At 40.5% G+C, this 115,343-nt stretch carries 102 protein-coding genes and 1 pseudogene (2 of these 103 running past the window's edge); 42 read left to right on the top strand and 61 right to left on the bottom strand.

The genetic code is table 11. The features are described 5' to 3' along the window. The 4 genes in view from D3P12_RS09595 to D3P12_RS09580 are tightly spaced (at most 12 nt apart) and all read left to right on the top strand, a layout consistent with a single transcriptional unit that may run on beyond the window. On the top strand, nt 1-25 hold the end of the coding sequence (locus D3P12_RS09595) for a TM2 domain-containing protein (RefSeq protein WP_118194982.1). Its footprint begins 314 nt before the window's first position; only the last 25 of its 339 coding nucleotides appear in the window; its start codon lies off the left edge, out of view; the stop codon is at nt 23-25. A gap of 12 nt (nt 26-37) precedes the next feature. After that, nucleotides 38-448 (top strand): DUF2752 domain-containing protein, encoded by a 411-nt coding sequence (locus D3P12_RS09590; RefSeq protein ID WP_118194980.1) that lies wholly within the window; start codon nt 38-40, stop codon nt 446-448. Then, nucleotides 445-876: a hypothetical protein gene (locus D3P12_RS09585; protein WP_118194979.1), complete on the top strand. Its 432-nt coding sequence runs from the start codon at nt 445-447 to the stop codon at nt 874-876. The genes D3P12_RS09590 and D3P12_RS09585 overlap by 4 nt, the downstream gene beginning before the upstream one ends. A 1-nt stretch (nt 877) precedes the next feature. Beyond that, entirely contained in the window at nt 878-1,678 is an 801-nt protein-coding gene (locus D3P12_RS09580) for a M48 family metallopeptidase (protein ID WP_118194977.1), read from the top strand. 80 nt (nt 1,679-1,758) lie between these two features. Here D3P12_RS09580 and asnB read toward each other — a convergent pair whose 3' ends face one another. The 34 genes and pseudogenes from asnB to galK form a co-directional block, all read right to left on the bottom strand. After that, entirely contained in the window at nt 1,759-3,453 is a 1,695-nt protein-coding gene (asnB, locus tag D3P12_RS09575) for an asparagine synthase B (RefSeq protein ID WP_118194975.1), read from the bottom strand. Nucleotides 3,454-3,625: 172 nt separating this feature from the next. Then, the gene (locus D3P12_RS09570) at nt 3,626-4,408 is read right to left on the bottom strand and encodes a glycerophosphodiester phosphodiesterase (RefSeq protein ID WP_118194973.1); all 783 of its coding nucleotides are present in this window, start codon (nt 4,406-4,408) and stop codon (nt 3,626-3,628) included. Between the two features lie 39 nt (nt 4,409-4,447). Next, on the bottom strand, nt 4,448-6,355 hold the full coding sequence (locus tag D3P12_RS09565; protein ID WP_118194971.1) for a sodium/solute symporter: 1,908 nt from the start codon (nt 6,353-6,355) through the stop codon (nt 4,448-4,450). Beyond that, entirely contained in the window at nt 6,352-6,648 is a 297-nt protein-coding gene (locus D3P12_RS09560; RefSeq protein ID WP_118194969.1) for a DUF485 domain-containing protein, read from the bottom strand. Before D3P12_RS09560 ends, D3P12_RS09565 begins: the two co-directional genes overlap by 4 nt. A 132-nt stretch (nt 6,649-6,780) precedes the next feature. Next, entirely contained in the window at nt 6,781-8,343 is a 1,563-nt protein-coding gene (locus D3P12_RS09555) for an MFS transporter (protein ID WP_118194967.1), read from the bottom strand. A gap of 38 nt (nt 8,344-8,381) precedes the next feature. Then, a complete protein-coding gene (locus D3P12_RS09550) occupies nt 8,382-9,230 on the bottom strand; it encodes a sugar phosphate isomerase/epimerase family protein (protein ID WP_118194965.1) in 849 nt (282 codons plus the stop codon). A 28-nt stretch (nt 9,231-9,258) separates the two neighbouring features. Continuing rightward, nucleotides 9,259-10,377 carry a Gfo/Idh/MocA family protein gene (locus D3P12_RS09545; RefSeq protein ID WP_118194963.1) on the bottom strand — a complete coding sequence of 373 codons (1,119 nt, stop codon included), beginning with the start codon at nt 10,375-10,377 and terminating at the stop codon, nt 9,259-9,261. Nucleotides 10,378-10,410: 33 nt separating this feature from the next. Further along, on the bottom strand, nt 10,411-11,145 hold the full coding sequence (locus tag D3P12_RS09540) for a ThuA domain-containing protein (RefSeq protein ID WP_118194961.1): 735 nt from the start codon (nt 11,143-11,145) through the stop codon (nt 10,411-10,413). Between the two features lie 6 nt (nt 11,146-11,151). Continuing rightward, the gene (locus tag D3P12_RS09535) at nt 11,152-14,301 is read right to left on the bottom strand and encodes a PVC-type heme-binding CxxCH protein (protein WP_118194959.1); all 3,150 of its coding nucleotides are present in this window, start codon (nt 14,299-14,301) and stop codon (nt 11,152-11,154) included. Nucleotides 14,302-14,338: 37 nt separating this feature from the next. After that, nucleotides 14,339-14,413 (bottom strand): annotated as a pseudogene (locus D3P12_RS15765) (DUF3823 domain-containing protein); the annotation flags it as partial. Nucleotides 14,414-14,742: 329 nt separating this feature from the next. After that, complete coding sequence (locus D3P12_RS09530) at nt 14,743-15,504, bottom strand: glucosamine-6-phosphate deaminase (RefSeq protein WP_118194957.1); 762 nt, start codon at nt 15,502-15,504, stop codon at nt 14,743-14,745. Between the two features lie 108 nt (nt 15,505-15,612). Beyond that, the gene (locus D3P12_RS09525; protein WP_118194955.1) at nt 15,613-16,674 is read right to left on the bottom strand and encodes a LacI family DNA-binding transcriptional regulator; all 1,062 of its coding nucleotides are present in this window, start codon (nt 16,672-16,674) and stop codon (nt 15,613-15,615) included. 92 nt (nt 16,675-16,766) lie between these two features. Further along, nucleotides 16,767-17,951: an N-acetylglucosamine-6-phosphate deacetylase gene (gene nagA, locus D3P12_RS09520; protein WP_118194954.1), complete on the bottom strand. Its 1,185-nt coding sequence runs from the start codon at nt 17,949-17,951 to the stop codon at nt 16,767-16,769. Nucleotides 17,952-17,975: 24 nt separating this feature from the next. Further along, nucleotides 17,976-19,319, bottom strand: coding sequence for a Gfo/Idh/MocA family oxidoreductase (locus D3P12_RS09515; protein ID WP_118194953.1), 1,344 nt, complete (start codon nt 19,317-19,319; stop codon nt 17,976-17,978). A gap of 15 nt (nt 19,320-19,334) precedes the next feature. Continuing rightward, nucleotides 19,335-20,351: a Gfo/Idh/MocA family protein gene (locus D3P12_RS09510; protein WP_118194951.1), complete on the bottom strand. Its 1,017-nt coding sequence runs from the start codon at nt 20,349-20,351 to the stop codon at nt 19,335-19,337. Nucleotides 20,352-20,471: 120 nt separating this feature from the next. Further along, nucleotides 20,472-21,668 carry an AGE family epimerase/isomerase gene (locus D3P12_RS09505; protein ID WP_118194949.1) on the bottom strand — a complete coding sequence of 399 codons (1,197 nt, stop codon included), beginning with the start codon at nt 21,666-21,668 and terminating at the stop codon, nt 20,472-20,474. 12 nt (nt 21,669-21,680) lie between these two features. After that, a complete protein-coding gene (locus D3P12_RS09500) occupies nt 21,681-23,150 on the bottom strand; it encodes a sodium:solute symporter family protein (protein ID WP_118194947.1) in 1,470 nt (489 codons plus the stop codon). 170 nt (nt 23,151-23,320) lie between these two features. Then, nucleotides 23,321-24,808 carry a PQQ-dependent sugar dehydrogenase gene (locus D3P12_RS09495; RefSeq protein ID WP_245977423.1) on the bottom strand — a complete coding sequence of 496 codons (1,488 nt, stop codon included), beginning with the start codon at nt 24,806-24,808 and terminating at the stop codon, nt 23,321-23,323. After that, a complete protein-coding gene (locus D3P12_RS09490) occupies nt 24,795-25,964 on the bottom strand; it encodes an alpha/beta hydrolase family protein (protein WP_118194943.1) in 1,170 nt (389 codons plus the stop codon). Before D3P12_RS09490 ends, D3P12_RS09495 begins: the two co-directional genes overlap by 14 nt. A 13-nt stretch (nt 25,965-25,977) precedes the next feature. Beyond that, a complete protein-coding gene (locus D3P12_RS09485) occupies nt 25,978-27,033 on the bottom strand; it encodes a Gfo/Idh/MocA family protein (protein ID WP_118194942.1) in 1,056 nt (351 codons plus the stop codon). Nucleotides 27,034-27,084: 51 nt separating this feature from the next. After that, nucleotides 27,085-27,444 carry a high-potential iron-sulfur protein gene (locus D3P12_RS09480; RefSeq protein ID WP_205941083.1) on the bottom strand — a complete coding sequence of 120 codons (360 nt, stop codon included), beginning with the start codon at nt 27,442-27,444 and terminating at the stop codon, nt 27,085-27,087. Nucleotides 27,445-27,474: 30 nt separating this feature from the next. Further along, nucleotides 27,475-29,589 carry a PVC-type heme-binding CxxCH protein gene (locus D3P12_RS09475; RefSeq protein WP_118194940.1) on the bottom strand — a complete coding sequence of 705 codons (2,115 nt, stop codon included), beginning with the start codon at nt 29,587-29,589 and terminating at the stop codon, nt 27,475-27,477. A gap of 49 nt (nt 29,590-29,638) precedes the next feature. Next, on the bottom strand, nt 29,639-30,982 hold the full coding sequence (locus D3P12_RS09470; RefSeq protein ID WP_118194938.1) for a neutral/alkaline non-lysosomal ceramidase N-terminal domain-containing protein: 1,344 nt from the start codon (nt 30,980-30,982) through the stop codon (nt 29,639-29,641). A 28-nt stretch (nt 30,983-31,010) separates the two neighbouring features. Further along, nucleotides 31,011-32,369, bottom strand: a complete 1,359-nt coding sequence (locus D3P12_RS09465) for a DegT/DnrJ/EryC1/StrS family aminotransferase (protein WP_118194936.1) — start codon at nt 32,367-32,369, stop codon at nt 31,011-31,013. A 108-nt stretch (nt 32,370-32,477) separates the two neighbouring features. Next, nucleotides 32,478-33,239, bottom strand: a complete 762-nt coding sequence (locus D3P12_RS09460) for a ThuA domain-containing protein (protein ID WP_118194933.1) — start codon at nt 33,237-33,239, stop codon at nt 32,478-32,480. After that, nucleotides 33,236-34,024, bottom strand: coding sequence for an amidohydrolase family protein (locus D3P12_RS09455; protein WP_118194931.1), 789 nt, complete (start codon nt 34,022-34,024; stop codon nt 33,236-33,238). The genes D3P12_RS09460 and D3P12_RS09455 overlap by 4 nt, the downstream gene beginning before the upstream one ends. Next, complete coding sequence (locus tag D3P12_RS09450) at nt 34,014-34,949, bottom strand: amidohydrolase family protein (RefSeq protein ID WP_245977422.1); 936 nt, start codon at nt 34,947-34,949, stop codon at nt 34,014-34,016. Before D3P12_RS09450 ends, D3P12_RS09455 begins: the two co-directional genes overlap by 11 nt. A 24-nt stretch (nt 34,950-34,973) precedes the next feature. After that, nucleotides 34,974-36,344: a neutral/alkaline non-lysosomal ceramidase N-terminal domain-containing protein gene (locus D3P12_RS09445; RefSeq protein ID WP_118194929.1), complete on the bottom strand. Its 1,371-nt coding sequence runs from the start codon at nt 36,342-36,344 to the stop codon at nt 34,974-34,976. A 28-nt stretch (nt 36,345-36,372) separates the two neighbouring features. Then, nucleotides 36,373-37,260 carry an amidohydrolase family protein gene (locus tag D3P12_RS09440; protein WP_118194927.1) on the bottom strand — a complete coding sequence of 296 codons (888 nt, stop codon included), beginning with the start codon at nt 37,258-37,260 and terminating at the stop codon, nt 36,373-36,375. Between the two features lie 9 nt (nt 37,261-37,269). Continuing rightward, on the bottom strand, nt 37,270-38,208 hold the full coding sequence (locus D3P12_RS09435) for an amidohydrolase family protein (protein ID WP_118194925.1): 939 nt from the start codon (nt 38,206-38,208) through the stop codon (nt 37,270-37,272). Continuing rightward, nucleotides 38,209-39,573 carry a DegT/DnrJ/EryC1/StrS family aminotransferase gene (locus tag D3P12_RS09430; RefSeq protein ID WP_118194924.1) on the bottom strand — a complete coding sequence of 455 codons (1,365 nt, stop codon included), beginning with the start codon at nt 39,571-39,573 and terminating at the stop codon, nt 38,209-38,211. A gap of 162 nt (nt 39,574-39,735) precedes the next feature. Then, nucleotides 39,736-40,893 (bottom strand): aldose epimerase family protein, encoded by a 1,158-nt coding sequence (locus D3P12_RS09425; protein WP_317124657.1) that lies wholly within the window; start codon nt 40,891-40,893, stop codon nt 39,736-39,738. A gap of 28 nt (nt 40,894-40,921) precedes the next feature. Continuing rightward, on the bottom strand, nt 40,922-42,595 hold the full coding sequence (locus D3P12_RS09420; protein WP_118194922.1) for a sodium/sugar symporter: 1,674 nt from the start codon (nt 42,593-42,595) through the stop codon (nt 40,922-40,924). Between the two features lie 27 nt (nt 42,596-42,622). Continuing rightward, a complete protein-coding gene (galK, locus tag D3P12_RS09415; RefSeq protein ID WP_118194920.1) occupies nt 42,623-43,807 on the bottom strand; it encodes a galactokinase in 1,185 nt (394 codons plus the stop codon). 144 nt (nt 43,808-43,951) lie between these two features. On the opposite strand from galK, the gene D3P12_RS09410 reads away from it, so the two are divergent. Next, nucleotides 43,952-44,980: a LacI family DNA-binding transcriptional regulator gene (locus tag D3P12_RS09410; RefSeq protein ID WP_118194918.1), complete on the top strand. Its 1,029-nt coding sequence runs from the start codon at nt 43,952-43,954 to the stop codon at nt 44,978-44,980. Nucleotides 44,981-45,428: 448 nt separating this feature from the next. Here D3P12_RS09410 and D3P12_RS09405 read toward each other — a convergent pair whose 3' ends face one another. Genes D3P12_RS09405 through D3P12_RS09395 form a run of 3 tightly spaced genes read right to left on the bottom strand, consistent with a single transcriptional unit; the run spans nt 45,429 to nt 49,242 of the window. After that, complete coding sequence (locus D3P12_RS09405) at nt 45,429-47,048, bottom strand: hypothetical protein (RefSeq protein ID WP_157970309.1); 1,620 nt, start codon at nt 47,046-47,048, stop codon at nt 45,429-45,431. Between the two features lie 6 nt (nt 47,049-47,054). Next, nucleotides 47,055-47,876 carry an N-acetylmuramic acid 6-phosphate etherase gene (locus tag D3P12_RS09400; protein ID WP_118194914.1) on the bottom strand — a complete coding sequence of 274 codons (822 nt, stop codon included), beginning with the start codon at nt 47,874-47,876 and terminating at the stop codon, nt 47,055-47,057. Between the two features lie 22 nt (nt 47,877-47,898). Then, the gene (locus D3P12_RS09395; RefSeq protein WP_118194913.1) at nt 47,899-49,242 is read right to left on the bottom strand and encodes a DegT/DnrJ/EryC1/StrS family aminotransferase; all 1,344 of its coding nucleotides are present in this window, start codon (nt 49,240-49,242) and stop codon (nt 47,899-47,901) included. Between the two features lie 401 nt (nt 49,243-49,643). Between D3P12_RS09395 and D3P12_RS09390 the strand changes: the two genes are divergently transcribed. Next, nucleotides 49,644-50,393 carry a DeoR/GlpR family DNA-binding transcription regulator gene (locus D3P12_RS09390; RefSeq protein WP_118197051.1) on the top strand — a complete coding sequence of 250 codons (750 nt, stop codon included), beginning with the start codon at nt 49,644-49,646 and terminating at the stop codon, nt 50,391-50,393. 9 nt (nt 50,394-50,402) lie between these two features. On the opposite strand, the gene D3P12_RS09385 is transcribed toward D3P12_RS09390, so the two are convergent. The 9 genes from D3P12_RS09385 to D3P12_RS09345 all read right to left on the bottom strand — a co-directional run bounded on the left by D3P12_RS09385 (nt 50,403) and on the right by D3P12_RS09345 (nt 62,167). Further along, nucleotides 50,403-51,362, bottom strand: a complete 960-nt coding sequence (locus D3P12_RS09385; protein ID WP_118194911.1) for a glycosyltransferase — start codon at nt 51,360-51,362, stop codon at nt 50,403-50,405. Nucleotide 51,363: 1 nt separating this feature from the next. Then, complete coding sequence (locus tag D3P12_RS09380; protein ID WP_118197050.1) at nt 51,364-52,314, bottom strand: glycosyltransferase family 2 protein; 951 nt, start codon at nt 52,312-52,314, stop codon at nt 51,364-51,366. A gap of 4 nt (nt 52,315-52,318) precedes the next feature. Then, nucleotides 52,319-52,918, bottom strand: a complete 600-nt coding sequence (locus D3P12_RS09375) for a DUF4199 domain-containing protein (RefSeq protein ID WP_118194909.1) — start codon at nt 52,916-52,918, stop codon at nt 52,319-52,321. 16 nt (nt 52,919-52,934) lie between these two features. After that, the gene (locus D3P12_RS09370; RefSeq protein WP_118197049.1) at nt 52,935-53,606 is read right to left on the bottom strand and encodes a hypothetical protein; all 672 of its coding nucleotides are present in this window, start codon (nt 53,604-53,606) and stop codon (nt 52,935-52,937) included. A gap of 5 nt (nt 53,607-53,611) precedes the next feature. Then, nucleotides 53,612-54,880, bottom strand: coding sequence for a dihydroorotase (locus D3P12_RS09365; protein WP_118194907.1), 1,269 nt, complete (start codon nt 54,878-54,880; stop codon nt 53,612-53,614). A 191-nt stretch (nt 54,881-55,071) separates the two neighbouring features. Next, the gene (locus D3P12_RS09360; protein WP_118194905.1) at nt 55,072-56,346 is read right to left on the bottom strand and encodes a glucose-1-phosphate adenylyltransferase; all 1,275 of its coding nucleotides are present in this window, start codon (nt 56,344-56,346) and stop codon (nt 55,072-55,074) included. Nucleotides 56,347-56,356: 10 nt separating this feature from the next. Continuing rightward, on the bottom strand, nt 56,357-57,763 hold the full coding sequence (locus D3P12_RS09355; protein WP_118194903.1) for a glycogen synthase: 1,407 nt from the start codon (nt 57,761-57,763) through the stop codon (nt 56,357-56,359). A 6-nt stretch (nt 57,764-57,769) separates the two neighbouring features. Beyond that, nucleotides 57,770-59,695, bottom strand: coding sequence for a 1,4-alpha-glucan branching protein GlgB (gene glgB, locus D3P12_RS09350; RefSeq protein ID WP_118194901.1), 1,926 nt, complete (start codon nt 59,693-59,695; stop codon nt 57,770-57,772). A gap of 21 nt (nt 59,696-59,716) precedes the next feature. Further along, nucleotides 59,717-62,167: a glycoside hydrolase family 31 protein gene (locus D3P12_RS09345; RefSeq protein ID WP_118194899.1), complete on the bottom strand. Its 2,451-nt coding sequence runs from the start codon at nt 62,165-62,167 to the stop codon at nt 59,717-59,719. A 340-nt stretch (nt 62,168-62,507) separates the two neighbouring features. Between D3P12_RS09345 and hisG the strand changes: the two genes are divergently transcribed. From hisG to D3P12_RS09295, 10 genes are all read left to right on the top strand, one after another. Beyond that, nucleotides 62,508-63,359 carry an ATP phosphoribosyltransferase gene (gene hisG / locus D3P12_RS09340; RefSeq protein ID WP_118194897.1) on the top strand — a complete coding sequence of 284 codons (852 nt, stop codon included), beginning with the start codon at nt 62,508-62,510 and terminating at the stop codon, nt 63,357-63,359. 34 nt (nt 63,360-63,393) lie between these two features. Continuing rightward, on the top strand, nt 63,394-64,695 hold the full coding sequence (gene hisD / locus D3P12_RS09335) for a histidinol dehydrogenase (protein WP_118197048.1): 1,302 nt from the start codon (nt 63,394-63,396) through the stop codon (nt 64,693-64,695). A gap of 10 nt (nt 64,696-64,705) precedes the next feature. Then, a complete protein-coding gene (gene hisC / locus D3P12_RS09330; RefSeq protein WP_118194895.1) occupies nt 64,706-65,758 on the top strand; it encodes a histidinol-phosphate transaminase in 1,053 nt (350 codons plus the stop codon). A 3-nt stretch (nt 65,759-65,761) separates the two neighbouring features. Next, a complete protein-coding gene (gene hisB / locus D3P12_RS09325; RefSeq protein WP_118194893.1) occupies nt 65,762-66,916 on the top strand; it encodes a bifunctional histidinol-phosphatase/imidazoleglycerol-phosphate dehydratase HisB in 1,155 nt (384 codons plus the stop codon). Next, nucleotides 66,917-67,531, top strand: coding sequence for an imidazole glycerol phosphate synthase subunit HisH (gene hisH, locus D3P12_RS09320; RefSeq protein ID WP_245977421.1), 615 nt, complete (start codon nt 66,917-66,919; stop codon nt 67,529-67,531). 18 nt (nt 67,532-67,549) lie between these two features. Next, nucleotides 67,550-68,284: a 1-(5-phosphoribosyl)-5-[(5-phosphoribosylamino)methylideneamino]imidazole-4-carboxamide isomerase gene (locus tag D3P12_RS09315; RefSeq protein WP_118194891.1), complete on the top strand. Its 735-nt coding sequence runs from the start codon at nt 67,550-67,552 to the stop codon at nt 68,282-68,284. Then, nucleotides 68,254-69,048 carry an imidazole glycerol phosphate synthase subunit HisF gene (hisF, locus tag D3P12_RS09310; protein WP_118194889.1) on the top strand — a complete coding sequence of 265 codons (795 nt, stop codon included), beginning with the start codon at nt 68,254-68,256 and terminating at the stop codon, nt 69,046-69,048. Before D3P12_RS09315 ends, hisF begins: the two co-directional genes overlap by 31 nt. Before the next feature lie 5 nt (nt 69,049-69,053). Next, a complete protein-coding gene (gene hisIE, locus D3P12_RS09305) occupies nt 69,054-69,638 on the top strand; it encodes a bifunctional phosphoribosyl-AMP cyclohydrolase/phosphoribosyl-ATP diphosphatase HisIE (protein ID WP_118194887.1) in 585 nt (194 codons plus the stop codon). A gap of 17 nt (nt 69,639-69,655) precedes the next feature. Beyond that, a complete protein-coding gene (locus D3P12_RS09300) occupies nt 69,656-70,573 on the top strand; it encodes a WD40 repeat domain-containing protein (RefSeq protein ID WP_118194885.1) in 918 nt (305 codons plus the stop codon). 79 nt (nt 70,574-70,652) lie between these two features. Then, nucleotides 70,653-71,123 carry a universal stress protein gene (locus D3P12_RS09295; RefSeq protein WP_118194883.1) on the top strand — a complete coding sequence of 157 codons (471 nt, stop codon included), beginning with the start codon at nt 70,653-70,655 and terminating at the stop codon, nt 71,121-71,123. A gap of 72 nt (nt 71,124-71,195) precedes the next feature. Here the strand turns inward: D3P12_RS09295 and D3P12_RS09290 are convergent, their stop codons facing one another. Then, entirely contained in the window at nt 71,196-71,546 is a 351-nt protein-coding gene (locus D3P12_RS09290) for a 4Fe-4S binding protein (RefSeq protein WP_118194881.1), read from the bottom strand. Between the two features lie 138 nt (nt 71,547-71,684). On the opposite strand from D3P12_RS09290, the gene D3P12_RS09285 reads away from it, so the two are divergent. From D3P12_RS09285 to D3P12_RS09250, 8 genes are all read left to right on the top strand, one after another. Continuing rightward, on the top strand, nt 71,685-72,707 hold the full coding sequence (locus D3P12_RS09285) for an acyl-CoA reductase (protein ID WP_245977420.1): 1,023 nt from the start codon (nt 71,685-71,687) through the stop codon (nt 72,705-72,707). A gap of 20 nt (nt 72,708-72,727) precedes the next feature. Then, complete coding sequence (locus D3P12_RS09280) at nt 72,728-72,931, top strand: fructose-6-phosphate aldolase (protein ID WP_118194878.1); 204 nt, start codon at nt 72,728-72,730, stop codon at nt 72,929-72,931. 2 nt (nt 72,932-72,933) lie between these two features. Next, entirely contained in the window at nt 72,934-73,617 is a 684-nt protein-coding gene (locus D3P12_RS09275) for a cell division ATP-binding protein FtsE (protein WP_118194876.1), read from the top strand. An 86-nt stretch (nt 73,618-73,703) separates the two neighbouring features. Further along, a complete protein-coding gene (locus D3P12_RS09270) occupies nt 73,704-74,285 on the top strand; it encodes a nucleotide exchange factor GrpE (protein ID WP_118194874.1) in 582 nt (193 codons plus the stop codon). 25 nt (nt 74,286-74,310) lie between these two features. Further along, nucleotides 74,311-75,459: a molecular chaperone DnaJ gene (dnaJ, locus tag D3P12_RS09265; RefSeq protein WP_118194872.1), complete on the top strand. Its 1,149-nt coding sequence runs from the start codon at nt 74,311-74,313 to the stop codon at nt 75,457-75,459. A gap of 130 nt (nt 75,460-75,589) precedes the next feature. Further along, the gene (locus D3P12_RS09260) at nt 75,590-76,507 is read left to right on the top strand and encodes an ABC transporter ATP-binding protein (RefSeq protein WP_118194870.1); all 918 of its coding nucleotides are present in this window, start codon (nt 75,590-75,592) and stop codon (nt 76,505-76,507) included. Between the two features lies 1 nt (nt 76,508). After that, on the top strand, nt 76,509-77,831 hold the full coding sequence (locus D3P12_RS09255; RefSeq protein WP_118194868.1) for an ABC transporter permease: 1,323 nt from the start codon (nt 76,509-76,511) through the stop codon (nt 77,829-77,831). A gap of 4 nt (nt 77,832-77,835) precedes the next feature. After that, a complete protein-coding gene (locus D3P12_RS09250) occupies nt 77,836-78,273 on the top strand; it encodes a GNAT family N-acetyltransferase (protein ID WP_118194866.1) in 438 nt (145 codons plus the stop codon). A 19-nt stretch (nt 78,274-78,292) separates the two neighbouring features. Here the strand turns inward: D3P12_RS09250 and D3P12_RS09245 are convergent, their stop codons facing one another. Genes D3P12_RS09245 through D3P12_RS09235 form a run of 3 tightly spaced genes read right to left on the bottom strand, consistent with a single transcriptional unit; the run spans nt 78,293 to nt 83,703 of the window. Then, nucleotides 78,293-79,705 (bottom strand): dihydrolipoamide acetyltransferase family protein, encoded by a 1,413-nt coding sequence (locus D3P12_RS09245; protein WP_118194864.1) that lies wholly within the window; start codon nt 79,703-79,705, stop codon nt 78,293-78,295. Between the two features lie 38 nt (nt 79,706-79,743). After that, entirely contained in the window at nt 79,744-81,000 is a 1,257-nt protein-coding gene (locus D3P12_RS09240) for a competence/damage-inducible protein A (RefSeq protein ID WP_118194862.1), read from the bottom strand. Nucleotides 81,001-81,018: 18 nt separating this feature from the next. Next, nucleotides 81,019-83,703, bottom strand: a complete 2,685-nt coding sequence (locus D3P12_RS09235) for a putative LPS assembly protein LptD (RefSeq protein WP_157970308.1) — start codon at nt 83,701-83,703, stop codon at nt 81,019-81,021. A 137-nt stretch (nt 83,704-83,840) separates the two neighbouring features. On the opposite strand from D3P12_RS09235, the gene D3P12_RS09230 reads away from it, so the two are divergent. Both D3P12_RS09230 and D3P12_RS09225 read left to right on the top strand, forming a co-directional pair. After that, nucleotides 83,841-84,659, top strand: a complete 819-nt coding sequence (locus tag D3P12_RS09230) for an N-acetylmuramoyl-L-alanine amidase family protein (RefSeq protein WP_118194858.1) — start codon at nt 83,841-83,843, stop codon at nt 84,657-84,659. A gap of 77 nt (nt 84,660-84,736) precedes the next feature. Continuing rightward, entirely contained in the window at nt 84,737-85,678 is a 942-nt protein-coding gene (locus tag D3P12_RS09225) for an MlaD family protein (protein WP_118194856.1), read from the top strand. Nucleotides 85,679-85,689: 11 nt separating this feature from the next. Here the strand turns inward: D3P12_RS09225 and D3P12_RS09220 are convergent, their stop codons facing one another. Continuing rightward, the gene (locus D3P12_RS09220; RefSeq protein WP_118194854.1) at nt 85,690-86,688 is read right to left on the bottom strand and encodes a D-alanine--D-alanine ligase; all 999 of its coding nucleotides are present in this window, start codon (nt 86,686-86,688) and stop codon (nt 85,690-85,692) included. Between the two features lie 155 nt (nt 86,689-86,843). On the opposite strand from D3P12_RS09220, the gene D3P12_RS09215 reads away from it, so the two are divergent. The 5 genes from D3P12_RS09215 (at nt 86,844) to D3P12_RS09195 (ending at nt 91,068) form a co-directional block, all read left to right on the top strand. Beyond that, nucleotides 86,844-87,602: a PASTA domain-containing protein gene (locus tag D3P12_RS09215; protein WP_118194852.1), complete on the top strand. Its 759-nt coding sequence runs from the start codon at nt 86,844-86,846 to the stop codon at nt 87,600-87,602. 19 nt (nt 87,603-87,621) lie between these two features. Further along, on the top strand, nt 87,622-88,677 hold the full coding sequence (gene mltG / locus D3P12_RS09210; protein WP_118194850.1) for an endolytic transglycosylase MltG: 1,056 nt from the start codon (nt 87,622-87,624) through the stop codon (nt 88,675-88,677). Beyond that, the gene (locus D3P12_RS09205) at nt 88,678-89,085 is read left to right on the top strand and encodes an acyl-CoA thioesterase (RefSeq protein WP_118194848.1); all 408 of its coding nucleotides are present in this window, start codon (nt 88,678-88,680) and stop codon (nt 89,083-89,085) included. A 13-nt stretch (nt 89,086-89,098) separates the two neighbouring features. Next, nucleotides 89,099-90,091 carry a YihY/virulence factor BrkB family protein gene (locus tag D3P12_RS09200; RefSeq protein ID WP_118194846.1) on the top strand — a complete coding sequence of 331 codons (993 nt, stop codon included), beginning with the start codon at nt 89,099-89,101 and terminating at the stop codon, nt 90,089-90,091. A gap of 83 nt (nt 90,092-90,174) precedes the next feature. After that, nucleotides 90,175-91,068 (top strand): sugar phosphate isomerase/epimerase family protein, encoded by an 894-nt coding sequence (locus tag D3P12_RS09195; RefSeq protein ID WP_118194844.1) that lies wholly within the window; start codon nt 90,175-90,177, stop codon nt 91,066-91,068. Nucleotides 91,069-91,090: 22 nt separating this feature from the next. On the opposite strand, the gene D3P12_RS09190 is transcribed toward D3P12_RS09195, so the two are convergent. Then, complete coding sequence (locus tag D3P12_RS09190) at nt 91,091-91,807, bottom strand: FadR/GntR family transcriptional regulator (RefSeq protein WP_118194842.1); 717 nt, start codon at nt 91,805-91,807, stop codon at nt 91,091-91,093. Between the two features lie 495 nt (nt 91,808-92,302). On the opposite strand from D3P12_RS09190, the gene D3P12_RS09185 reads away from it, so the two are divergent. The 5 genes from D3P12_RS09185 to D3P12_RS09165 all read left to right on the top strand — a co-directional run bounded on the left by D3P12_RS09185 (nt 92,303) and on the right by D3P12_RS09165 (nt 99,705). Further along, the gene (locus tag D3P12_RS09185; protein ID WP_157970307.1) at nt 92,303-94,138 is read left to right on the top strand and encodes a SusC/RagA family TonB-linked outer membrane protein; all 1,836 of its coding nucleotides are present in this window, start codon (nt 92,303-92,305) and stop codon (nt 94,136-94,138) included. Beyond that, a complete protein-coding gene (locus tag D3P12_RS09180; protein ID WP_118194838.1) occupies nt 94,071-95,426 on the top strand; it encodes a TonB-dependent receptor domain-containing protein in 1,356 nt (451 codons plus the stop codon). The genes D3P12_RS09185 and D3P12_RS09180 overlap by 68 nt, the downstream gene beginning before the upstream one ends. 16 nt (nt 95,427-95,442) lie before the next feature. Further along, nucleotides 95,443-97,164, top strand: a complete 1,722-nt coding sequence (locus D3P12_RS09175) for a RagB/SusD family nutrient uptake outer membrane protein (RefSeq protein ID WP_118194836.1) — start codon at nt 95,443-95,445, stop codon at nt 97,162-97,164. Nucleotides 97,165-97,285: 121 nt separating this feature from the next. Continuing rightward, nucleotides 97,286-98,809: an ArnT family glycosyltransferase gene (locus tag D3P12_RS09170; RefSeq protein WP_118194833.1), complete on the top strand. Its 1,524-nt coding sequence runs from the start codon at nt 97,286-97,288 to the stop codon at nt 98,807-98,809. A 53-nt stretch (nt 98,810-98,862) separates the two neighbouring features. After that, nucleotides 98,863-99,705, top strand: a complete 843-nt coding sequence (locus D3P12_RS09165) for a universal stress protein (RefSeq protein WP_118194831.1) — start codon at nt 98,863-98,865, stop codon at nt 99,703-99,705. Between the two features lie 8 nt (nt 99,706-99,713). Here the strand turns inward: D3P12_RS09165 and D3P12_RS09160 are convergent, their stop codons facing one another. Both D3P12_RS09160 and D3P12_RS09155 read right to left on the bottom strand, forming a co-directional pair. Next, the gene (locus D3P12_RS09160; protein WP_118194830.1) at nt 99,714-100,865 is read right to left on the bottom strand and encodes an Sb-PDE family phosphodiesterase; all 1,152 of its coding nucleotides are present in this window, start codon (nt 100,863-100,865) and stop codon (nt 99,714-99,716) included. A 25-nt stretch (nt 100,866-100,890) separates the two neighbouring features. After that, the gene (locus tag D3P12_RS09155) at nt 100,891-102,297 is read right to left on the bottom strand and encodes a glycoside hydrolase family 76 protein (protein WP_205941082.1); all 1,407 of its coding nucleotides are present in this window, start codon (nt 102,295-102,297) and stop codon (nt 100,891-100,893) included. Between the two features lie 167 nt (nt 102,298-102,464). On the opposite strand from D3P12_RS09155, the gene D3P12_RS09150 reads away from it, so the two are divergent. Beyond that, entirely contained in the window at nt 102,465-102,785 is a 321-nt protein-coding gene (locus tag D3P12_RS09150) for a DUF493 domain-containing protein (RefSeq protein WP_118194828.1), read from the top strand. 14 nt (nt 102,786-102,799) lie between these two features. Here the strand turns inward: D3P12_RS09150 and D3P12_RS09145 are convergent, their stop codons facing one another. Next, entirely contained in the window at nt 102,800-103,336 is a 537-nt protein-coding gene (locus D3P12_RS09145) for a hypothetical protein (protein ID WP_118194827.1), read from the bottom strand. A gap of 178 nt (nt 103,337-103,514) precedes the next feature. Here D3P12_RS09145 and brnQ point away from each other — a divergent pair, with 178 nt between their 5' ends. The 3 genes from brnQ to D3P12_RS09130 all read left to right on the top strand — a co-directional run bounded on the left by brnQ (nt 103,515) and on the right by D3P12_RS09130 (nt 109,779). Beyond that, the gene (brnQ, locus tag D3P12_RS09140; RefSeq protein WP_118194825.1) at nt 103,515-104,822 is read left to right on the top strand and encodes a branched-chain amino acid transport system II carrier protein; all 1,308 of its coding nucleotides are present in this window, start codon (nt 103,515-103,517) and stop codon (nt 104,820-104,822) included. A gap of 267 nt (nt 104,823-105,089) precedes the next feature. Then, complete coding sequence (locus tag D3P12_RS09135; protein ID WP_118194823.1) at nt 105,090-108,200, top strand: SusC/RagA family TonB-linked outer membrane protein; 3,111 nt, start codon at nt 105,090-105,092, stop codon at nt 108,198-108,200. A gap of 22 nt (nt 108,201-108,222) precedes the next feature. Beyond that, entirely contained in the window at nt 108,223-109,779 is a 1,557-nt protein-coding gene (locus D3P12_RS09130; protein WP_118194820.1) for a RagB/SusD family nutrient uptake outer membrane protein, read from the top strand. Between the two features lie 203 nt (nt 109,780-109,982). Here the strand turns inward: D3P12_RS09130 and D3P12_RS15350 are convergent, their stop codons facing one another. Then, the gene (locus tag D3P12_RS15350; protein WP_157970306.1) at nt 109,983-110,141 is read right to left on the bottom strand and encodes a hypothetical protein; all 159 of its coding nucleotides are present in this window, start codon (nt 110,139-110,141) and stop codon (nt 109,983-109,985) included. Between the two features lie 210 nt (nt 110,142-110,351). Between D3P12_RS15350 and D3P12_RS15675 the strand changes: the two genes are divergently transcribed. Next, nucleotides 110,352-110,474, top strand: a complete 123-nt coding sequence (locus D3P12_RS15675) for a VF530 family DNA-binding protein (RefSeq protein WP_317124666.1) — start codon at nt 110,352-110,354, stop codon at nt 110,472-110,474. Between the two features lie 16 nt (nt 110,475-110,490). Here the strand turns inward: D3P12_RS15675 and D3P12_RS09120 are convergent, their stop codons facing one another. Together D3P12_RS09120 and D3P12_RS09115 are read right to left on the bottom strand one after the other, a co-directional pair. After that, the gene (locus D3P12_RS09120; protein WP_118194818.1) at nt 110,491-111,105 is read right to left on the bottom strand and encodes a hypothetical protein; all 615 of its coding nucleotides are present in this window, start codon (nt 111,103-111,105) and stop codon (nt 110,491-110,493) included. Nucleotides 111,106-111,122: 17 nt separating this feature from the next. Further along, nucleotides 111,123-111,344: a hypothetical protein gene (locus D3P12_RS09115; RefSeq protein ID WP_118194816.1), complete on the bottom strand. Its 222-nt coding sequence runs from the start codon at nt 111,342-111,344 to the stop codon at nt 111,123-111,125. A 153-nt stretch (nt 111,345-111,497) separates the two neighbouring features. Between D3P12_RS09115 and D3P12_RS09110 the strand changes: the two genes are divergently transcribed. Beyond that, on the top strand, nt 111,498-111,890 hold the full coding sequence (locus tag D3P12_RS09110) for a DUF805 domain-containing protein (RefSeq protein WP_118197045.1): 393 nt from the start codon (nt 111,498-111,500) through the stop codon (nt 111,888-111,890). A 703-nt stretch (nt 111,891-112,593) separates the two neighbouring features. Here the strand turns inward: D3P12_RS09110 and D3P12_RS15760 are convergent. The 3 genes in view from D3P12_RS15760 to D3P12_RS15490 are tightly spaced (at most 4 nt apart) and all read right to left on the bottom strand, a layout consistent with a single transcriptional unit that may run on beyond the window. Then, the gene (locus D3P12_RS15760; protein ID WP_118194811.1) at nt 112,594-112,833 is read right to left on the bottom strand and encodes a Fic family protein; all 240 of its coding nucleotides are present in this window, start codon (nt 112,831-112,833) and stop codon (nt 112,594-112,596) included. A 2-nt stretch (nt 112,834-112,835) separates the two neighbouring features. Continuing rightward, on the bottom strand, nt 112,836-114,251 hold the full coding sequence (locus D3P12_RS09095; protein ID WP_118194809.1) for a 5-methylcytosine restriction system specificity protein McrC: 1,416 nt from the start codon (nt 114,249-114,251) through the stop codon (nt 112,836-112,838). Between the two features lie 4 nt (nt 114,252-114,255). Beyond that, nucleotides 114,256-115,343, bottom strand: the 3' portion of a protein-coding gene (locus tag D3P12_RS15490) for an AAA family ATPase (RefSeq protein WP_205941081.1). It continues 1,165 nt past the right edge of the window; 1,088 of the gene's 2,253 nt are visible here — the last part of the coding sequence; the start codon falls outside the window, past its right edge; its stop codon occupies nt 114,256-114,258.

Here is a 115,343-nt window from a genome sequence, read left to right as displayed (position 1 = left end):
AAAGCTTCACGAGGTAATCTATTAAAATGAGATACGCATGGATGTCCGGCAGCATAAGATTTACTATATTTTATTTTTTGCCTGCGTCGGTGGTTATTGCTGGCTTCTGCTTTCTGTTAATCAAATAGCCTCTCCTGAAACAGGTGTTTGCCTCGTAAAGCATGTAACCGGTATCCCCTGCCCGTCTTGTGGATCAACGAGGTCTGTACTATCGCTCATGCAAGGAAAACCGGCCGAAGCATTCTATTGGAATCCTTTTGGTTTTATTATCCTGACAACGATGATATTAGTTCCAATATGGATCGTCAGGGACATCATTAAGAAACAAAACAGCCTCTTTCACTTCTATCAGAAGATGGAAAGCCTGGTTCAGAGAAAATCAATATACCTCCCAGCTATTCTTCTGGTTATTATAAACTGGGTCTGGAACATCATGAAGAGTTTATGATCAAAATTGAACCTTTTGGATATAAACCCAGTGAACATGAAGCTGAAAAAGCCTCAAACAGCTACTTGGTTTCAATGGTAACCGCCATAGCAGGAATGCCACTGCCTATCGTCAACTTAATCGCAACTCTATTTTTCTACCTGGCTAACCGAAAAGGAACATTGTTTGTCCGTTGGCACTGCACCCAGGGCCTGTTGTCTCAAATTACCCTCCTGGCTATGAATAGCGTTGGTTTTTGGTGGACAGTTGGGTTGATATTTGGGGAACAACAAATAGACAATAGCTATATTGCTTATATAATAACGATTTTTTTGTTCAACATGGCGGAACTCATTGCTAGTATTTACACCAGTATACAAACCAGAAAAGGGAAACACGTTACCTGGTGGTTCTATGGAAATTTAGCTGACATTTTATGCAAAGGTTGAAATGAAAAATATCATCGTTCAATTTCTGTTGATTGTCGTATTATTTTTCGGAAGCTGGATACTTTTCAGTCAGATTGACTGGATGCGAATACTCAATGTTAAACAACTAAATGAAAAAACAGAAAGAAAACTAGGTGAACTCTATTGGAATTACTTCAAAAATTCACAAGATGAATTAGATGACGATTTAGTTTATCTGCCCGTAGACAGCCTTTTAACCAGCCTTTGTGAAGCAAATGAAATAGACAGAAACAAAATCAAACTCCATATCTTAAAGAACGGAGACGTGAATGCATTTGCCCTTCCGGGAAAACAAATCGTTCTATTTTCAGGGTTGATTACTGAATGTAAAAATGAAGCCGAACTAGCTGGCGTACTGGGACATGAACTAGCTCATATACAGGAAAAGCATGTGATGAAAAAGTTAGTTAAAGAAATCGGGTTATCCGTATTGGTATCTGCGGCTTCTGGGGGAAATGTTGACATGATCCGACAGTCAGCGAAACTTCTTTCCTCAAGTGCTTACGATCGTAGTCTTGAAAAAGAGGCCGACCGAAAAGCGATCGATTATTTGAGCCAAGCTGAACTTCCACTGGAACCCATGGGTGATTTCCTGACCCGTCTGGCAGAAAAAAGTGATGAGATACCTGAAAGCCTGGTCTGGATAAGCACCCATCCCGACACGAGAGAACGAGTGAGCTTTATTGACGAATATGTCAGCTCAAAAGCAAGTGGAGAAAAGACAATATTGAGCAGCTCAACTTGGTGTAAACTCCAAGACTTTTTGCGGTCGGCAGAATAAAACAAAGGAAAGGTATTCTAAAAGACAACCCGAAAAGATTTAGCTTTTCGGGTTGTCTTTTAGAATACTATTTCAATTATTTAAGACTGCTGTATGGGCACCTTTCCCTTCGTATAACTTTCTTGATGCACAGAACCTACTGCTCTTCCTGATGGGTCATTCTGATTCTGAAAAGATTCATCCCAAGCTAAGGCTTCCGGAGTGCTACACGCTACCGACGGAACCGATGGTACTGTCAATGCTGCTGAATCTGACGGGAAATGTTCCGTAAAAATGCTTCTATACAGATACTCTTCTTTGTTTCGTGGCGGATTAATAGGGAACTTACTTGCCGATGCGGCTAATTCAGCGTCAGAAACTTTTAATTCAGCTTGCTCCTTTAACGTGTCAATCCAGCTATAGCCTACACCATCTGAGAATTGCTCTTTTTGCCTCCAGGCAATGCTTTCCGGCAAATATCCTTCAAAAGCTTTGCGAAGGATCCATTTCTCTATTCTTCCATCTTTTATCATCTTACTTTCCGGATTAAGCCTCATGGCAATATCGATAAAATCTTTATCCAGAAACGGCACACGCCCTTCGATTCCCCATGCTGCCAGCGACTTATTAGCTCGCAGACAATCATACAGGTGCAACTTACTCATTTTCCGTACTGTTTCCTCATGAAATCTCTGAGCATCTGGTGCCTTGTGGAAGTATAAGTAACCTCCGAAAAGCTCATCAGACCCTTCTCCAGAAAGAACCATTTTGATACCCATTGACTTAATCACTCTTGCCAACAAATACATCGGCGTAGAGGCACGGATTGTGGTAACATCGTAAGTTTCCAGATGATAGATAACATCACGAACGGCATCAAGCCCTTCCTGGATACTAAAGTTGATTTCGTGATGAATTGTACCAATGTGGTCGGCTGCCTTTTTTGCAGCGATTAAATCAGGTGACCCTTTTAAACCAACAGCAAACGAGTGTAATTGAGGATACCATGCATTTTCCAAGTCATTCGACTCGATACGCTTTGAAGCAAAAAGTTTGGTTACGGCAGCGATAATTGAAGAGTCCAATCCGCCAGATAACAATACACCGTAAGGTACGTCTGACATGAGCTGACGGTGTACGGCGTCTTCCAATCCCTTGCGAAGCTGTTCTATATCGGCATCATTATCTTTGATATTTTCGTAATCTTCCCAATCACGTTTATACCATTGTTGAAAATGTTGCCCGTCTCCGCTATAAATATAATGACCCGGTTTAAAAGTTTCGATCCGTACACATTTTCCTTCTAAAGCTTTTAATTCAGATGCTACATAAAAAGAACCTTCAGCATCCCATCCGATGTATAAAGGAATAATGCCAATATGATCACGAGCTATAAAATATTCATCACGTTCGATATCGTAAATAGCAAAACCGAAAATCCCGTTTAACTCGTCTAAAAAAGTTGGTCCTTTTTCTTGATAAAGAGCTAACAGTATTTCACTATCTGTTTCTGTCTTAAACTGATAATTTGGAAACTGGGTACGAAGAGATTGGTGATTATAAATCTCACCGTTTGCGGCTAATACCAATTTGCCATTAGAACTATATAAAGGTTGATTACCTGATTTTGGATCAACAATTGCCAACCTTTCGTGAGAAATAACTGCTTTCTCATTACTAAAAATGCCCGACCAATCCGGACCTCGATGACGAATTTTCTTTGACATTTTTAGGACGTCTGTTCTTATTTCCTCTGAACGTCCTTTCAGATCAAATGCTCCAATTATACCGCACATATTATTAAATTTAGTTAACCTTAATCGTTACTTTTCTAATTTCGAAACAAATATAGCTCATTATTATTTAAATCATCAAACAATTGACGAGATAAATATTAATTTTTCAATATTTTTACAAAAAAATTGAAAATATGATCAAGAAAAATAACTTACATTTCGATTTTCAATATTATTTTCCGATCAGGTCAAATAAACGGCCGGGTTGGTCTGTGGTAATATATTCGACATTTTGATTAAGAAAAAGCTGCATATCCTCAGCGGAATTTACTGTCCAGACATTGACTGCCAGACCTAACTCATGTGCTTGTTGAATCCATGTTGGATTTTTCTTATAAACATTGTGATTATAATCGAGTCCAAAGAAACCTTCTTTCTTGGCTTGTTCGGGAGTTAGATCACCATTCAAATAAGATACTTTTGCTTTGGGATCGAGTTGCATTAGTTTCTTCCCTGCATCGTAGCTAAAAACGATATATTCAATCATTTTCTCAGCCTTCAATTCTTTAACAAGCTTTACTGATAATTCCGCAGCTAACAGCGTACGCTCTTTACTGACTTTTGAAGTTTTTAATTCGTAAATCAATTTTGTTTTGTTTTTGCCTTTTTGCTTTAAGCCCTCTAAGATGTACTCTTTAGCGGTCGGGATTTTTTCACCGTTCGGATGTTGCTTTTTCAGTAACTCTTCATAAGTAGATTCTTCGATCTCTATTCCATAAAAATCATGATCATGGCACACAACCAATACATCGTCCTTAGTCAGATGGACGTCAAATTCAGATCCAAAGCAGTTAAGCTCAATGGCTTTGTTTAAAGAAGCCAGTGAATTCTGAGGAATCGTATCATCCCATGCGCCTCTATGCGCTATCACTTGATTTTTATTAAATTGAGCAAATACGTGGCTTGAAACAAGTAGTAAACCACAAACGAACGTAGCTAGAGTAGATTTTTTCATTGATATTTTTTTCACTAAATTATAGATTATTGTCGACACTTATATGTTAACTTTTCGTTTCGTGGTTGAGATAGACACTAAATACAGTGTAATAACTGCTAATGGGAAAGAAATAATTGCAGGGTTCTCCAGCTGGTGAATTGCATCTGCTGGACTCAGCCCGTACCTTCCCCACATGGTCGGTGAAGTCAGTATGATTGCCAGTGAAGAAAAGATACCCATGATGATTGACCAAGAAATACCTTTCGCAGTAGTTTTTTTCCAGAATAGGATAAATAAAATTGCCGGTAGATTAGCGGATGCGGCAATCGCAAAGGCCCAACCTACCAAAAAAGACACGTTCATGCCTTTAAAAGCGATTCCTAGTGCAATAGCAAAGATTCCTACTCCAAACGCCGCCAGCTTACCTGCCAAAACTTTCTTTTCGTCACTTAGATTTTTGTTGAAATACCCGTCCATTAAATCATGGGCAATCGCACCGGACGAAGCTACTATCAGTCCAGATACCGTACCTAATACCGTAGCGAACGCAATTGCTGATATCACGGAAAATAAGATCACTCCAAATGCTTTTGCCAATAGAGGTGCAGCCATATTGCTAGATTCGACATCCATCACACCATTAATCGCTGAACCTATTCCTAAGTACAAGGTCAACAAATAGAAGGCACCAATCGCAGCAATCGCTAAGATAGTTGACTTACGAGCATCCCGCGGTGAGTTAACCGTGTAATATCGGATTAATATATGCGGTAAAGCAGCTGTTCCAAGAAACAACGCGATCATCAATGAAACAAAATCCATTTTACTCCACCAAGAAGCATCTTTACCGATCTTATACTTTAACCCGGGAAGCATAAAGTCCTTTCCTGAAGTTTCCTCTTGGTAATATAAAGAAACCTCCTGATTGCCGTCTGAAAACTTAACGTTTAGGAAACGTACAAGTTCGCTGTTTTTAATGATATTCAAAAATTGTATGGGGTTCACGGGACCACTGCTTTCTACCTCTTGTCCGTCTACAACAATTTTGCTAAGATGTCCTACCTGATAAAAGTTTCCGTTCTCTTTCGGCTCTCCATTATATAACTGCGTACCGTTCTCATCCACGGTGATCGATAATGCTTCTGTTAAAACAGGTTTATCATTTTTTTCGGTGAGCATAAACCACCGTTCAATTCCATCTTTCTCGAGATTGACAAACTCTTTACCTTGGACATTTTGTTGTGAAAGAACGTTCCAGTCCGCCACCGAGCTAACCTGATCTCCATTCATAACTGGCGTTAATTCAACAAATTCATGATAAGGCTGATTCTCATGATCAGGGTTAAGCGTGAATCCGTTCTTCATAATATAAAACGCCAAAATTCCTGAAAGAAGTATTAGTAGCCCTCCCTTTAAGAACTGCACATAAGTCGTCGAGGTCATTCCAGCCGTTGCTACAATAAGAATGACAATAATACCGACGATCAACACTCCTACCCAATGCGGGAATCCCAGTAAAGGAGTTACCAAATCCCCTGCCCCAACCATTTGTGGAATTAAATAGAATATGGAAACTATCAACGTGCTAATCGAAGCCGTTAACGTTACCAATCTTGATTTAAAAGTAGAATTAAGTGCGTCTGAGAAAGTATATTTCCCGAGTTTTTTAAACGGCTCTGCTACTAAAAATAGAGCAACCATCCAGCCAGCTAAAAAGCCAATAGCGTATAAAAACCCATCATAACCAGAGGTAGCGATCATCCCACAGATGCCTAAAAAGGAAGCGGCTGATAAATAATCTCCCGCAAATGCAATTCCGTTAACCGACCAATGGATTTGACCGCCCGCCGCGTAATAGGAAGATGCTGACTTGGTTTTTCTCCCAAAGTAAAATGATAAACCTAGTACGAGGCCAACAAAAATGACGAAAAAGATAATGGCGGTGTAAGACACATCGTAAATCATACCTTTTCTCCCCTTTCTGCAATTTCTCTTTCACTCTGATCTTCATACCGTGAACAATAGTAATTATAGAGAACTCCGAGCAACACAGCGAAAACAATTAGTGATATGCCGTAAAGGGTCGCAAGGTTCAACCCCCATAGAGTTTCAACAGCAAGCAATTCATAATTTACGACTCCGATAATTACGAAGCCTCCATATAAAAAGAAATAAATAAAGAAAAATAAGATTCCGAGACGCGACTTCTTCTTCGAGGCGTAATCTTCGTTAACAGCTGAACTTGGCTTATGCAACATATTTTAGGCTTTAAATGATAAAAAAGGTTTAGATATTAAATATCATAATTTTTTTTAAAAATTAGTTATTATTTGATATTTATCTAAATCCTTTTTATCAAAAGCTTAGGTATCTTGCTAAGAATGTAAATGTTAGTCTTCCGAAACTACTTCGTTTTCTTCAATTAATTCAATAGGTTTATATCCCCCTTTAAAAAACTTAAAATAAAGGATAAACAAAACGTAGCATACCAACATGATTGTCGGAAGAATAGAGACTGTTCTTAAAGCATCTTTTTTTGCTTCATTTTGAACCTGTGAAATAACATCGACGGTCTGTGAATCTGCATCAAGCAGTTTATCTCCATCTAATGCCAGGTACTCGCCGAATATACTGGTTTTATGTTCGGTTATGAAAGTCTCGTGATAAGAGGTCTGGTTGTTCTGATCATACATTGCAAGGTTCTGATCCAGCTGTTTATCTTGTATTGTACCCAAGAAAACAGCACCGATAACGCCCACTCCTACCTGTCCCACAGCACCCGTAAAGTTTAGAGCTAAGGCTCCACCTTTTGGAAACTGTTCTGAGACGACACCTAACATTGTGCCCCAAAAAAACGTTTTCCCCAAAGCGTAAATGGTAGCTGCTATGATAATTACGAAGCCAACCGAATAAGATAAAAACTGTAGTCCAACGGCCGCTATCAAAGCACTAAAAGCCAAGAGGCCTAAAGGCGAAAACCTCTCTACAATCGGTCCGGCATAGAAACGTAAAACAGCCATAATAATGGAAGTGTATACCAGAACCCAACCTCCTTGCAGACCAATTTTAGCCATTTCAGGTGTCATTAAATCGGTGATCCAGCTGTCGGTACCCAGCTCTGTTGTTGCCAATGGGATCATGAGCAGGAGTAACATAATAAAAAGCGGCCGACCAAGTGAACGTACGAAGTAACCGAAAACCGCAACAATCAACAGCGTAATAATGACGCTTATTAAATAAGACCAGCCAAATAACGTTCCTAACTGGAACACACAGAGAGCCACAATAATCAAAATACCCAGGATACCAACTTCCTTTAACATCTCCAGATACGTAACTCCCGCCTGTACGCGTTCGTTAACGGGAAAGTGGCGCTTAGCAATCAATAGACCATACGTTATCGTAGGCAACATAATTACCCCGATGATAATATGCCAATTAAACCCGAAATGCAACATCCCTATCCCCATCACACCTGCGATAGCGATTCCGACCGGCCAACCGGCATGTAGAATATTTAACCATTTCGTCTTTTCTTTTGGATACATCGTGGCTACAACCGGATTTACGACAGCTTCCGCGGCACCATTACCGAGAGCAAAAAGAAAAGTCCCAATATAAAGCATCCAATAGCCGTCTGCTAGCACAGTAAGAATAACGGAAAGCGTGTGACAAAGAAAAGCAAAGACCATTGATTTTTTGTAACCGATGCGGTCAATGATTAAACTAAAAATCACAATACTGATACCAAATGGCCAAAAGCTGACACCAAAAATTTCACCTTGTTGAGTCTTGCTGAGATCAAATTGCACACCCCAAGAAGGCATTAAAAAAGACCTGAAAACAAAACCAAAAGCAGAAGCCACGAGCACGATGAAACAGCCCCAAAAGAGCATTTTACGTGAACGATCGTCAATCGCCGTCTCCGACGAATCGCCTGTTCCTACGTTCATAATTTAAATTAATAAGTTAAATGGATAGTTTAATAGTTTCAGGATAAAAACATCTTTTTATAAAAAGAAAGACCTTCACTCGCCAGCTCATCAGCACTATTGGCAAGAGGCCGCCAAATACTAGCGGCCCTCGCCAATTCTTTAGAGGGTGCTCCGAACGTTTCTATAACGATCGAACCGGTATATTGAATATCGTCAAGTGCATCTTTAATACCCTGCCAATCGAGGTTACCCGTACCGGGTGTTCCACGATCAGATTCATTACCTTGGACATGACATAAGTCTTTGCCTATCTTTCGGATGGTATCGGGGATACTCTTTTCTTCGATATTACAGTGAAACGTATCGAGTAAGATTTTGAGGTAAGGACTGTCTATCTCGCGAATGAGAGAGAGAGCCTGGTCGCCCGTATTAATCATATCGGTCTCGAAACGGTTGAGCGGTTCAAGCCCCAAAACAACATTGTGTTGCTCAGCAAACTTTGCAGCTTCAAATAGGTTCTCAATACACCATTCTCGTTCTTTCTTCTTTTGTTCTTCAGAAATCAAGCGGGTTTTCCCAACGGCAGAATAAATTGGCCCGCCAAAAACAGGGCTCTCCATCTCATTGGCTATCTGGACACAATCTTTTATGTACTTCAAGCCAATCTCTCTAAACTCCGGATTATCACTTGCTATGTCCCGCTCGGCACCAAATGCTCCACTTATTGTAATGCCCAATCCGACTTCGTCAGCAAGCTTTTTTAACTTAGGCCAATCAATTATATCTTTATCCTCAACTGCGATTTCAATGCTATCATAACCCATATCTTTTACTTTATGGATTAAATCAAACGACGCTGTGTTAAAAGGAGAAACCCACACGAAGGTACTTACCCCAAATTTCATAGTTGTTTTTTAAATATTAAAAATTAGTTTATAGCTCAAAGTCTGGAATCTCTACGCGAACTCCGCCCTTCATCGCAGATTCATGTGCACAAATACCAGCACAGGTATAATTTGCGGCGACGTCTGCGTCGACTGCGGAATTTCGACCTTCTACAATCGCAGCAACAAACTCTTGTACTAAGTGTGGATGCGAGCCACCATGCCCCGCACCTTGCAGAAATGACACGTGATTCGGGTCGTCTATTTTTTCTCTCTTGGTAAAATGTTTAATTGGTTCGATCAAAAGTTCATCCGTATCAGGCACATCTATTCGTTCAGCGTTTTCTCCGCCATCGAAAATTACATGTTGCTCGTCTTGCAACTGCTCCCACTCGAAAGACATTTTATCTCCGTAAACGTCGTAGCTCTCACGATATTGACGTACGACATCAAAAAGTGACCGAGTTGCTTCCGCTACTACATCAGAATTTTTCAATTTAAATGTAGCTGTTTCGACAGCATAGGGAGCGTTATAGCGTTTAGCCAAGTCCTCGCTTAACCGCCCTGATCCGTGACATACTACAGATTCCGCTTTGGTATTGTTAATTCTTAAAAGTGGAGAAATAGCATGTGTTCCATTTAACATCGGAGGAAATCCTTTCCAGTATTCAGCCCAGCCTTCCATACTCATGTCTTGGATATGGGATCCTCGAACAAATTGAATCCTTCCTAACTGCCCTGTTTCAGCTAGTTTTAAACCATATAAAAACTCACGAGTGTACAAAGCCGTTTCCATCATCATGTACACTTTATTTGCTTTTCTTTTTGCCTCTACAATCGCTTTGCAGTCCTCAACAGTCATCGCCATTGGTATCGTACAAGCTGTATGTTTATTTGCATTCAGTGAAGCAAGTGTCATTCTCGCATGTTCGGGAACTGGGGTTACGATGTGTATGGCATCTACATCGTCTCTTTTCGTAACATCATCGAAATTGGTGAAACATAAATCCTCATCAAGATTGAATTTGTTCTTCAACTCGGTTAAGGTGTCCTCATTTCTTGTACAAATTCCAACTGCCTTGATATTTGGATGCGACTGATAGATAGCGATGAATTCTTTACCGAAACCCATTCCAACAATAACAACCGTGATTTTTTTCTCTTCCATAATTTTTCTTCTTTTAAAGTTTTAGTTTTATGATTATTTACTTGCTGCCCATTTTACAGCATTTCTTACTAGTTTTTTATAGTTTTCTATATTATGAGCTTCCCCGTCATGACCTAAAGCTATACCGACAATTCTTGTATCGGGATTCTTAACAACAAAAACCGAAGGGAAAGATTTTCCTGTTTCTTTGTTATTCGCGGTGGCAAGAACATCCAGTCCCGGTCCAGCCTGGTCGACCTCTTGATAGTATAGCTCATCCTTTAGCTCGAAGCTCTTATCTACCCCCTTTACTACAGGATGTTTTTTAACGATGTTGACTGTAAAAGCACCATAAGGGTCGTGACCTCGAGAACCACCGCTTACTAATTCTTTGTTATACTCTGGCCAGTCTGACCAGTTATACCACAATGCTGCATGAGCCAAAACCAAACCTTTTCCAGCTTTTGTAAACTCGAAAATAGCTTGCCGAGTAGCCTGGTCTTTAATAGGTTGGTTATTCGACAGGAATAGAACATCAATATTGGGCAAATGATCCATGATTTGGGTAACATCATCGGTATATATTACCTGTGCAAAACCATTTTTTTCCAATGTTATTACGTCAGCACCTCTATACCAAGTATCGAAGTCATGCGACTCGCCCCCGCCTACCATCAAAACGCGAATTGGTTCTTTGGCATGTGCTTTTGCGATATTATACGTCAATGTAACCGAAACAAGCAGCAGTATGCTTGTTAATAGAGTTTTGTGAATTAAATACTTTTTCATATGTTTTTATTTAGTTACTCGGATTATTCCGTTCATCCCTCGCCAGTGACCAGGGAAAGTACAGACAAATGGATAGTCCCCAGGTGTACTAGGTACAGTAAACTCGATCGTATCAGACTCACCAGTTGATAATAATTTTGTTGAAAATAGCACTTCTGGAATTTTGGGTACATACTGCAAGTCTGCGGCGTTCGGGTTACGTAACATTGCATCAGCAGCAGCACCAACCTTTTGAAGGGATCCAGGTTTAATAATCAATAAGTTATGCAACATACCATCTGGATTTACAAATCGTAATGAAACTCTAGTACCAGCCTTTAAAGTAATCAATTTTTTATCGTACTGCATAATATCTTTCACAACACCGATCGTCACCCTCATTACTTTTGGCTTTTCCTGTTCAGGCGCAGGCTTTTTCTTCACCTCAGTCTTCACTTCTTTTGGTTTCTCTTCAGGAAACTCTTTATCTAATGCTGTTTTAATTCTTTCTGAGAATGAACTTTTAGATGTTGAAGCATCCGCATTAAACGCCTCTCTAAACCCTTCACGATGAACCACAGACGCTGAATAAAGCGCTTGTGACAACCATTTGTCATCTTCATTTTCGTTATTTAGACTGGCTTTGTAAATAAGCTCACCAACTTGCTTAAATTCAGGCAATAATGCAAGCTCAACAAATGCGGCTAGACGGGTATTTAAGTTAGCATCTGTCAATAGCCCGTGCTCTTGAATAGCCATGACCCCATGATGAGTTTTCGGAAGTACCTGTAGGGCAGCTTTTCTAACTCCTGCAGCCGGATGATCTAAAGCCTTTTCTACCACTGCAAGCGCTTCTTGATTTGAGCCATCGAGTGCTCCCAATCCGTGCAATGTCCATAAAGCATGCACAGCAGGACCGTTTAAACCAATTTCATCAACTGACTGGTTGTTGATGATCTCATAAAGTCTGGGAACTGCATCCTGGTTTTGAGACTCAACCAATAAACGCTGAGCTGTCATTCTCCAAAATAGATTATCATTCTCTAGAGCGTTAAGCAGACCATCAAGACTATCTTTTGAAAGTGTTAATGGATTCTTTTCTTCTGCGTTTTTATATACTATACGATAGATTCTGCCGTGATTTGTATCGCGCAGCGGGCTTGAAAATGCATTTCCAGGTCCATGAGGTTGCTCTTTAAAAGGCAATACAAATTCAGAAGGTGCTTGTTCTGGCACAAAAACGTTGTGCTGAATAATAAAATTATACCAGTCCGCAACCCAAACAGCCCCATCCGGCCCTACGGAAGCCTGTACCGGACCAAACCATTCGTCAGAACTGGCCACAAGATTCCAACCATCCTTTTCAACAAAACCAGCTCCGTCTGGTTCAACAATTGAGTTGTGCACTAAACGCACGGTAGGTTCCGTGACAAATGCTACTTTATTCCAATATTCTTTTGGAAAGTCCCTAGCGGTATAAAATTGATAACCGGCAGCTGAAGTAAAGCCACCTACTACATCAACTTGTCGTAAGTTCGGTGTTAACGGGTGAAGGTCATAATGCCCATCAATTTTTTGAACTGCTGATATTCTCGGATAATCGTCATGCTCCGGGAGTTTATATTTCAAAAGTTTATCTGGCATCGAATAAAATGCGCTGTGCGTATTATTTGCTGTTGAGATAAACACATTATTATCTTCAGTAAAACCTAAGCCCCATGTATTGTTACTGGTTGGTGCTAAATATTCAAAGTTTTTGCCATCTGGTGCGAAGTGATATACTCCTTGAGAAAACTTAGCCTTTTTACCATTAAGTTCCCCGTCAAAACCAGCATAACCCGTTACGCCCCATATTTTATTGTCAAAACCATACTGTAAATTAGATGGTCCGGCATGCGTATCATTTTTATTCCAGCCGGTCATAATGACTTCTCGAAGATCAGCGACATCATCTCCATCTGTATCTTTTAAGAAAACAAAACCAGGAGCCTCCGAAACAATAACACCCCCGTTTACAAAGACAATACTAGTTGGGATGTTTAAATCGTCAGCAAATACCGTAAACTTATCTGCTTTGCCGTCTCCATCAGTATCCTCACAAATTTTAATACGGTCGTTAGCCAGCCCATCAGTCTCAACAAACGTATTCGGATAATCTACCGACTCAACAATCCACAACCGTCCGCGTTCATCCCATGCCATTGCAATTGGATTAATAATGTCCGGTTCGGAAGCAAATAGTTCGATATCAAAGTCAGTTAAAACCTGAGTCAGTTTGTTAGACTCGGAAGGTTCCAGAGCCTCTTGGATTTTTGGAACAAGATGACGCGCTGTATAATCAGAAATGGTGTCACTATTATAGATATCGACATTCGGTATGTCCAGTGCTTTCATATCAGCGACCGCCTGATCACCCACAGCCCAAAGTACACCGTTCCTTACAAGATTTAAAAATCCGATATTTTTCCATGTTCTTTCATCATGCCCATATGCAGTATAAAACACCCTACCTTCTCCCTGATTACGCACCCAAGTGTAAGGTTCGTTATGATCCCCTTCGATACGTTCCATCAAGACAGTCTTATCGGGATTAAGCGCTTGATGAACATAAGTTTCATCCCAGGTTTCGAATTCATTTATCCCCTGCATAACAGCATGGGTAGAATCAACGATCGTTCCCTTAAATATACCTTCACCATGAGAAGCAAATTGTCCGCCAACAGCTTGTATATACCATTCGGAATTCTTGAAACAGCCCGTTGCTGAATGGAGTGGGATAAGTCCCTTTCCACCTTCAACAAAGTCTTTTAGAGCTGCTTCCTGACTAGGTGAAATAGTATCATGATTAGCATAAATAATCAGGCCATCAAATTTCTTCAGATTATCTTTATTTAAATCTGCCAAATCATCTGTATACGTCATGTTAATGCCGCTCTGGAATAGTTTAATTGCCAACCAGGGTGCATATCGATAAGAATCATGATGTGTGCTTTTGTGCCCTAAAAAAAGCACTTCAATTCTTTTCGGGTTGACTGGTGCTTCCTGTGCAGTCGATGCCGCTTGTTGTGAAACAATTTTAGGGGCGCAAGCTGCTACCGCTAAAATAATACAGCCTAACAAGACTGACAAGATACGCTTCCGCTTCTTTCTCTTTTTGGTTACTGGGAGTTTATACATGAATTTCTATTAATTTATTGGGTTGCTAATCGTTTATTCACAGTTGTATCTTTTCTATATGAGAAAAGATCATATCTTCCACTCCTGCTATCTTCACACCAATACGTGCAAAAACATAATTATATCGATATTGGTTAAATCGTTTTAGCTATTGAATAATCGATATTATTGTTTTTTTCGTTTCATATTTTAGTACAAAAATTTAACATGAGTTGTGTGCAATGTAATCGATTACGTCATCTTTAACAAAAAATGAAATATTTAAGCCCATGATAGTCTTTTTATCAACTATTCTTAGGGGCTAAGTGTTTCACTGATTAATGTAATCGATTACACAATATCGTATAACAACGATATTTATTTAGCTTTATAGTAAAACTAAGATATGATAAAAAACGGGAATTATACAAATATTTTTTTTTATTGTATAACTCCCGTTTTTTAAAGAGCTGAGGCACTGTCCTTATCTAAGAACAGAATAGCATCGGAATGAGTTCTTAATATGGTAGAAGGATATCGGGGACTGATCTCCTCCTTCAAAGTATGGCGTACGGCTTTTGCTTTATTTTTTCCTGGTACAATACAATAAATATAGTTAGCATTTGTAAGTGCCGGGATCGTGAGTGTCAATGCATGTGTAGGAACATCTTCTATAGAGTCAAAACAACCATCATTCACCTGCTGCTGTCTACTTTCACTATCAAGGTCTACAATCTTCACCAAACGGGAATCATCAAAATCAGCGACATGGGGATCGTTAAAGGCGATATGATTGTTCTCTCCTATACCCATACATACAATATCGACTGGATTATCCATTAATAACTGACTATAACGTTTGCATTCTCCGTCAGGGCTATCGGCATTTCCATCGATATAGTGAACTTTATGAAACGGCAATTTGTTGAATAGCTTTTTCCGCAAAAAGTTAGCAAATGTTTGCGGATGATCGGACTTCAAACCAATATATTCATCCATGTGGAAAGCAACTACACGAGACCAATCAACATCTTTCGCATTCTCTAAACCTATTAAGAATTCATTTTGTGATGGTGCAGATGCAAATATCATATTTACATACTCCTTCTCTTTTAAGAGGTCCTTAATAGTAGTTGCTACAGCTTCCGCGGCATCGGTGCCCATTTCCTCTCTTGTAGCAAACTCTCTCACTTGCAAATTACCTTGAAAAGTTTTGTTTATCATATCAATTTACCTTTAAAAATGCATTAGTTTATATGCCGGATACAACACACAATCTGTGTACGTACCCGATATTTGAAACAATATATTTTGGATTTATTACTCGTTAATCTAGTTTTTATAAAATTGACAATTTTCTTTGGTTATTATATCAATTGGCATAAAGTATTCCTTTTCCATATCAACCTCAAACACCAGTTTCTGATAAAGTGTCCTCACTCCCCTATAAGCTTGTTCTTGCGGTTTCTCACATATTAGAAAGTCAATCACTCCGTCTTTTAAAAACTGTATGTTCTCTGTCAAAAAATCGTATCCTATCAAAATAACATCTGCGTTATTAACAGATGCCAAATACTTAGCAACCTTAGAAACACGGGAATTAGTAACAAAAATAAGCTTGATATCCGGATGGTCTCTAAATATTTCAATCATGCTCTTTTGAACTGAAAGATAGTCTGTCTTCGTTATATTTAATTGAACAGCTTCCTTTATGTTATTATCTTTGAGATAAGTCTTAAAACCCTCTTCCTTACGTAGAATGTGGTGGTCTGCTTGAATATCTTTGGAAATATTGACTAAAAGAATCTTGTCTTGTCTATCTATCAAGTAGTCCACCAAATGTGCTGCTGAATAACCACTATGATATAAATGGGGGCCAAAGTAACATAAACTTTTTTGGCTTGGGATGTCTGAATTAATAAATACGAAAGGAATTTTTCTCTCTTGACAAGCATTCGTAAAATTTATTGTTTCATCGATGAACGCCGGTGCTAACAGAACACCGTCGACTTTGTCATCAAGTATTACTTGCGCTTGCTTAACAAATGAATCTCGGTCGTTCATATCATAAAACAACTTCGTTATCTTAACATTGTAGGGTTTAATTTCTTTCTCGGCTTGGTTAATCCCTTCTAAAGGCACGCTCCAGTAATCAGTTTCTTCAGATACTTCAGGTATTAATGTTACGAGATTTAGCGTTTTACCCGACGCCAATCGTCGTGCGAGAAGATTAGGTTGATAATTAAGGTCCTTTATAATTGCTTGGATCTTGGCTTTCGTACGCTCGGATACCCCAGAGCGATTATGTAAAACCCGATCTACAGTCGCAATTGAGACACCGGCTCTTCTTGCTATCTCTTTTACCCCTACTAATTGTTTTTCTTTTTTACTCATTTAACGTGAATAACTGGTTATAAGCCTAATAACTGACAAAGATAGAATAAAACACTGTTTATTATTAGAATATTCTAACGAAGCTCTTCAGATTATAAATTTTTATAAACTATATTTCCGTTTACCATCGTCATAAATATATTGATTTTCTCATCAAATACAACGATATCAGCGTCTTTTCCTACCATTAGCGATCCCTTATTGGAATCAACACCAACTATTCGGGCAGGAGTTATTGACATCATTTTAACGGCCTCGACTAATGGAACATCAGCTAATTCGATCATGTTTCTAACTAATCTATCTGCTGTAGCTACACTTCCCGCGAAAGCTGTACGATCAGGTAGCTTTGCGACTCCTTCTTCTATAATCACTTTCAAACCAGAATCTTTATTTCCTAAAATACTTTCGCCTGGCGGCATACCCGCCCCCCTCATGGCGTCTGTGATTAAAGCGATACGATCCGGTCCTTTAATTTTATAGATCAATCTAAGAAAAGGAGCAGGCAAGTGTATACCATCGGCGATAACCTCAACATCCATGCTATCTATTATAAATGCACTTTCAATAACACCTGCATAGCGGTGCGCATTACGGCGTGTTACGCCTGACATACCTGAATAAAGATGCGTGGCTAAAGAATAACCGCATTCTACTGCGTCTACTACTTCCTCATAAACCGCATCGGTATGAGCAATCGCAGCTAAAATTCCGTTCTCTCGAAGATACCTCCCAAATTCAAGTGACCCTGGCAATTCTGGGGCCGCACTCCAACGACTAATGCAGCTAGATTTAGAGATAACCTCTTCGTATTCTTTAGGATCCGGATTTCGAATATATCTAGGGTCTTGCGCACCGCGTTGGTTCATAGCAAAGTACGGCCCCTCCAAATGCATTCCTAAAAATTGACTTCCTTTAGAATTTATTCTATTTGCTTCCTCATACAAGGACAATGTGTTTAGAAGGTTCTCCTTTTCACTCGTAAGCGTTGTAGGCACCATAGCCGTCGTTCCATATTTTGCATGAGTTTCAGCAATAGCTAGAAAAGCGTCAACGCTCCCATCCATAAAATCGTGATTTCCTCCCCCATGGATGTGGATATCTAGAAAACCTGGCGAAATATATTTCCCTTCTACATCAATTACCTGAGCGTCCGGGCACTCAATATCTCCAGCGCCTATTTCTGATATTTTATTATCAACAATAAGAACTGTCGCATCCGAAATAATTCGTTGCGTCGTAATGACACGCCCGTTAGTCAGTTTTATTTTCGACATGATAATCCGATTTAAATCAGGGGACTACACTTTCGGCTCCCATCCTGACTCGTATTCGCGACTCCAGTATTTCATTGCTTCAGAATTGTTCAAAATATGTCCGTTCGACGGATCAATATCCAAAGTGGAACCTGTTCGCTGTGCAATATTCCCTAATTGAACCAATAAAGTACTCTGGTGCCCACTAACGATATCAGAATTCAATTTCTCTCCGTTTTTAATCGCAGAAAAGAAATTTTGAATATGGTATGCGTCCAATGCCTGAGATGGATTCATCACATCGCCTTCAACAAACTTCGTGTCATTTTTAACTTCCTTGACAAGCTTGTTTTTCAAGTCATATATTTTATATTCATTGCCGCCATTAATCTGTAGCGAACCTTTCTCTCCATAAAATACAACACCTACCGAAGATCCATCTGTTGAGCGTCCATTACAACTGCGTCCTTCCCAAGTGATGGTTCCCTTATCGCCAAACTCCAACCCGATTACTTGTGTGTCTGGAGTTTCCCAATCATCCTGGTAACGATATCTTCCACCGACCGAAGTTACCTTTGTCGGATAATCAACATTTAGTCCCCAACGAGCTAAATCGACAAAGTGAGTACCATTATTCAGTGCTTCCCCTGTTCCCCAATGCCAAAACCAATGCCAGTTATAATGTATAAGATTATCTTGAAACTCACGACGTGGTGCGGGACCTTGCCATAGTTCATAATCCAACCAAGAAGGCACGGCAGTCTTTTTACCAACGCCAATAGAGGCTCGATTATTAGCATACCAAGTTCGCGCCATGTACGCTTTACCGATCGCTCCATCATGAACTTCTTTAATCGCCTTCACCACATTAGGCCAAGAACGGCGTTGGTTACCCATTTGGATAACGTTGTTATATCTTTCTACCGCCTTCATCAATAATTCGCCCTCATTTGGATTATGACTACAAGGCTTTTCTAAATATACATGTTTCCCTGCTTGCGAAGCAATGATAGCAGCTGGCGCATGCCAGTGATCCGGAGCAGCAACAACCAAAGCATCTAAGTTTTTATCTTCCAGCGCTTTTCTAAAGTCAGGCGCCGACTTTGGCTTTTTCCCTTGATTCTTGGTGACCACATCTATACACTTATCAGTAGCACGTGTATCTACATCCGATATATATAATACTTCGCAATTTTTCTGAAGAGAAAAATTCGTTGCTAGTGCACGCCCCCTGGCATTAACACCCATAAAAGCGGTCGTAACGCGATCATTCGCTCCAATAATATTTGCATAGCTCTTTGCGTTAAACCCCGGCAGAACGCCACCAACAGATGCTGCTGCGGTTCCGATTGCTGCCTTCTTTAAAAATTCTCTACGGTTATCTTTCATAATATTCTAAATTGATTATTTTGATGCTTTTTTAAACACTGATTCTAAATTAACAGATGAGCCTTTTTTCTTTTTACTTACATCTGCAGCTTCGGCAAAGGCAACGATCTCTAAGGTCTCCTGTTTATTAATCGGTGATACTCCGGTCTCGAAAAAGTTCACAATCTGTTGCAATAAAGGATTGTATCCGCCAAAGGGGCCCAATACACTAATTCCTTTTTCACCGTAGACAGTCCCACCGTAACTGCTCTTGCCAGAGCGTGTACCCCTAAATGTGCCAACTCTTCCATCCTCCCATATACCAACGACAACATCGGTATCTTCTGTATGCGTGCGGGTCACCGATTTACATCCCGGTCCCATTACGGTAAACAAAATTTCTATGCCATGAATCCCGTACCAAAGTAAATCAGGGTGTGTTTTTTCAAGCGCTGCCGGACTAAAAGCATCTGCCCCTAAAACCTTACCTACCTTGCCCTTAACGATCTCCTGAGCTGACTCCATATATCGAAGCGAAGAAGAGGAAAAAACAGGTACGTTAAATTCTTCCGCTTTATTAAAAATTTCAATCGTATCGCTCAATGAAGCAGCGATTGGTTTATCAATAAATACACGCTTTCCAGCTTTAAATACAGGTAAAGCCTGTTCCAAATGTACACGACCGTCGTTACTTTCCAACAAAACAACATCAACTTTAGAAAGAAGGTCGTCTATTGAATTTACGATCTCAACACCATATTGCTTAATATCCTTTATATATCCGTCCACTCTTGATACAGCAGACTCAATATCCTTACTTCCTTGCGGATACGCCGCAACTACCTTGTAGCCTTTGTATACCGGATCTGCATCTTTTGCATTTAAAGTTTTCGTGAATGCGATACTATGCGAAGTATCTAAACCAATTATTCCTACTCGCTTTCCGCTAGTTTGACTTGCGAAAAGATTAGAGTAATTCCCCATAACACTTAACCCCAATCCAGTTATAGCGGAGGCTTTAATAAAATTACGACGGTTGTATTTATTATTCATAGATTTAGTTATTTAGGCTAACAAATATTTACATATTATATATGTCTCGTGGCATGTGTGATCTCGTGTACGTTCCCGAATTTAACTTATTTATTTATAAATAAAAAAATTATTTCCCTTTTAACTTAATTTTTTGTTGAATCTCTCTAATTTTTCCATACTCAGCATAAGAAACCTAGGGTGATGGTAGTTTTCAATCCTCGACCCCTCTTCAACAAAAGTCATTTTTCTATCGCCTCCTATGTTCCAAAGCGAAAACCCATATTTCGACAACGGGAATGTTTCAATAACATAATGATACATTTTATCAAACCAGCCGACTGCCCAGCTGTCATGGGGATCATTTTCTATGATTGTTAACAAACCAATTAGCACCTCATGTTGAGCCCATAAAACTTTGTCAGTTAACCACTTATTTTCGTTAACATTATCCAAACAATGAAACACGCCTCCATATACATCGTCCCATGCGACTTCCACATGGAATTTAAACCTGCTAACAGATTTACTGAAAAGCGCTTTATCTTTACGTCGTAACGCTTCATCCATTAACATCCAGAGAGACTCCATAGCATGTCCAATATAAACAAATTGTGACATTTCGGAGCTCATGAACGAGTAATCATAATCCAACAACTCGACCATCAAATTAAATTCAGGATTGAAATGTTGTTCACAGAGAGCAGTGATACATATTGACGAAACCTTTTCTATCTCGGGATCTGCCTTCAGTCTTAATAGACTAGTTGATAATCTCAACATAATCATTGAGTGCCCTAATATGCGAGGGGCGTGAGTTACCACTGGGTCTGGTGAGTACTGCAACTGATATTGATAATCGGGTTGCTCATACAACGCAGCACATTGAAGTAAAATATTTTTTGCCAGATACCAGTAAGATTCATCATTCGCAGCAAGTGAATATTCCGCCAAACCCTCCGCAACAAATAAATTACCGTAAATATCCGGCTCATTTGATTTTAAATCGTTTCCAGACCGATCGTATTCCCATGGCCACAATTCAGAAGCCGGATCTTTTACCTTTAAAGATAAATCAAGGGTCTTTTTAGCTATTTCTAGATATACGGATTTGTTTTCAATATTGTTATACAGATAAGAATAAACCCAAATACCCCGACCATCATACCAGGTACGTTTATTAGTATTTAGATTATGTCCTCTACGATCTGTATTACACAGAAAGCCCCCATATTCATGATCGACTACAAACTTATCCATAAATGGAAGAAAGTCATCGAATAAGTATCGCTGAAACTCTGAAAAAAGAGTCTGTATCGGACGATTAGCAAGCAACATAAAAAAACCTAATTAATCATCGTTAAGAGCTTTCAGCATGTTCTCCACCTCTGGTTTCGTCTTCGTACGGTTCAACAAAGAATACCCAATGTATATTACTAGTGAACTTAATATTGGTCCTGACATTTCAATAGATAAAGGAACATCATTGACAACTTTTAGTATAGCGAAAGCTGCAAGACCTCCAAAAATGGAAAGTATAGCGGCAACACTGTTACTCCGCTTAAACACTGGCAGTAACCCCAATATCATCGGAATAGCGATTGGTCCTAATAAAGCGGCAAACCAGGTAACCATCAAGCCAATTACACCCCCAAATCGATCAGAATTAAACGCGATAATAATGGTCAATAAGATAAAACTGAACGTGGTTATTCTGGCTATATTGAGCATAGTTTTCGAACTCAGCACTTTCACTTTCTTCACAATAACAGGTAAAATATCCCGCGTTATTACAGACGATATAGTATTCGCATCAGACGCGGTCATCGACAAGGTGTTTGAAAACAACGAAGCAACTAATAAGCCCAAAAGCCCCGGAGGCAAGAACTTCATCGCCATTAGTGAATATGACTGTTCAGGATTCGCTAAATCAGGTAAAAAAATTGGAGCGGCAAACATTGGGAATAGCAAAATCAAAGGCCAAGCTAAATATAGAAAAGCAGAAAACATTGCTGCTTTCTTGGCTTCCTTACCAGATTGAGAAGAAATAAACCTCGTAGCAAGATTCCAGGTACCACCACTATAGCTAAAAAAATTGATTACCAGCATCGCCATAGCGAAGGTTACTGTATAAGGTGAATTAAATGCCTGTGAATTGGCTTCAGGGAGGCGATCCCACATTGTAAAGACTCCTCCAAGACCATCTCCTAACTGAACTAATATCATCACGAACATAACTAAACCCGAAGCAACTTGTATGACAAAAGAAGCGAGGTCATTCAGAACATCAGCCCATAATCCACCTAGTGTCACGTAGAACAAAGTAACTACTCCAGATATGATAATACCCGTTACAATCGGAATACCCATAAACGCATTCAACAAGATACCCACAGCGGCCCATTTAGCGCCTACATCAAAGAGCTTAACAATCACACCGCACCAAGCCATAAGTTGTTGGGCAGGAATATTATAACGAGTAGCTAAATACTCTGTAGGCGACTGAATTCCAGTCTTTGTACGCAGACGGGCCCATCGCGGTGCTATGAAAAATATTGTTCCCACCATTGCAATCGATATGGTGAAAGCCCACCACACATACATCGTAAACCCATGCGTATAAGCAATTGAAGCATATGCAACAAAAACAGCGCCGCTATAGCCTGATACGTGATGTGAAATTCCCGATAGCCACCACGGCAATTTACCACCAGCAGTAAAAAAGTCAGCAGAGTTCTTTACCTTGGTGTAACTGTAAATTCCGATTACTATTAGAAGGACAAAAAAGCCTACGATAACCAGATAATCAATTGTTTGCATGTTTCAATTAGTTAAGTATAATTTAATGGTTTATGCGAAGCACCGTGAGGTACGTACCCGAAAGGTAAGAGTTTATTTCAAAATAAAAAAAAATTACTGCTTTTTTTCTGTTTCAAGTTTCACATTACTTCCCCTAAGCTCGAAAACACCAGTCTGCATTCTGAGTATTTTCAACGATAGACTTCAATTTCTTTTTCCGTTATCTCCGCCCCCTTATTTCCCCATTGACTGTTAATATATGTCAATACTTTAGATAAGTCACTATTACTTAGAAACTTAAAAGATGGCATTTCTACGTCGGCTCCTTTATACCCATTTAGAACTAACGGGATCAACTCTTCATGTTTAGTTATAACCGAAGACCCTGCTAAAGGAGGAAACACTTCAGGGACTCCCTTTCCATTTAGTTTATGACAAGCCAAACAGTATTTTTGATACAAAACTTCCCCGGTCATCTCAATATTGGAATTTTCTACTTCTGTCTTGGCATACAATACATTTTCTCCAACGGAATCGACCTTAGCAATTCTCAAAATCCGATCATCTTTTGCGTCAGGTTCTGTCATTGGGTTCCAGTCACGATTACTGGTCGAAATATATAACTCCCCAGATGGCGATATGCAAAGATCTCTGATCCGTCCGTACTCTTTCTCCAAAAATATTTTTTCATCTACAATCTTCTCGCCTTTTGTATTCAACTTAAGAACCCTGAAACCCTGACCTTTTAAAGTAACAAGAACCAACGAGTTTGTCCATTCTGGAATAGCCTCTGACGTATAGTAATCGAGCCCGGCCGGTGCAATCGTAGGCGTCCATGACTTCATTGGTTCTATTGCGTTATGCTCCTGTGCATATTCTTTCTCATAATATTGATCATGAAAACCTTCGATAACATGCCAGCCGTAATTACGCTTAGGGCGTATTAGGTTAATTTCGTCTTCAATGGCATCGCCGTGCTCCGATGCATATAGGTTACCGTTCGGGGTATATACCAAACCCTGAATATTTCGAAACCCGAATGCCCATACATAAGAATCTGGGTCAGGATTATCGGCAGGTATATTCCCGTCAAAGTCCATACAGAGTATCTTTCCATTTAAATTATGAATGTCTTGTGCATTTCCATCCTTTGCAATATCGCCTGTGGCCCAAAACAAACGGTCTCCTTTCCCTCCAATCGTTATACGAGATCCATTATGTCCTGTTCCTGCTGGTATCTCCAAAAGTGTCAAGGGTGAAACTAATGTATCGCCTTCAACCGTATAGCGCTCCAAACGCGAAAAATAACCCCCATCGCGCTCTAAAGTATAATTAATAAATACGTAGGGATACTTCTGCTGATTAGCATGGACGGCCATGCCCAATAGACCAGAAGTTCTCTTCATCCATACACTATCGACATTCAACAACACTGTCTTTTTGCCCGTAACGGGATCTATCTTACTAATAATACCCGGTTGTTCACTCACCCATATTTGGTCATCGGGTCCCCAGGCAATCTCCCACGGAATATCTAAACTATCCGCAATTACACTTACACCGAGCGGCGTTTTATCAAGCTGAATATTAACATCAATATCGTGTGTAAACTCAACTTCCCGACCACAACCAAAACAAGCGATAATTAGGAATAATAAGAAGAATTTATTTAGTTTCAATACCATTATATTTTAGGAAATATTCAAAAAACGAATAGACTATCTCATTAGCCTCTTCGTTGGGCGAATGCTCAGGTCGGTTTGACATTGCCACCCGGTTTTCATACCCCAATAAATCATTCACTTTGATCGTATGGTTTAAAGGAATCCATCTACTTGGAGGATCTTCCGAGCCTCCTGAAACGAGAAAAGGTCGGGGAGCCATCAAAGCATGGAGTTCATGTAAATCATAGCCCTCCTCTACCAATCGAGGATACAGACCAACGACTGGGTTTTCTTCTGTTATCATCCCCCTTTTGCGCCACGGCTTTGGATGATAGCCCAAATACCAAGGCTCCCAGTAATTGACGGATCCACGTGCCTCGTCAAACACGATACCTGGGTCCGACCAAACAGCACAGGCAAATTTGTCAAATAAGGTCGAGGCAAACATCGCCCATTTTCCTCCAAATGAATGTCCGACTATTCCGATCCTAGTCGAATCCACATTATTCTCTTTCGCCAATGCATGCCAAGCATTTGCGGCTGCATAGGCGAGCATCGAAAGTGGCTGCACTTCTGCTTTTTCTATCGAAGGATAATATAAAGAAAAAGTCTGGTCTTTGGAGGCCTCTGTAGTTCCCAATGAAAGCGTAACAAATCCTCGCTTTACTAATTGCAATGCATAATCCCGATAAGGCTTTCCATCCCCAATTGCAGTATTAGGTTCATAATAAACTGAGATAACGGCAGGTTTCTCAGCGTCACCATCAGGGACCAATAAGAAACCTGTAGTTTCTTCATTCGGAAGCCACCGAAATTTCACCTTATACTGTTTATAACCTTCTTCTTGTACCGAATCCAGTATAGTCAATTTCTGATCAGTGAGGAGCGCTGGCCATCTGCCCATTAATTCTGACCAACGGTTATAAATTTCTTGACGACGAGCAGGCCAGTCAGCTTTCGTCTTGACTTTCCGACCATCGTAAAATTCCAACAATGAGCGGTAGCTTCCAAAATCCCCTCGAAACTCTGCGGGAGGTGTAAAATAACGAGAAATTTTACTCCAAATCCGTTTTCTTTCTAATGCATCAGACTGAGGTTCCTGTGCGCCTACACTCAACGAAAGCATGAACAGAAACATACCACACAGTAACTCTTTTACTTTGAAAAACATGATTATTCTTTATCTATTCAGAAATCACAATTGGTTTTCCTGTTCGCGCACTATCGTAGACTGCCCTTACAATTTCGACTGATTTACGCCCTTCAATCCCGTCGACCAAAGGCGTCCGATTCTCAGAAATTGCTTCCATCAAATCCTCAATCTGTTTTTGATGGCCATAGAACCCAATATCCATCGGATTGGCAACACCACCTTGTGAAGGCCCGCCTCCCGAATAAGTTTCACGTAATTTAGCGTCAGCTTCCGTATCTTCTGAAAACTGCCACTGGGTAAGACTATTCTCCTCGATAACGGCGCTACCCTTCGTACCCATAACCTCAATTCTTTTAAATGATCCAGGGAAAACAGCCGTCGAACATTCAATTGTCCCGACCGCACCATTTTTAAACCTTAATATAGCAACAGCCGTATCTTCAACCTCAATATTCTTATGGCGCACATTTGCTGTTATAGCCTGTACAGACTCTACCGGCCCCATGTACCATTGCAAGATATCTACGGAATGGATCGCCTGGTTCATTAATGCCCCGCCGCCGTCAAACTCCCATGTCCCTCTCCAGTCTGCAGACGCATAATATTTTTCATCCCGACTCCATTTTACATAAGCACTTCCTAATACCAAATTACCAAATCTGTTATCGTCCAGCGCTTTTCTGATCTGCTGACTTGCTGGATAAAAACGAGTTGGATAGATCACAGCCACTTTAACACCCTTTTTCGAAGCGGCGTTAATGATCTCATCACTCTTCTCAAGCGTCACTTCCAGCGGCTTTTCAATAAGACAATGCTTCCCGGCCTCAATTGCCTTCATTGCAGGATCGCGATGCAGTCCTGATGCAGTACATATACATACGATGTCGACATCATTGTTCTCTAATAGTTCTTCAATCGAATCATAAGCTATACAATCATATTCTTTCGCAAAAGCAATTGCTTTTTCCTTTGTGCGGTTAAACACCCCAAGTAATTTCGCATTCGGAATAGCATCTATTGCCTTAGCATGAATACTCGCGATAGCACCCGTTCCTATAATTGCAAAACCAAATAGTTTATTATTCATCTTATCGTTCTTTTTTCTTCGTCAACAAATGGCGCAATCGATACACCAAACTTACACCATCGGCGCCCAATAGGTACAATAGGCATTTTCAAAAACCGGCCCCTTAAACAACTGACAGCCACCGCACTTTTCACCTTCATTAGGTTTTATATACAATTGACAATTAGCACAATCCGAATCAGGGATCGGTGTTTCCTCAACATAACCCAGGCTCTCTCTTTTTTGAAGCTCAACGTCACTTACGTTGCTGTAATCATTGCAAGAGTCTACCGGAGCTGAAGCCGTTTCTGATTCTGTAGTTGATTGGGTTGATGAATTACATGCATTCAGAATGAATCCACCTCCTATTAGCATGGAGCTTAAAAAAGCTGATTTTCTTATAAATGACCTTCTAGAATAATCTTTTTTCATCTTATGTCTATTTCTAATTCCTCGTTCAATTTAAAGACTTTTAATTTTTCCTATAACCTCTTTATTCTTGTCGCTCGTATTGCTCTCCAAAGCTGACAGAGCACTTTCAAGATCACTGTCAACTTTATTTTCCGATTCTGATTTTTCAAGTCCTTTTAGTAAACCGTTTAAATATGCCTCATGCCATTCAGGATCCTTGTTTGCAATGGCTTTTATCAAAGCTGCGGCTTCCCCTTTGGCATTTCGAGCACCAAATACATAGGCCAAGTCATTAGCAAATTTCTTTTTATCATCATCTACTTGACCAAAGAACTGAGTCTTATCCAAAGCGCTCACCAATTGCATGGACGATCCGATATTGGAACTTAAAACGGCCGTTCTAAACCACGACACCTTGTTTCGTTGTTCAACAACTTTTGCTAATGCTGCTGCTACATTAGCAGATGAAAACTCACCGATACTAAGCGTTGCCTGAAACGCTACCCGCGGATCGCTATCTTCTGTCAAACCGATCAGTTGCGGCAACAAATCAGGAAAGCGTTCTGCCAAGATTGCACCATGTTCACGAACACCGGGGTGCTCATCGCCAATAGCTTGCTGAACAAGAGAAGCGTTCAAACTATTCAATCCTTCTAACACATAAAGCGCATGCAATCTCGTTCTGGGATCTTCACTATCATTGAACAGAGCAGTAACAGCGGGGATAATGGACTTATCCTGGCGTTCTAATAAAAGTCGCTGAGCTTGTAGACGCCACCATTGGTTCGGATGAGAAAGCAATTCAACGTATTCCTGGGCACTTCGGTTGCTCGAATTTCCGACCAGCTCTCCTGTTTTTTTCTCTTTCGAAACAATCCGATAAATCCTACCCATGTCACTTCCGCGCATAAAGTCCATGTCTTCTTTCAGGTCTTCAGGAATTGATACCGGTGTTTCGATGTGTTGACGATACATGTCAATAAGATAAAGATTTCCGTCAGGACCAACTGTAAAATTAGATGGTCTGAACCACGTGTCGGTAGATGCTAAAAATTCCCGGTCACCTTCACCTTCCGCTCTTTGAGCTATAAAGCGTGGTTCAGTTTTATGCGGAACCAAAATATCTCGGTGAACTAAGTTTCCTGCTACTTCTCCTGTAAAAATATTGCCATAATACCCTTCTGGGAAAGCGTCGCCACCATAGAATGTTCCACCCGAAGCACCAGTAAAATGATCTCTTGGATGCTCAATTCGATCCAAGCCTTGCTCATCATACGAAGCCTGCCTTCTGCTACTGCGCTCTTCTCTCCAATAAGGCGTCGGCGTTAATTGATACATTCTTAAATCATGATCATTTATATTAAATGATCCTCTGCTTGATGGCAAATAAGGATGACGATGATTATACCTCCACGGTATAACAGACTGTTGGATGTGGAGCGTATTTTGTGTAAAAAAACGATGGCCCCAATCATTCAAAGCATGACCAAATTGTCCCGGACCAGTTTCCGCCTCAAACTCATCCCGATCCAAACGGAATCTAAAATCCGCACCAGCCATCGACAAAGCGGGAGCCTCTGGCTTTTTGCTAAATGTAACATTTCCAGCCTGCCCGTGGTTCGAGGCATAGATCCAGTTATCAACACCAAAGCGAAGGTTTGTAATTTGTGCTTCCGAATTATTTTCGAAGAAACCCGAAAAAAGCTTTTCCTGCACATCTGCAACATGATCCCCATCCGTATCTTTCAGATAAAGAATATGAGGCGCGGCAGTTAGGATAATCCCTCCTTTCCAAGGTAACATACTTGTAGCCTCCGATATATTTTCCGCAAATACAGTAGAAGAATCTACCTTTCCATCACCATCTGTGTCCCGTAAAAGCTTAATTCGTCCTTTTCCTTGACCCGGTTCCGGCTTAAAGGGGTAATCTGGCATCTCTACGACGTATGCATTGCCATTTTCGTCAAATATCATTGAAACTGGATCCTGAACATGTGGTTCCGTAGCAAATATTTCAATTTCAAAATCCTCATGCAGTTCAAAATGCTCTAATGATTCTTCTGGAGTCATGGGTCCTGGATATCGCTCATTCGAACAGGATGCTACTAACACGGCTGGTATTAGAGACCATAAAGCAAATCTGCTAGCTATTATTGATCGTTTCATTGACTATTTTTTAATTTTAGTTATCTAATATATTTTTGACTGACATTTATTATTCTTTGTTGTTAATGCTTTGTCCCGCTAAATCCGACACCCCTGTTAAAATACTTTTTTCGATACCTTCTGCCCATTTCGCTGGCAAGCCATATACTTTTTGCGATGTATCACCTTCATAACCACCTTCTTTCAAGATAATATCCGAAGGAATATAAGCCATCACATCATTTGAGTATCCCAGAACGAAGGTGTCCTTTCCCAAAAGCTTTTTTACCTGAATACTATATTCAATCACAACTTCACCTCCTAAAGCTACAATCTTCTGATCTCCTAGTGACCAAAGTTGTATTGGGTATGGATAAGAAGTTCGGAGTTTCTCCTTTCGATCGATTTTCTCTATCATCCTTTTTGCCCAGCGACTTTCATAACCCGAAGCCTCCGCTGCCACTTTCTCTAGTTCTTCCCGCGTAGGCGGGGTTGCTAACTTTAAATCAATTTCTTTATAACCGGTTGTAAGTATCGGTGCCAACTCCTTCATATCTTCTTCCAATACACGAGTCACCGCAGCAGCCAATGTTTTTCCATATTGCTTCGCGAGCCCTACTGTCCGCCTCGGAAGAGGGTTTTGATCAGCACCTGTACATTGAAAAAACATCGCTAACGCTCCCGGGTATTCTTTTTCAAGTTCTATCTGAGCAAAACCCACATAATCACCAGACCATTCGTTCGACGATAATACAGTCGGATGACACGCATATCCGAAGCCTATGGCCATCAGATTATTGCTTTCAGCATCAATAACTTTCAGAACAGGAACCGCATAATCATTCGGACCGCTAAGCGAAGTCTGCTGCTCTAGATTTGCTTCTTTATTGTTTCTCCTATTTACTTGAAACCTGGTAACACCGTTTTCAGAAAATATCTTGACTGGCTTAATATCCTTCATCGCCATCCCTACCAACTCAACAATTTGCTTTCCAAGTTGAGCGGAGTAAGCAATTACCCGCTGCTTGTTTTTTTCGTCGAGTTCATAAATATCCACTAATGCTGCTTCCAAAACCGGCCCTGAATGTGTATGCGAACTATTAATTAACACCTCGTCAATTTTCAATCCGTATTTTTTATTTATTTCTGTTCGTATATCATCTGACAATGCCTTTGGCATTCCCAACAAATCACTTGTTATTAAAACAGACCTCTTTCCACCCGCATCTTCCAAATACAATGCTTTTACCCACAGATCTGTTAATTTGCCATCAGAAGGTGCTGTACGACTCGCATAACCTGCCAACCAGTGCGGTTCAGATGGTGTAATATTAACTTTTGCTACACCAGCCTTCCACGATCCTGAAGACTCTTGCGCTTGCACAGAGACAAAAGAACTTATAAAATAAGCCATGAAGACTATTGTAAACCGAAACACGAACCTACGCGTTCTGCTTTTTGATTTTATCGGCATTTTTGTGTATTTTCTGAATTGCGTGAGCTATATTCTCCATATCTGTCCGGTTTCCAAGCAACATATTCTGCGAAAGCCAAACAGCTTCTTCACAGAGCTCATCGTTCAGCGGACAGCTATTATTTTCGTTGTATTTTTGAATATCCAACTCCTCAGCAGTATACATCTTTTGAAAATTTTTACTCTTGAATGCATGCTCTAAATAAGGCATCTTATTTAAAGGGACATAGCCCGAAGAACAAGGCACACCTTCGGCACGAAGAGCGTTTAAGAACTCCGACCTGGGCAACCCCTTAAACTGTTCCTGATCATACCTAAATGGGAAAAGATGAAATACCGATTTCGTTACATTCTCGTACACAGAGTACGTTATGATTCCTGGAATATTTTCAAGAAGTGACTTTAAGTAAGCCGCATTTCGTTCTCTCAAATCGGTTTGATCCTGAAAACGAACGAGCTGACTAAAACCGATAGCTGCCTGATATTCTGTTAACCTCAATTTTGTCCCCGCCATAACAAAAGACCCGCCAGGCTCAGGCTTAACCGACCCATGGGCTAGTCCATAATTATGATAGGAATAGCATCGATCCATAAACTCGTCATTATCGCTCACAATAGCGCCACCTTCACCCATGGGTATATTTTTCGAGTTTTGAAAGCTAAAGCAGCCCGCATCCCCAAATGTTCCCACTTTTTTATGGTCAATCTCAGCCAACCATGCTTGACAGGCATCCTCTACAACCACCAAATTGTGCTTTTTTGCAATTTTCATAATCGACACCATATCACAAGGAAACCCTAAAATATGGACAGGTAAAATCGCTTTCGTGCGAGGCGTTATCTTCGCTTCTAATTTTTTCGGGTCAATCTGATAAGTCGCTTTATCAATATCCGCAAAAACCGGAATTGCACCTGTAGCCAAAATGGCTTGCGGACAAGCAATAAACGTATAAGGAGGTAAAATAACTTCATCTCCGCCACCGATGCCCAACTGAAGCAAGGAAACAAAAAGAGAATTTGTACCATTCACTAAGGTCAGACAACGTTTGGAACCAATCAACTCAGCCCATCGGGCTTCAAAGTCGGCAACCACATTAGCTCGAGACCATTTGCCACTTCTCAGAACGTCCAACACACGCGCTTCATCTGTCTCTGGTTTCCAAATTGGCCAGCGTGACCAGTCGCCCGCATGTGCTTTAGGCCCGCCAAGTATCGCGGGCAAATCATCTTTCCTCGGCCGGTAAGGCACCATGGAAGTTAAACCCATCCCCGCGCCTACCATCAGGTTTTGAAGAATAAAATCGCGGCGAGAATAATTTTTTAACATAATTATGAGATTCGGTTAGTATGCTTTTTACTCGGTAACGTACACGAATATAAGTGAAAAATTAGACTTAAAAAAGATTTATACTAAAAATCTTGTGATTGTTTTTACCTATTTTGTCAGCCATGTGATTGCATTTTTCAACATTTTTTTAAATTGGGGTTTATTGAAGTCGGTCGGGTATCCCAAAGATGTATAGAAAACCTTTCCTTTTTTTGCGTTCAATCTTGTCCAAGCGATCGGTTGAACCAAATCTTCCGAATAACCTTCTAATAACACAACAGCTTCTTGATCCAACAAAGGATCTACGAGATAGACATTTCCTTCGCTATGCCATTCCAAAGGTTTTACACCTTTCATAATTTCATGTTCATTAGCTCCCGCCACCAATTTAACATCTGTACCAGGTTCCGTAGGACCATAGCCCCTGTTCTCACAACCAAGTACGTCGGCTACAAATTCAGGCCAGTCGAGATAACCTTTTGGTACCGGACCGCTCATCACCGAAAATGCGTGATTAGCCGTCCGTATCCCCATAATCGGCTTACCACTGTTAACATATGCTTGAATCAACTGCATTTCCTTAGCGGGCAACGCAAGCCGCCGGCAAAACACAACCAACAAATCGGCGTCTTTTAAAACCTCAATCCCGGGAAAACTCGAAGATTGCAGAGTTCCTTCACTCTCGATAACTGTAACACGATATTGCTTATCCAACTCCTTTGCAAATTGAGGTATTGTACGGTGGGCTTCATAGTTGAGCGTGTCTTTGCTTACCAGAAAAACAAGATGCGGTTTCTCACCTGCTACTATATAAGAAGGAACTGCAGCAAAAAATAGCAGACAAAAGGTTATCAATACGCTTTTCATCATGTCAAGTTTAAAAATTTACTTATATTTTCATATCGCAACAGATTCTTTTCCTTATCGGTCGCCTCATTCTCTCTCAAAGCCTCAACCCGCAGTAATCCTGTACAATAATCTAATATTGGAGCATGCGTCCCAAACGTAAACTTATCTTTACCATATTGTTCCAAGAGCCGCCCCAGATTGCTCAATGCTCTACCCGAAGTATCCATTAACACATTGGCACTTTTAATTACTTCCGTGTCGGCTTCATTGAGATAAGCACCATTAGCAATATTCAGAATCAAAAATTTCGCATCAGGAACCTCCCTTATAATGGGAATCGTATCAGCCAAAGCCCACTCCTTGTCAATATCCAGCCACGAGCTAGGTCGTCTATCAACGATCCGTAACGTCAAGGCTATCGGCAAATCTAAGTCTCTGCACCTCTTCACGAGCTCAACTGACGCGGGATGCAGCAAATCATAACGGTGATATTTGGGGTACATCCTTATCCCCTTCACGCCGTATTTTTGAACACTCCGTGTCAAGTCATCCTGCCACCCGTTGAATATCGGATTAACAACTCCGAAAGGAATAAATTTATCCCGATACTTTTTCTTCGACTGAAGCTCTTTGAACAGCTCTGCGTTTGCCGCCTCTGCATCTTTGTAAAAAATACCATTAAAATTACCCACCACTGCCCGATCCACACCAAAGCGGTCCATCCTTTCCAACAACATATCGCAACTGTTATATTGCAATTTTCTAAACGGCCAGTGTCCTATAGACACGTTTGCATCAATCAACATGATTACCTGCCTTTCTCAATATGTTGTTATAGTTCTCAAAATAAATTTTTTCGCGTTGTCTTTCAGTTAGATTTGCGGCGATCACGTGCCCCACACCCTGATAAAAGCTATTGTCACACCCGAAAAACATACGGTCTTCACCTAAATACTTCATTGCATAATCTATGATATCGGACTGGTTGTTACTACCAGATACATCCACATAAATGTTTTTATAGTCTTTAATAGTTTTACACGCATTCTCCCAATCTATTCCCCCACCCAAATGTGCCAGCTGGAACATAGCTTCAGGGTAACGCTTTGCAGCATCCACAAAATCCTCTGGCATACTCATTCCTTCTGGCTCGGTCTCATTCATAATAACACGCGCATTACCAATACCTGTGTGCATGAGTATGATCATTTTTAGTTCAATAAACCGCTCGATAATCGGATAAAAAGCAGGATCGTTTATTTTAACCTGAGTATACAATTTCATGCCGACAAAACCTTGGTCTACCCGTCTGTTAATCTCATCCATCGCCTCTTTAGGGTAACGCGGATTGACGGTCATCTGTCCTTTAAAACGGTCGGGAAATTCCTTAACTGCTTTGAGGACAAACTCGTTATTAGCAATAAATTCTGACGGCGGACCCTCTCCTCGTGTCACTGGCTTCGATATGACCAATGTCTCTATGCCCAAGCGGTCAGCAATGTCTATATGGTCACGTGGAGTTTCTGGACCCAGGCCGACATGCGCATGTGCATCTATTTTACGGTATTTGAGCACTTCGCTCATCAAATCATAAGACCTATTGCTTCCATTTCGATAATCAAACAAGGGTTCTTGCGGATGGGTAAAGCCAAAAAGCCCTGAACCCAATACAACACCTGCAACAGCAGCGCTATGAGCAACAAACTCCCTTCGATCCATATTTTTTTTCATCGTATATTTAAATCTTTAGACAAGTTATTTTTTCACATCTTCATAAGCCTGGTCCAACAAGCGATTGGCAGTTTCAACCAACATAATCCCTGCTTCTTTTTCACCGACTGTTCCCATCGTCATTTCATAACCACCAAATTTTTGCTCACAGGGCATTCCGACATAATGAACACCATTACCATTTGAGTAACCCAATACAATTGTTTGAGGAAAAGGCGAATGCTCCCGAATATTTTTACCCAAATCTGTCAATGGTTCTCCTGGTAAACTTACAAAAGCCAATGGCCCCATGGTTACGAGTTTGACTTCTGCATCAACATGATCCATACCGGTACGCTCCTTACCGCTTTCGTTTAAGGGCAAACCGATTTTCGCAGTATAAACCCGAAGCTCACTGTTCGTCAGCCGAACGCTATACTGAAAGGCGGCTTTAGCCAAATTGGCGATTCCTTCTCCCATCTCCTCGACAGCTTGGCTGCCTCTTTTCCAAGGGTTCACATCGCCCGCCGCTCCTTGAAAAAAAACAGCGTGCCCACCAATACGCGCTCGAATCTTTTTTGCTGCCTCGCCCGGCCAATCGCTCGATACTGCATTGGAATAAGGATAGATCGAAACAGCATGAATTGCCGTGTTAAAAAATGAAACGATATTATTGCCGCTGTCATCTCTAAAAGAAACCAGTGATAAGGTTCTATCTAAAGGCCCATAGCTAAATCCACCCGGTAGCACTTTCGGATTCCATGCTTCATGCTTATAACCATAACCCTTTGGTGTATTGTCTTCTGCCACACCCCATTGTGGAGCCCGCGGGCGTCGGTTATTCATAAATTCTGAAGCATCTGCTCGTCCTATCCAAACGGTAGCTTCTTGAAGTGACTCATTAGCCACCGTTACCGCTTTCAATGTTTGATCCATCAGATACTCCATCCATTTCTTAAAGAAGGGATCTTCATTCTGCTCTGGCATATACCGAATTGCCCACCACGTATCTCTTTCCTTTCCGCGGTAGCCCTCATTATAGACAGGTGACCATGGTGCGGAGTGGTTATGTGTACCGCTGACCCAAATATTAGCTTTATCAATACCCAGTTTAGAAGAAACCCGCTTACGAACCTCATCGGTAGCAGATTCGCCTGCGTCCACCAGATCCCATGACACCATTACAACCTTATTCTTTCCATCACTTAGAACAGTTGCACTCACACTCAATGAGTCAGTTATCCCTTCATACGGCTTTCCGGTCACCCAGTTTTTCACACGCACATCCGGAGTAATATCCATCTGGGCCGTGCCAACTGAATATCGAACCGAATCAACAGATCCAAAAACATGACTAAAAACCATTGAGGTTATAAAGAAAGTTAAAAGATATATTTTAAACACATAGCGATTCATAACGTTGAAATTAAAATTCACGAGTTCATCAGACAGTTAGCGGCACATTTTTACTATCAAATATCTTTCTGGCTAACATTCTGTAATTTCTTCCAAAAACTTTCATTTGCTCATCATGAGAAAGTGAAGCGTCCAAAACCTTTGAAAGCTCTGTTGCAAAGGAACGGGACGGCCCATGCCCACCCCAGACGATCCGATCTACACCCAACTCGTTAACAGCAAAATCAACGGAACCTGAATGTGGATCAGCTCCAGCAAACTCAAAGAAAACATTTTCGTACGGTCTGATGGCTTTCGTTCCCAGCTCCCAGTCCCCTCCGGCGTGCCCGCATATCAGCGCTACATCGGGAAAGCGCTGCGCTAAAGTGGCAACGTTCATAGGTGTCGATTCACCCGACAGATTCCCACCTCCAGGGTATGACGGATCACCCCCAATTTTTATCCACGTATGGATATAAATAACACAACCTAATTCCGAAGCATATTTTATAATCTGATCATTATTAGGATGATCACAGGTAATACCTAATTTATTACCACCAACGTATTTGATGCCTATACACGGACCATTCTTAATCCACTTCTCCATTTTTGCACAGCTTTCATCGGGGAAACCGGGATCAATAGGTATAATGCCTGACACATGTGATGATTCTTTCTCCAACAAAACTTTAAGGTCATTATCATAAGGCATTATATCGAGCGGGTTTTGTAAGGTTCCTCCGATATCGACTGACACAACCCGTTCAATTCCCATTCGATTTACATAATACATCATCCTTTGGTGTTGCCCGATCGGATTATTTGTCGTCCATAAACCATGATAATGCGTATCCCATATTCTTAATGCTTGCAACTGCTGCAGATCGGGAAGGCCATAGGCTTTAGGATCGAAGACAAAAGATTCTTGGTTCATTTTTTTAGGTTAAGAGGTTTTTAGAAAGCTGCTGGCGTTGCCGTTAGCTATATCAATAAAATCCTGCTTTTCAAGTGGAGATTCAAAAAGCTTTAACAGATTAGTTTCTACCGGAAAAAAAGGTGCATGTGAACCAAACATAATTCTTTTAGCAGGAACAGGCTTGGTCGTACCATTCCATGGTTTACCTTCGATCAGCAAACCGAGCCCTCCGTTTGTTTCGATCCTGGAGATATCAAAAAACACATTCGTTTCTCCAACAAAGCGATCCAGCACTTTACCCCCAACTCGGTTGTTCCAATACACGAGTTCGACCTTCGCATTTGGAACTTTTTTCACTGCATCCACCATCGCTTCAAACTTCACACTTCTTACTTTTACGATGGGGTGAATATTACGTAAATCATCAATATCACCCACAACCTGTAAAATCATGTTACGCTTTGCCACTTCTTCCAATAGCTCTACAAATTCAGGTTGTTCAAAATTAAAGGTCTGATAAATAGGAAAGATTTTCACACCCTTCATACCATACTGTTCATCACAGCGTCTGAGATCTTCCTTCCAATCTGGCCAAGCAATATTTACCGTACCGAAAGGAAGTAGAAATCCGCGCCCACTCTTCTTGCACTCAGCAGCTAATCTCTTATTAACAGCGTCTATGTTTTTATGAAAAAGTCCTTCAAAACTACCGGCCCAAGCTTGGGAAATATGATGTTTTTTCAACTTCTTCACCAGAGCGTCTGTCTCTCCATATTTAAACTTACGAAAAGGCCAATTCAATAGATTTATGTTGGTATCAATAATAGAGGGTGCTGGACCCGCCTGCGGATTACCCGATAATAAAGAGATTGAACTTTCCGCTTTAGCGATCCCCGAGGTAGCTGACATGACAGCTGCCGCAGCCAGTGATCTGGCAACAAATGCCCTTCGGTTAATTAGCTTCATTTATAAAGATTTAAGTTGAGCGCGGTTGTCATATACTTTCATAATCGCATTCACAATATCATCCATGTCATTTTTTGAGCCTAGCAGTGTTCCCGAACCCCATATGGAAACTAAGGTCTCATCACATATCCGATCGCAGTTAGGCAAATTCATCCCTTCCTGATACTCTTTTAATCGTGCCTCGGAATACATGGTTTTAAAACCATCCAGACCTAAGATATGCTGTATCCATGGTTCCCGATGGAGACCTTTTCTGATATAAGAACCAAAACCGATGCCTTCAGCATTAACAGCTTTTAAAAACTTACTTCTATCAGCTCCATCAAAGTGCTCTTTATGATAAGTTAGCGCATAATGATAATAGGAAGCGCTTTCCGTTCCTTCATAGCGTTTTTGCGGTACGAGTCCGGGAAAACCCTTTAGTTGAGCATTTATGTAATCCGCATTTTTATTTCTGATTTCAAACCGTTCTTTTGCTGAAGGCAATTGACCTAATAAAATCGCAGCTTCAAATTCATTCATCCGATACTTCGGACCAATTGTTTCGTTGCGACCCTCCTTAGAAGCGCCCCTATTCTGAACAGTAAAACACTGATCCATTAAGGCTGTATCATTACCAACAACCGCTCCTCCTTCTCCACAAGCAATCGCTTTACTCGCCTGAAAACTAAAACAGCCTAAATCTCCAATTGTACCGATAGCTTTCCCCTGATATCTCGAAAAAGGAGCTTGACAGGAATCTTCAATAACCCGTAGGTTATGTTTCTTTGCAATAGCCTTGATACGCTCCATATTAGCGGGCATTCCCATAATGTGTACGGGCATAATCGCTTTTGTATTTTTATTAATCCTTTTTTCAATCTCATCCGGATCGAGTTGATACGAATCCGGATCAAGGTCAACCATAACGGGTAACGCTCTACTGGTTAATATGGACGATATTGTCCCCATATCCGTATAGGGTGATGTAATTACTTCGTCACCCGGACCAATGCCCAGTGCTTCAACACATGTGCTCAATGCCTGGGTACCGGAGCCCGTCCCGACGCTATGGTTCGCACCGATCAGCGCAGCAAACTCAGTTTCGAACGTATCGACATTCCCGCCCTTTTTTTGTATTCGGCTCCATATACCGCTCTTTGTGGTTGACACGATGTTCTCAACCATCTTTTCATTAACATAGGGCCATTTCGGGCCGATTGCTTTGTTCGTCCTTATCGGCGAGCCCCCTAAAGCTGCTAATTTTCCAGATGTGTTGCCAAGCTTTCCATAGGTAGGAAACGATTGGGAAACCGCAGCAGCAAATGACGTTGCAGCAACAGCAGAAAGAAACTTTCGACGGCTAAAATCATTTTTATGTGTCATAATAAAAGGTTAAAACGGTGGTTATAACAAAATCGGTGTACGTACCCGTAATAGGCAACAACAATTATCGTGTTACTATCTTCTAAGATAGAATAAATTTTCAATTCATCCAACGAATATTTTATTATTCCTTTACGAATTGAAAATTTATTTTTACTTATCTCAGTTCTTTACCGAGAATACGTATTCAGTTGAGGTTTTATACACCTCGCCCGGTTCCAACAAAATGGAAGGAAAATTTTCTTGGTTAGGCGAATCGGGGAAATGTTGTGTTTCCAGGCAGAATGCTGTACGATATTCATCCTTGGCACCACTTTTCAGTGTATTCTTCCCTTGCATAAAATTACCACCATAAAATTGAAGTCCCGGTTCATCGGTATACACTTCCATAACAATACCACTTTTGTCACCTACCGCTCTTGCTGCTAATCCTGAAGGGTCTTTGGCCAAAACAAAATTATGATCATAACCATCGCCATTACCGAGCTGAACATCCTCTTGATCCACTCGTTCTCCAATACGGGTCGCTTCTCTAAAATCGAATGGCGAACCTTCAACAGTTGCCTGCTCGCCGAGTGGTATCAATGTACTATCGACAGGGGTATATTGATCGGCGTAAATTTGTAAAACATGGTCGTTAATCGTTCCCGAACCCTCACCATTGAGATTGAAGAAAGCATGGTTTGTTAAGTTCACCGGCGTCCGTTTATCCGTCGTTGCCTCATAGTCAATTTTCAATCCCTGATCTTCCGTTGCTGTATAGGTTACCTTAACTTTTAAGTTTCCGGGAAAACCCTCCTCACCATCTGCCGATTCATAGTGAAGCACCAGTGTAGAATCATTGACCTGCTCTCCGTCCCAAACCACGTATTGAAAGCCTTTTTTCCCTCCGTGCAAGGCATTTGGGCCATTATTTTGAAACACAGAGTACTCAACACCATCTACCGAGAACTTCCCTTTGGCAATACGGTTTCCTACCCGACCGATCAGCGCACCCAAGTAAGGTTCCGTCGCTTCAGCATAGCCACTCGGCGAATCCATTCCAATAACCACATCGGTTGGATTGCCATCCTTATCCGGCACAACCAAGCCGACCACCCGACCACCATAATTTGTAATCGCGGCCTCAAGGCCTTTACTATTCTTGATCACATACAAATGTGTTGCTTTATTATCGATTGTATCTTCAAACGATACCTTGTCAGGTAAAAGAGTCGAATATTCTGAAGTATTCATATTTTCTTTAGTTTCATTTCCACAAGAACTCAGACAAGTAGCAGCTACTAGAACCCCGAGCAATAAATTATTTACTTTCATCATAATAACAGGTGTTATGTATTTTAATTGATTACCAATATACGGTATATAAAGCTACCAATATTCCAATGATAATAAGCGCCCCAACGGCAAAACCCGGTGACGTTCTAAACATTTTAGGTTCAACCTCAAGCCCTTTCGGATTCGTACCTTTCCAACCAAGTTCCAACTTCGTAATGATAATCATCATGATTACGCATATAATGAATACAAAACCCATCCGATCGATAAATGGAATTTCGTATACGCCTTCCGCGTTTGGCACCGCAAAACCGAATTGATATAAAAATTCCAGATCTACGAAATTTGGTAATACCTTAAAGATAATCGAAAGGATGAAGCCGCCAATCGTTGCAAAGAGAGCTGCATTAGAAGTTGTTTTTTTCCAAAAGAACCCTAATAAAAACATAGCAAAAATACCCGGCGACACGAAACCAGTATATTCTTGAATATATTGGAACCCGCCTTTCTTATCAATTCCCATGAAAGGAGCAATGATAACCGCCAAAAAGATGGATATGATGATGACAATCTTACCCACATTCACCATATGCTTCTCCGATGCGTTCTTATTGAACACCTTCTTGTAAATATCCAGTGTGAATATCGTCGCAATACTATTTGTCTTACCAGCCAAAGAAGCAACAATAGCAGCCGTCAAAGCAGCAAAAGCCAAACCCTTCAATCCGACCGGCAATAGGTTTAATAGAACAGGATATGCTTTATCTGGGTTGATTTCACCGTCGACCAACATTTCTGTCTGAAAGGCACCATTCTGGTAAAGAACAAAAGCCGCAATACCCGGAATTACAACGATCAAGGGCATCAATAATTTAAGAAAACCAGCAAACAGCAAACCGTTTCGTGCAGTTTTTAAATCGGCCCCCAATGCACGTTGGGTGATGTATTGATTACAACCCCAATAGTTCAGATTTACAATCCACATACCTCCGACCAGAATGGACAATCCTGGCAAATCAAGATAGTTGGGGTGCGTCTTATCAAATATCAGATGAAAATGACTGTCCGCCTGATCCTTCATGATATTAAATCCATTCAATACACCCGACGAACCAAAGTGCTCAGACACGAGGTTCAAGGCTAAATAGGTCGTAGCGAGACCACCCAAGATCAAAAAGAAAACCTGGATTACATCCGTATAGCCGATGACCTTCATACCGCCCAAAGTAATGATGATCGCAAAGATGGCCAGAATAATCATACAGGCCGTCAGGTTCAGTCCCGAAATACCGTTGATCGCCAAAGCACCTAAATAAAGGATCGATGTTAAATTCACCAACACATAGAGTAAAAGCCAAAAAACTGCCATAATCATACTCACCGTACTGTTATATCGTTGGTTCAGAAATTGCGGCATCGTGTATATTTTATTCTTGATATACACCGGCAAGAAGAAGACGGCGACAACAATCAACGTAGCAGCGGCCAACCATTCATAGGCGGCGATCGCCAATCCCATCTGAAAACCAGAACCGCTCATCCCGATAAACTGCTCGGCCGAAATATTAGACGCAATCAACGATGCACCGATCGCCCACCATGTCAATGAGCCTTCAGCTAAGAAATAGTCTTTTGAATCCGTCTGCAGCTTTTTCTTCTTGTAATAAATCCAAAGACCATAAAATGCTACGACTAGAAAGTAGAAGAAAAATACCGCGTAGTCAATGTTGTGTAATACCTGCATTGGTTAGAATTCTATAATTTAGTTTATTTATAATACTCGCTTTGTTCCATCCTCAATCGACACAAAATATACTTTCAGCTCTCTGTCCATATCCCTTTTATAAGCATTGCTTGTTTCCTCAACAACCCTGTCAACCGATTCTGATTGTATCAGGTTAATCGTGCAGCCTCCAAACCCCCCGCCCATCATTCTAGCTCCAATAACTTCTGGATGCGCTTTGACCCGATCGACTAAATAATCCAGTTCCTCACAGCTAACTTCATACTCGTCGCGCAAACCTTCGTGGGTTTCGTACATCCGTTTCCCAAATGTTTCCAGATCCCCTTTCAACAAATCTTCGCATGCATCCTGAAGTCGCTGGATTTCCTTCACCACATAAGCACATCGGTTGTAAACCACCGGATCAACCCCTTTGACATAATCGTCTAGCATCTGCTGGCTAACCCGGCGCAGACTGTCGACGTCCGGATGATGTTCTTGAACCAATTCTACCCCAGATTCGCATTGCGACCTGCGCTCATTGTAAGCAGAGGACGCAAGTGAATGTTTCACGCCGGTATCAAAAAGAACGACCTTGTAATTTTTAGCATTGAAAGGTATAAAATTAAATTCAAAACTCTCGCAATCCAATTTTATTAAATGGTCTGATTTACCAAAAACACTGGCAAATTGATCCATTAAACCACATTGAACTCCAACAAAATTATTCTCAGCAGCCTGACCGATCTTAGCGATCTCCAATGAACTTAATTTTAAATCAAAAATCTCATTAATACCAAATGCTGCAGCACATTCCAAGGCTGCCGAAGATGATAAACCCGCTCCCTGAGGAATATTCCCATCGAAAACGATATCGACACCGCTCAACTCACAACCTCTCTTTTGCAATTCAACGATAACACCCAGAATATAATCTGGCCATAATATCCCCGATGGCTCTAAATTTTCAAGCGTACCCGCATAAAGCTTCTGATAGCTTTCTGAAAAAATGTTAATCTGTGCATCTTCACGCTTCGAAATAGCAAGCACGATTACTTTATCGATAGCGGCCGGCAAAACCAAGCCTTGGTTATAGTCGGTATGCTCCCCGATCAGGTTAATTCGCCCAGGAGATGTAAAAATACTCGGCTCCGTATCATACAGCTCAGAAAACCGGTGTTTTACTTTTTCAATGATAATCTCAGCTGCATTGTCATTTTCTATATTATTCATTTATCTATAGTGTAATCGATTACGTCACTACATAATTACAAAAAAGAATTTAAAATAAAAATCAAAACTAAGAATATTATTGAAATAGATTTCGATCAATGCATTTGATGAAAATTATTATCTTGCGCATATTATATTCTAATTTTGAAAAAAAGAGTCACCATCCACGATATTGCCAAAGAACTGAACACAACCGCGGCAACGGTATCTAGAGCCCTCAACAACAATCCTTCAATCGGAATGGCCATGAAACAGCGGGTTCAGGAAATGGCAAAAAAACTCAACTATCGTCAAGACCGGATTGCCATGTCTCTTCGTTCGGGCAAGACCTTCGTTATCGGCGTAATTATCCCGAGTGCAAAAATCAGCTTCTTCGGGTCTGTAGTGCATGGTATCGAATCGGTCGCGCGCAAAAGCGGTTATCAAATCCTGCTTTTCCAAACGAACGAAAAATATACGAACGAAAAAGAAGGAATTAATACACTTCTTCAATCAAATGTCGATGCGATCATCGTTTCGATCTCGAAAGAAACGACAAACTACGATCATTTTCTAGAAGTAAAAGAGCAAGGCGTACCGCTGATTCTATTTGACCGAACGAACGATACACTCGGTTTCCCTTCAGTTGTCATCGATGACTTCAAAGGTGCCTACATGGCAACCAGTCACCTGATCGATCAGGGGTATACCAACATCGCACATATCTGCGGACAGCAACATATCAAGATTTTTGAAGATCGTCTTTTAGGTTATAAGGCGGCACTCGAAGATCATGAACTCCCTTTCAAAGAATCTAACATTATACCGGGGGATGTTTCCATCCAATCAGGAGAAAAAGCAGCAGGAGTACTTTTAGATCTGACCGAACGCCCGGACGCCATTTTTGCAGCCGAGGATTTCATGGCTCTCGGAGCCCTGCAAGTTCTGAAAAAGCGTAAACTTCATATGCCTGGCCAATTCGGCTTAGTTGGATTTGCCAATGAAGCTTTCGGGGAATACATCACACCCAGCCTCACGACAGTCAATCAACGAAACATCGAAATGGGCGAAGAGGCCGCTAAACTTTTCTTGTCGCTCCCAGCTAAAAACTTCTATAAAGAATCCACCCCACCCAAAATTGTGCTGGAACCAGAATTGATCGTCCGCGAATCATCTTCACCAAAACTATCTTAGAAATCGGCTTAACCGGCAAAAGCCGTGCTGATTACTCTCAGTTTTCATTTGATAAAATTAAAATTAGCCCCGCAATACAGTAACTGTATATTTCCTTTTAGTTAAATATCCAAGCAGCAAACGGCAAACGTTTTATAACGAAACAAACCGACAACAAATTGTTTTTGTAGTATTTTTCACCGTAAAATCGAGATATTTTCTGCCTATTCAAGTCGGACTTTAGTCGGACATTGTTCGGACATCATTCGGACATTAGTCGTGTATACCCGATTAATCTCCGAATGACATACGACTATGTTCTGACTACGCTTTGGCTTAGATAAAAGTATACACAGAAATTAACCCTAACGTTATAAGCGCAGTGTATTTTAACTTTAACGACACAATGAGCTTTCATGCGGGATTGCACGAAAGCTCAGAACACAAAAAACAAACTGAATGAAAAAAATTAGCGGTTATTGGCCTTTACAGCCGAAATGATCTGGTCATATACATTGTCGGGGAATATATTGGGTTGGCCATACCAGAAAAACGATTCATCGCCTTCATAAACACCGGCCTTAATATGGCGAATGGTAGGCAAGTAGCTCGCTACATCATTCGTATATCCGGCTACACTAACAATCTTGTCAGGATATAAAGCTTTTATGCCGAGGCCGTATTCGGAAACCACTTCCCTAGACAAGCCTACTAACTTCCAGTTTCCAATATTTATTGTTTGGATATAAACCGGCATTGACTCGGGCATCGTGCCTTCCCGGTGGTGCTTCAGCATCAGATCGGCCCATCGCACGTTCTTCTCTGCACCTACATCTCCTTCTTTCCCGCTATTCTCTTTTTTGAATTTTTCCAGCGCATCTACAGACCAAGCTTTAACTGGAAAATTGACGGAGTCCAAATGGTAGTCGATCTCGCCGGAAATTTCCATTAATTGATTATCCAGTACATCAAGAACAGCATTTGCCAGTTTTTCTCCGCTGAGCCGATGATCTGAATCGATCGGATTCACATCACCTGCGGTTCCTTGGATGAACATACTTTCACCGCCAGATTTCCTGTTGATCAGATCTCTTGCGACGGCGGGATAATTAGCACTTACCGTTACCCCCTCTTCCCCTGCATTTTGGAAAACGGGATGACAGCCGTGCATAAACAAAATATTATTCGTATGCTGACCTTGATAGGCTATCTTAATAACATCAACATCCCGATCGTAAGGACCATCCGGAAACCTTCGGTTAGACCCAATCTCCACCTGCCCGCGACCGAAGGATATAGTCGCGGATTTCGCGGATTTGATAGCGTTTTTAACGGATGTGATTATAGCGGGTTTTACGACAGCCTCCATGTATTCAGGGTTGGGCCGCTGACAATGTTCTCCCCAAGTGAACCAGTTTTGTGAGACAGGAGCAAAATGCGTGTGTGAAGCATTGATCAAGATGGCCGATGCAGGGATTTTGTGCTTTTTGGAAATAGCTGCTTTCACCTGATTTATAAAAGCGTAGTCAAAACCACACAGATCAAGGGAAATCAGAAGAACGTGTTCTTTGTTATTTTCAATCGAAAGGGTATGTGTAAAAAGGTTATTATCGGTTTTATGCTGAGCGATAAACACAGTACCCGATGCATCTAGTCCGTACAATCGATCTTTGTGCACACCAATTTTCACGATATCTTGCGTATAAGTTATGCCATTTTGAATGGCAATACGTAACCATTCTCCATGACCCTGATACCGCAATAACTCGTTATTTCCCGTTAATCCGTATACCTTATTTTTATATACTGCGAAATCAACAGGCTGAATTTCACTTCTCTCTGCACGTTTACCTGCTTGCTCATCTTTGTCAAAAATTTTGAACGGGATGGATTCGTTGTCAACTTTTATCCACTCCAGGCTAAATCGTCCGTCTCTTGGCGCGCCATAACCGGCGAGTGCAACCGAGAAGATTGAGGAAGAAGGTTCAATTGGCTGTTTATCGCTGCCAACCTGGTACACCGTTTGTCCTAACAAAAGATAGGGCAAGGCTACAAGGAACAAAACATTTAATATTCGCGAGCTGATCATTGTTTTCTATTTATGAGGAAACGACTGTTGCGCTTTCTGTGCTTTATCAACACTTCCATGCTTTAATAAAAGAGCCTTAGCTTCTCCATAGTTTTCGATTCCGGTGTTTTTCATCAGTATCTTTACGGCCCGATCAGTAATCTTGTCATTGATCAACGCCACGTGGATCATACTGGTATCCTGCACCCTGTTCAAACGGATCATCGTTGTAGTGCTGATCATATCGAAAATCATCTTTTGCGCCGTCCCACATTTCATTCTCGTGCTGCCCGTAACAAATTCAGGTCCGGTAACTACTTCGATCGGATAATCTGAATAACTTGCTATAGGTGATTCTGGATTACTGACGATGCACCCGGTAGCAATCCCCTCTTCCTTGCACTTTTTCAAAGTCTCAAGCACAAAAGGTGTCGTGCCACTTGCAGAAATGCCAATTACGATATCATTCGGATTAACCTGCTTCTCTTTTAGCTCATGCCAACCCTCTGTCGTGTTATCCTCTTCCTCTTCCAATGCGTCGACCAGGTGATCTACTCCACCGGCCAAAATCACATTAAAGACCCCTTTAGGTATACCGTAGGTTGTGGGCAGCTCAATAACGTCTAGCACAGCAAGGCGACCGCCACTTCCGGCACCTACGTAAAACAATCGTCCGCCTTTTTCCAATTTATTCACAATCACGTCGATAAGATCACTGATCATGGGCAGGGTTTTCTCAATCTCCACGGCAACCTTATTATCCTCCGAATTGATCGCGGCGACCAGTTCAGCGGTCGATTTTTGTTCTAAGTTTCGGTATTTTGATTGCTGTTCTGTAATGCGGTCCATCCGTCTCTATATTTCTATATTATTATAAGCTATTGATTTGTTTTGCGTATTTCTTTATTTTTTTAATAGCGGCAGCTATTTTATCCATATCCGACTGGTTACCCAATAGCATATACTGAAGAAACCAAACGGATTGTTCACTCGTTAATTTATCGTTCTGAGGACACTCATTCTGTTCCAGCCATTCCTGCATTCTCTTTTCACCATAAATCTTCAGATAGTGTTTGTTTTTAGCTAAACCCGTAACATATTCATCCTTATTCATTTGACCATAGCCTTGCGAACAAGGTATTCCTTCGGCCTGTAATGCTTTAATGAACTTATCTCTGCTTAATCCTCCAAACCCTTCCTTAAGGTACCGGAACATATATAGATGATAAGCGCCTGCTGTTGTGCCCTCGTAAAGCTTGGCAGGCTCTATTCCTTCTATTTCGTTTAAAAGACTGGTCAGATATCTTGCATTTCTATCACGAGTAGCAGCTTGCTCTCTTAATCTTGTCATCTGTGCGAGCAAGATATTTCCCTGAAACTCCGTCAATCTCAAGTTTGTTCCTCTTGTGCCCGTACCCGTTCCGAATGATGTCGTTGTGCCCCCCTGCCCTTGATTGTGGAAATTATAGCAAGTTTTAATAAAATCGGCATTGTTGCTGGTTATAGCTCCACCCTCCGCACAATTCAGGTTTTTAGACGATTGGAAACTGAAAGCACCTGCCAGACCGAAAGATCCAACTTTCTTCCCTTTCCATTCAGCCATATGTGCCTGGCAAGCATCTTCAATCAATGGAAGGTTATGCTTATCAGCTATTTGAAGAAAATGATCTATATTAAATGGGGAACCGCCAATATGTACCGGCATAAGTACTTTCGTTTGCGGACCGATAGCTGACTCGACTTTTGTCGAATCTATTTGAAAGCTTTCGATGTCGGTATCGACGAAAATTGGCAAGGCATAGTTTAAAACGGCGACATTATAAGTTGCGATAAAGGTGTAAACAGGCATAATAACCTCATCTCCCGGTCCAACATCCAACGCCCCCAAAATCGTATACAGAGCACTGGTGCCGCTGGACACGCCCAGACTGTGGTTAACGCCCAATAATTTCGCATATTCACCTTCAAAGCCGGCAACCACTTTTCCGTTTAACCGACCCCATTTCCCACTCTTTAATACGTCTATTAGTGCCCTTTCTTCCGTTTCATTAAAAAGCGGCCAATTCGTAAAACTGTCGGCCTTTGCCTTTGATCCACCAAGAATTGCAGGTTTCCCATCATCCGCGAAAGAAAAGTAAGGCGCTCCGACAGCAATACCGCCGCCTGCAATAGCTGCTGCAGAAATAAAATCTCTTCTATTGTATTTAGTTTTCATAATTTAAGTTTCTTTAAAACTCTATCTTTAAACAATTGGTTCGCTCGTATTATGGCCATCAGGTTATGGCCGTCAGGATCCCGAAGGCGCAAATGAATACCATTGCATATTTAATGCAATTAAGGAATTATATTTCAAAAACGCAAAATAAAAAACGCAAAAATAAAAAAGACAAACATCCAACCCCTTAACACCTCAATGTTAACTCAAAAATAAATTCACCTGCAATATTAAACTATAAATTAATAAAAATACATTAGGAAACAATAATGCTATAAAACTCGGAAAGACCTAAGGAAAATTAATGCGCTATATCAATTTACAAAATGCGTGTATCGGAATAAATATTGGATAAATATTTAATATATTTGAGTGAATCTAACAATAATCTGAATTTAGTAGTGAAAAAACATAAAAGGCAAGCGCTGATCTTAAGACAGATTGAACTTCATAATAAAATGCTTTCTGTTGACTTAAGTGAAGAACTCAATGTTTCCGATGACACCATTCGTCGTGACTTGAAAGAGTTAGCAAATGATGGAAAGATTATCCGCGTTCATGGCGGCGCTGTCAGCAAATCGTTTGTCAAGCCATTTAATACTGAAAATCAAGTATATGCACTTGAAGAGAAACGCTCAATAGCTCAAAAAACATTGGCTCTCTTTAAAAACAACATGGTCATTCTTACCGAAGGAGGTACAACGATTTTGGAACTCGCTAAAGTCATCCCAAAGAACTTACGATTAACAATTATCACAATCAGTCCACAAGTAGCCATCATGCTATCGGAGCACGACAACCTCAATGTGATCAGTGTAGGCGGTCGGCTAACAAAGAACGCTAATCTACATACTGGTGCGAGTGTTGTCAACCTTCTTGCAGACATCAGAGCAGATTTATGCATCTTAGGTGCAAATGCATTTTCTGCCGAAGAAGGCTTAACGGATATGGACTGGGAAATCGTTGAGGTGAAAAAAGCGCTTATCCGATCGGCAAAAAAAGTTGCGGTTATAAGTATATCTGAAAAACTCAATAGCAATAAATGGCTAAATATATGTTCAACTTCTCAGATCGACTACTTGGTTACGGAGCTGGATTCTTCGGATACGCTTTTAACACCCTACATTCAAAAAGGGATTACGGTATTATGATGGTCTCTTTCAGCGAACTACCCGTTTCCAAAAGTCTTGAATAAAGCCCAGACCATAGGCAATTAGTTGAATAAATGAAGCGATAACCGATAAGGCAGCTACCTGCAAACTTTTCGTTGTAGCCAATGCGTGAAAAAAAAGCAAGATGGTATAAATTAACAACAAGGTATTGCACAAAGGAGTAATACCCAAATCGAAAAGATTAGTGATGATCGTAAAGCCAAGAAAAAACACAAAGGCTGCTGGAAAAAAATGGACAACCTTCAGCTCAGATGGAAAATGTTTATAGATATTGATCCGGGCTCTTCCGAAAAAATGCAATTGCTTGTAAAACTGTAAGAAATCGGTTCTACGCTTATGATAGACCAAAGCATCTGGTATGAGAGCCGTTTTAAATCCGGCTTTTTGAATTCGGATGCTGTATTCAATATCCTCACCTAAACGAGTCAGCAAAAACCCTCCGACGGATTCCCAAACCTTTCGTGAAACCCCCATATTGAAACTTCTAGGATGAAAAACACCAATATGCTTTTTATTCCCTCGAATCCCCCCTGTTGTAAAGTGAGATGTCATTGAGTAACTGATCGCCTTTTGTACCGGAGTAAATGAATCATGCGCTGAGTCGGGGCCTCCGAAAGCATCCACATATGTATTTTCAAGAAACCGATTGACAATGCTTAGGTAGTTAGATGGCAAGATAACGTCCGAATCAAAGATTATGAAGTAATCGCCTTTGGCACGCTCAAACCCATAATTACGTGCGAAACCCTGTCCTTCGTTTTCCTTATAGTAGTAGCTTAGGGTAAGTTTATCTTGGTAGGACTTCACAATTTCATCAGCTTTCAGTTTTGATCCATCTTCGATAATCAAAACTTCGAAATCGGCATAATCCTGTCGGGTTAGACTAGCCAATAGTTCATCGATCTCTTGAGGGCGATTGTAGAGTGGAATTATAATCGAAAAAAACATCTTAGATTACGCGTTCGATTTGATAGTTATTCCTTTCTGAAGAACTTCGTGACACCAGCTCAGCAATAAATCCGGTAAGAAACAACTGACAACCTACAACAATAGCAACCAAGGCTAGGTAAAATAAAGGCTGATCCGTTACATCTCTATACTCAGTATGAGATGAAATAGCGGATAATTTTTGGTATAACAACCACAGAGTGATAACAAAACCGGCAAAAAAGCTTAGTGCCCCCATCGTTCCAAAAAAGTGCATCGGTCTTTTGCTGAACTTTCCGACGAAGAAAATAGAAATCAAGTCTAAAAAACCGTTGATAAAACGACTCATTCCGAACTTAGTCTTACCGTATTTTCGAGGATAATGCCTAACTACCTGCTCGCCAATTTTCTTAAATCCGGCCCACTTCGCTATAACCGGTATGTAACGGTGCATTTCGCCATACACTTCAATGCTTTTTACGACATCCAAACGGTAGGCTTTTAAACCACAGTTGAAATCATGTAAATTGTCAATCCCAGACATAGATCGGGTGACGGAGTTAAACAGCTTGGTCGGCAAGGTTTTCGAAAGAGGGTCGTGTCTTTCTTTTTTCCATCCTGAAACAAGATCATAGCCTTCGACAACAATCTTTCGATATAGTTCAGGTATTTCATCCGGACTGTCTTGCAGATCAGCATCCATCGTAATAACCACCTGTCCGGCTGCCATAGCAAAACCTGTGTTAAGAGCTGCAGATTTTCCATAATTGCGCCTAAACTTCACTGCAGTTATGGAAGGGTTTGCCGCCTTCAAGTCCTCAATTACCTGCCACGAGAGATCGGTACTCCCATCGTCAATAAAAATCAGTTCATAGCTCAATTTATTACCCCAACATACACGGTCGATCCACTCAGCTAATTCGGGTAGAGACTCTTCTTCGTTGTATAAGGGAACGACTATCGAAAGATCGATGTTTCTATTCATTTAGGGGATCTTCATTTTCGGGTTCGCGTGCGACAAAAACAGGACGATCTCTTTTAAAGATGGCAGCCCAGATCAAAGCACCGACAAAATATATTAAAGCAGAAATAGCAATCGACTGCAAAATATCCATAATCCCAGGATTGAATTGCTTTTCTAAGCCCTTTTCCATCTCGGCGATAGTCTCATCTATTACTTCCTGGTCGGTCGTCATGCTTTCCATCATTTCGGTGGTTGCATTTAGACTGATTTCGGTAATCTTGGCTGGATATTCAGGCTCAATCCATTTTCCAAAAATGATCGAAAAGAAATACACAACAACTGTCGGAATAATAAACAAAATAAAAATATTTTTCAACGCTTCTTTAAAGCTCCAGAACCCTCCGATTTGTTTTCTGATTTCTAGCGTAAAATAAATTGCCAGGCCTATACCTACGACAAACTGGATGATTGAGTGTTTCCAAGTACCCATAATTTGCGGCATACCGTAGTACACCAACAGAAAAACAACAATATTTATCGCAGACCAAATTAAACCATATTTTACTGCAAGAGATGTGGCCGAAATGTTGCCGTTTGAAGTTGTGTGATTCATGTCGATTAATTTAAGTTTATGATTGATTAAAAGCTACAACGAGGGCGTAAATAGCGGCATCAAAAGCTTTGTTTTTGCTATTATTTACAAATTCATCAAATTGTCCTTCCGTAGGTTCGGGTTCCGAGAAAAAACACATCATCGGATAGAACAGATCTTCCAGTTCTGTTTCCGGCTCTAAGCCCATTGCCACGCGGGCTATTTCTGAATAATTACTATCTACTAATATCTGATTTACAATAAATGGCTCGTAAATACGGTGTTCATCTTGAAATTCGTCTTCTTCAACCAAGAGAAACTCCTTCAAAAAATCATCGAGGTCTGGTTCAATCTTCTCGTCCTGACACTCACGCAAATACAATAGAAGATTTAATAATTCTGTACCGCGGTCTATTGTCTCATCTTCGATTCGTTCCCATTCTGCCGACTCCAAATAATCAGCTTCTAGCCTTTCAACATCTTTCGTAAAAAAGTTGATCAGCAGCAAATCGAAATAAGGTTCTCTTAAATCATCAAAATGCACAAAATCATCGAAAATCCTGTCCAAGAGACCTACTTTCTCCAAATAAGGAAGTTCGGCATCAAAGGCATCAAATACGCGAGATGAGAAAACATCTGACTTCTGGTTATTAACTTGCGTATATTCTTGAATAGACGCTTTTAAGGCTCTTTTTACTTGTTCATTCATAATCGTCACGATAGGTTCAACGTATGACCCTTGTTTACTAAAAGATCGACCTTGCCTTTCAATTTAGAGTTAAAAAGAGGGTTATTAGTGGCCTTTGATCGATTCGTATGCTGGTCAAATATCCATAATTCATCTGGATTAATCAAAATTAGATTTGCAGATGCATTCACTTCCAATGTAGGTTCAGGTAAATTCAATATTTTACGTGGGTTCACTGCTAATTTTTCGACAATCATTTCTAAAGACAAACCTACTTTTAACAATATTGGTAAGAGGGTTTGAAGGCCCGTGATTCCAAATTCAGCAATTTCAAACTCCACGGTTTTGAATTCAACCTCATGAGGGGTGTGTTGAGATACGATTGCGTCAATTGTTCCATCTTTCACTCCTTTTATTAATTCGGAACGATCCTTTTTAGTGCGTAATGGAGGTTTGACCTTATAATTACTGTCGAACGAGCTTACCTCTTCATCTGTGAAAAGTAAGTGATGAGCGGCAACGTCGCAAGTAACCCGCAAACCTTTCTTTTTGGCGCGGCGGATCAAATCGACCGATCCAGCACAGGTAATCGTACTAAAATGTATTGGGGTGTCATTATATTCGGCCAAAAATAAATCCCGTGAAATCATGACCTCTTCAGCCATATTCGGATTACCCTTCATTCCCAAATAGGTGCTCATCTCCCCTTCATTCATTTTTGTATTGCCCGCAATCGATTTATCTTCGGCATAAGAAAAAACCAATCCTCCGAAACCTTTGCTATACAACAAAGCTCTGCTCATTAAACCTGAATGTTGTATACTACGATTGCCATCACTAAAAGCAACTGCACCTGCCAGCCTCATGTCATAAAGCTCCGCCAATTCACCTCCTTCACGATTCTTACTGACCGCAGCAACCGGATAGACGTTAACAATTAAATCTCGTGTACTATTTACAATGAACGCTACTTCCGACCGACTATGGAGCGGTGGATTTGTATTAGGTTGAAGCGCGAGTTCGGTGAAACCACCCGCAGCCGCGGCGGCGGCCCCGGTGATCAAATCTTCCTTGGTTTCATAACCGGGTTCTCCAAAATTACAATTCAGATCAAAAAAGCCGGGAGCTAGAAACCGGTCACGAGCATTAATGACGTTTATATTTTTAACTGTAATCTTACCTGGTTTTTCAATCTTCTTAATAATTCCATTTTCAATAAGAACATCTGCCTGTTTTTTATAAAATGTGGAATTAGAAAAAAGAATTGTTGCATTCTTAACGATCAGCTTTTCCATAAAAATAAATTAAGACGGTGAGTGAAGCGAAACAATGAGAGACTCTTCATGACACGAAGAATGTCTTCGGCAGAAAAATAAGAAAAACGAACAGCTAAAACCGAGTAGTTTAATTCGTGGATTGTTCCCATTAAGAAACAAAAATACAAAATACTCACTAATACAGCGTGAATATTTTGTATTTTTCATTCCTAGATTGCACCGATTACCGTATTGTTTGGAATAACGGCTTTTTTCTTAATAACAACAATGCCGTCTCTCACCGTATAGGTATCAAAGTCTCCATCTTCTAGGTGCTTACCACCATTTATACGAACATCGTTACCGATGCAAGCACTTTTATCAATAATGGTGTTATCGATATAACAACGTTCACCCACACCGATGAGTGGTCTACCAACTCGCTGATATTGGGTTATCTCATCTAGGTCTTGGTAGTAGTCAGCCCCCATCATATATGTATTTCGAATAACCGTTCCCCTCCCAATTCGGGACCGGACCCCGATTACCGAACGTTCAACCTTGTCTGCATTGATAATACAGCCGTCCGCCACAATAACCCTATCCAATAAACAACCAGCAAATTTGGAAGGAGGCAACATCCTCGATCGAGAGAAAATCGTATTCGAATCAAAAAGATTGAAAGCTGGAATATCGTCCGTCAAACCAATATTTGCCTCAAAAAACGAGTCGATATTTCCGATATCAGTCCAATAACCATCGTATTGATAACTAAAAACATTGGACTTCTCGATTGCATAAGGAATAAGCTCCTTCCCAAAATCCAAACCATCGTTTTCTATTAACAGATCGGCCAATACCCCTTTGTCAAACATATAAATTCCCATTGAAGCTAAATATTCACGACCATTAGTCCGCATCTCCTCACTCACTTCCGATTTCCATTCACTTAATAGATCCGCACTCGGTTTTTCAATAAATGAAGTTATCTGACTTTCTTCATTTGACTTAAGAATACCAAAGGAGGTTGCATCTTTTGCGGATACGGGGATTGTCGCCAAGGTAATTTTTGCACTATTCTGAATATGGAAATCAATCAGTTTCTGAAAATTCATTTGATAAAGTTGATCCCCTGATAAAATGAGAATGTAGTCGTAGTCATGAACTTCCAGATAACGGCGAATTTTGCGCACGGCATCTGCGGTACCCTGATACCAACGATCTCCATCCATGTTTTGTTCCGCAGCGAGTATATCGACAAAACCCTTGTCAAAAACACTGAAGTTGTAGGTGTTTTTGATATGAGAATTCAGTGAAGCTGAATTGTACTGTGTAAGAACAAAAATACGATTCAATTCAGAATTCAAGCAATTGGATATTGGAATATCGACCAATCTATATTTACCCGCTATCGGAACGGCTGGTTTTGAACGAGTCAATGTCAGTGGGTTCAATCGCGTTCCCCGCCCTCCGCCTAGAACAATGGAAATTACATTCGATTTCATAATTTATTTTTTAGATCAACGATTTATAAATGTCAATATACTTTTGAGCAGATCTTTGCCATGAAAAATCTTGCTCCATCATTTTTTTTCGATTCCGATTTAGTTCAACCTTCCTTTTATGGATGGCAATCGCCTTCCCGATCGCCGAAGAGACTTCTGATACGCTCTCATTCTCAAATGAGATTCCCGTACCACCTAATGAAACATCGGTCACGGTATCGGCTAATCCACCCGTCTTTCGGACGATTGGCATCGTACCGTAACGCATGGCATATAGCTGATTTAAACCGCAAGGCTCTACCCTTGATGGCATAAAAAGGAAATCAGAGCTTGCATAGATCTGATGAGACAATGTTTCGTCGTAACCGATCTTGACAGCAACGCGGCCCGGATACGCATCTTGTAGGTTTAGTAATTCTCGCTCGAAAGCCAGACTACCTGATCCCAAAACCATAAAACTCAACTTGTCGGCATAGGTATTCATCATATCGTCAATAAAAAGAGGTAACAGATCAGCTCCTTTTTCATAAACCAGCCGGCCGATAAAAGAAAATAATGGTAAGCGATAAGAGAATCCAAATTGCTTACAAAATGCTTTTTTATTCTTTTGCTTGCCCTCAATTTCTTCATGCTGATAGTTATGATTTATCAGGGGGTCTTTCGATGGATCCCACACTTCAAAATCAATACCGTTGACAATTCCGTGCGCTTTCTGTTTCTCTGAGAAAAACAGTGTTTCTAAGCCATTGGCTTCATCGAATAGTTCTTCAAGATACCCTTCAGACACGGTCGTATATGCCCAACAACATTTAATCAGTGCAGCTAAGGGATTAATCACTCCATCCCAGTCGAGCAAGCCTCTGTGGTTCCAATCAAATTTCGGCATCAAAACTGCCTCCTGCCAGTCCATCCATCCTTGATACTGTCCATTGTGAACTGTACCAACGGTCGGTGTGCCTTTCAGTATTTCAAATTCATCACAATGCTCAATAAAAAAAGGGATTAGGCCGCTATGGTGATCGTGACAATGCAATAATAGTTGTCTATCCTTTTTGGCACATAACCAATGTAATAGCGCATATTGAAAAGCGATAAACTGGATATGTTCATCTGCGTAACCATAAACCTCTTTCCGGTCAAGCAAGCCAGGGATTTTGACAAGGAATAAATTAAAGCCCAAAACTTTTCCATTCTTGAGAACCTGATACCTATACAGTTGTGTACCGAGTCTGATCTCATCCGAGAATATAGCCTCAAACTCGTGTTCATTGACGAAATCTCGATCATACCAAGGCATAATGACCGATGCGTTTACAGATAAACGATTCTGGTATTTCGGCAAAGCACCAACAACATCTCCTAAACCACCAACTTTCGCCACAGGGTAGCATTCTGCGCTGATATGATATATATTCATTTTAGTCTATTTAGGTTCAGTTGCTTTACATCTTTTCAAAACGACACCACCCAGTGGTGGCAAGTTAATCTCAGCGGAAACCGGCTGATCCATCCAAACAATCGGGTCACTTTGTACCGGACTTTGATAAATACCAGACCCGTGGTAGATCTTATCGTCAGAATTTAATAGCACATTCCATGTTCCTGCTGAAGGTATTCCTACTCTAAAATTTTCATGTACCTGTGGAGTCATATTGAGAGCCACCAGTAAATCATCCATTGCATGCAGTCCCTTTCTCAAATACACAAGAATTGAATTTTCAGCATCGCCCACCTCTATCCATCGAAAACCGTCGTTCTTAAAAGAGATTTCATACAAAGAAGGCTCCGCACGATAGAGAAAATTCAATGCTTTTACAAATTCAAAAAGACCAATATGACCAGGATGCTGCATCAAGTGCCAATCCAGCGACTGATTAAAATTCCATTCAGAAGTCTGACCGAACTCACCTCCCATAAAAAGAAGCTTCGTACCGGGATGCGTGTACATGTATAGATACAAGAGTCGCAAGTTTGCAAATCTTTGCCAATCGTCACCCGGCATCTTATAAATCAATGAACGTTTTCCATGCACAACCTCGTCATGTGAAAGAGGAAGCATAAAATTCTCAGTAAAAGCGTAAACTGTACTAAAGGTTATCTTCCCGTGAGTATATTTTCGATAGATAGGGTCTTCACTAAAATACTCTAATGTGTCGTTCATCCACCCCATCATCCATTTCATACCGAATCCGAGCCCGCCACTAAAAGTTGGGCTACTTACACCTTGCCAAGCGGTTGATTCCTCGGCGATCGTCTGTACATCGGGATACTCTTGATAAACGGTTTCATTAAGCTCTTTCAGGAAACTAACGGCCTCCAGGTTTTCTCGTCCACCAAAGTCATTCGGCACCCATTCGCCTTCGCCCCTTGAATAATCTAAATAAAGCATAGACGCTACAGCATCGACCCGAAGACCGTCAACATGATAACGATCTAACCAAAAAAGTGCATTACTGATAAGGAACGAACGAACTTCATTCCGACCAAAATTAAAAATATAAGAATTCCAATCGGGGTGAAAGCCTTTTTTGGGATCGGCGTGTTCATACAAATGAGTTCCATCGAACTGATGAAGCCCATGGCTATCGCCTGGGAAATGAGAGGGCACCCAATCTAAGATAACGCCAATTCCGTGCAAATGAAGCTGCTCAATAAGGTACATGAAGTCTTGTGGTGCACCGAAACGTGAGGTTGGTGCAAAAAAGCCTGTTATCTGGTATCCCCAAGAGGGGGCATAAGGATGCTCCATAACCGGCATCAATTCAACATGCGTAAAACCACTCTCCAATATATACGGAATTAGTTTATCTGCGATTTGTCGATAGTCCAAAAATTCGTCGGGACTGGCTGGATCTCTTATCCACGAACCTAGATGCATTTCGTAAACGGCAATGGGTTTATTCAGCGCATTTTTTTCAAACCTGCTTTTTTGCCAATCCTCATCTTTCCATTCGTACCAAGTATGCTGAACAATTGAGGCTGTTTTCGGCGGCACCTCCCATTGCAATGCAAAAGGGTCGCCTTTTTCGAGTACGGCCCCGCTCTGCGTTACAATCGAGTATTTATAAATTTCACCAAGATCAACATTTGCGATAAAGCCCTCCCATATTCCAGACTCGTCCCAGCGAACATAGAGTGGATGTGCATAACGGTTCCATCCATTAAAATCACCAATAACGGAAACCGATTCAGCATTCGGTGCCCAAACAGCAAAATATGTCCCTTTATAGCCCTCATAATCTAAAACATGGGCACCTAGTCTTTCATAAAGTCTATAGTGCTTACCCGCTTTAAACAAACTAATATCGTAATCAGAGAACCTTGAAATAGCTTGAACAGAATCGGCCATATACCACTCCTTTCTTATCGTTTATGATACAATTATCTTATCAAAATTTTTGGGAGCGGTCAGTCGATAGATCCCATCTTCATTCCTTTGAAAATCAACCATATCATTATCTATCGAAATCTTATTTATCTCGAACGGGATCCCAATTAAGTTTATTTTATAATTGGTATACGGTTCAATATAGCGTCCCTCTCTTGTTTGCTGAATCGTAAGTGAGCTTTCGGTTCCATGTAACTTATATTTTTTATAAAGAAAATATTCGTCCTCATACGCATATGACTCGCCATCATCTTCATAGAGTGCGGATGTCAAACTTCCTTCCAGATAGTAGACCAGCAAACTCAACTCGTCGATTACCTTTTCATTAACATGTTGAACAATCGGATTAATTGGCAAAACGGCACCCGCTTTGATAAATAGCGGCATTCTGTCAAGTGGTGTATCAACCAAATGCTCCACCCCTCCATTCATAAGTTGATTGGACCAGTAATCATACCAATAACCAGTGGGTAAATAAATTGTTTTTTGTCGTTGTCCATCTTCCAAAACTGGCGATACCAATAGCTTGTCACCAAATGAAAACTCCTCTTCCCGATGATGATTACTATCGGATTGTTCCAACATGATCAAAGGCTTCAAAATGGGTGTTCCGTTAAGGGCGTGCTCATGAAACACCGTATAAATATACGATAGCAACTGATATCGGAGTTCGATGAATTTTCGGTTGATTGATTCATATTCTTCGCCAAAGCTCCATGGTTCTCTTTCTGCAGTATCTCCAGCGGAGTGAGCTCTCATAAATGGTGAAAACACGCCAAATTGTAGCCAGCGACTAAACAGCTCAGCACTGGGTTCTCCACTGAACCCTCCGATATCTGTTCCGCAAAAAGACAGTCCGGACATCGCTAACCGCTGTAATTGCAAAGATCCGATCTTCAGATGCTCCCAAGTTGCTATATTATCGCCCGTCCACACAGAAGCATAACGTTGAGTTCCTGAATAAGCCGCTCTGGTAATTGTAAAAGGACGTTTCCCGTGCAACAGTTTTTTCAAACCATCATAGGTGGCTCTCACCATTTGCATTCCATATACATTATGAGCTTTTCGGTGTGAGCCCCGCTTGCCATCAAAGTGATGACGGACATCATCAGGGAAGGTTCCCCGACCAAAAACAGCAGGTTCATTCATATCGTTCCAAACCCCGGAAACACCGCTCTCGACTAAATCTCTGTATAAGCTACCCCACCATTTTCGAACAGCCGGATTCGTAAAATCAGGAAATTTGCATCGTCCTGGCCATACATAACCTTCCATAAAATAATCATCACCACGCCTACAGAAATAGCTATTTTTATCTGCCTCCTTATATACCCAATAATTCTCATCTACTTTGATTCCGGGGTCGATCATGACAACGGTCTGAAAACCATCGGCAGACAGATCAGAAATCATCTTCTTGTGATCGGGGAAATATTTTTTATTCCAGGTAAAGCATCGGTATCCATCCATATAATCGATATCAAGATAAATGGCATCACATGGTATTTTTCGTTCTCTAAACTGCTTTGCTAAATCACGCACTTTACTTTCAGGATAGTAACTCCACCGACACTGGTGATACCCCAGAGCCCATTTGGGCGGCAGGTAATGTGTCCCCGTTAACAAATGATAGCGCTTAATCACATCTTCTATCGATGGCCCGTGAATGTAGTAGTATTGGAGCTCCCCGCCTTCAGACCAAAAGCTGGTTTTAGTAGGATCTTCGGCGGCAAAATCGAAATAGGTTTTAAAGGTATTGTCAAAAAATATTCCATAAGCTTCGCCATTCTTCAAGCCGATATAGAATGGTATGCTTTTATAAAGTGGGTCGCGATTAAATCCGAAAGAATATGTATCTGAGTTCCAATTGACCAAGCGCTTGCCTCGGAGATTCAAATGAGTCGGTTTATCGCCCAATCCGAAAAAGCTCTCATTTGATGCAGCCTCTTTCGTACAATAAACATAATAACCACCGAAATCGGCATTCTCTTCCCAATGCATGGGCGCGGCATCTTTACTAAACAATTTCCCATTGCGGTCAGAGAAAGCAACCAATGAACTTTCTTTCTCTATCAGACAGGTAACCGTATTGGTGCGGACTTGGTAGCTATTTTCGTCTTCGGTCAACTCAAAAAGATCGACATGTTTCGTAGAATTATCTACTGCGTAGGAGAAGTCGTCTAGAAAGCTCGAATTTGGAGCTAGACGAACTCGGACAATTTCGTCACTGACAACTTTCACTTCAATCGTCGCAGATCCATCGTGAAAGTAGAAGCTATTTGCCTGTTGAAGATATTGCCGGATTGGTTTCAGGTATTTTTTCTCGATGCTGGGTGGGTCCAATACTGGGTTATTCGTATGATGAATCTCTTCCTCATACTGGTTAGTCCACTCATCTCTGAGCTTTTGAGGTGTGTTAAACTTTTCAATCATAAATCTTTCGGTAATTCTTTGACCCAATTTACATTAATTCGGGCTAAATAGGAATGGTCAACAGAAATTAATATATATCACTATTCATTAATTGTAGAAATATAATAGGAGCAATTAAAAATTTGCCAATAAAAACAACATATTATTTTTAATTTAATTTGTATCCCACAAAAAAGCGACTATATTTGCAATTCAATGCAGCAAATTATTGTTAAAAAAGACATGAATTACGCAAAACGACATCATCTACATTTCCATCGCCATTGTGGCGATTTATATTAGTATGTTTCTACGTGGAGCGTAAACCCAAGTGTTAAATTTTTATTAATAATAATATCTTTTGAAAGCATTAAAAATAGCCATCCAAAAATCTGGCCGCCTAAATGAAAAATCAGTCGAACTTCTTAAGAATTGTGGCCTTTCTTTTGAAAACTACAAAAGTTCACTAATTACTTCTGTTGCCAACTTTCCTCTTGAAATTCTCTTTTTGAGAGACGATGATATACCTGAATATGTACAAGACGGTATCGCCGATCTAGGCATTGTTGGAGAAAATGTTATTCAGGAAAAAGAAGTTTCAGTTGAATATCTGCAAGAGTTGGGCTTTGGAAAATGTACTTTGAAAATTGCAATCCCAAAAGAAAAACCTCTTAATTATATTGATGATCTAAATGGAAAATCGATTGCTACTTCCTATCCGGTCATTCTTCAAAAATTTTTGGATCAGCATAAAATCCAGGCAGATATTCGCACGATATCGGGATCTGTTGAAATTGGCCCTGGTTTGGGGTTGAGCGATGCCATTTGTGACATTGTTTCTACAGGAAGCACATTGAAAAACAACGGTTTGGAGCCTTTTGCCGATGTGCTGTCATCTCAGGCTATCCTGATTGGAAAAAAGGATGTAAAAGAGCATGAAGTTGTTTGCGAGCTTTTACAGCGTATCCAGTCCGTTTTACGGGCTAAAGAGACGAAATATGTAGTCTTGAATGTAAAAAAAGCCGGGCTCCCTTCCATTTTAGAATTACTTCCAGGCGTTAAAAGCCCGACGGTTGTTCCATTAGCGGAGAAGGATTGGGTGGCTGTTCACACGGTTATTTCAGAGCAGGACTTCTGGGAAAAAATTAACAACCTTAAATCTGTCGGTGCCCAAGGTATTGTTGTTATGCCAATTGAAAAAATCATTATGTAACCCGAAACGGTTGATACATTAATAAGATATGGCTATGATACCCTGTTTTGAATATAAAAACCTGAGTAAACAAAAAATTGATGAACTGATTGTCAGAAACAACGACACTGATTACAAAATCAGAAGCCAGGTGGAGGCGATCATCGATTCGGTAAAAAGTGACGGAGATAAAGCTTTGGTTGATTTTGCTAAACGCTTTGACAACACCAAATTAACGGAGCTTGCTTATCGACAAGATGAGATTGACAATGCAGTCAGCAAGGTAGAGCGTCCCGCTGCCCGTGCTCTGGAAATCGCTTTTAATAATATTTATGCCTTTCACAAAGGACAACTCCGACGAGAGAAAAAAATAGAGACAAGCAAGGGTGTGATTTGCTGGCGTGAAAACCGGCCCATAGAGCGTGTTGGATTATACATACCAGGAGGCTCAGCGGTTTTACCGAGTACATTTTTAATGTTAGGAACGCCCGCCCGTATTGCTGGGGTCTCGAAGATTGTGGTATGTACGCCGCCGCAAGCAAACGGTGAGTTGAACCCATTTATTGCTTATTGTGCAAAGCTGCTAAAAATAGATACTATCTACAAAGCGGGTGGAGCTCAAGCGATTGCTGCTATGGCGTTCGGCACAGAAAGTATCCCGAAGGTTGATAAAATATTCGGTCCAGGAAATCAATACGTCACGCAGGCCAAATCTCTGATACAAACCCTATCAACAACGGCCATTGACATGCCCGCAGGGCCGTCAGAAGTAATTGTTGTAGGTGATAAAACCAGTAGACCCGCTTTTGTGGCTGCCGATCTATTAGCACAAGCCGAACACGGTACAGACAGTCAAGCAATTTTGCTCACCAGTGATTATCAATTAATCGATAAAGTAAAAGCGGAGATCGAAAAGCAATTAGTTGACTTGCCAAGGAAAGAAATAGCTCTTCAAGCGCTTCACAACTCCTATATGATGAGTTTCGAAAGTATAGAAGAATTAATGGTTTTTTGCAACAACTATGCCCCAGAGCATTTGATTTTATCGGTTGATAACCCAGCGAGTTACAATTCATTAATAACCAACGCGGGCTCAGTATTTTATGGGCACCTCACACCTGAAAGCATGGGTGATTATGCTTCTGGAACCAACCATACTTTGCCCACGAGTGCATACGCAAAAGCATATTCGGGTGTTTCGGTTGACTCTTTTGTCAAGAAGATCACGTTTCAAGAGATTAATGAAGAAGGTATCCGAAATTTAGGACCAGTAGTAGAATCTTTGGCAGCGATTGAAGGTCTGGATGCTCATAAAAACGCAGTAAGTATCCGATTGCAACAGATTAATAACAGGTAAATTGTTCGATATGTCCAATTTCAATATTCAATCAATTTTACGGGAAAACATTAAAAACTTAACCCCATACTCTAGTGCGCGCCATGAGTATACGGGCTCGGCATCCGTCTTTCTGGATGCCAATGAGAACCCTTATGGTTCTGCTTTAAAGCAAAACTACAATCGCTATCCTGACCCGTTTCAGGAGAAGTTAAAGACAGCACTCAGCAAAATAAAAGGCGTACCTCCCTATAATACTTTTATCGGTAATGGTAGTGACGAAGCAATTGACATATTAATACGCGCATTTTGTCGGCCTGGTGTTGATAACATCATGGTATTCCCACCAACATATGGCATGTACGAGGTTTCGGCCAATATCAATGATGTAGAGATAAAGAAGGTAAATCTTACACCTCAATATCAACTAGACCTAGATAGCATTGCGGATACGATCGACCAGAATACAAAGATCATATTCTTGTGTTCACCTAATAACCCAACTGGGAATTCAATTTTTCGGGAGGATATTGAGATTGTGTTAAACAACTTTAACGGGATCGTGGTGGTCGACGAAGCCTATATTAACTATTCTAGACAGAAATCATTTATTCAAGAATTGACCGAATATGGAAATCTTGTTGTTTTACAAACACTTTCCAAGGCTTGGGGCTTAGCAGGTCTGCGTATCGGAATAGCTTTTGCCAGTCAAGAAATTATCGATATTTTCAATAGAATAAAACCTCCATACAATGTAAATCAGGCTTCACAGCAGCTGGCATTGGATGCATTAACGAACATTGATCAGATAAACCAATGGATTCGAGAAACTATTGATGAACGATCACTTTTGGTCAAAAATCTGCTCAAGTTTGATTTTATTGAGCATGTATATCCTTCTGACGCGAACTTTATTTTAGTTAGAACCAATAACCCTTTAAAAATTTACCAGCATTTAAATCAAATGGGAATTATTGTTCGGGATCGTTCGAAAGTTTCTCTTTGTGAGGGCTGCTTACGTATCACCATTGGCACACCAGAGGAAAACAATCGTCTTTTGGAAGTTTTAAAAGAATTTAAATAAAATATGTCACAAGTAGAAAATACCCCACCAATAAAACTTCTTTTTATCGATCGAGACGGAACAATTATTATTGAACCTGACGATGAACAAATTGATAGTTTCAATAAGTTGCGCTTTTACCCAGAGGCTATCCAATACCTTGTTCGAATTGCGAAGGAATTGGATTACAAATTGGTACTGGTCAGCAATCAAGATGGTTTGGGGACAGAATCTCATCCCTTAGAGAATTTTCAACCCGTCCATGATTTTATTATTCAGACATTGCAATCGGAAGGGGTTGAGTTTTTAGCGGAACATATCGACCGTACATGGCCTCATGAAAATGCTCCTACAAGAAAACCTGGAACGGCATTACTAACTGAATATTTGGAAAATGATGATCGATACGATATTGCAAACTCCTTTGTTATAGGAGATCGGATAAACGATGTTAAGTTAGCTGAGAACTTAGGTGCAAAAGCAATTTGGTTAAACAATAATCCTCATTTAGGCAGCAAGGAAAATCACATCCTTAATAAGGAAGTGGTGGCATTGGAAAGCGGATCGTGGAAAAGTATCTACGAATTCCTGAAAGTCGGCAAAAGGAAAGTTAGTCATGCGCGGAAAACCAATGAGACAGACATCGTGATCGAGCTTGACATCGATGGTAGTGGAAAATCATCTATCGACACCGGTATTGCTTTTTTTGATCATATGCTGGATCAGATTGCACGACATGGAGGTCTCGATTTGAAAATTGTCACGAAAGGCGATTTGCATATCGATGAACACCATACGATTGAAGATACGGGAATAGCATTAGGAGAAGCTTTTCTATCGGGACTAGGTGATAAAAGAGGGATTGGGCGTTACGGATTTTGCTTACCTATGGATGATTGTCTGGCACAAGTTGCGATCGATTTTGGTGGTAGAAACTGGTTGGTTTGGGACGCTGAGTTTAATCGCGAAAAAATCGGGGAAATGCCGACGGAAATGTTCTCACATTTCTTCAAATCATTCTCCGATGCTGCGAAGTGCAACCTGAATATTCAAGCGGAGGGCAATAACGAACACCATAAAATTGAATCGATATTCAAAGCTTTTGCTAAATGTATTAAAATGGCTGTAAAACGTGATGTTGACAATATGCAGTTACCAAGCACAAAAGGATTGTTATAAATGAATATGGTCGGAACAGGAACATCCATCGGCATTGTCAATTACGGTGCAGGTAATATCTTTTCACTAACGGCTGCACTGAGACGTCAGAATATTCACTATGGCATAGTTAATGTACCTGAAGAATTGGATTGTTTTGATCGTATTATTATTCCCGGTGTAGGGCATGCCGCAAAAGCAATGGAGAAACTGGAACACTTTAAAATGGTTCAAGCTATCAAAGAGATAAAAAAACCCGTATTAGGTATCTGTTTGGGTATGCAGCTTTTGACAAGCTTCTCAGAAGAAGGAAATACAATGCTGCTTGATCTAGTGCCCCTTACAACTGCAGCTTTTGACAAAAAGATTGAGTTAAAAGTTCCACATATGGGGTGGAATATGATCCATTTCGAACAGGCATCACCAATTCTGACTGATATCGAAAATACCACCTATTTTTATTTTGTTCACTCGTTTTATATTGAATATAATCCTAAATTTACCGTCGCATCATGCAATTATGGATTAAACTTTTCTGCAATCATACAAAATGAAAACTTTTATGGAGTTCAGTTTCACCCTGAAAAGTCAGGTAAAGCCGGAGAAACTCTTCTGAAAAATTTCGCCACACTTTAAAAATATTAAGTAATAACTATGTATATCATTCCAGCAATCGATATTTTAGACAAAAAAGTTGTTCGCCTACGCGAAGGTAATTATGAAGAAGTTACCACATATGACGTAAGCTTAGAAGAAATGATCGAAAAGTACCAAGCTAACGGCACCGAGATCATTCACGTCATTGACCTAAATGGGGCTAAAGGAGACTTTACCAATCAAAAATACCTTTTTGATATTGTTAAGAAAGTAGACATGAAGATCCAATACGGCGGTGGTATACGCAGTATCGACATGGTCAAGAAACTGACCGACGAAGGTATTTATCGTGTAATTGTTGGCACACAGGCATTAACAAAACCAACATTTTTAGATGAATTGAGCACGCTAAAATGTTCAGATCAAATCGTCATTGCGATCGACGTATTAGACGAGGTTATAAAATATTCTGGTTGGATGGAAAGCTCACCCGTAAAATTGATCGACTACATTGATCGCTGCTTAGGCTTGGGTTTCTTTCGTTTCCTTTGTACGGATATAAACAAAGACGGCAAGCTAAATGGAGCAGGTGTGGAACTTTATAAAAAATTACTGGGCCACTCACCGATTATCAAACTGATCGCCTCAGGTGGGATCAGTTCAATGAAAGATATTCAAGAGCTTTCTCAGCTACGAATCGAAGCTGCAGTTGTCGGAAAAGCTATTTATGAAAATCATATTAGCATCGAAGAAATCAAAGAATGGAACCTCAGATCGCTAATCAAATTTTAAAAGAAAGTAACTTGGCCAAGCGGATTATACCCTGCCTGGACGTGAAAGATGGACGAACTGTTAAGGGCGTTAATTTTGTAAATCTTCAAGATGCCGGCGACCCGGTTGAGCTAGCTTATCAATATTCTCAGCACGGTGCCGATGAACTTGTTTTTCTTGATATTTCAGCAACAAATGAAGGTCGAAAAACTACAGTTGAATTGGTAAAAGACGTCGCGCAGAATATCAATATACCTTTTACAATTGGCGGCGGTATTTCAGAGCTCTCAGATGCCGATGCCCTTTTAGAAGCCGGAGCGGACAAGATTTCTATTAATTCCGCAGCTGTTAAAAATCCGCAGTTAATAGAAGATTTAGCCAAAGCTTTCGGCAGGCAATTCGTGGTTGTAGCTGTTGACACTCGATTTGTTGGTGACCAAAATTATGTTCATTTAAACGGCGGAAGAATTAAAACTGACTGGGAGACGTTCAACTGGATAAAGCAAGCCGAATCACTCGGTGCTGGAGAGATCTTACTTACGTCTATGGACTTCGATGGTACAAAAAATGGCTTTGACATCGATTTACTTAGACAGGTAAACAAAAACTTATCTATCCCACTTATTGCATCTGGAGGTGCAGGAAATATTCAGCATTTCATAGATGTGTTTAAAGAGAGCGATGTCGATGCAGCTTTGGCTGCGTCAGTGTTTCACTACGGTGAAATAAAAATCAACGAATTAAAACAAAAATTAATCGACAAAGGAATACAAATAAGACTCTAAACTTCATGATCGATTTCAAGAAAAACGACGGCCTCATTCCTGTTGTAATCCAAGACAATTATACATTGGAAGTTCTCATGCTTGGTTATATGAATGAAGAAGCATGGAATAAAACAAAAGAAGAGAAATTGGTGACCTTTTTTTCTCGGTCTAAAAACCGACTATGGACCAAAGGTGAAGAAAGCGGAAATGTTTTGAAAGTGGTCTCGACACATATTGACTGTGATCAAGATACCATCTTGATTAAGGTCAAACCTGCAGGTCCTACCTGCCATACAGGATCTAGAAGTTGTTTTCAAACAAAATTCAACCAGAACTTTCTTTTCTATTTGGAGCAAATTGTCAAAAATCGGTATAAGAACCCAACCGAAGACTCCTATGTTAACAAACTGAGAAAAAAGGGAATCAATAAAATCGCTCAAAAAGTTGGCGAAGAAGCTACTGAAACGGTGATTGCAGCGTTAAATGAAACGGAGAAAGATTTTATTAACGAAAGTTCAGATTTGTTGTTTCATCTTATCGTTTTATTACAAGAAAAGAACATTTCACTGAAAAAAATTGCAAAAAACTTAGAAAGCAGACATAAATAAGCGATATATTGGCGTGTATGAAACTTTCAATCGAGTTAGACGCAATATTAAGTGGACATCAAAATCCGATATATACGGTTGAGAATGGCCCGGAACCGTATCAATTATTCACCGGCGGAAACGACAAAGGACTGGTTTTGTGGAACTTAGAAAAGATGAATTTTGAAAAGATTCTACTACCAGTACAATCATCAATTTATTCGGCTCACTACGATTCCAACACTGACGTTCTCTTTGTAGGTGAACGTAATGGAAAAATCAATATTTATAGTTTTAAGGAAGAGAAAAACCTTTCTCCTCTTCTTTATCATGAAAAACCTGTATTTGATATTGCTACCTTAAATGAGAAAAAAGAGTTGTTAGCTGCATCCGAAGATGGCAAAGTAAGTATATGGTGTCTAAAAACTTTTAAGAAACTGCACCATCTTGACATATCACAAGATACAATACGAACCATCGCTATTAGTCCGGATCAAAAAACGGTTGCATTCGGGGCCAAAGACTCGCGGATTTATATATTCAACACGGAAGACTATAGTTTCAAAAAATTAGTTAAACAGCATACGATGCCAGTCACCTCAATGACGTTCTCGCCGGATGGGCGTTACTTTCTTTCGGGCGGCAGGGATGCAAAGTTATTTATTTATGATGCTTTCGACTTCTCATTAATCAAGGATATTACTGCACATATGTTTACTGTGTATGGCATTTCTTATCACCCCCACCTTCCGTTGTTTGCTACAGGTAGTCGGGACAAAAGCATCAAGCTCTGGGATGCTGAAACATTTGAACTAATTAAAACAATCAGTTTTGAAAAGGGATACGATGCGCATAAACTATCGATCAACAAAATTGTCTGGAATAGAAATTCAGATCAACTTATTTCAGTAGGTGATGAAAAATTAGCCTACGTGTGGAATATCAGCAGTGTCTAGGTTTCAAAACATTCTGTTCTGATTAAAAACTACATTGTCGTTTTTTTGTTATATTTAGGTAATCAAAAGCAAAAAACTGATGTCAGTAATCAATAATTTTCAACGTATCCTTATTGCCATTGATGATAGCCCTTATTCTGAAAAGGCCGCATTATATGGTTTTCATTTAGCGCATGTTATGAATGCTAGTGTAGCATTATTAAATGTTATGGATCCACCAGCAACTACCTATTCTGGTGACCCGCTATTAGGGCAGCAACCACTGGTACTTCCAGAGGTTACAGAAATGCAAGAGGAAACATCAAAAGCTATCCTAGAACGTTATGAGTCGAAATGGAATAGCAGCAAAGAACTTCTTACTTTTAGTAAAATCGGCAACCCGCGTATCGAAATACTCAACACAGCCGAGGAATGGAAAGCTGATCTAATTATATTAGGGACGCATGGGCGCACAGGATTTGATCATTTTATATCAGGTAGCGTGGCCGAAGGCGTCGCTCGCAGATCGTTATGTCCAGTTCTTATCGTACCAAATAAGACTGATAGTTAAGCAAATTGGGTTTTAATTTTAAATTGAAAGTTTACGATTCTATGTGGTGAGAGGGTTCACTCTCACTCACTCTTATTCGTTATGCAGAAATGCTTTCTTAGCTAAAAGCTCTTCTTCTGTCTCTCTTCTGTCCTCATCATCCACACAGCAATCTACCGGACATACCGCCGCACACTGAGGCTCATCGTGGAAACCCACGCATTCAGTACACTTATCTGGTACAATAAAATACACTTCGTCTGAAACCGGGGTTTGGACTTCTTCAGCATCAACTGTTCTCCCGTCAGAAAAATCAATCATCCCCCGAAGTTCTGTGCCATCTGAATAGCGCCAAGCTTGTCCCGCATCATAAATTGCGTTATTAGGGCATTCGGGCTCACATGCCCCGCAATTAATACATTCGTCAGTAATTATAATCGCCATTATCCTGTTATTATAGCTTCTTTTTAATACTAAAGTCTACCTAAGAAACATACTTGCATTAAGCTTAAAAATAAGTTTCCTATTTTTGTACACAAATATAAGGCATTATTAAGTAATTATAGTAAAAACGTAGAGATTTTGACAACTTATCAACGATTGGCGGCTTTTTCAATATTGAAGAATCGCATCTTAGCTAACAACGATATGTTAGAAGATGTGATATCAAAAGCCTATTCACGCAACGCTTGGTTTACGCCAGATAATATTCGACAAGCTATCCATTCTAATCTAAATCTACTAGATCAGGCAAACTTGGACGAGTGGATAAAACCTTATCATGAAAATCTTGAGATACGAACGGATAAAACAGTAGGTCTAATCCTTGCTGGGAATATACCTATGGTTGGTTTTCACGATGTTCTAACTTGCCTTATAGCTGGCTTTAATGTACAAATCAAAACTTCTTCGGATGATGATATCATAATTCCTTATATACTCGATCAATTAATTGCAATTGAACCAGAATTTACGGCTAAAATAAATATCGTCGATAAGCTTAACGACTTCGATCTTATTATTGCTACAGGAAGTAATAATACTGCTCGCTATTTTGACTATTATTTTAGAAATGTTCCCCATATCATTAGAAAAAACAGGAACGGTGTTGCTCTGATCATGAAGGACGATACAGAAGCTGATTTTAAAAAATTGGGCAAAGATATATTGGATTATTTCGGACTGGGGTGTCGTAACGTTTCAAAAATTTTCTTCCCTGCTGCTTTTGACTATTCTGTTTTTTTTAAAGCCATCGAAGAATATGCTGACATAAGCAACCATTACAAATACAACAATAATTATGAATATAACAAAGCTATCTACCTTGTAAACGGCGATGAACATATGGATAATGGCTTTTTGCTTTTGAAACGAGACGAGCGTATCGCCTCGCCACTCGGTGTTATTTATTTCGAAGAGTACCAAGACTTGCAGGAATTAAATGAGCGACTCGTTATAGAAGCTGAGAAAATCCAATGCATCGTAGGTCATACAAATATTGACGGAATCTCTCCCTCCGTCCCGTTTGGTAAAAGTCAGAAACCAGGACTTAGCGATTATGCAGATGGTGTAAATATTTTGGATTTTTTAAATGCCAATAGGTAGTTTATCCTTAACTTTGGGTCATGTACATTATTAAAGTAAAAGGAGTTGCAAAAATTCCAGATTATGTGCAGTTGAGAGACGAAGAGTTTACGCTCCTCGCCTATTTCCGGGTTGACAGACCAGACAAATCGTTAGAAAAGCTGGGACTTGGAGATCAGAAAGACGCTATTATGAGCGTTATTAATGAAATGCCTTTTGGAATTATAAGAAAATTAGAACTTTGAACATGGATCAGAATACAGTTATCGCTCTTAAAAGTGTAGACATATATCAACCTCAACATTTAGTACTTTCCAACGTCGCGCTCAGTGTACAATCTGGCGAATTCGTTTATCTTATCGGTCAAACAGGATCCGGAAAAAGCAGTTTACTAAAGGTTATTTATGGCGACTTGCCAATTGCTGCGGGCGAAGGAATGGTCGCAGGTTTCGATCTAAAGAAATTGGCAGAACGGGATATTCCGTTTTTACGTCGGAAACTAGGTATCGTCTTTCAAGATTTTCATTTACTAACTGACAGAACAATTGAGAAAAACCTTGAATTTGTTCTAAAAGCAACCGGCTGGAAAGACAAAAATATGATGAACGAAAGAATGCTGGACGTACTTGAAAAGGTTGGACTGCGTTCAAAGCTCAAAAAAATGCCTCACGAACTGTCTGGTGGTGAGCAGCAAAGAGTTGTGATTGCACGTGCACTTCTCAATAATCCGGAAGTTATCTTAGCTGATGAACCAACAGGTAATTTAGATCCAGATACCTCTGAAGAAATCGTGCTACTGCTTCGAGAAATCAGCCGTAGCGGAACTGCCATTCTTATGGCTACACATGACTATCAAATTATCAAAAACTTACCATCACGTATTATCAAAACCCACTCAGGTTCGTTATTGGACAATATTGACATTCAGTAGAAGTGAAAAACTGACATGTTGGCGGACAAAAACGTTTGGCAATACAATTGATAAGACTTTCCTGTACCATTAAATAAATTATTCAAATGGAAAATAAACATCCAGAAGAACATTTGGACAATAAAAATATTACGGACGAATTAGAATCGGTGAATGAAGCTCGTAAACATGCAAAAAACGTATCTCATAGTGAAGACAGTTCAGATGATGATGCCGTTTCTTCGGAAGATTCTTTAAAGCAAGAACTAGAAGAAGCAAAAGATAAATATGTGCGCCTGTATGCGGAATTTGACAACTATAAAAGACGCTCTTCTAAAGAACGTGTAGAGTTTTTACAAACTGCAGGAAAAGATGTCATTAATGACCTATTACCGATTATTGATGATTTTGATCGTGCAATTAAAGCTGCTGAAGGCACTGAGAATATCGATTCTGTGAAAGAAGGAATTCTATTAATTTCGCAGAAATTAAAAAAGACTTTGGAGCTAAAGGGTCTAAAACCAATGGAGTCTATCAACCAACCATTTGACGCAGATTTGCATGAAGCTGTAACCAAAATCCCAGCGCCAAGTGATGATCTAAAAGGTAAGGTCATAGACGAAGTGGAAAAAGGATATTTTTTAAATGATAAAGTACTTCGTTACGCCAAAGTTGTAGTAGGAAGTTAAATAGCTGTAGGATAAAAACAAAACAATGTCGAAGCGAGATTATTATGATGTATTAGGAGTTTCAAGGTCGGCTACTCAGGCTGAAATTAAATCAGCCTATAGGAAGTTGGCAATCAAATATCATCCGGATAAAAACCCTAATAACAGTGAAGCTGAAGAGAAGTTCAAGGAAGCTGCAGAAGCTTATGAAATTCTGAGCAACCCAAAAAAGCGGAGCAATTTTGACCAGTTTGGCTTTGGTGGTGGTTTCGGCGGAAGTCAGGGAGGCATGAATATGGACGACATATTCAGTCAATTTGGAGATATTTTTGGGGGAGCGGCTGGTGGTAGCCCTTTTGATAGCTTCTTCGGAGGAGCAGCTTCCAGCGGTGGTCGCCGAACGGCTCGCGGTAGTAATCTAAGGATTCGGGTCAAACTAACTCTTGAAGAAATAGCTTCCGGAGTAGAAAAAAAGATCAAGGTAAACAAAAATGTATCATGTAAACCTTGTAATGGGACAGGCGCTAAAAATGCTGCGGCATTCAGCACATGTTCTACATGTAATGGTACAGGTACCGTGCGTCGTGTAACTAATACCATTCTTGGTCAGATGCAAACATCAAGCACATGCCCTACTTGTAACGGAACAGGAAACTCCATCACGGATAAATGTGAAACATGCCATGGTGAGGGCGTGCATAAAGGAGAGGAAACCATTTCAATTAACATCCCTCCCGGGGTGACAGAAGGCATACAACTATCGATGTCAGGAAAAGGGAACGCAGCGCCGCATGATGGTATTCCTGGTGACTTGATCATTGTTATTGACGAGGTTCCTCATGAGATCTTAAAACGGGAAGGCATAAACATAGTTTATGACCTCTACATAAGTTTTGTAGATGCTGCATTAGGTACATCGATAGAAGTACCAACTATAAGTGGAAAAGCTAAAATTAAAATTGAACCAGGTACACAAGCAGGGAAAATCTTGCGCTTAAAAGGAAAAGGTATCCCTGAGGTTAATTCCTATCACCGAGGAGACCAATTGGTTTATGTCAATATTTGGACGCCAAAAAATCTTTCTAAAGAAGAAAAAGCACAACTGGAAGGCTTACGTGAGTCGAACAATTTCAAACCACAACCTCGTAAAGGTGAAAAAAGCTTTTTTGAGAGGATGAAAGAATATTTTGATTAACCTCGTAAAAGATAGACATCCAGACTGGATCACAAAAAAAGCCTACCATATTCATATGGCGGGCTTTTTTTTATTTTTTCATGTAACGAAAGCTCGCTTTTCTAGTCTAAATGAGTAAAATCTAGTGCGAATGTTAGAAATCAACGATATTGTCAAACAATATGCGAAACACACAGCTTTAGACCACGTTTCATTTTCGATACGGAAAGGAAGTATTTTTGGCCTTTTAGGTCCGAATGGAGCTGGTAAAACCTCTTTGATTCGTATTATCAATCAAATAACAGCTCCCGACCACGGTCAAATCTTATTTAATGGTGAACCATTAAATCCAAATCATATCTCAAAAATAGGCTATTTACCTGAAGAAAGAGGTCTTTACAAAAAAATGCTGATTGGTGACCAAATGCTCTATTTAGCACAACTGAAGGGTCTCTCAAAAAAGGAAGCAACCGAACGCATTAAACATTGGTTTGAAAGAATGGAAATGCAAAGTTGGTGGGACAAGAAGGTAGAAGATCTCAGTAAAGGGATGCAGCAGAAAGTACAATTCGTCGCAACTGTCATCCATCAGCCAGACCTCATCATTCTCGACGAACCATTCTCGGGCTTTGATCCTGTTAACGTAGATATTATCAAAAGTGAAATTATCAACCTGAATAAGAATGGGTCAACTATTATTTTTTCAACACATCGCATGGAATCCGTAGAAGAGCTCTGTGATTCCATTGTCTTGATCAATAAAGCACAGAAAATACTTGATGGAAAGGTATCTAATATAAAAAATGCCTATCGGAATAACCGGTTTCACATTCGATATGTCAGTCAAACAGGAGCGCCTATAAGTGAGCCTGTGGATACTGATATATTCCGGATCATCGAAACCAAAACAACCGAACTTGGATATGATAGTAAGGTTGAGGTAGCAGAGGGACGTAGCATTAACGATGTACTTACTTATTTTATTGACCAAGTTGAAGTACATGAATTGAAAGAAATCATCCCTAGCATTCATGACATATTTGTTCAAAAAGTAAAGGAAACTCATTAAGATGGAAAAGATATTTCTTATTATCAAACGTGAATATTTAAGTCGTGTAAAAAAGAAGTCATTTCTTGTCGGCACTTTCTTAGTCCCATTAATCTTCATCGGTATGTGGGGAGGAATTATTGCTATCTCCATCCAAGATTCTTCGTCTAATGCAGTTATTAAAGTTATAGATGACAGTGGATTAATATTGAATGAACTATCAAACACAAATTCAATTACATTTGAAAAAGCCGTGGGTGATGAGAACTCCGAGCGAAAAGCTATACTTGATGAAGAGGATCAGTACCTTCTCCTTATCCCCTCTGACATCACTGAATCAGAAAGGCTCCAATTACTATCTTCAAATAAAGCAAGTATATTTATTCAATCTGAAATAGAGAGCCAAGTAGAAAGTGTTCTGAATACGATTAAATTGAAAGAAGCAGGTATTGATCAGAAAACCTTAGAATCTATCAATCCGAATGTACGTATTACCGCTCTGGAGGTTACTGAAGCTGGAGAAAAAGAATCTCATGCAGGTGTTGCTATGGGAATCGGTATGGCGGCCGCTATGCTGATTTATTTGAGCTTATTTATTTATGGAGCACAGGTTATGCGTGGCGTCATTGAAGAGAAAAACAATCGAATAGTTGAGGTGATTATTTCCTCTGTACGACCGTTCCAATTGATGATGGGAAAAATAGTTGGTATAGGACTTGTTGGACTAACTCAATTCTTTTTATGGATTATACTTTCAGGTGCATTAATGACTGCAGGCAGCATGATCCTTGCTTCTCAGATGCCCGATATGAGTGTAGAACAAATGCCTTCAGTCGCGGGCGCCGCAAATACGACACAAGTCTCTAGTTTGACGCAAGACGGTGTTATAGGTGACATACAGAACATTTTAGCTGGTATCAACTTCCCCTATATCATCGGATTTTTTCTAGTGTTTTTTTTAGGAGGATATTTATTATATAGTGCTCTTTTTGCGGCGGTTGGATCGGCGGTTGATAACGAAACTGAGACACAGCAATTTATGTTACCTATTACGATGCCTTTGCTCTTTACTTACGTTATGGCGTTTAGTCTCTTAGTAAGAGATCCACACGGACCGCTAAGTTTTTGGTTGAGCATGATTCCGTTAACATCGCCAATAGCTATGATGGTCCGAATTCCTTTTGGTGTTCCGCTATGGGAAATTTTACTTTCAATCGCCTTGCTTATCGGAGGTTTTATTCTGACCACGTGGGTCGCTGCCCGTATCTATCGCGTGGGTATTTTGATGTATGGAAAAAAAGCTAGTTATAAAGAATTAATTAAGTGGTTTAGGTATAAACGCTAGTTTGATGAATATAATCTGCAAAGCATTCGAGGAGCTCACCAACAAGGAGTTATATGATTTACTTCAACTTCGTTCGGAAATATTTGTTGTTGAACAGGCTTGCACGTATCAGGATCTGGACGGTGTTGACTTCCAATGTCACCACCTGTTGATCTATGACCAAAGAGACAAATTACAAGCTTATGCACGATTAATACCGGCTGGATTAACATTTTTCGAAAATTCGATCGGTCGGATCGTAACAAGGGAACACGGAAAAGGTTTAGGTAGAATATTAATGAAGATCGCTCTGGTTGAAATGAACAACTTATTTGGTGAGCAGCCGATACGCATCGGCGCTCAAACCTATGCACTAAAATTTTATCAGAATTTTGGCTTCAAGACAGACAGTGATACTTATCATGAAGACGGTATCGAACATGTCGAAATGCTTCGTCCGTAGAGATTCTGCTCAATACCAACTAAAGCTTTCGATCAATATCCCAGCCTTCAAGATACTCAGCAATTCTCTTTAAAAACATCCCTCCCAATGCGCCGTCTACAACGCGGTGATCATAAGATAGAGACATAATCATTTTTTGACGTATAGCGATTACATCTCCGTACTCTGTTTCCAATACGGCCGGCTTTTTACCTATACTACCAATTGCCAATATTGCTACCTGCGGTTGATTAATTATTGGTGTACCCATCATACTTCCGAAAGAGCCAACATTTGTTACCGTAAATGTCCCACCTTGGGTCTCGTCTGGCTTTAATCGATTTGCCCTGGCGCGACCAGCTAAATCATTCACCACTTGGCTTAATCCGACTAAGTTTAACTGATCCGCATTTCGTATTACAGGTACAATCAGGTTTCCAGATGGCAAGGCTGCCGCCATACCTACATTAATATTTCCCTTTTTAATAATTTGAGTACCAGATACTGATATATTTATCATTGGATAGTCGCGGATCGCCTTCGCCACTGCTTCAATAAAAATTGGAGTAAATGTAATTTTAACGCCTTCTTTCTTTTCAAAATCCTCCTTCACCCGGCTTCTCCAGTTCACGATGTTCGTTACATCGACCTCGATGAATGAGCAAACATGAGGTGATGTTTGAACACTATCAACCATATGTTGCGCAATTAACTTGCGCATTCTATCCATTTCAATAATCTCATCGCCAGTCTCGGCCACCATCGTCCTGGTAGAAGAATCTTTCGATTCCATAGAGTCAGAAGATGACCCAACTGTTTCTGAAATAGGTGCTTTTTCTACTGCGACGGGTGCGTCCTTTCGCTCGTCGATATAATTTAAAATATCCTGTTTTGTCACCCGTCCCTCTAAACCCGAACCAGTTATCTGATCAAGTTCTTCTTCACTAATCCCCTCCTCGGCAGCAATGTTTTTAACCAGAGGAGAGTAAAAACGTCCACCTTTTCCACGCTCGCCTAGTAAGTCTAACCCTGGTATTACCCTGCCCTCTTCATCATCGATGCTATCTCTATCTCCCACGTTTAATGACTGTTGAGAGTCATCAATATCGACTATCACATCTGCGCCATCAGAATCCTCTCCTTTTGCCGGCTCCGAATACCCTGAATCAGAAGTTCTTTCCCCAGATTGAGATGCGTCATCGTCACGCTCACCTTCCACCTCTAATATTGCGATCACATCTCCTACTTGGGCAATGCTATCTTCCGTAAAAAGCTGCTCTATCAGTTTACCTTCAACCGGCGATGGCACATCCGAATCTACCTTGTCCGTCGCTATATCTACCACTGAGTCATCCACTTCTATCCAATCACCCGGTTGCTTCAGCCATTTAACAATAGTTGCTTCCGAAACACTTTCACCCATCCGCGGAAGAATTAGATTATATTTTGCCATATTTTTCAACTCTTAGGTAAGCTAAGTTAGTTAAATAATTACGAATTTTCCTCTTTCACTAAACGAAACAATAGAAACAAAGCGCTTGTTGCAGCCCTTATTATATTGTCTTCTCGCCTTTTACCAAACAAAAATTTTGTCGAAACAGTTTTGGACAATCCACTCACTGCAATCCATACCGAGCCGACCGGATTCTCATTGGTTGCACCATCAGGTCCCGCTATCCCCGTGATCGCCACTGCATAGTCACTCTGGAGACGTCTTTTAACTCCAGAAACCATTTCCTCAGCAGTCTGTTGGCTAACAGCGGTATACTGTTCCAATGTTTCCGCTTTTACATCCAACTCAGCTTCTTTTACTGATTCAGCATAACTGATAATTGATCCTAAAAAAACCTGACCACTACCGGGCACCTGAGTCATTAGATGTGAAAAATAGCCTCCAGTGCAACTTTCCGCAGCTGCAACCGTTAACCCTAAGTTTTCAACCGTTTTTAAAAAACTGTATTGGAGAGACTCCCCTGTATCATTAATATAATATGTAGGTATCAAATTGATAATATTACCGGCAAAATGATCTAGTTCTTCTCTTATATCAGTCTCCGACTGCTCGTCACGCCCAATTGCTGTCAACCGAAGACGTACCTGTCCGTAGGTAGGCAGATAAGCCAACTGGATCGAATCGGGCAGACTAGCCTCTACCGGTGCGATGGTTCCCGCTAAAAAAGACTCACCAATACCTGCTGTTAAAATCGTCTTATGGAAGCGCAATTTCCTATCAGGCATTTTTTCCAGCCTCGGAATTACTTCATGGTTCATCAAATATTTCATCTCCGTCGGCACACCCGGCAATACAGCATAGCAAACGCCTTTCTTTTCAATCCACATTCCAGGAGCCGTTCCCGCCTTATTAAACATTACCTCCGCAATTTTTAGAACTTCGGCCTGTTGCTCATTTTCTGGCAGCATAGGTTGCTTATATTTAGCAAAAATCTCGCGCACGTGTGACAACACATTAGCATCAGTTACAATTTCCGTATCAAAGTACTCGCGAAGAGCCTGTTTGGTTACATCATCTTTTGTTGGCCCCAAACCGCCTGTCATAACGATCAAATCAACCCGTCCGGAAGCGAGAACCAAAGCTTCCTTAATCTTCTGCTTATTGTCTGCTATCGCTGAGATATGAATTACATTCACACCAATCTCATCCAGATGTGAGCAAATCCAACTTGAATTTGTATCTACTATCTGTCCGATTAATATTTCGTCTCCGATTACAATAAGTTCAGCTTTCATAGTTTAGATAAACAATTTTTAGAAACTGTTATAGTAGTCATTACGCTTGGTCAGCTTAAGATCTTGTAAAACAGAAGCTTTTATCCTAAGTGTAAACGTGTAACTCCGGTATGTACCAAACGGAATCCATCCAAACGACATGTCCCAACAATGCAAATCACGATAAATATTAAACTGCGTTAATGTAATTTTTTGAGCCTGAAAATCATAGCCTGTATTATATTGTATTTTCCATTTCGGCGTTATACTCAAATCCCCATACAAATTTAGAGTACTGGTAATATTACTTCGGTTACCTGGATTTGAATAATAAAAGCTGAATGACGCAGCTACGTTCCACGGCACCTTAAAATCCACAAACGCATTCGGATCGGAGGTGATCCGGTTTAGTTGATTTCGTTGATCAGGTGTTAATCCTTCCGGATTCTCGCTTAGGACATCCAGCTTCTCATTCCGGCTCTTCGAAGCCTCTGAGTTCAAACTATAATCCATCGACAATCCAAAATTCGTCAACCTTGCTAGCGTACCATTCTCAATCGCAAAGCGATCGACTCTCCGACCTAGCTCACTATCGTACACATAAGGATCTAATGAGCCGTTAAAACTCACCCCCAGCTTATCGTCAAAAAGCGCTGTTCTGCCCGAAAAACTAATATTAGAAAGCTTAAAGGAGTCTGCCACAAAGTTATAGTTTCCGTTGAATGAAAGCCCCTGCAAGATTTTAATCTTCTTAAAACCAGTACTATCCTCCGTCGACCGAACTTTTGCCTCCACATTATTATCGATTGAAAATCCAATCCCCATAGACTCTCCTCTACCCGGGCCGCCGAAAATTGAATTCTCGTAAATCGAATAAATATTCTCTTGACCGGTTTGATCTTGAAAACGACGATAAAAACCGAATCGCGGATCAGAAAAATCCGGGCGATAGTTGAAGTTAACCGAAGGTGTAATAACGTGACGTATTGCAGCCAATTTCCCTTTAAACTCCTTCATTCCGTAAATCTTCGTCGATAGTCCCGATGACAACGAGTAGTCATAGGCACGGCTAAATCCAGAGACAGTATCCGTATTCTGAACAAATCCACCTGCAGTGTTGTCCAAACCTTTCCGAATTGTTTGGAAATACCAGCGTTCGGTATAATTTACACTCGAGTTAAATTGGAAAAATTTAAAGGCATTTAAAGATAAACTGATAGGAATATTGTGTTGGAATCCATTTTGGAACTGTCTGAGTGTTTCCTGATCGAATAAATTACTTTCCGTAGCATTCAACGTGTTCCGCCCCTGTAGGCTATAGCCAACATTGATACGCTGATACCATTTCTGTTCTCCAATCCGATCTTTTGAATCAAAAGGATTAAAAGACGTCATGTTCAAATTAAACGAAGGCAATTCCAAATACACCGTCTTTGCAGAAATATCCTGCCTGTGTGATAAAGAAGAGGTAAAGTTGAAACGACCATCTCCAAAAATCTTTCCATATGAGATCGAAGATGACATGGAGTTTTTTGTAATCTGATCAAAGTCGTAGCTCCCACCTGCGGCAGTTTCTCTAAAGTACGAACCAGTACCCACATCTACTGAAGCAGTAAAAGACGTACCCGGATTCGCTTCCTGACGTTGGCTATGGTTCCAGGTAATGTTAAAATTCTTCTGAGGGTTATATTGTGGCGTACCTTCTACTCCCGAACGAATATTTGCATAACGTATACTAAAACCGCCGTCATATTTATAATTTTTCCGATAACGCGCCCTCACTGAGCCTTCGTAAGACCCTTTTGAATAAAGTGTACCCCGGACTTCTGCATCCCAATAATCATTAAAGCCAAAATACCACCCTATATCTCGCATAAAAAAACCACGAGTATAATCTTCTCCAAATGTTGGAAAAAGAAACCCTGAAGCTCTTTCGTTCATCTTCGGAAAGAACCCGAAAGGCACTGTAATAAAGGGTAATGGTACGTCTTCCACAACCAGGTAAGCAGGCCCCGTAACAATATTTTTTTCAGATACCACGCCACGACTAATGTGGATACCAAAATGTGTATGGGGTTCCGGCAAGCTACACGTACTATACATTGCATCTTTAATAGAAGCCTCATCATATTCATTCTTTTTCAACTCTTGCGCTTGAATAAACCCACCTTCTACTTCAGAAAAAACACCGAAGACCTTAACTTTCTTTGTCGTAAAGTTATAGTAAAGAGAGTCAGTGGTAGTCGGTGGCTCGGTCGCCGTCTTAAAGATCGGCCTACCTCGATAATTATGATTATGATCGTAAGATCCACTAGCGTAAAGCGTATTTGTATTCTTATCAACACGGATATAGTCGGCCGTCAACTCAAAATCTTGATACTTAATTTTAGCATTTCCTAGAAAATGGATCTGATTATTTTTAAAATCGGTTATCGTAGTATCACCCACTTGATTAATAGGCGCATCTATTGCATTACCCTGCCCTCCTACTGTATCTTGTGACAAAGAATCTTGTGACAAAGAGTCGGCAGCCAAACTATCCGCATTTAAACTCGTAATAACACTTGCTGTATCGAGAGGGCTAAGCGGATTGACTCTCAGCGAAGTATCTTGAATGTTTGGAGTCGTGTCAGCAGAACTCACTTCCTGTGCTGATACAGAAAGTACAGAAAAAGCCGTTATAAAGAGTAAAAATAGTTTAAAAATGCCGCTTCTCAATTTCAAAATTATGACTATGAATAGTACTTTTGTAATAACGTTCTTGAGTCGTCAAAAATAAGGAAAATTAATTGAGGTATCTCGTACGTAACCGAATTTACTTATATTAACTTAAAATAATTTAAAAAATTGCCGTTGTACTTATGAAACACAAGATTTCGATCAACACTCTTTGCCTTTATTTCACTATTCTATCATCTTTTTCATTTTTTTCATTTACAGGCCCGACAAATGAGGTGCAAGAAGATGCACGTGCACCGTACAAGATTAAAACAATCGTTATCGACCCTGGTCATGGTGGTCATGATGGTGCGACAAGAGGTGTCATAGCACGTGAAAAAGACGTGGCGCTGCAAGTTGCTTTAAAACTTGGCAAGAGTATTGAGAAGGAAATGAAAGATGTAAAAGTAATTTATACCAGAAAGACTGATATATTCGTCAAATTGTATGAGAGAATTGAAATAGCAAATGCGAATAATGCTGATTTGTTTATCTCAGTGCATTGTAACTCAATGCCGAAACGTCCGGGAACAGAAAAAGTAAGAGGAACAGAGACATTCATATCGGGATTTCACCGCATGGGAGAACAGGATGTTGCAATGCGCGAAAACGCATCAATCCTTTTAGAAGAAAATTATGAGGAAAACTACAACTTTGACCCAACAGATCCGGAAAGTTTGATTATCTTTTCATTAATGAAAAATCAATATCGCAATCAAAGCTTTCATTTAGCAAGTCTTGTTCAAGAAGAATTTGCTAAATCAGGAAGAATAAATCGTGGTGTTAAAGAGCAAGGCTTGGCAGTTTTAGCTCGCGCAGGGATGCCGGCTATACTAACCGAGATTGGGTTTATCAGTAATCGTACTGAAGAACGCTATATGACCTCAGCTGAAGGGCAGGCAGAAATCGTCAAAAATTTAACTGACGCTATCAAAGCTTATAAAGCTGAGGTAGAAAAGTAAAGTAAGACGTAGCGATAGACGGATTGCTCCAAATAGGACTTAAAAAAACAGAGTGTACACGTTAAAAAACGACTATTTTGAAAATTGCAAACGAAACAAAAGTTGGTATCCTTGCCACAGTGGCTATCGCTATCTTAGTTCTGGGTTATAGCTTTTTAAAAGGCAATGATGTATTTACATCAGAGAACACCTATTATGCCACCTATGACCAGGTTGACGGGCTCACCGTATCAAAACCGGTATTCGTAAATGGTTACCAGATCGGAAGGGTGTCTGGCCTTACTCTAAGGTCGACTGGCGATATTTTAACTGAATTTAAAATTGACAAAAAATATGATATCCCTGAAAATACTATCGCACGAATCGCTAGTACGGATCTCTTAGGAAGCAAAGCTATCGTTTTCGAACTTGGCAACGCGTCGACATACGCTGATAATGGTGATACCTTGCGGGCAGATATCCAACAGAACATCATGGATAAAGTAGAACCAGTTCAAAAAAAGGCAGAAGCTGTTTTCTTGATGTTAGACTCGGTATTAACTTCAATTAACAATACCGTTAATCCTGATTTCCAACGAAATGTAAATAGAAGCCTTGCTAGCATTGCCAATACTTTGCAGACTTTGGAGAATACGGCCGGACAGGTCGACGGCATGGTCGGCGCGGAAAAATCAAAGATATCAGGTATCCTAACAAATCTAGAGTCTATCTCAAAAAACATGGAACAAAACAATACTCGTATATCTGCAGTATTTGCCAATATGGAAACCATTACAGATAATGCAGCAAAACTAGATTTCACTGAAACCATGGCCAAGGCAGACAAAGCAGTTGCTGACCTACAATCCATCACCAACAATCTGAACCAGGGTGACGGTTCTCTGGGCAAATTATTAAACGATGATTCACTTTACAACAACCTTGAAGATGCCTCTAAAAGTTTAGATAAGCTCATCGTTGACATGAAAGAAAACCCGAAGCGCTATTTACACTTCTCTGTTTTCGGTCGAAAGAATTAAAATCTAAAGAATTAAATTAAAGAAGCTTCTATCCATTCCCCGTAGAACTCAGATTCCGTTTTTCCAATGGCTCGTATTTGCTGTGGGATAAAGCTTGTTTGAGTTTGACCGGGAATGGTGTTAATCTCAATAAAATAAAAACGATCGGTATCATCTTCCAGAAAAAAATCTATGCGCACCAATCCTTTACAATTTAAACGCTTATAAATCTCTTTCACGATCGTTTCCATACGAGCCACCTGAACTTCATTTATCCTGGCTGGTGTAATTTCCTGTGTTAAACCCGGGATATATTTAGCCTCATAATCAAAAAAATCACGACCTGTAATCACTTCCGTCGCAGGCAAAACCTCCACATCATTTTGAAACCGATATACACCGACGGAAAACTCTCTGCCGGTCACGAATTCTTCTACGAGAACCTGTCGCCCTGTATTGGCTGTATTAAAAGCTAAATCAATCGCATCTTTTAAAGCAGCGGCAGAACTTACCTTTGACATACCAATACTACTCCCTCCTGCATTAGGTTTGACAAACACAGGCAAACGCATTTTCTCGAGAACCTTTTCCGCAGCTCCCTCAATATCCCACTCGAAAAGCTGAACTGACTGTGCCATGTACATATCCTCAATATCATAGAGCACAGCCTTGGTATAAGCCTTATTCATGGTCAAACCTGAAGTCAGAGAATCACATGATGTAAAAGGAATATTAAGCATTTCAAAATACCCCTGTAACTGTCCGTTCTCACCTGGTGCACCGTGGATCATAATAAAAGCCAGATCAAAGCGAACTTTTCCACCCGGAAGAACTAATGAAAAGTCATTTTTATCAATGTAGTATCTTTCACCTTGCTCATCTTCATAATACCACCCCTCAGGAAAAACATGAATTAAATATACGTCGAAACGATTACGGTCAATGTTTTTTTCAACAAAAGAAGCACTATTAACTGACACTTCAGCTTCCCCTGAATAGCCACCACAGAGCAAGGCAATTTTTCTTTTCATAATTTATTAATTTGAAAACAAATATAGAGCATCTTTGAGATTTTAAGTATGTTTGAAACGGAAATAAATTTATTTTTCAATTTGCAAAAACAGGCTAATCCATCATTTGGATTAATATTTGCTTAGATTGGAAACAGTTGGTTTAATAAAATAATATGAGCAAATTCTTTCAGTATCTGCGAACACAAACTTTTAGAAATAACCTAATCACTGCCATTATTGTTATTGCTCTCTTTGTTTTCACTGTTTTCTTTGTGTTAAGAAGCTACACCCGACATGGCGAGAACATCAAAGTGCCTGAGCTTACCAATATGTCACTGAAAGAAGCAATCAATACGCTGGAAAGTAACGGTTTTCGTTATCAGATAGATTCCGTCTACCAGACCGATGCGACCCCCGGAACTATCATTGATCAGGATCCAGGGCCTGGTTCAAACGTAAAGACCAACCGGACAATTTATATTACCATGATCACAATGACGCCGCCATTTGTCAACTTTCCTGAGGTTCGGGAAATGACATATCTGGAAGCTCGCGCTATGATCGGTAATTATGAGCTTAAAATCGCTGATACTATTTATATCCCAGATATTGCCCGTGATGTTGTCCTTGACGTTAAATATGGAGGAGAAAAACTGCTTGCTGGACAGGAAATCCCTAAAGGCTCTAGCGTTTCTCTCGTTTTAGGAAATGGTATGGGTGACTCTGAAGTTCTTGTTCCTGACCTTTCAGGCTTAACATTAGATGAAGCTACTTTCTCCATCAGAGGTTCGTCACTTACGCTCGGCTCGGTAAATTACATGGGATATATCACTGATTCTTTAAGTGCCACGGTAGTGAGCCAGACGCCAATTCCCGATTCTACAAAAAAAGTAAGCATCGGAACACCCATTAACATCGCTCTCAGTAACTAAGATTTTTAGAAAGGTATTCATGCAAACGGAAAAGAAGAATTCAAGAAAGAAAAGCCTTCCCTTTATTCTAATTATTTTATTCATTATTGGACTGCTAGCAGGCTATTTTGGATATATCCTCTATCAACGACTCATGGGGCCTAATGTTACCAGTGAGCAGGAATATCTTTATATCCCTACCGGTTCAGGCTTCGAAGACTTGATGCAGAACATCGCTGAGAACAAAATAGTTAAAGACACTGCTGGGTTTCGCTGGGTAGCCGAACAAAAAGAATACCCCTCACATGTCAAACCAGGGAAATATAAACTAGAAGAAGGCATGAATAATCGCACGCTATTGAATATGCTAGGAGCGGGTCTTCAGGAGCCGGTTAATCTTCAGTTTCAAAACATCCGACTTAAAGAAAACTTCGCTGCGTATCTTGCTAAGCACTTAGAACCCGATTCTGCAGCATTTAGTACCATTCTTAATGATGACTCCTTAGCAGTCAAGCATGGCTTTACAACCGAAAACATCTTTACGATGTTCATACCAAATACCTACGAATTTTACTGGAATACTTCTGTTGATGACTTTTTTGAACGCATGGCGGCAGAATACGAAACTTTCTGGAATGACGAGCGCCTAGCGAGAGCCGACTCTGTAGGATTGAGTCAGATCGAAGTTAGTATTCTGGCTTCTATCGTCAAAGGAGAAGCACTACACACCGACGAGATGCCAGAGATCGCTGGTTTATACATCAATCGCCTGCGTAGAGGCATGTTACTTCAAGCAGATCCAACCGTCATTTTTGCAACACAGGATTTTAGTATCCGAAGGGTCCTCAATCGCCACTTACGAACTCCTTCACCGTACAATACCTATATTCATAAGGGATTGCCCCCTGGGCCTATCATGATGCCAAGCATTGCTTCCATCGATGCGGTTTTAAACTTCAACGAACATGACTATATTTATATGTGCGCGAAGGATGATTTCTCTGGATATCATAATTTTGCAACCAATGTACGCGATCATCTAGTCAATGCAAGAAAATTCCAGCGCGCTCTTGATGAACGAAATATAATGCAATAAATGTTTACATTCAAATGCAACATCCGCGTTCGGTATGGTGAAACCGATCAAATGGGATATGTCTATTATGGCAATTATGCCGAATATTATGAAGTAGCTCGTGTAGAAATGCTTCGAAGCTTAGGTACGTCCTATAAAGACATGGAAGACAGTGGCGTTATGATGCCAGTACTAGACTTATTTTGCAAATATATCAAGCCTGGTCGCTATGACGAAAATCTTACCATCACGGTCAGTATCAAAGAAAAACCAGGAGTACGAATTAAGTTTCATTATGAAATCCATAACGAACAAAACGAGTTAATCAACCTTGGAGAAACAACCCTCGTATTTGTCGATATGGAGAGCGGCAGACCTTGTATGCCTCCAGACGATTTCCAAACTCGCTTATCTCCATACTTCTCTTAAAACTTTATAGAGTATGTCTAACAGATTGCATAATACCTTGCTTAAGTTTAAGCCATATGATTATTTCATCGAATGGACCAAGGTCGTTGTGCTACCCGGTTTCGGCTCATTACCTCTATACACAGTTGCTGTCTTCTTTTTCCAAGAGATTGCCCGAGAATCACTATTAAATAAAGCAGCTGCACTTGCTTACAATTTTTTGCTCGCGATATTTCCCGGTGTCATCTTTCTGTTTACATTAATACCATACATTCCGGTCGATAATTTTCAGGAACAACTTTTATCATTTATTGCATTAGCTCTACCTGAGAATGCTTACGAAGTAATCCAGTCTACACTCGAAGATATCGTCATCAACCAGAACCGCGGATTACTATCATTCGGTTTTATAGCTGCATTATTTTTCTCCACCAACGGACTAACATCCCTAATGAATGCGTTTAATAAAGCTTCCCTAATTTCCGAAACGCGAGGGTGGTTTCGTCAGCGTTTAGTTTCCATTGGACTATCCTTTATGGTCGTTGTTGCCCTAGCAATTGGCTTTACAATCATCACCATTTCCAGCCATATTTTCACATACATAAAATCTCTGATGGACATTGCCGAAAGTTTCTGGTTAAACCTTATTTACGTAACGCGGTGGTTTATTTTGGCTGCCGTGTACTTGTTTACTGTCAGCATGGTATATAAATTTGGCCCCGCATCATCTAAGCGATGGAAATTTTTCAGTCCTGGTGCCACACTCGCCACTATTTTAGCCATTCTCGTTTTTTGGGGGTTTGCTTATTACATTAACCATTTTAATGCATACAACCGTCTTTATGGATCCATCGGAACCCTCATAGTTATCATGATCTGGCTCTACCTTAATTCATTAATATTACTAATTGGCTTTGAACTCAATGCGGCTATTGAATTATCTAAACGAAGCATCAAAATCGTGAAACCTCGCTTCAACTCCTTCAAAAGCGACAAACCCGTTGAGGAACGTTATAAACGCTTTTAATAGCATCAAAATCCAAATAGTTTCCTTACATTTATTTAACATTGCCGGATCATCATCAAGATCCGTGACTAATTCATCACCTTATGACCAATAGAAAAGTATTTTTACAACAATCAGCATTACTTGCGGCTGGTGTATTAATGGGATCTGCTTGCACAAACTCGCCGAGCACCCAAAATGGCAAACAAACACCAAAGGACATCGGACTTCAACTGTTCACTTTACGCGAAATTATAGAAAAGGATGTGAGAGGCGTCCTCCAAAAAGTAGCAGAGATAGGATATAGCGATATCGAGCCATTTGGTTTTACTAGTCAAAACGGCTTCTGGGGATTCAGCCCGACGGAATTTAAACAAGTATTGACTGATCTGGGACTAAAAAGCTCTAGTGGGCATTACGGCTTTGACGAGTTTCTTCGTACCGATGAAAAAACAGATCTAATGGCAATTATTGAGGCCGCAAAAACAATCGGGAATGAATACGTCACCCTCCCCTGGCTATCGGACGATCTGCATGCCAATACAGATATGTACAAGCATGTCGCCGATAAAATGAACCAAATAGGTGAAATCTGTAAAGAATTAGGTCTAAAATTCGCATATCATAATCATGATTTTGAATTCGAGCAGCTTGAAGATGGAGGCAAAGGTTACGACATTTTCCTAACTGAATGTGATCCCAAGCTAGTCGACTTCGAATTGGATTTGTATTGGATAATCCGAACGGGTAACGACCCCATCGCATTGTTCGACGCCCATCCAGGCAGGTTCACCATGTGGCATGTTAAAGATATTGATAAAGCAAATTCAGAATTAAATACAGAAATCGGTTCTGGAAGTATCGATTTTCAACCGATTTACGATGCAAGAGAAAAATCCGGATTAAAACACATGTTTGTCGAACAAGAAAACTTCTCTATTGACGCATTTGAAAGCATCAAACAAAGTTACGACTTCATTAACACCCAATGGAGTTAAGGAAAATAAGACACCGTTATTGCTAATTGCCTACCGGTGTTTCTTGTGATATCCCAATACGGAGATAATGGCTATCGAGGTGACTCCTCATACCATTTCGAAATTGTTCAGCACTACCATGCTTTAGAATTTCAACTAGATCCATATGTGATGTAAATTCACCGCTTGCTGGTGTCGACTCTAACAAGCCACTAGAGTGTACATATTCAAAAACAGGTAGCAGTATCTGCTGAAACTCCTTCAATGTTTTGTTTTGGCTAATTTCATAAAGTGTACTATGAAATTTCACTTCATGTTCAACCGAAAATATAGTCCGATCAGTCAACTCAGGCTCGTTGGAAACAATCTCCTCCAATTTATCAATGTCACCTTTGGTAATATGTTTAAATAATAAATCTGCCATCCCCACCTCCAAGACTAATCTCATTTCAAAAATATCTTTCAATGTTTCATCTGACAGCACTGTCGGATACAAGCCTTTCCGCAAAAGACTCATTACGTCCGGATTCGTCAAAACAGCTCCTCGTTTCTTTTTTGAATCTATTAAGCCAATCATCCTCAATCGTAACAACGCCTCCCGGATCACGGTCCGACTCACTCCTAAAATCTCAGCTAACTCAATTTCTTTCGGAATTGAATCTCCCATTTTGACTTTTTTACTAACAAAAAGATCAATAAGTTGTTTTTCAACCCTGTCTACCAATGATTTATTATCAATCTCTTTCAAGCTCTCTTTCATAATTTGGTTAAATCTATATCATTTCTTTTTTGAAACAATTTCGTTTTAAAATGTTAAAAACACCACAAAATAGGCAAAAGTAATGTATAACTTAAATTTTTTTAATAAGTTTGTTATTAATCAACGGCAAAACCTAAAAAACTCTGTGATTAGTTTTTCAGGAAAGAAATAACCAATAAGATGGTATAAAGTCTTATCGTTTCTGCCAAAACGTTAACGTAACCGAATTAAAAATTATGAGAAACCAAAATGCCGATTAAAAAAAAAGTCTTTTTTATGCAAAGCACGGTAACGTAACCGTTTGCGTAAGCTTTATACAAAAAAACAAAACAAACTAAAAACCACTTCACTCACACCTAATTAAAAAGTATGAAAGACCATTACAAATCCTTTAATCTGAGGAAACATGCATTGATTGGGTCGTTTTTATGTTTATTATGCTCAACAAGTACTGTCCTTGCAGCTGAAAAAACATATCGCACGAAAATCAATCAAATGACCTCAGTTCAAAATTCACAGCAACAAGTGAACGGAAAAGTTACCGCCGCTAACGGGGAACCTCTTATCGGAGTCACAGTAGCAGTCAAAGGAACAACGACAGGCGTTACAACTGACGGTGACGGCAATTACGCATTATCTGTTCCTGCGGGGGCCGAATTAGAATTCTCTTATGTGGGATACACTACCCAAACGATCAGTGTTGGCAGTCAAAGCCAAATTAACGTGACCTTGGAACCTGCCAGTGATTTGGAAGAAGTTGTCGTGGTAGGTTACGGAACACAAAAGAAAGTCAATTTGACTGGTTCGGTCGATGTTATCAATAGTGAAACCCTCGCCGATCGACCTGCTACTAACGTTGCTGATCTCATCAAAGGAGCATCGCCAAACACGAACATCACCATGAACATGCGAGGTGGTGAGCCGGGTGCTACCAGTACCTGGAACATCCGTGGTGTCGGATCTATTGGTGGAGGCTCTGCTCCCCTCGTCTTAGTAGATGGAGTCGAAATGGATTTGATGAATATAGATCCAGAAACCGTTGAATCCGTGACTGTTCTAAAAGACGCCTCCGCATCGGCTGTTTATGGATCAAGAGCCCCGTTCGGTGTCATCTTAATTACAACAAAAAAGGGTAAGGCAAATCAAGAGACTGCTATTAAATACACAAACAATCTATCTCTAGCTTCTCCTATTAAGCTACCTCACTTTGTTGATTCATATACTTGGGCAACTGCATACAACCAAGCCAACGCCAATGCTGGCCTGAATCCTGTGTATAGCGATGAACAAATGGAAAGAATCAAGGGCTATTTAGATGGCACTTTCCCTTATGAATATGATCCCGAAAACCCAATCGATAATATCTGGGCAGGACGTCGTAATGGAAATGCCAATAATGATTGGCCACATATCCTTTTAGCAGACAACTCATTTAGCCAAAAACATAACCTCGAGGCTTCTGGCGGTACAGAGAATACGCAGTATTATGTGGCTGGAGGATACACACATCAGAATGGAATGTACGCATTTGGTTACGACCATTACAAACGCTACAATCTATTAACAAATTTAAGTACTAAAGTAACCGACTGGTTAACCTTCAACTCCAACATCAAATATGCAAACGGCGAAACCGACTTCCCGATGGGTGAGACCACGGTTGGTCGTGAACATACATTCCGAGAAATGCTCATGTTCGCCCCAATGATGCCTCATTATAACATCAATGGTACGGTTCAAAGTCCGCTCATCCGATTACTTGAGGGTTCGGGTAGAGATGTTAACAAGGCAAACGACTTTGTGATGACCTTAGGCGGAGAGCTGGAACCCATTAAAGGATGGAAAACCAATGTTTCATATAACTATAACGTAAAAAACAACCGGGTCGAGCAAAATCCACGCCCTATTGATGTTGAACTTGGCGATGGGTCTATCGGCAACATCGGTAAACCTGCATCAACCTATACATCTGCATATTATAAAAATGAGTACAAGTTGTTTAACGCTACTACAGCTTATGAAACTACTATTCAGGATCATTACCTCAAAGCAATGGTCGGGTTTGAGCAAGAAGAAGAATTATATTCTAATTTAAGTGCAACTGTAGCTGACCTGATTTCAGATGATGTTCCTTCTATCTCAACAGGCTTAGGTGAAACTACAGTGAACGATGCTATTAGTCACTGGGCCACTCGTGGTGTTTTCGGTCGAATCAATTACAACTATAACGAAAAGTATCTTCTCGAAGTGAGTGCTCGCTATAATGGGTCGTCTCGCTTTCCAAAAAGAAAACCGTTGGGGATTTTTCCCATCCGCATCAATAGGGTATAACATCTCTAAAGAAGATTTCTGGGCAGATTTCGCACCTTCAATCAATGATCTGAAAGTCAGAGCATCTTACGGCTCTTTGGGCAATCAGAACGTATCAAACTACCTATATATATCGAGTATGACAGTTCATCCTGAACTTAACTGGATATTAGATGGAGAAAGACCAGCTTATTCCGTTGTACCATCTTTAATCAGCGATGACATTACCTGGGAAACAATAACTACTTTAAACTTCGGTTTAGACGCGAATTTATTAGAGAACCGGCTAGGCATTAATTTCGACTGGTATAACAGAGTGACAAGCAACATGATTGGGCCTGCTATGGTACTCCCCTATCCTTTGGGAGCTACCGCGCCACGAACTAACAACGCCGAACTTTCTACCCGTGGATTCGAATTAGTAGTTAGTTGGAATGATGTGATTAATACCGACTTCTCATATCACGGCAAAGTATCTTTAGGTGACAGCAAAACTAAAATTCTAAGTTACAAGGATGACAAGCAAAATGTGGGATCCTGGTATACTGGAAAAAATTATGGAGAGATCTGGGGTTTTGAAACTGCTGGAATTATTCAGACAGAAGGAGAGGAAATGGCAGATCAATCAAAGTATCACACAAGGTGGCAACCCGGCGACATCAAATATGCTGACCTAAATGGTGATGGCGTTATCAATGACGGCACAAGAACTCTTAACGATCACGGAGACTTAAAAGTAATTGGGAACACACGTCCTCGCTACAATATTGGCTTTGTCGGAGGTTTTAAATGGAAATCAATCGATTTCAGTATGTTCTGGCAAGGCATATTAAAACGTGACTATTACCCTCACTCTGGTTCACCACTTTTCTGGGGTATGACTAACGCGTGGGCTGCTTCGGGGTTATATCATGATTCCCCAGCTTTAGATTATTGGAGACCAGCAGATGAAACAAATATCTTAGGCCCTAATACGGATTCCTATCTTCCAAAACCATACTTCACCAATGAAACGAACAAAAATCGCCAAGTACAATCACGATACCTATTAGACGGTTCCTATGTACGTTTGAAAAACTTACAAATCGGATATAATCTATCTTCTAATATTCTGGAAAGATTACCAATTCGCAATGCAAGAATCTATGTTTCCGGCGAAAACCTAGTTACGATATCTGGACTACCAAAAATATTCGATCCAGAAACATCATTAGCAGCAGATCCTGCCAACGGTGGATATCTAACAAATGGGGTAATTTACCCGATGAATCGAATTATTTCTTTAGGCGTAAATATAACTTTCAAATAGTTAAAAAGAGTTAATCATGAAGAATTATAAAATCACTATAGCATTCATTGCAGGCATCTTCAGTTTATCCGCTTGTAATGACGATTTTTTAGACAGATATCCGCTAGATGCGGTGGCTTCAGATGTCTATTTCCAGAAGCCAAATGATCTAAAAGCGTATGTAAATCAATATTATAGTCAAACCTATTTCCCTAAATACGCGAATCATGGAAGCGACTATGACAGTGACATACAAATTCAATCGACAGTCAATACTCGTCTCGAAGGTACTCGCGTGGTTTCAACAACAGGCAGTATAGGCTTCGGTGCAGTTCGCAGTATTAATTACTTTTTTGACAACTACGAACGTGTCGCAGAGAACTATGATTTAGATGAATACAAACAATACCTTGGAGAAGCCTATTTCTTTAAGGCACTGATCTATAGCAATTTAGTAAAATCTTATGGAGATATCCAATGGTACGACTCTGAATTAGGAACTAGTGACGAAGCTCTATACAATCCACGTGATCCGCGAACCTTTGTCACCGATCGTATCTTGGCGTGTTTAGATACCGCTGCAATGTATTTATCAGAAGAGAAAACCAACGGCGATGCACGCGTCAACAAATGGATGGCGTTATTAATTCAGAGTCGTATCGCACTATATGAAGGAACTTGGCAAAAATACCATGCTGGGACACCCTTTGGGACTGATGGAGCTGATCCAAACAAATACTTAAATAAAGCAGCAGAGGCTGCAGCTGCGGTGATGGCGTCCGGTTTATATGATGTTTACTCAACTGGTGATCCCGACACAGATTATCAAACCTTGTTTAATCGGATGGATTATACCGGAAACAAAGAAGTTATGTTTTGGAGACGCTATGACAATGAATTATCTAGAGGAAACAGCTCATTCACAAACGACCGTAACTTCCGTATGGAAACTCCTACCAACAAAACGATGACTAAGCAAATGATGGATCTCTATTTGTGTATTGATGGCAAGCCTATCGCGGGAAACCCATTGTTTCAAGGACACGACAATCTGAGTGATGAAGCTGAAAACCGTGATCCCCGCTTCAAACAAACCATCGCAACGCCTGATCAAGTTTGGAAAATCTTAACTAACGGTACCACACAAAACTGGAGTCAAGTTTATAATCGCTTGAATAGTACGTCAGATTATATGGCACCTACCGGGTACGTTATCCAAAAAGGTTATAATCCAGATATGCAATATCACGTACAACAATATGAGGAAACACCGTCAATATTATACAGATATGCAGAAGTATTATTAAACTATGCAGAAGCTAAAGCAGAATTAGGTGAAATTACTCAAGGCGACCTAGACAATACAATCAACAAACTAAGAGCACGAGTAGGCATGCCAAAACTTGTGATGGGTAGTATCGCGAATGATCCAAATTGGAACTTTCCTGCCCTTTCTCCTCTCATTAATGAAATTAGAAGAGAACGTACGGTTGAATTGGTTGCCGAAGGTTTCCGTTGGGAAGATATCGCACGCTGGGCTGCAGCAGACGAGCTAATTGTTGGTCAACGTCCGAAGGGCTTCAAAGCAGCACAAGTAGGAGAAAATCCGTTCCCTGTTGATGGTGATGGATTCCTTGATCCATTTCAGAAAGCTATACCGAATGGCTATGGATTCAAACTAGACAGAGATTACCTCAATTCTGTTCCGGAAAGCGAGATCGTATTAAATCCAGCACTAACACAAAACCCTGGCTGGTAGTCCTTTTTGGTTAAAGGTGATGTGGGAGGGCGTAGAGATACGTCCTCCTTTTTTATTTCATCTAAACTCTATTTCTGCTATATTTACTTACAAGCGTAGGCGATTAGTATAAACCTGAATCATGAATAAGCAAATCAATTTCCTTGTAGCGATATTGTGTATAATTAAGCTAACGCTTCATGCTTTAGCAGATAGTCATTCAGGTTTACATAGCGATGAACTTCTTCATATAGAGACCGGCAACCATTTGGCATTGGGTTATATGGAGTTTCCACCTTTCATTGGTCTACTCGCTTCCATACAGAACCTGTTCCATTCAGAGTCTATCTTCATCCACCATATTTCTGTCTACGTCGCCATTGTCTTTATTTTTATACTCACAGCCAAAACCGTAGTCGAGTTCGGTGGAGAAATCCGTGCAGTATTTCTCGCACTCTTGGCCATTCTCATTTCACCCGGTCACGCCGGTTCCCAACAGTTATTCCAGCCAGTTGTCTTCAGTCAGCTCTTTTGGATTTTATCGTTTTATCAACTCCTTCGGTATATTAAATACTTGGATAAACGCTATTTATGGTATCTTACTTTTAGTGTGACATTAGCATTCCTGACAAAATATGATGCATTCTTTTTTATATCCGGACTAGCGGCACTTCTGTTCTTTAAACATACCCGACAGTCCTTATTCGTTCATCAATTTTGGTGGAACATCCTTTTCTTTCTTCTCATCATAAGTCCAAACATCTATTGGCAATATGCGAATAACTTCCCCATGTTCATGATGTTTGGCAGGCTCTATGAAACACAACTAAATGAGCTTACTACGAGCGGAATCCTTGTCGAGCTATTTCTATCAATCAACCCATTGAACATACTCTTTATCGCAGTTGCAGTTATTTACATGTTTCAGACAGACATGAAACACTATCGACCAGCAGGTCTAGCTATCCTTTTGTCAATTATCTTTCTGATATTGAGCAAGGGAAAGAGCTATTATTTTTTCCCGACCATATTGACCATCTTTCCATTTGGTGCGGTTTACTTGGAACGAGTAATGATCTCAGGAAAGAAGTGGCTATTCTACCCGCTCAGCATAGTGTTGCTCATCGGCGTTATCCTCATCCCAATAGCACTACCCCTACATGCATTAAAAGATTACCTCAACACCTATTACCCTTATGTAAAAGAAGATGTTAAAGGCTCCAAATACCCTCTACGATTTGAACAGCGGTATATCCACCTGCAGTGGCAAGAAACCATGAGCGCGTTGACTGAAGTATATCAATCGCTAAATCCGGTCGAGCGGGAAGATGTACTGATTTGGGGCAAACATTACGGGCAGGCCGGAGCGGTCAACCTCTTCGGTGATCGCTATGAGCTGCCAAATGCCTTTTCAACACATGGCAGCTTTTACAGCTGGTTACCACATGGAATTATCCCACAAACAGTTATCGCCTTACGTTATAGTGAGGCAGATGGAGGTAGACATTTCGAACCGTACTTCGAAGAAGTCGTCTTTGTAAAAAGCATCTATAACCCATACGCCGATGAAGAAGAAAGATTGTGGCAGAGTATCTTTATCTGCCGAAATCCAAAATTAACCTTTGATGAACTCAAAACTCTCTTTGCCCACAGAATATTCGAATAGAAGAACTAGATCAAGAATATTAAGTATATTTAGGACTCAAATACTTTAATACTATGAAGAAAATATTAGTTCCTGTAGATTTCTCAGATAACGCATTTGTCGCAACACGTTATGCTGCCAATTTGGCCAAAGACTTAAACTGGACTATCCACCTCATTCACAGCTACCTTAGTTATTCGTCCAATTTTGCAACTGAAGAATTCAATCAAGAGGTCTATGACAATGAAACTGAAATTGCGAGTCAAAACATGAAGCAGTTTCTTGAAGATGTCAGAGCAGACTTTTCAGAAATTGAGTTTACTAGCGAAGTTAAAGATGGTGTTCTAGCAAATATTTTAAAAGAAATAACAAAAAGTGATGAGTATGATCTTATCATCATGGGAACAAAGGGTGCATCGGGGTTGAAACATGTGGTCCTTGGAACCAATACGTTCGATGTAATCAAAAAGTCAACGATACCAACATTAGCAGTTCCCGTACAACCTTTTTCCACTATCCTATCGCGCGCCGGCCTTCTCACTAATTTTAAAGAATCAGAAATCGAAGTATTGGATGCCTATATTAAAGTCTTTGGCAAACCAGACAGTCTGGTTCTATTCCACATTCTTGAGAAAGGCGGCATCAAATCCGAAGACGATCTCAAAGCATGGGCAGAACAAATCAAAGTCAAAACGGGAGTTGAAAACGTAGAATACATTGTTCAGGAAATGGTCGGGCGACTAGATGTCAGAGAACATTTTCCTGATTACATTTTCAACCTCACCGAGTCTCAAAACCTTGGAATTCTATTAGTTACTAAAGAACGGAGAAATTTTATGAACAGACTGTTCTCCAAAAGCCTGGTGAAAGCCTTGGCACACCAGCTAAAGACACCAATATTCTTTCATGCGGGTTAACGTACGAACTATTTTACAGGTACAACAAGCTCCGTCACCAAATGTTCATCGGGAGAAACAACTATATTTTGGACCTCAACGCTTAGGGTAGTTGATGCCGGGTATTCCCAAACGGCGTCTAGCAACACTGTTGTTGTTTCCTTCGATTTTAAGATAGTCTTTCCTAATGGTAACGCATCCAATATAAAATCGGTCTTGAAATTCACTTCAAAATCCATAGCTGATTTATTGTAAATGTCTATTTGTAACTGCGGACGGTTCTTTGCATTGATCTTTTTTGTAGTGACATCCAACGATGCTTTGAAGAGCGTTTCGACGTCATCGTTGCGACCGATAAGCATATTCTTTGAGTAAACAGCCGTTCTACGGTTAAAAATAGCTTCCTTTACTCCCTCCTGAGTCTTATCTTTCGCCAGGACGATCGTAATCGGTCTGCTGTTCTCCGGTAGGCCCCAATGCGCATCTGAATTTCCAAACATTGTCAAATTATACTTCATCGCCATGCGGTGAGCAATCACATTATAGCGTCCCCCATTGACTACCTCCACACCGCCTAAAAGCCCTTTATCCAATAAGTCCTGATGAATATCGGTAAATAGCTCGCGATCATCTGAAGGAACCCACCATCCGTAAGACGGATGATTATAAAATACAAATGCCCCCTGTTTCTCCGCGGCCTCAAAAGGTGCAAGAAGCTCAGACTCTTTTATATTGTCTTTCATACCAAAGGTACCCTCGCTATCTTTCATGTAGCCGTAAGGAAAAGCATCCAAATCGGTAGCAAAAAGCACGTTATTATGATAAGGTGCGACACGCGGAGAAATTTCTACTCCCTTAATTATTAAGATTCCTCTCTCTTCGGCTTCTTCCAATGCAATTTCGTATCCCCGTTCCCGATTTCGTTCTATATCATCAGCATAGCCTTCATAGTCGGTGTGCTCCGTTATGGCAATCACATCCAATCCATCTCTTGCTGCCTCTTGCACCCGCAAAGTCGGCCAAACATGGCCATCAGAAAACACGGTATGCATATGGAAGTCGCCAGCTAGCACTTTGTAACCAGGGACCTCCGGGAACCAACGTACATCTGCCTTTTGTCCATAGATCGGTGCAACGGCGCACAATACCAAACAAGCTAATGTAATAAGTTTTGTTTTCATATATAATATACTGACAATTAATATGTTATTTATTATACTCAAATCCAGCCAACACCGCATATTCCGCAGCAAAAGTAAATTGAAACATGCCCTCCACCTGATTGCTGTTTTTATCTTCGTTCCAGCCGTTTAGCAAGTCGGTCGGCAACACTCCGTCCTGAAGATAGTGGTCAAATCCATAGTCTAGGTTCTGCTGAAAGGTATGGATATAATCTGCCACTCCCTCGTATTCCGGGTAGAGGTCTAAATAACCCCTCAATAGCACGCCATTGAACCAGTTCCGAAAGCCACCTATATCGTAGCTATAATAACCTGAGATGTCTTTTCCCTTTACCGCAAAATAATTAAAACTATTATCTGACAACAATTTAGCATCATCTATATATTCTTTGCCTTTAGATACACGATAGAGGTCGGCAGCACCTGATAACATCGTACCACTGTTATAAGTATAAGGTTGTCCTACCGCATCGGTCACACGAGTGTTCGCCCGATAACGTTCACCATCAATAGTCTCGTAAGCAATCTTACAAGACCCGCACCCGCCCATCATATCTGCATAAACACCCTTTGCGTTCAGAAGTTTTTCTTTCTGCCAATCATATATTTTCTTTGCGTAATCAAGATAATGTTCTGCCTTTTTACGTTGTACCGATTTCCGGCTTCTTTGGTCGGCAGGATCGATGAAACGGTATTCTATCTGTTCGTCGCTAGACTCATAGATCTCATGCAACCAGACAAGGGGACTGATCAATGGACCGTTACTGCAGGCATGCTTTGTAACATAACCCGGTCCCCAAGGAATTCCACCATGTTCGTTCCCTTCTTCATCCAGCGTCGTATCCCAACCATCCAGAACATATTCCGTTAGATATTCAGCCTTCTCCAAGTAGGTCTTCTGTCCAGTTATCCGATAAGATTCTATGAGCTCGCGGATCAGCCACATTTGATCGTCGTACACATTGTAGATACCAGTAACCTTTGCTTTCCCTTTTTGATTTACTCGATCTACCGCATATACAGACCAAGTTTTCGTTTGGGTGAAAGAAGTTAACTCAAAGGTTCCCAAATAATAATCAGCTTTGTCATAAAGCCGGGATAACAATTCTGCATACTTGGAGAAATTCTCATCGTACAGTTCAGTTTCACCGCTTTTTTTCGCTGACTCCAACGAATGAAGGATGGCATTCACTCCTTCAATAGCACTGGTATACATCCATACACTTCCTCGTTCCTCCGACAATTCTTTCTTAAAGGGGTTGTAGAAGCGTGCCATCGCCATCTCCTCTCCTACAAAATAATGAGCTACGGCTGAATCTAGGATCGTAATTGCCCGCTTCAGATTTCGTGTCGCCAAAGCGGATGAGGGTGTCTCATTATCTTTTTTAGTTTCTGTTTTATTATATACACTGCAACCTAAAATCGTAAACATAAAAATTGTGAACGCAGTGAGAATAATTGGTTTTGGTCTCTTTCTAAGCATTGTCAAATATAACATTCATTTGCTAAATCCTTTTATCTATAAAATGAATTTTATGACAATTCTTCATAAAATAACACTAGGTACATTTCTTGATAAGAAACAGTAAAGGAGTAAAAATGAAAGATTTCAACAACAAAATAAATATCGAAGACATCCAGGATCCAACGAGAGACTTCTACATAAGCTTTAAAGAAAAATTGAATGCAGTAGAACAATTTCCTTCATTCTATACTTTTAAATTCATCGTCAAAAATGATTCTGACAATAACGAGCGCGTTAAGAGCATTTTCGACCATCCTAGTGTGAAGTTTTCAGACAAAGCTTCCTCCGGAGGGAAATATACCTCAATCACAGTACAAGCATTCGTAAACAATGCTGATGAGGTTATCGATTATTATAAAAAAGTAGCTGCAATACCGGATATTATGATGCTTTAGGCTACCGAGTATTACTAGTGCTTTTGCAGACTCTTACCCGTCTTCATTGCATGTAAAACATTACGTTTGGCTGCGAGGATAGCGGGTGAGAGTTCTTCATCATCCATCATCTCCAATGCAGCTCTAAGTTCCCCCTTTAATTCCGGAATCGACCGGCAAAGCTCATAAGCAATTTTTATGCAGAGCGATTGAACGGCTAACGGATGTTGCAATGAAAATATCCCTTCTAGACAGAAATCAAGAAAATCCACTCGTTCCGAATCTGCCAAGGGTTGCCGATACAAGATCGTAAGAAGCTGCCTCCGCAGACCCGGATGCTCACAAGTCATCGCCAGATCAATCAATTCGTTTCGCCTTTCAAACAACCATTCGTTTTCCTTTTGGAAAAAATGGCTCATCACCCATCCGGCATGATAAGCAACTTTCATATCTGAATCAAAAAGCAGTTTATACAACTCCAATTTCCTTTCCGCATCGCCCTTTACGTATTTTATTATATTCTTTATATCAACGATGTAAATACGATCAGCGAGTTGTTTCTTTAGGTTCATTATGGTCTCAATTAGGAATCGGTTTATTCATTTTGCTATAGAAAGGTATTTTGATCACAAGCGTTATCCAAGTCGGCTTATTTACACTATTTTTATTTCCTGCTGTAAAGTAGCAAAAATTCCCTATTTTGCGATCCTCTTAAGTCAAAACACTAAATAAAAGGATAAAAATAGAAAATTGAACAAAAAAACAAGAGATATCATCACCATTGGATTCGCGTTATTTGCTATGTTCTTTGGTGCCGGGAACCTACTTTTACCGCCTTATATTGGAATACAGATCGGCGATCATGTCTGGACGACGATCTTAGCGTTCGGACTAACGGGTATTTTATTACCTTTCTTAGGAATCTTGTCTGTTGTCAGTGCCGGTGAGCGCTTTGAAGATCTCGGAGCTAAAATACACCCACTTCTTTCGCCTATTCTGGGAACCACTATTATGCTTTGCATTGGTCCGTTAATCGCCATCCCACGCACTGCGGCGACAACCTATGAGGTGGGTATACTACCTTCCTTTCCAGAATCTACCCCTGTTTGGACCTCCATCGGTTTCTTCCTTGTGACTTTAGCTCTGACCATTCGTCCAACCCGCGTCGTGGATATCATTGGCAACATCCTAACACCACTACTACTGATTCTCTTAATCCTTTTAATACTGATCGGCATCATTTCTCCATCAAGTGATTATGGTGAAACCAACCTTAGTCAAGGTAAAGCATTTACACTGGGTTTTGTAGAAGGATATCAAACGCTGGATGTGTTAGCGTCAGTCATTTTTGCCGGAATTATTATTGCTGCGTCCCGAGCTAAAGGCTACCATACAACAAAGTCCAAAATGCAGGTAGTCATTACCGCAGGCATTCTATCATCTTTCTTTCTTTTCGTAATCTACGGTGGCTTGGTTTATCTAGGAGCCGTTTCGGGTATTACTGACATGAGCATTATGCGCTCAGAACTATTACTGCATATCTCAAACTCTGAGCTCGGACAATACGGCACACTTGCGATAGCGATTGCTATAGCGCTTGCTTGCCTTACAACGGCTATTGCGCTGGTTTCAGCTTTCGGAAACTTCTTTTCGTCACTTACAAAAAACGCATTAAGGTATGAGCTACTTGTGACCATTTGCTGCATAGCGTCTTGTATACTTTCAATTACTGGAGTAGACAATATAATCACCTTCGCTTACCCAATTTTAAGTTTTGTATATCCGATCGCAATTACCCTCGTACTTTATTACATTTTCTTTGCACGCATCGTACGGAATCGGAAACCTTATATCGCCGCACTATTGGCATCAACTGTAATCGCGGTGTTTTACCTGTCAAGACAGCTGGGACTTATTGACAATGAAATGATTGTGTTATTAAATCGCATTCCGCTCTTTCAATATGAATTAGGGTGGGTCATCCCCTCAGCAGTTGCTTTTTTAGCCACTTGGGCAATCACAGGATCGACCGATAAAACAACACAACAATCAGCATAACCAAGATATCTCCTATTTCTTGAAAGGGATAAACATCACATTAAGCCGTCTAATAGCTTTCGATTTATTTCTTTTTTAATTTTGTTTTCTATAACAATGTTTATTATTATTGTATTTACTTTCCTTATCTCTTAAAAATAAAGCGAAAACGAATTTCGAACTGTTTCGATAAAATTAACACGAAAGGAATTTGTTTTAATTTAAAGAGTTAACGATTGGTGAAGTCGAAACCTTGCCTAAATTTTTGCAACCTAATAATACAGCACAATGAAAAACCTAAAATTTCTATCCCAACAGAAACAGCGATGCCTGTTACGGTGCTTAGCAACCTTTAGCCTACTCTGTTGCTTAGTTCCGATCAGCAGCACCCACGCACAGGAGTTGATTGAGGTACAGGGAACTGTAAAGTCCGCCGAAGATGGCGAATCACTACCGGGTGTTTCCATTATGGGGAACAACAATCCACTGGCATCAACCGACAATAGCGGACAATTCACACTTTCCGTTGCTACGGGCACCGAATTAAAATTCCAGTTTATCGGAATGCAATCGCAAACGATCACCGTTTCGCAAAATACAAAGTCAGTCAACATCTCATTACAACGGGCTACGAACGATCTAGAAGATGTAGTCGTGATCGGCTATGGCGAGCGTGAAAGAAAGAACCTGACCGGCGCTATTACAACGGTAAATATGGAAGACCGTGAAAATCAACCCATCACAAATGTCAGTAACGCATTACACGGGGTTCCCGGACTGTACACTAACTTGAGCAATAGTATGCCGGGGGTAGACAGAGCAACCATCCGTATTCGCGGTGTGGGAACGCTGAACAATAGCAATCCATTGGTTTTGGTTGATGGCGTAGAATACTCGATGGATGAGCTTAATCCGGCCGATATCGCAAATATCACTATTCTAAAGGATGCTTCCGCAGCTATTTACGGATCGCGAGCTGCTAATGGTGTTATTCTAGTTACCACCAAAACGGGAAGAGGAAAATCAAAGGTTGATTACAATTATTATATCGGTTCGCAGCAAGCGACCCGGCTGCCAGATGCGATATGGGACCCAATAGCTTATATGCGCTTAAAAAACCAGGCAGGGTTAAATAGTGGCAAATCACAACCTGAATACTCCGATGAAATCATATCAGAATACGAAGCTGGAGTAGGCAAAGACCCTTATCTCTATCCCGCCAGCAACTGGTTTGATATTGCCATGGAACCTGGCTTGATGCAAAAACACGATCTAAGTTTTTCAGGATCATCAGAAACCATCAACTACCGGATATCGTTAGGTTATCTAGACCGGGATGGGATCATCATCGGCCCCAATAACAACGAGAACAAATACTCACTTGGAATTAACACCTCAGCTAAAGTCAACGATCGGCTGACCGTTGGATTAACTATGAACGGGTACTACCGCAATTATACGCAACCGGTATATGGCAACGGCGATTTTTGGAAAGGTGTAATGCGTGCTCTCCCCCTTTTGCCCGACACCTTGGCAAACGGTGCTTATGGCGTTCCTACCATCAGAACCCAGGGGAGGAACAACTGGGAGCACCCGAGAATGCTCGCTGAAGAAGGAAATTACAAGAAAACCGTACAGCGCTTCTTAACAACATTGTACGCTGATTATCAATTACCGTTCAACTTAAAATACCATGCGAAACTAGGTATGGACAAGTACGATGGCTTTTTGGAACGCTTTGTACCACACATGACCAAGCAATTGAATCAACCGGATGAAAATGGAGATCCCATCATCCAGACTTGGAACAACCCGGCTACGGCACCAAGGGCTTATAACTATGATTATAACGATATGAGCCTGCACATATTCAACACCCTAAGCTGGGCGGGTAACTTCTCGGAAGATCACAACTTGAACCTGATGATCGGTGGCGGTTACGACTGGTACCATAGTCAAGGCTTTGATGCACAGACCACCGGTTACTTAGACGGATCACTTACCGCTATCGGCGTTGGAACAGAACGATTGGCAATCAATGGCTCTTCTACTGAAGATATCCTAATCTCCTATTTCGGACGCGCTAATTACGACTACAAAGAGAAATACCTCTTGGAGTTAACCGCTCGTTATGACGGATCTTCACGCTTTGCACCGGGAAAGCGCTGGGGCTTCTTCCCCGGAGCATCGGCAGCTTGGCGCCTTGACAAAGAAGCTTTTATGGAAGACAGCTTCTTTGACTTCTTCAAATTAAGAGCATCCGTTGGCTCCATGGGTAATCAAGCTGTTTCACTTTATAGCTATGAGCAATCCATTGTACTCGGACAAGACTATTCCTTCGGAGGAGCGTTGGTATCCGGCGCGGCTACCAATTCCTATTCCGATCCTAATATCTCTTGGGAGACAACGACCAGTTATAACCTGGGTGTTGATCTAGGGATTTTCAATAACAAATTAAGCTTTACAGGTGAAGTGTACAAAAGACGCACTACCGACATTCTGCGTACCGTAAACCTTCCGGCACAAGTCGGTAATCTCGGTGGCCCGAAAAGAAATGTTGGCACGGTAGACAATATGGGTTACGAGCTGAGCTTGGCTTATCGCGATCAGAAAGGCGATTGGTGGTATGATGTATCTGGTAACTTCAATTACAATAAAAATGAGGTGATCGACTTAGACGGCCAAATCCTTTATGACGATGGCACGAACCTATCCACCATTACTCAAGAAGGCTTACCAATGAACTCGCATTATCTGTTAGAAGCAGTAGGTATCTTCCAGACTGAAGAAGAAATTGAACAATGGGCAGACCAAGGTTCGGGTACCATTCCAGGCTTTATCAAATATCGGGATGTCAACGGAGACGGAATCATTAATGGAGACGACCGTGTCGTGATGAATTCATCGTCCATTATGCCAAAATATACATTCGGAGCACAATTCAACGTAGGCTACAAGGGCTTCGACCTAGGCGCCACCTTCCAAGGTGTAGCGGGCATGAAGGTCTACCCTACCGGAAACATTGCCTTTCCATTCAACAATGGGGCAAACGCCACTTGGGAATGGGCAACGGACGCATGGACACCTGAGAACACCAATGCACGACTACCGATCGTAACCGAAGCGAAAGACGGTCAGGCTAACTTCAGACGCTCCGACTTCTGGCTACGGGACGGATCGTATCTACGCATTCGTAACATCCAACTGGGTTACAGCCTTCCTGAACATTGGTTATCTCAGATCAAGGTACAAAATATCCATTTATACGTCAACTTACAGAACTATTTCACCTTCAGTAAGTACAAGGATTACGACCCTGAAACATCGGTGAATGTAAGCTCCCTCTACCATTACCCGATGGTCAAAACCATCAGCGGTGGAATCAATGTTACTTTTTAAAACCTAAAAAAACGGAAAAGATATGTTACGCAATAAAATATGTTATGGAATCCTAATCAGCAGCTTGGTTTTTGGCTCATGCGGGGATCGCCTACTGGACAGCAGTCCGGATGACAAATACGTAGAAAGTAATTTCTGGAACTCAGAAGCAGCGGCAGACGCAGCCCTGACAGGCGTTTATAATATCCTGCGCTACGATGGTATCTATGGCAATGAGGCCACTCCACTTTGGGAGGACACTGCTACACCAAACGCTTATAATTACAGCGACGCCAAAGGCTTCAACTCCATCGCTTCCGGAAAGCAAATGGAAACCACCGGCGGCGTTATCGCCAACCGCTGGGCTCGCTCCTATATGGGGATCGGTCGCGCCAACACCTTCCTCGCGAATGTAGATCGAGTAGAGATCGACGAAGAAAAGAATGCTCGCATGAAGGGCGAAGCTAAATTCTTACGAGCCTTGTATTATTTCTTCCTAGAGGCCTATTATGGTGATGTTCCTCTAATCTTAGATCCACCAGCATTAGAGCAAGGCGATCGTCCTCGCACACCACGAGCCGAGGTCGTAGCTCAAATCATCAAAGATTTAGATGAAGCAGCACCTGTTCTCCCACCCTCTTATTCCGGCGCCAATGTTGGTCGCGTTACACAAGGTGCCGCACTAGCTTTAAAAGCAAGAGTATTACTCTTTGAGGCCAGCCCACTGTTTAACACCAACAATGACATCCAGAAATGGGATGCAGCCGCGAAAGCAGCCAAGGCCGTGATTGATCTGGGTCAGTACGACCTGTACCCCGACTATCGAGCTCTCTTTTTACCAGAGAATGAAAACAACGAAGAAGTCATCTTCGATATCCAATACATCTATCCTGATGGAGGACATTCGTTTGACCTGATCTGCCGTCAGTACAATACCAATGCCCCGCTGCGGGAGCTGATCGACGCCTATTATATGAAAGACGGCCTTCCTTACGAAGAGTCAGATTTATACGATCCGGATAATATTTACGCTAATCGCGACCCACGCATGGATATGACCATTGTTTATCCCGGCGCCACCTACATGGGTGAAACCGTTAGTGAAAGTCGCTTTGCGGTTACCGGCTATGGCATGAAGAAATACAGCATCTACGATGAAGAGAAACCGCCGTCCGACAAAGCCGATCTCAAAGGCGGACAGTCGGAGACCAATTACATGGTAATCCGCTATGCAGACGTGCTGCTGATGTATGCCGAAGCACTCAATGAATTCTCCGGTCCATCACCCCAAGTTTACGACGCACTCAATGCCATTCGCGATCGCGTTGATATGCCGCACATTGAACCCGGTCATACCAAAGAATCCCTTCGTGAAGAAATACGCCACGAACGCCGCATCGAACTTGTAGGCGAAGGTTATTTCTATAACGACATCCGTCGCTGGATGATCGGTGAGGAAATGTTGAGTGGCCCAGTCCACGCCTACAATGGCAAAGAGCTCGAAGTCCGCAGCTTTGATCCGAAACGCGACTACTGGTGGCCTATCCCACTTGGCGAGCTCGATCTGAATAAAGAATTGGATCAGAACCCTGAATACTAAGGGCACTCTTACCATCAAGGTAACCCTATTCAAAGAGGCTGTTCATTTAACCGAACAGCCTCTTTTTTATTTGTTCCAAACTCCGGCCGAGATTTTCAATTCTTATGGAATCATGATGAGAAAACGCTTTTAACTTTGTCAAGAAGAACAGTGTTCAAACAGTGGTTGAACAGTCCTCACACCCTGGTAAAACGACTGTTTGACTACTGTTTGTTTACTGATTGATCAGGGTTTGTTAACTGTTCATTTAAAACATGGTTGGAAGTGGGTGATACACGGTTGGCACCACCGTTGAAATGTGTTCGAAAAGGAACGGCGGATGTCCGCATGGTTAGCGTCGCAGCGCTTTCAATGGCGCTCATTGATGCTAGTTGGCAAGAATAGATTTACTCAGCAATTATTATTTCATCGCTGGATTCGCTATAATTGTATATTAATTAGCAAACTATGCCCGCAATTTATATATGCAAGAGCAAGCCAATAATCCTTTACATGGAAAACGATTAGATGACATCATCGAGAGCTTGGTGGCATAATACAAAGGCTGGGAAGGATTAGGACAGGAAATATAGATTAAGTGTTTCAATGAAAATCCAAGTCTTAAATCATCTTTGGTATTTTTAAGAAGAATACCGTGGGCAAGAACCAAAGTGGAAAACCTGTATGTCAAATTGCTGAGAAAAGGGAAACTTTAATTGTATCGGATAATTGCTAATACTCAAGCGCATCGACATTTTTCTTTAATACCCACTGGTCGTTTTCCAACAGAAAATGTGCTTCCGAACTTTTATTTCTTAATGAGTATTGGATGTACGCTTGTTGGAGTTCTTTATCGAAAATAATTCGATCGACATACAAACTATAGTGAAAGGTGTATCGCGGCGGCGACATACGGACTTGACCGCCTTGTTCAAATAACTTTAATTTTTTGTTTAGAAAATTAACCTTCTTCAGATAACTAGTTCTTCCCTCCTCCTCTTCGCTTAAAAAATCTACCACCTCTTTAACGAAGGCAGTATCAGCGACGATCATTCTGTAATGATTGATTGAGTCATCGACGCCCACTCGATAAACCGCACAATCAGTCAACCGATTGAAATCCGAGTAATTAGCAGACATAAAAAAAGAAAAGATATTTTTATGAGGATAGCTGGTTATCCCTTTTAACGTGCGTCTCTGCCTATGGCGAATGAGAGCCGAATCAATATCCGATTTATCTGTATAACAAACCTCTACTTCCGACTGAACGATAATATATTCTTCGCCGTGAGGAATAGCATCAGCATACTGAACTGTTGTTTCCTTTTTACTATATTCTTGAAACAAGGCCGTTAAAGCACTCCTTATTTTGATTCTATTCGTTTATCAGGAAGAGCTTTATTAATGTTATTTTCATTAATAAAGACATCCAGCACTTCCAGTGAATTGTTACTAAATGCGTCCTTTAGGGTGGACTCAGGATACTGAGCTTTCGCAGAGAAATGACATAGCAAAACTATGCCCAGTAAGAGACTAGTTTTAGTTAAAACAGTGGAAAAGATCGATGGAAAGTGATGCGCTTTCATAGCACAGGCTTTAATTGCTTTTCGTTTATGTTATTAAATGTATGATTTTTTAACGTAATGACCTGCGATTATGATAAAATTAGCTGCCAAAGGTTTCTTTATTTCTGCAAATATTCAATAACTTTAGCCTACTATAAACCTAAACCGAAAATCATGAAATGGTATTTAAAAGCCTGGAAAAACTATGCAAATTTTAGTGGAAGAGCACGCCGTACGGAATATTGGATGTTTGCTTTGTTCAATATTTTGGCGGCTGCGATTGCCCTTTACCTAGATAATGTTTTAGGACTTCCTATGCTTGTCGGGAACGAATTATATCCTTACAATTTTTACGGTCCTTTATATGCTTGTTACGCTGTAGCAGCATTGATCCCCGGTCTTGCGGTAACCGTTAGGCGCTTACATGATACTGGCAACAGCGGAGCAATGATCTTCATAAGCTTAATACCCGTCATTGGAGGAATCTGGTTATTGGTGCTTCTGCTGACAGATAGCAAGTATGGACCCAATAAATATGGTGAGAACCCTAAAATGGCTATGGCGTGACGGTAAAGTAATACGTTCGGACAAATTCAAACTTTCAATCCATCAATCAATTGCGTGGCCTTTTCAGGGTCATCGTGGTCCATATACAGTAACATCCCACACAGTCTAGTAACAGTCTAAAGTATATAAAAAATGGGCAGCTGACACCTACAAATCAATAACATGGAATATAGAATCAAATTAATTTGTTTGCTACTCTTAGTTTTCCACTTTGGGTGCGAACGTGAGCCGAAAATTGAAATGTACGATTTCTATTCTGCCCTAGAACCGAATATCGAAATAGCAGAAAAGTCAAAAGACCCAATCCAACTAGATTTCTGCACGATTACCACTTTCAATTGGGACAGCATTTACGTACTATCAGCTTACAGTAGGGCCTAAATGGTCAGAGATCTGGGATTTACTAATTCGGAACAAATTGAAGATATGCTTCCCGAACTGACATATGACGAAGGGAAGTGTGTTTTCCTATTTATTGAAGGTAAAGAAATAGTGAGATATAGTATAGTATCTAAAATACCGCTGGACATTACATATCTGTTTGATAATCGGCTGACTTCGCAATGGATTACCAGGCAAGATGCTTGTAATAATTTATATGTAGTTAAGGAAGGTAATATCTTGAAGCCTTTTATATTGAAAAAATAATGAACGGTATTTATCTTACAGTCCCCTCATCATGGGAAAACTGGTATTACTTAATTCATCGATTCGCCATTTGTTTTCCCAATTCGGTCAAAACATACTGCTGCTTGCTACTAGTGGGCTTGTCAGGAATTGTTAGAGCAACGAAACCATTATATACCGCTGGTTGCAAGTAAGTCTTTCTAAAGTGCTCGCGATCAGTCAAACCCAATTTTAATTGCAGTTCTCCTCTATTGTGAATCCCATCAAACACTTTTAAGAGTTCAACGACTTGCGGGGTATTTCTTGAGCAATAAATATTTAGCTTGCGATAATTGGCACCTTCACTCCTATCTTATATATCTTATGGTATGCTGGAATAGCTTGTCGTCTGGCCTTGATGTTGGCCAACGAAAAATCAGTAATCCCATTATCAAGATCAGGGTAAATAATTAAACATTCAATTACCTCATTGGAATTGTCGTCAATTTTTAACTCCCGACGAACCTTCTTTAATCTTGCATAGCCTGATACCTGGCGGATATCCTGGTGAACTTGTCCTCTTTGATATTTCAGCTTATATTTCGCATCAATTACCATGGCAAACTCTTTATGTGTCACTAAGATATCTAAAGAGTTACCATATGTACGAAATTGAAATTTTATAAACTTTTGATAATCAATATTAGCCAGACGCAGTTGAGCACAAAGATACATTTCAAATAAACCTGGCATATTAATCCAGAAGGGCGACGTAAATACTGTATGAATATTTTGTGCTGTGGTGATATTATAAGAGAATCGGTGAAGTATAAGTTTACCAATCTTTATTGCTTCTTTATATTCATTGTAGAACGGATTATGCTTTGCATACCGTAAATCGTCAGAACTAACCTCCGTATTAACTGGTTCAAAAGCTGGTGATATGTAGTTCAACGTATTCTTAATTTCATCAATACTGCTATGAAATAATTTCGAATGCGTATCCACATACAGTGCGACAAACTTTGACACCTTCTTCAGAAAACGGTTCTCATAAGTATCAACTCCGAAAACCTGATACTCGCAATAAGCCCGCGTGGGACGGTTTTTAAAGACATTCTGCTTTATATGTTGACCCACAAGTATTCGGCCTCTTACTTTATTGTTCAGATTTTCTTGCTCTTTGTAATAGGATTTTTTAAGTCCTTTTTGAACTATTCGTCTGACCAATTTAAGATAGCGAACGACCAACAGTGGAGTCAACATATCTTGCTGTGATTGTAGCTCGATTGGATGAGCGTCATAATCAAGATAAAACAAGTCGCCTAAATATGAATCGAAATAAACGTCACCCGCAACGATCATTAACATTCTAAGATAATCGACCTCCTCTTGTTTAAATAGATCGGCACCTTCAACTCGTTGCTGAAATTGTTTATCTTCCTGTTCCAGCTCCGGATCAGCCTCAACATTCGTTACTTCATCAAAAACAATTGAAACTTCCCGATTGAGTTTTGGTACTACTTGAATGAATCGCTTTTGCGGTATTAGCCAATCTACACCAATTAAATAATCAGCTTGAAGCGAATATTCCGTTTCAGTCTCTGTAAGAACAATACAAGACGTTTGATTCTTAAATAGCTTCTTCGACTGAAACGACCTTAGTAACGTTAAAGGAATAGTATGCTCAAGAGCATCACCTTGAGGAATTTTGCTATATGTTAATACTTTATGTTCTGTTAAAAGTAATCCCATTTCCTTAGGAAACCTGTAATGAACGAATCTTCTCTAATGCATTTTCCTTCAATACGCCATCCTTTACATACTCAAACAGGATTGGTTTAATCTCATATTTCAATCGAATATCTATCGAGCCGCCTTCTGGTGACCTATCGATAAAGTATGAGTGTCCTAATGCTACATCTTTAGGTTCGAATTCATGTGAAAGATAGATCGATCTAGTTTGGTAATCATCCGTTGTAAACAGGTTTTTTACGTCACGGAAAAGGTCAGATGCAAAATTCAAGCTTTCATCTTCCGAAAGGTCTTTCGACAATACATCTACAAAAGCAAACCTTCTTCTTATCGCATAATCAATATGACCTACACTTCGGTCGGCTGTATTCATTGTACCTATGATGTAAAGATTAGGAGGCAGGGATAACTTATTGTCACCCCCAACTTCATACATTGATTCGACGGCTTCACCGCGATATTCTAAAGCGTAAATCAGTTCGCCTAATACTGAAGATAAGTTGGCACGATTAATTTCATCCACAATAAGAACGTAATTTCGTAGCTCAATGGGTTTGTCTGTCTTCGATGTTGGTGGGAATGACTTTTCAAATTCCCTATATTTCTCAACTACTTTGATGAAGTAAGTCGCATGTTGCCTGGACAGCTCTTCCAAATCGGTCATCTTCTTGATGTCCTGACGCTCGGTGGCTCCATAATGGATAATTTTTTTCAACTCCGAAAATTTCATATTTAGACCATTCTGATGAGCTACCCATTTATCCCCTTTGTATCTAAAGCGCGTTTCATCGGCTGTAAACAAATAAACAGCATCAGTTATAGGGTATTTATGATCATCGCTGTGAGCTATTTCCTCTTTAATATGAGTTATAAAGGCCTCAAAAACTTCTTCGGTATCTTTTTCTTTTTTTGCTGGTTTAATCTGAGATGCAACATAATTCTCTAAAGCCCTTTGAGCAAAATCAGCTAGTATTTTGTTTTCAGCCTCATATAAAACTCCATCACCATCTTCATTGGGTTTTGAAACGATCCCTCGAACAAAATCTTCATAGGTAAAGCTCGGATGAAATTGAATCAATTTAAATTGCGGAT

The sequence above is a fragment of the Pedobacter indicus genome, assembly GCF_003449035.1.
GTDB classification, from domain to species: domain Bacteria; phylum Bacteroidota; class Bacteroidia; order Sphingobacteriales; family Sphingobacteriaceae; genus Albibacterium; species Albibacterium indicum.
This window is presented reverse-complemented; position numbering and strand designations above follow the sequence as displayed.

Coding starts and splice junctions, on each gene's coding strand:
- D3P12_RS09590 (WP_118194980.1), top strand. CDS start 38: ATGGATGTCCGGCAGCATAAGATTTACTATATTTTATTTTTTGCCTGC.
- D3P12_RS09585 (WP_118194979.1), top strand. CDS start 445: ATGATCAAAATTGAACCTTTTGGATATAAACCCAGTGAACATGAAGCT.
- D3P12_RS09580 (WP_118194977.1), top strand. CDS start 878: ATGAAAAATATCATCGTTCAATTTCTGTTGATTGTCGTATTATTTTTC.
- asnB (WP_118194975.1), bottom strand. CDS start 3,453: ATGTGCGGTATAATTGGAGCATTTGATCTGAAAGGACGTTCAGAGGAA.
- D3P12_RS09570 (WP_118194973.1), bottom strand. CDS start 4,408: ATGAAAAAATCTACTCTAGCTACGTTCGTTTGTGGTTTACTACTTGTT.
- D3P12_RS09565 (WP_118194971.1), bottom strand. CDS start 6,355: ATGATTTACGATGTGTCTTACACCGCCATTATCTTTTTCGTCATTTTT.
- D3P12_RS09560 (WP_118194969.1), bottom strand. CDS start 6,648: ATGTTGCATAAGCCAAGTTCAGCTGTTAACGAAGATTACGCCTCGAAG.
- D3P12_RS09555 (WP_118194967.1), bottom strand. CDS start 8,343: ATGAACGTAGGAACAGGCGATTCGTCGGAGACGGCGATTGACGATCGT.
- D3P12_RS09550 (WP_118194965.1), bottom strand. CDS start 9,230: ATGAAATTTGGGGTAAGTACCTTCGTGTGGGTTTCTCCTTTTAACACA.
- D3P12_RS09545 (WP_118194963.1), bottom strand. CDS start 10,377: ATGGAAGAGAAAAAAATCACGGTTGTTATTGTTGGAATGGGTTTCGGT.
- D3P12_RS09540 (WP_118194961.1), bottom strand. CDS start 11,145: ATGAAAAAGTATTTAATTCACAAAACTCTATTAACAAGCATACTGCTG.
- D3P12_RS09535 (WP_118194959.1), bottom strand. CDS start 14,301: ATGTATAAACTCCCAGTAACCAAAAAGAGAAAGAAGCGGAAGCGTATC.
- D3P12_RS09530 (WP_118194957.1), bottom strand. CDS start 15,504: ATGATAAACAAAACTTTTCAAGGTAATTTGCAAGTGAGAGAGTTTGCT.
- D3P12_RS09525 (WP_118194955.1), bottom strand. CDS start 16,674: ATGAGTAAAAAAGAAAAACAATTAGTAGGGGTAAAAGAGATAGCAAGA.
- nagA (WP_118194954.1), bottom strand. CDS start 17,951: ATGTCGAAAATAAAACTGACTAACGGGCGTGTCATTACGACGCAACGA.
- D3P12_RS09515 (WP_118194953.1), bottom strand. CDS start 19,319: ATGAAAGATAACCGTAGAGAATTTTTAAAGAAGGCAGCAATCGGAACC.
- D3P12_RS09510 (WP_118194951.1), bottom strand. CDS start 20,351: ATGAATAATAAATACAACCGTCGTAATTTTATTAAAGCCTCCGCTATA.
- D3P12_RS09505 (WP_118194949.1), bottom strand. CDS start 21,668: ATGTTGCTTGCTAATCGTCCGATACAGACTCTTTTTTCAGAGTTTCAG.
- D3P12_RS09500 (WP_118194947.1), bottom strand. CDS start 23,150: ATGCAAACAATTGATTATCTGGTTATCGTAGGCTTTTTTGTCCTTCTA.
- D3P12_RS09490 (WP_118194943.1), bottom strand. CDS start 25,964: ATGTTTTTCAAAGTAAAAGAGTTACTGTGTGGTATGTTTCTGTTCATG.
- D3P12_RS09485 (WP_118194942.1), bottom strand. CDS start 27,033: ATGAATAATAAACTATTTGGTTTTGCAATTATAGGAACGGGTGCTATC.
- D3P12_RS09480 (WP_205941083.1), bottom strand. CDS start 27,444: ATGAAAAAAGATTATTCTAGAAGGTCATTTATAAGAAAATCAGCTTTT.
- D3P12_RS09475 (WP_118194940.1), bottom strand. CDS start 29,589: ATGAAACGATCAATAATAGCTAGCAGATTTGCTTTATGGTCTCTAATA.
- D3P12_RS09470 (WP_118194938.1), bottom strand. CDS start 30,982: ATGGCTTATTTTATAAGTTCTTTTGTCTCTGTGCAAGCGCAAGAGTCT.
- D3P12_RS09465 (WP_118194936.1), bottom strand. CDS start 32,369: ATGTTAAAAAATTATTCTCGCCGCGATTTTATTCTTCAAAACCTGATG.
- D3P12_RS09460 (WP_118194933.1), bottom strand. CDS start 33,239: ATGATGAAAAGCGTATTGATAACCTTTTGTCTGCTATTTTTTGCTGCA.
- D3P12_RS09455 (WP_118194931.1), bottom strand. CDS start 34,024: ATGTTGATTGATGCAAACGTGTCTATAGGACACTGGCCGTTTAGAAAA.
- D3P12_RS09450 (WP_245977422.1), bottom strand. CDS start 34,949: ATGAAAAAAAATATGGATCGAAGGGAGTTTGTTGCTCATAGCGCTGCT.
- D3P12_RS09445 (WP_118194929.1), bottom strand. CDS start 36,344: ATGAATCGCTATGTGTTTAAAATATATCTTTTAACTTTCTTTATAACC.
- D3P12_RS09440 (WP_118194927.1), bottom strand. CDS start 37,260: ATGAACCAAGAATCTTTTGTCTTCGATCCTAAAGCCTATGGCCTTCCC.
- D3P12_RS09435 (WP_118194925.1), bottom strand. CDS start 38,208: ATGAAGCTAATTAACCGAAGGGCATTTGTTGCCAGATCACTGGCTGCG.
- D3P12_RS09430 (WP_118194924.1), bottom strand. CDS start 39,573: ATGACACATAAAAATGATTTTAGCCGTCGAAAGTTTCTTTCTGCTGTT.
- D3P12_RS09425 (WP_317124657.1), bottom strand. CDS start 40,893: ATGATGAAAGTAAATAATTTATTGCTCGGGGTTCTAGTAGCTGCTACT.
- D3P12_RS09420 (WP_118194922.1), bottom strand. CDS start 42,595: ATGCAGGTATTACACAACATTGACTACGCGGTATTTTTCTTCTACTTT.
- galK (WP_118194920.1), bottom strand. CDS start 43,807: ATGAATAATATAGAAAATGACAATGCAGCTGAGATTATCATTGAAAAA.
- D3P12_RS09405 (WP_157970309.1), bottom strand. CDS start 47,048: ATGATCAGCTCGCGAATATTAAATGTTTTGTTCCTTGTAGCCTTGCCC.
- D3P12_RS09400 (WP_118194914.1), bottom strand. CDS start 47,876: ATGGACCGCATTACAGAACAGCAATCAAAATACCGAAACTTAGAACAA.
- D3P12_RS09395 (WP_118194913.1), bottom strand. CDS start 49,242: ATGAAAACTAAATACAATAGAAGAGATTTTATTTCTGCAGCAGCTATT.
- D3P12_RS09385 (WP_118194911.1), bottom strand. CDS start 51,362: ATGTTTTTTTCGATTATAATTCCACTCTACAATCGCCCTCAAGAGATC.
- D3P12_RS09375 (WP_118194909.1), bottom strand. CDS start 52,918: ATGAATCACACAACTTCAAACGGCAACATTTCGGCCACATCTCTTGCA.
- D3P12_RS09370 (WP_118197049.1), bottom strand. CDS start 53,606: ATGAATGAACAAGTAAAAAGAGCCTTAAAAGCGTCTATTCAAGAATAT.
- D3P12_RS09365 (WP_118194907.1), bottom strand. CDS start 54,880: ATGGAAAAGCTGATCGTTAAGAATGCAACAATTCTTTTTTCTAATTCC.
- D3P12_RS09360 (WP_118194905.1), bottom strand. CDS start 56,346: ATGAAATCGAATGTAATTTCCATTGTTCTAGGCGGAGGGCGGGGAACG.
- D3P12_RS09355 (WP_118194903.1), bottom strand. CDS start 57,763: ATGAATATATATCATATCAGCGCAGAATGCTACCCTGTGGCGAAAGTT.
- glgB (WP_118194901.1), bottom strand. CDS start 59,695: ATGGCCGATTCTGTTCAAGCTATTTCAAGGTTCTCTGATTACGATATT.
- D3P12_RS09345 (WP_118194899.1), bottom strand. CDS start 62,167: ATGATTGAAAAGTTTAACACACCTCAAAAGCTCAGAGATGAGTGGACT.
- hisD (WP_118197048.1), top strand. CDS start 63,394: ATGATACCCTGTTTTGAATATAAAAACCTGAGTAAACAAAAAATTGAT.
- hisC (WP_118194895.1), top strand. CDS start 64,706: ATGTCCAATTTCAATATTCAATCAATTTTACGGGAAAACATTAAAAAC.
- hisB (WP_118194893.1), top strand. CDS start 65,762: ATGTCACAAGTAGAAAATACCCCACCAATAAAACTTCTTTTTATCGAT.
- hisH (WP_245977421.1), top strand. CDS start 66,917: ATGAATATGGTCGGAACAGGAACATCCATCGGCATTGTCAATTACGGT.
- D3P12_RS09315 (WP_118194891.1), top strand. CDS start 67,550: ATGTATATCATTCCAGCAATCGATATTTTAGACAAAAAAGTTGTTCGC.
- hisF (WP_118194889.1), top strand. CDS start 68,254: ATGGAACCTCAGATCGCTAATCAAATTTTAAAAGAAAGTAACTTGGCC.
- hisIE (WP_118194887.1), top strand. CDS start 69,054: ATGATCGATTTCAAGAAAAACGACGGCCTCATTCCTGTTGTAATCCAA.
- D3P12_RS09300 (WP_118194885.1), top strand. CDS start 69,656: ATGAAACTTTCAATCGAGTTAGACGCAATATTAAGTGGACATCAAAAT.
- D3P12_RS09295 (WP_118194883.1), top strand. CDS start 70,653: ATGTCAGTAATCAATAATTTTCAACGTATCCTTATTGCCATTGATGAT.
- D3P12_RS09290 (WP_118194881.1), bottom strand. CDS start 71,546: ATGGCGATTATAATTACTGACGAATGTATTAATTGCGGGGCATGTGAG.
- D3P12_RS09280 (WP_118194878.1), top strand. CDS start 72,728: ATGTACATTATTAAAGTAAAAGGAGTTGCAAAAATTCCAGATTATGTG.
- D3P12_RS09275 (WP_118194876.1), top strand. CDS start 72,934: ATGGATCAGAATACAGTTATCGCTCTTAAAAGTGTAGACATATATCAA.
- D3P12_RS09270 (WP_118194874.1), top strand. CDS start 73,704: ATGGAAAATAAACATCCAGAAGAACATTTGGACAATAAAAATATTACG.
- dnaJ (WP_118194872.1), top strand. CDS start 74,311: ATGTCGAAGCGAGATTATTATGATGTATTAGGAGTTTCAAGGTCGGCT.
- D3P12_RS09260 (WP_118194870.1), top strand. CDS start 75,590: ATGTTAGAAATCAACGATATTGTCAAACAATATGCGAAACACACAGCT.
- D3P12_RS09255 (WP_118194868.1), top strand. CDS start 76,509: ATGGAAAAGATATTTCTTATTATCAAACGTGAATATTTAAGTCGTGTA.
- D3P12_RS09250 (WP_118194866.1), top strand. CDS start 77,836: ATGAATATAATCTGCAAAGCATTCGAGGAGCTCACCAACAAGGAGTTA.
- D3P12_RS09245 (WP_118194864.1), bottom strand. CDS start 79,705: ATGGCAAAATATAATCTAATTCTTCCGCGGATGGGTGAAAGTGTTTCG.
- D3P12_RS09240 (WP_118194862.1), bottom strand. CDS start 81,000: ATGAAAGCTGAACTTATTGTAATCGGAGACGAAATATTAATCGGACAG.
- D3P12_RS09230 (WP_118194858.1), top strand. CDS start 83,841: ATGAAACACAAGATTTCGATCAACACTCTTTGCCTTTATTTCACTATT.
- D3P12_RS09220 (WP_118194854.1), bottom strand. CDS start 86,688: ATGAAAAGAAAAATTGCCTTGCTCTGTGGTGGCTATTCAGGGGAAGCT.
- D3P12_RS09215 (WP_118194852.1), top strand. CDS start 86,844: ATGAGCAAATTCTTTCAGTATCTGCGAACACAAACTTTTAGAAATAAC.
- mltG (WP_118194850.1), top strand. CDS start 87,622: ATGCAAACGGAAAAGAAGAATTCAAGAAAGAAAAGCCTTCCCTTTATT.
- D3P12_RS09205 (WP_118194848.1), top strand. CDS start 88,678: ATGTTTACATTCAAATGCAACATCCGCGTTCGGTATGGTGAAACCGAT.
- D3P12_RS09200 (WP_118194846.1), top strand. CDS start 89,099: ATGTCTAACAGATTGCATAATACCTTGCTTAAGTTTAAGCCATATGAT.
- D3P12_RS09195 (WP_118194844.1), top strand. CDS start 90,175: ATGACCAATAGAAAAGTATTTTTACAACAATCAGCATTACTTGCGGCT.
- D3P12_RS09190 (WP_118194842.1), bottom strand. CDS start 91,807: ATGAAAGAGAGCTTGAAAGAGATTGATAATAAATCATTGGTAGACAGG.
- D3P12_RS09185 (WP_157970307.1), top strand. CDS start 92,303: ATGACCTCAGTTCAAAATTCACAGCAACAAGTGAACGGAAAAGTTACC.
- D3P12_RS09180 (WP_118194838.1), top strand. CDS start 94,071: ATGGGTCGTCTCGCTTTCCAAAAAGAAAACCGTTGGGGATTTTTCCCA.
- D3P12_RS09175 (WP_118194836.1), top strand. CDS start 95,443: ATGAAGAATTATAAAATCACTATAGCATTCATTGCAGGCATCTTCAGT.
- D3P12_RS09170 (WP_118194833.1), top strand. CDS start 97,286: ATGAATAAGCAAATCAATTTCCTTGTAGCGATATTGTGTATAATTAAG.
- D3P12_RS09165 (WP_118194831.1), top strand. CDS start 98,863: ATGAAGAAAATATTAGTTCCTGTAGATTTCTCAGATAACGCATTTGTC.
- D3P12_RS09160 (WP_118194830.1), bottom strand. CDS start 100,865: ATGAAAACAAAACTTATTACATTAGCTTGTTTGGTATTGTGCGCCGTT.
- D3P12_RS09155 (WP_205941082.1), bottom strand. CDS start 102,297: ATGTTTACGATTTTAGGTTGCAGTGTATATAATAAAACAGAAACTAAA.
- D3P12_RS09150 (WP_118194828.1), top strand. CDS start 102,465: ATGAAAGATTTCAACAACAAAATAAATATCGAAGACATCCAGGATCCA.
- D3P12_RS09145 (WP_118194827.1), bottom strand. CDS start 103,336: ATGAACCTAAAGAAACAACTCGCTGATCGTATTTACATCGTTGATATA.
- D3P12_RS09135 (WP_118194823.1), top strand. CDS start 105,090: ATGAAAAACCTAAAATTTCTATCCCAACAGAAACAGCGATGCCTGTTA.
- D3P12_RS09130 (WP_118194820.1), top strand. CDS start 108,223: ATGTTACGCAATAAAATATGTTATGGAATCCTAATCAGCAGCTTGGTT.
- D3P12_RS15350 (WP_157970306.1), bottom strand. CDS start 110,141: ATGAGCGCCATTGAAAGCGCTGCGACGCTAACCATGCGGACATCCGCC.
- D3P12_RS09115 (WP_118194816.1), bottom strand. CDS start 111,344: ATGAAAGCGCATCACTTTCCATCGATCTTTTCCACTGTTTTAACTAAA.
- D3P12_RS09110 (WP_118197045.1), top strand. CDS start 111,498: ATGAAATGGTATTTAAAAGCCTGGAAAAACTATGCAAATTTTAGTGGA.
- D3P12_RS09095 (WP_118194809.1), bottom strand. CDS start 114,251: ATGGGATTACTTTTAACAGAACATAAAGTATTAACATATAGCAAAATT.